Below are 114,724 nucleotides of genomic sequence, written 5' to 3'. Positions count from 1 at the left end.
GGCAGCGTCATGGAGAGCAAGCAGGCCGCCGCCTTCGGTTTCCCCAACCCGATGCTCGGTCTCGTCGCCTACGGCATCGTGATCTGCGTCGGCATGAGCCTGCTGACCCGGGTCGCGTTCCCGCGCTGGTACTGGCTGACCTTCAACTTCGGCACCCTCTTCGGCGTGGCCTTCTGCACCTGGCTCCAGTACCAGTCCCTGTACGAGATCAACGCCCTGTGCCTGTGGTGCTCGCTGGCCTGGGTCGCGACGATCACCATGTTCTGGTACGTCACCTCGTTCAACGTGCGCAACGGCCTGCTGCCCGCCCCGGGCTGGCTGAAGGGCTTCCTCGGCGAGTTCACCTGGGTCCTGCCGGTCACCCACGTCGGCATCATCGCCATGCTGATCCTGACCCGCTGGGGCGCCGACCTCTGGGCCTGAGCCCCGTGCCGGACAGGCGTCGGACGTCACTGTCAGACCTCTGACGTAGGCTCCGACGTGTGGAGCCCGACCTGTTCACCGCCGCAGCCGAAGACCGCCAGGAGAAGGACCCCGCCGGGAGCCCCCTGGCGGTCCGGATGCGCCCGCGCACCCTCGACGAGGTGGTGGGCCAGCAGCATCTGCTGAAGCCGGGCTCACCCCTGCGCCGCCTGGTCGGCGAGGGCGCCACGGGCCCGGCGGGGCCGTCCTCGGTGATCCTCTGGGGGCCACCCGGCACCGGGAAGACGACCCTGGCGTACGTCGTCTCCAAGGCCACCAACAAGCGGTTCGTCGAACTGTCGGCGATCACCGCGGGCGTCAAGGAGGTCCGCGCGGTCATCGACGGCGCCCGCCGCGCCATCGGCGGTTACGGCAAGGAGACCGTCCTCTTCCTCGACGAGATCCACCGCTTCAGCAAGGCCCAGCAGGACTCCCTCCTGCCGGCCGTCGAGAACCGCTGGGTGACGCTGATCGCGGCGACCACCGAGAACCCGTACTTCTCGATCATCTCGCCCCTGCTCTCCCGCTCCCTCCTGCTGACCCTCGAACCCCTCACGGACGACGACCTCCGCGCCCTCGTCCGGCGCGCCCTGACCGACGGCCGCGGCCTCAAGGGCTCCCTCACCCTCCCCGAGGACACCGAGGCGCATCTGCTGCGTATCGCCGGCGGCGACGCCCGCCGGGCCCTCACCGCCCTGGAGGCCGCCGCCGGGGCCGCCCTGGACCAGGGCGAGACCGGAATCAGCCTCCAGACCCTGGAGCAGACGGTCGACCGCGCGGCGGTGAAGTACGACCGGGACGGCGACCAGCACTACGACGTCGCCAGCGCCCTCATCAAGTCCATCCGTGGTTCGGACGTCGACGCGGCCCTGCACTACCTGGCCCGCATGATCGAGGCCGGCGAGGACCCGCGCTTCATCGCCCGCCGCCTGATGATCTCCGCCAGCGAGGACATCGGCCTGGCGGACCCGAACGCCCTGCCCATCGCGGTCGCCGCCGCCCAGGCCGTCGCCATGATCGGCTTCCCCGAGGCCGCCCTCACCCTCAGCCACGTCACCATCGCCCTCGCCCTGGCACCCAAGTCCAACGCCGCGACGACCGCGATCGGCGCCGCCCTGGACGACGTGCGCAAGGGACTGGCGGGCCCGGTGCCGCCGCATCTGCGCGACGGGCACTACAAGGGCGCCGCCAAGCTGGGCCACGCGCAGGGGTACGTGTATCCGCACGACCTGCCCGAGGGCATCGCCGCCCAGCAGTACGCCCCGGACGCCATCAAGGACCGCGAGTACTACGAGCCCACCCGGCACGGCGCCGAGGCCCGCTACGCGGACGCGGTCGAGTGGACCCGGCAGCACCTCGGTCGCGACGGGTCCTGAGCACCCTGTAGACTCGCCCGAAGTGCCGCGTCCCGTGCAGTCAGAACAGGACAGTCGGCCGGAGCACCGGTCCTCGGACCTCGCTCCAGGAGCGTCGCGCACCGTCGAACGGTGTCGCGGGCAGCCCATCACCACCCGGAGTTCCGGGAACGGTCGATGGGCAACTCGCGTGTTGCACGTATGTGCCCAGACCAGGGGAGCGGCTGCCCGACAGGTTCCACGCGGACCTGACGGGTTTCCCCGGCTGCGGATGCGACCTCCCTCAACCCTGACGAGCCGGAAATTCTGGAAAGAGAGAGATCGTGGCGAACCAGCCCCGTCCCAAGGTCAAGAAGTCGCGTGCCCTCGGCATCGCGCTGACCCCGAAGGCCGTCAAGTACTTCGAGGCGCGCCCCTACCCGCCGGGCGAGCACGGCCGTGGCCGCAAGCAGAACTCGGACTACAAGGTCCGTCTGCTCGAGAAGCAGCGTCTGCGCGCGCAGTACGACGTGTCCGAGCGTCAGCTCGTCCGCGCCTACGAGCGTGCCTCCAAGGTGCAGGGCAAGACCGGTGAGGCCCTGATCATCGAGCTCGAGCGCCGTCTCGACGCGCTGGTCCTGCGTTCGGGCATCGCCCGCACGATCTACCAGGCCCGCCAGATGGTCGTCCACGGCCACATCGAGGTCAACGGTGGCAAGGTCGACAAGCCGTCGTTCCGCGTCAAGCCCGACGATGTCGTCATGGTCCGCGAGCGCAGCCGCAGCAAGACGCTGTTCGAGGTCTCCCGCGCCGGTGGCTTCGCCCCCGACGGCGAGACCCCGCGCTACCTCCAGGTGAACCTCGGCGCCCTGGCGTTCCGCCTGGACCGCGAGCCGAACCGCAAGGAGATCCCCGTGATCTGCGACGAGCAGCTCGTCGTCGAGTACTACGCCCGCTGATCCCCTTCCGGATCGGTCTGCGGCGGTCGTAGGACTTCTGCGCCAAGGCCCGTCGTCTCGCTGCCCCTCGGGGCAGGTGGGACGGCGGGCTTTCGCACGCCTAATCCGGTACGGAACGCCGGCGTCGGCGCGATAGGCTCGCCTCCAGAGATAGGTGTTCGTCAGACAGGGAGCGGGTGCGCAGTGTCCGGTGGAGAGGTGGCCGGCATCCTGGTGGCCGTGTTCTGGGCGATCCTGGTCTCCTTCCTCGCCGTCGCGCTGGCGAGGCTGGCCCAGACGCTCAGGGCGACCACCCGACTCGTCGCCGACGTGACCGAGCAGGCCGTTCCGCTGCTGGCCGACGCCTCCGCGGCGGTGCGTTCCGCGCAGACCCAGATCGACCGGGTCGACGCGATCGCCACCGACGTCCAGGAAGTCACGTCGAACGCCTCGGCGCTGTCCACCACGGTCGCCTCCACCTTCGGCGGCCCCCTGGTGAAGGTCGCCGCCTTCGGCTACGGCGTGCGCCGGGCCCTCGGCGGCCGCAAGGACGACGTGCCCGCCCGGGAGCCCCGGCGGACCGTGATCGTGGGCCGAACGGTCTCCCGGCGGGAGAAGCGCAAGCCCCGTGGAAAGAGGGACTGAGACCAGCGATGTTCCGCCGTACCTTCTGGTTCACCACGGGCGTCGCCGCCGGTGTCTGGGCCACCACCAAGGTCAATCGCAAGCTGAAGCAGCTCACCCCCGAGAGCCTCGCCGCGTCCGCGGCCAACAAGGCGCTCGAGACGGGAGCGCGCCTCAAGGACCGCGCGGTGGGTTTCGCGCTCGACGTCCGCGACAACATGGCCCAGCGGGAGGCCGAGCTGGGGGAGGCGCTGGGGATCCGCGACGATCCCGAACTCCCCGCGCCCCGGCGGTACACCGCCATCGAGAACAGCCGCAGTACCCCCAAGCACCCCGAGAACACGACGTACTCGCACAACCGGAATGAGGACCACTGATGGAGTCGGCCGAGATCCGCCGCCGCTGGCTGAGCTTCTACGAGGAGCGCGGGCACACCGTCGTCCCTTCGGCGTCGCTCATCGCGGACGACCCGACTCTGCTCCTGGTCCCCGCCGGCATGGTCCCCTTCAAGCCGTACTTCCTCGGCGAGGTCAAGCCGCCGTGGTCGCGCGCCACCAGCGTGCAGAAGTGCGTGCGCACGCCCGACATCGAAGAGGTCGGCAAGACCACCCGCCACGGCACGTTCTTCCAGATGTGCGGCAACTTCTCCTTCGGCGACTACTTCAAGGAAGGCGCCATCAAGTACGCCTGGGAGCTGCTCACCACGCCCCAGGACAAGGGTGGTTACGGCCTGGCGCCGGAGAAGCTCTGGATCACGGTCTACAAGGACGACGACGAGGCCGAGCGCATCTGGCACGAGGTCGTCGGCGTGCCCAAGGAGCGCATCCAGCGCCTCGGCATGAAGGACAACTACTGGTCCATGGGCGTCCCCGGCCCCTGCGGCCCCTGTTCCGAGATCAACTACGATCGCGGCCCCGAGTTCGGCGTCGAGGGCGGCCCCGCCGTCAACGACGAGCGGTACGTGGAGATCTGGAACCTCGTCTTCATGCAGTACGAGCGGGGCGAGGGCATCGGCAAGGACAACTTCGAGATCCTGGGCGAACTGCCGAGCAAGAACATCGACACGGGCCTCGGCCTGGAGCGCCTCGCCATGATTCTGCAGGGCGTGCAGAACATGTACGAGATCGACACCTCGATGGCCGTCATCAAGAAGGCCACCGAGCTGACCGGCGTCGAGTACGGCGAGGCCCACGAGTCGGACGTCTCGCTGCGCGTGGTCACCGACCACATGCGCACGTCCGTGATGCTCATCGGCGACGGCGTGACCCCCGGCAACGAGGGCCGCGGCTACGTGCTGCGCCGCATCATGCGCCGCGCCATCCGCAACATGCGCCTCCTCGGCGCCGGCGGCCCGGTCGTCAAGGACCTCATCGACACCGTCATCGCGATGATGGGCCAGCAGTACCCGGAGCTGGTCACCGACCGCGAGCGCATCGAGAAGGTCGCCGTCGCCGAGGAGAACGCCTTCCTCAAGACGCTGAAGGCCGGCACCAACATCCTCGACACCGCCGTGACCGAGACCAAGGCCTCCGGTGGCCAGGTCCTCGCCGGCGACAAGGCCTTCCTGCTCCACGACACCTGGGGCTTCCCGATCGACCTCACCCTCGAGATGGCCGCCGAGCAGGGGCTGTCCGTGGACGAGGACGGCTTCCGCCGTCTGATGAAGGAGCAGCGGGAACGCGCCAAGGCCGACGCCCGGGCCAAGAAGACCGGGCACGCCGGCGTGGGCGCCTACCGCGAGATCGCCGACCGGGCCGGCGCCACCGACTTCATCGGCTATGCCGACACCGAGGGCGAGTCGACGATCGTCGGCATCCTCGTCGACGGCGCCTCCTCGCCGGCCGCCACCGAGGGCGACGAGGTCGAGATCGTCCTCGACCGCACCCCGTTCTACGCCGAGGGCGGCGGCCAGATCGGCGACACCGGCCGCATCCGGGTGGACACCGGCGCCGTCATCGAGATCCGCGACACCCAGAAGCCGGTCCCCGGCGTGTACGTCCACAAGGGCGTCGTCCAGGTCGGCGAGGTCACGCTCGGCGCCAAGGCCCACGCCTCGATCGACCGGCGCCGCCGCACCGCCATCGCCCGCGCCCACTCGGCCACGCACCTCACGCACCAGGCGCTGCGCGACGCCCTCGGCCCGACGGCCGCCCAGGCCGGTTCCGAGAACCAGCCCGGCCGCTTCCGCTTCGACTTCGGCTCCCCGTCCGCCGTCCCGACGGCCGTGATGACCGACGTCGAGCAGAAGATCAACGAGATCCTCGCCCGCGACCTGGACGTCCAGGCCGAGGTCATGGGCATCGACGAGGCCAAGAAGCAGGGCGCCATCGCCGAGTTCGGCGAGAAGTACGGCGAGCGGGTCCGGGTCGTGACCATCGGCGACTTCTCCAAGGAGCTGTGCGGTGGCACCCATGTGCACAACACCTCCCAGCTGGGCCTGGTGAAGCTGCTCGGCGAGTCGTCGATCGGCTCGGGCGTCCGCCGCATCGAGGCCCTCGTCGGCGTCGACGCCTACAACTTCCTGGCCCGTGAGCACACGGTCGTCGCCCAGCTCCAGGAGCTGGTCAAGGGCCGTCCGGAGGAACTCCCGGAGAAGGTCTCCGCCATGCTCGGCAAGCTGAAGGACGCCGAGAAGGAGATCGAGAAGTTCCGCGCGGAGAAGGTCCTCCAGGCCGCCGCCGGTCTCGTGGAGTCCGCCAAGGACGTCGCCGGTGTGGCTCTCGTCACCGGTCAGGTCCCGGACGGCACGACCCCCGACGACCTGCGCAGGCTCGTTCTCGACGTGCGCGGCCGCATCCAGGGCGGCCGGGCCGCCGTGGTCGCCCTGTTCACGGTGAACAACGGCAAGCCGCTGACGGTCATCGCCACCAACGAGGCCGCCCGCGAGCGCGGCCTCAAGGCCGGCGACCTGGTCCGTACGGCTGCCAAGACCCTCGGCGGCGGCGGTGGCGGCAAGCCGGACGTCGCCCAGGGCGGCGGCCAGAACCCGGCCGCCGTCGGCGACGCCGTCGACGCCGTCGAGCGGCTCGTGGCGGAAACGGCCAAGTGAGCGGGTTGCTGCGGAAGGGCCGTCGACTCGCGATCGACGTCGGGGACGCCCGGATCGGGGTCGCCTCGTGCGACCCCGACGGGATCCTCGCCACTCCCGTGGAGACGGTCCCCGGCCGGGACGTCCCCGCGGCTTACCGCCGACTCGGACAACTGGTCGAGGAGTACGAGCCGATCGAGGTCGTCGTGGGTCTGCCTCGCTCCCTCAAGGGGGGCGAGGGCCCGGCCGCGGTCAAGGTCCGCGGCTTCGCACAGGAGCTGGCGAACAAAATCGCCCCCGTGTCCGTACGTCTGGTGGACGAGCGGATGACGACCGTGACGGCCAGTCAGGGACTGCGTGCCTCGGGAGTGAAGTCGAAGAAGGGCCGCTCGGTGATCGACCAGGCAGCCGCTGTGATCATCCTTCAACAGGCGCTGGAATCCGAACGGGTGTCAGGTAAAGCGCCGGGCGAGGGCGTCGAAGTGGTTGTCTGATCGCGATACGGTAACGTTCCGCGCGATGTGGCGGTGTTCGAACAGCGACCGCACAGAGAGAGACGGAACGGTGACGGGCCTGAGAAAGCCGCGTGATCGCCGCCTCGCGGCTCTAGGGGATCGATGACTGAGTATGGCCGGGGCCCTGGCTCCGAACCGTGGCATCCGGAGGACCCGTTGTACGGGGACGGCGGATGGGAAGGGCAGCAGGCCCCCACGGGCCATCAGCCTGCCTACGGCGACCGGCCACAGCACCACCCCTACCCGCAGCAGCCGGAGCAGCAGCAACAGGAGCAGCAGCAGGAGTACGGCGACTGGGGCCAGGGACAGGCGCAGCAGTACGACCAGCAGCAGTACGGTCAGCAGCAGTACGACCCCCAGTACCAGGGCTACGACCCGCAGCAGTACCCCGCTCAGGACCAGCAGTACCCCGCTCAGGACCAGCAGTACGCCCACCAGAACCCGCAGGCCTACCACGAGGGGTATCAGGAGGGCGGCTGGGACGGCACGGGCACCCATGCCCACATCCCCTACGCGGCCGACCCGGGTGACCCCTACGGGCAGCAGGCCGCGGCCTACGGCGCCGAACAGCCCGACTTCTACGGCACCCCGGAGGCGTATCCGCCGCCGGAGCCGCCCGCCCGGCGGCGCGCCGAGCCCGAACCGGAGCCGGTGCCGGAAGCCGAGTCCGAGCAGAAGCCCGACTGGGATCCGGGACCCGATCAGGGTGAGCACGCATTCTTCGCGGGCGGCGGGGCCGAGGACGACGACGAGCCGGAGGGCCGCGGCGACCGGCGGGGCCGGGGCGGCAAGGGCGCGAAGAGCAAGAAGAGCCGCAGCGGCTGCGCCTGCCTGGTCGTCGTGCTGGTGTTCGGCGGCGGTGTCGCGGGCGTCGGCTACTTCGGCTACGACTACTACCAGAATCGTTACGCCGCGGCTCCGGACTACACGGGCGACGGCACGAAGCAGACGGTGAGCATCCAGGTCCCCAAGGGCTCGGGCGGCGCCGAAATCGGCAGACTGCTCAAGGAGGCCGGCGTCGTCAAGAGCGTGGACGCGTTCGTCTCCGCGGTCACGAACAACCCCCAAGCGGGCGGCATCCAGGCGGGCGCGTACATCCTGAAGAAGGAGATGTCCGCGAAGAGCGCCGTGGAGATGATGCTCGACCCGACCAGCCAGGCCAATGTGATGGTCACCCCGGGTCAGCGGAACGTGTCCGTCTACAAGGCCATCGACACGAAACTCGGACTCGCCTCCGGCGCCACCAGAAAAGTGGCGGAGAGCGAGTACAAGACGCTCGGTCTGCCCGCCTGGGCGAACGACAACGAGGACATAAAGGACCCACTGGAGGGCTTCCTCTTCCCGGGTACGTACGGCGCGGCCAAGGGCATGAAGCCGGAGGCGGTCCTGAAGTCGATGGTCGCCCACGCCAACGAGGTGTACGGCGCGTACGACCTCGAGGCCAAGGCCAAGACGCTCAAGCTGGAAAGCCCGTTGCAGGTCATCACGGTCGCCAGCCTCGTCCAGGCCGAGGGCAAGACGCACGACGACTACCGCAAGATGGCGGAGGTCGTCTACAACCGGCTCAAGCCGACGAACGACCAGACCAACCAGTTGCTCCAATTCGACTCGACCTTCAACTACCTGAAGGGCGAGAGCAAAATCAACATCAGCGAGTCCGAGATCAACAGCAACAAGGACCCGTACAACACCTATACCAACAAAGGCCTGACGCCCGGTCCGATCGGCAATCCCGGTGAGGACGCGCTCAAGGCGACGATGAATCCGACCACCGACGGCTGGATCTATTTCGTGGCGACCGACGGTGAGAACAACACCGAATTCGCCAAGACCTACGCGGATTTCCAGAAACTCAAGGACAAGTTCGATGCCAGCACGGGCAACTGACGCCCGCCGGGCCGCGGTACTCGGCAGCCCCATCGTCCACTCGCTCTCCCCGGTGCTGCACCGCGCCGCGTACGAGGCGCTGGAACTCACCGGCTGGACGTACGACCGCTTCGACGTCGACGAGGAGGCGCTGACCGCCTTCGTCGACGGGCTCGGCGCCGAGTGGGCCGGTCTGTCGCTGACCATGCCGCTGAAGCGCGCGGTCATCCCGCTGCTCGACGAGGTCAGCGAGACGGCGGCCTCCGTCGAGGCGGTCAACACCCTCGTGTTCACCGAGGACGGCCGCCGAGTCGGCGACAACACGGACATCCCCGGCATGGTCGCCGCCCTGCGCGAGCGCGGTGTCGAACAGGTCGACTCGGCCGCGATCCTCGGCGCCGGCGCCACCGCGTCCTCCGCCCTGGCCGCCCTGGCCAGGGTCTGCCCCGGCGAGATCGTCGCCTACGTTCGCAGTGCGGCCCGTGCCGCCGAGATGCGGCAGTGGGGCGAGCGGCTCGACGTCGAGGTCCGGATCGCCGACTGGGCGGACGCCGCCGACGCGCTGCGCTTCCCGCTGGTCGTCGCGACCACCCCGGCCGGGGCCACGGACGCCCTCGCCGCCTCGGTGCCGGAGCGCCCCGCCACCCTCTTCGACGTGCTTTACGACCCGTGGCCGACCGAGCTGGCCGCCCGCTGGTCCATGTTCGGCGGCGCCGTCGTCAGCGGCCTCGACCTGCTCGTGCACCAGGCCGTCCTCCAGGTGGAGCAGATGACCGGCCGCGTCCCGGCGCCGGTGGAGGCCATGCGCAAGGCGGGCGAGCACGCCCTCGCCGCCCGCGGGGCCTCGCACCGTCCCTGAGCCGGTCCCCGGCCCGCCGCCCGTCCGCTTGCTGGACCGGCGGCCGGTTCCGGGGCCGGGACGTGGGAGGATCGGAGATGGCGGGCCAGGGCCGCGCACCCGGTCACGCCACCGACGTACGCGAAGGACGCGCGTGCGCAGAGCGCTACCAGAGCGCGAGCACTGAGGAGCATCGTTGAGCAGGCTGCGTTGGCTGACCGCGGGGGAGTCCCACGGACCCGCACTTGTCGCGACGCTGGAGGGCCTTCCCGCCGGCGTGCCGATCACCACGGAGATGGTCGCCGACCACCTCGCGCGGCGACGGCTCGGCTATGGGCGCGGTGCGCGCATGAAGTTCGAGCGCGACGAGGTCACCTTCCTCGGCGGTGTCCGGCACGGCCTGACCATGGGTTCACCGGTCGCCGTCATGGTGGGCAACACGGAGTGGCCGAAGTGGGAACAGGTCATGTCGGCCGACCCGGTCGACCCGGAGATCCTCGCGGGCCTCGCCCGCAACGCGCCGCTCACCCGCCCGCGCCCCGGCCACGCCGACCTCGCCGGAATGCAGAAGTACGGCTTCGACGAGGCCCGGCCGATCCTGGAGCGCGCCTCCGCGCGTGAGACGGCCGCCCGGGTCGCGCTGGGCGCGGTGGCCCGGTCGTACCTGAAGGAGACGGCCGGCATCGAGATCGTCTCGCACGTCGTCGAGCTGGCCGCCGCGAAGGCGCCGTACGGCGTCCTGCCGACCCCCGCGGACGTCGAGAAGCTGGACGCGGACCCGGTCCGCTGCCTGGACGCGGACGCCTCGAAGGCGATGGTCGCGGAGATCGACCAGGCCCACAAGGACGGCGACACCCTCGGCGGCGTCGTCGAGGTGCTGGCGTACGACGTCCCGGTCGGCCTGGGCTCGCACGTGCACTGGGACCGTCGGCTGGACGCCCGGCTCGCCGCGGCCCTGATGGGCATCCAGGCGATCAAGGGCGTCGAGGTCGGCGACGGCTTCGACCTCGCGCGCGTGCCGGGTTCGAAGGCGCACGACGAGATCGTCACCACGGCCGAGGGCATCAGGCGCGCGAGCGGCCGTTCCGGCGGCACCGAGGGCGGCCTCACCACCGGCGAGCTGCTGCGTGTGCGCGCGGCGATGAAGCCGATCGCGACCGTGCCGCGGGCCCTGCGGACGGTGGACGTCGCCACGGGCGAGGCCACCCAGGCGCACCACCAGCGCTCCGACGTGTGCGCGGTCCCGGCCGCCGGGATCGTCGCCGAGGCGATGGTCGCCCTGGTGCTCGCGGACGCGGTGGCGGAGAAGTTCGGCGGCGACAGCGTCACCGAGACCCGCCGCAACGTGCGCTCGTACCTCGACAGCCTGCACATCCGATGAGCGGGCCACTGGTCGTCCTCGTCGGCCCGATGGGCGTCGGCAAGTCCACCGTCGGGCAGCTGCTCGCCGAGCGGCTCGGCGTCTCCTACCGGGACACCGACGACGACATCGTCGCCGAGGCGGGCCGCAGCATCGCGGAGATCTTCGTCGACGAGGGCGAGGAGACCTTCCGCGCGATCGAGAAGCGGGCCGTGCGGGACGCGCTCACCGAGCACGAGGGTGTGCTGGCGCTCGGCGGCGGCTCGATCCTGGACGCGGACACACGCGCGCTGCTGGCCGGGCAGCGCGTCGTCTACCTGGCCATGGACGTCGAGGAGGCCGTGAAGCGCACCGGCCTGAACACGGCGCGCCCGCTGCTCGCCGTCAATCCGCGCAAGCAGTGGCGCGAACTGATGGACGCCCGTCGCCATCTCTACGAGGGCGTCGCCACCGCGGTCGTGACCACGGACGGCCGTACGCCCGAAGAGGTCAGTCAAGTGGCCTTGGACGCTTTGGAGTTGAAGGAAGCATGAGCAGCGAGTCCGTAACGCGGATCCAAATCGGCGGAAGTGCGGGCTCGGAGCCGTACGAGGTCCTGGTCGGCCGTCAGCTGCTGGGCGAACTCGGCGGGCTGATCGGCGACCGGGTCAAGCGGGTCGCCGTGATCCACCCCGAGGCGCTCGCCGGCACCGGGGAGGCGCTCCGCGCCGACCTGGCCGAACAGGGCTACGAGGCCGTCGCCATCCAGGTGCCCAACGCGGAGGAGGCCAAGACCGCCGAGGTCGCCGCCTACTGCTGGAAGGCGCTCGGCCAGTCCGGGTTCACCCGCACCGACGTCGTCGTGGGCGTCGGCGGAGGCTCCACCACGGACCTCGCCGGGTTCGTCGCCGCGACCTGGCTGCGCGGGGTGCGCTGGATCGCCGTCCCGACGACCGTGCTGGCCATGGTCGACGCGGCCGTCGGCGGCAAGACCGGCATCAACACCGCCGAGGGCAAGAACCTCGTCGGTTCCTTCCACCCGCCGGCCGGGGTGCTGTGCGACCTGGCCGCGCTGGACTCCCTGCCGGTCAACGACTACGTCTCCGGGCTCGCCGAGGTCATCAAGGCCGGCTTCATCGCCGACCCGGTGATCCTCGAGCTGGTCGAGTCCGACCCCGAGGCCGCGCGCACCCCGGCGGGCCCGCACACCGCCGAGCTCATCGAGCGCTCCATCAGGGTCAAGGCGGACGTCGTGTCGTCCGACCTGAAGGAGTCGGGCCTGCGGGAGATCCTCAACTACGGCCACACCCTGGCGCACGCCATCGAGAAGAACGAGCGCTACAAGTGGCGGCACGGCGCGGCCGTGTCCGTGGGCATGCACTTCGCCGCCGAACTGGGCCGCCTGGCGGGCCGGCTGGACGACGCGACGGCCGACCGCCACCGCACGGTGCTGGAGTCGGTGGGTCTGCCGCTGCACTACCGCTACGACCAGTGGCCCAAGCTGCTGGAGAACATGAAGGTCGACAAGAAGTCCCGCGGTGACCTGCTGCGGTTCATCGTCCTGGACGGCCTGGCCAAGCCGAACGTCCTCGAGGGTCCCGACCCGGCCGTGCTGCTGGCCGCGTACGGGGAGGTGGGCGAGTAGGAGCGCGGGATGGGCGAGTAGGTCCGCCCGCTTCCCTTCCGCCCGATTCGCTTTCCACACCGGGCACTTCGGACCGCCCCCGGCCGTTCACCAAACGACGACCGGGGGCGGTACCGTTCAGTAGCGAAAAGGGGGGTCCGCACCCCTCACAACCAGCGCCCATTGCCTGTACGAGACGGAGTGGCACCGGATGCAGCACGCAGTGGGTTCTCCGCTGCCGCCGCCCCACCAGCCGGGCGGCGCCCCCCAGCATCAGCCGGGGTACCTCGGCGCCCCCTCGGGCCCGGTGCCGCCCGCGCCCCAGCCGCCGGTGCCGCCCGTGCCGCCGCCGCCCGCCCCGCAGCACGCCCCGGTCCCGCAGGGCGCCGACGCCACCGGACATGTCCCGCTGCCGCCGGGCGGCCCCGTCCCCATGCCCAGCGCGCCGCCCGCCCCGACCGTCCCCGACCCGGCGGCCACGACGCTGGCGGTGCTGCTGATCGGCCCGGCGGGCGCCGGGAAGACGAGCGTCGCCAAGTTCTGGGCCGACCACCGCCGGGTGCCCACGGCCCACGTCAGCCTCGACGACGTACGGGAATGGGTCCGTTCGGGCTTCGCCGACCCGCAGTCGGGGTGGAACGACCATTCCGAGGCCCAGTACCGCCTGGCCCGCCGCACCTGCGGCTTCGCCGCGCGCAACTTCCTGGCCAACGGCATCTCATGCATCCTGGACGACGCGATCTTCCCCGACCGCCCGGCCGTGGGCCTGGGTGGCTGGAAACGGCATGTGGGTCCGGGCCTGCTGCCCGTCGTCCTCCTGCCGGGCCTGGAAGTCGTTCTGGAGCGCAACGCAGAACGCTCCGGCAACCGCCGCCTCACCGACGAGGAGGTGGCCCGCATCCACGGCCGCATGGCCGGCTGGTACGGCTCCGGCCTGCCCATCATCGACAACTCCCAACTGGACGTCCCGACCACGGCGAGGGTCCTGGACGACGTGCTGGCGAGGGCCATCGCGAGCCCCCCGAAGTGGTAGAGCGCTCTCCAGCGCTCCGGCCCGACCCGGACGGTTCCCCCGAACGCCCTCCCAACCGGCACAATCCGGCCACTCCTCCTACGCTCGTGTCATGTCAGAGGTCTACGCGTCCCGCCGCACCCGGCTGAGAGAACGCTGCAACGCGAGCGGCAGCGCCACCGCGCTGATCTCCCGCCCCGCCAACGTGAGATACCTCGCGGGCGCGGCGCCGGTCGGCGCCGTCCTGCTGCTGGGCAGACGTGAGGATCTTCTCGTCTGCACGGACCCGCCCGAGGACCGCCCGAGCGAGGGGCGGCCGGACGAGGCCCTGCGTGTCCACTGCCTCCGCCGCAGCGGAGGCGATCCGGCGGTCGCGGCCGCCGATCTCCTCGTGGCCGAGGGCGGCGACTCCCTCGCGGTGGAGGAGCATCACCTCACGGTGGCCCGTCACCGCGAGCTGCGGGCCGTCGCGCCCCGGCTGCGCCTGGCGGACGTGGGCGGCGCGGTCGAGCAGCTGAGGGTGGTGAAGGACGAGGAGGAGATCTCCTGTCTGCGGATCGGCGCCGAGATCGCCGACCAGGCGCTGGGGGAGCTGCTGGAGTCCATCCTGGTGGGCCGTACGGAACGGCATCTCGCCCTCGAACTGGAACGGCGCCTGGTCGATCACGGTGCCGACGGCCCCGCCTTCGCCACCTCGGTCGCCACCGGCCCGAACTCCGGCCGGCGTGGCCACCGGCCCACCGATCGGCGCGTCGAGGAGGGCGACTTCCTCTCCGTCTGTCTGGGGGCGAGCTACCGCGGCTACCGCTGCGAGATCGGCCGTACCTTCGTGATCGGCACGTCCCCCGCCGACTGGCAGATCGAGCTGTACGACCTCGTCTTCGCTGCCCAGCGCGCCGGACGCGAGGCCCTGACACCCGGCGCCGCCTTCCGGGACGTGGACCGCGCGGCCCGCCATATCCTGGACTCCGCGGGGCACTCCGAGGGCCTTCCGGCGCTCACCGGGCACGGTGTCGGGCTCGAAATCGAAGAGGACCCGCAGTTGTCTCCCGCGGCCATGGGTAAACTGGACGCTTGCGTGCCGGTCACCGTCGAACCGGGGGTCCACCTCCCGGGCCGGGGCGGTGTCCGGATCGATGACACGCTCGTCGTGCGCCCAGAGGCGGACGGCGGACCCGAGCTACTCACCATCACGACCAAGGAGCTGCTCGCCCTCTAGACAGGTGCGTGCACCGGGGTCGTCCACGTCAGTCCAGGAGATTCCGCAACCGTGGCTTCCACGAACGACCTCAAGAACGGCCTGGTGCTCAAGCTCGAAGGCGGCCAGCTCTGGTCCGTCGTCGAGTTCCAGCACGTCAAGCCCGGCAAGGGCCCGGCCTTCGTGCGCACCAAGCTGAAGAACGTGCTTTCCGGCAAGGTCGTCGACAAGACGTTCAACGCCGGCGTCAAGGTCGAGACGGCCACTGTCGACAAGCGCGACATGCAGTTCTCGTACATGGACGGCGAGTACTTCGTCTTCATGGACATGGAGACCTACGACCAGCTGCTGGTCGACCGCAAGGCCGTCGGCGACGCCGCCAACTTCCTGATCGAGGGCTTCACGGCCACCGTCGCGCAGCACGAGGGCGAGGTGCTCTTCGTCGAGCTGCCGGCCGCCGTCGAGCTCGTCGTGCAGGAGACCGAGCCCGGCCTGCAGGGGGACCGCTCCACCGGTGGCACCAAGCCCGCCACCCTGGAGACCGGTCACCAGATCAACGTCCCGCTCTTCATCACCACCGGTGAGAAGATCAAGGTCGACACCCGCACCAGCGACTACCTCGGCCGGGTGAACAGCTAACCGTGGCTGCTCGCAACACGGCCCGCAAGCGCGCCTTCCAGATCCTCTTCGAGGGCGACCAGCGCGGAGTCGACGTCCTGACAGTCCTCGCGGACTGGATCCGGCTCTCCCGGGCCGACACCCGGCAGCCGCCGGTGAGTGAGTACACCATGCAGCTGGTCGAGGGCTACGCCGGGTACGCGCGGCGTATCGACGACCTGATCTCGCAGTACTCGGTCGGCTGGACGCTGGACCGGATGCCGGTCGTCGACCGCAACATCCTGCGTCTCGGCGCCTACGAGCTGATCTGGGCCGACGAGACCCCGGACGCGGTCGTCCTCGACGAGATGGTGCAGCTGGCGAAGGAGTTCTCCACGGACGAGTCGCCGTCGTTCGTCAACGGCCTGCTCGGCCGGTTCAAGGAGCTCAAGCCGTCTCTGCGCCGGGACGAGGCGTAACGGCACGGCAAGCCGGCCGCACGACAGTCCTACGACAACGCCTGAGGGCCCGCAGCGACATGCTGCGGGCCCTCAGGCGTTTCCCCGGCACCTGGTGCCTCTGAGCCCTCCTGGGCCCGCAGACGGCCGCCGGGGTGGCCGGAACCATCAGGTTCCGGCCACCCCGGCGGCACGTTTCTGCTGAGCTCTGGTGGGCCGCAGGGGCCTCAGCCCTCCTCGTGGGAGACCGCGCGGCGCGCGTCCGCGTCCAGGACGCCCCAGCTGATCAGCTGCTCGGTCAGGACCGAGGGCGACTGGTCGTAGATGACGGCGAGCGTGCGCAGGTCGTCCTGGCGGATCGACAGCACCTTGCCGTTGTAGTCACCTCGCTGCGACTGGATCGTGGCCGCGTACCGCTGCAGGGGGCCCGCCTTCTCGACCGGCACGTGGGCCAGTCGCTCCAGGTCCAGGACCAGCTTCGGCGGCGGCTCTGCGGCTCCGCCCGGAGTGGTGCCCGGCAGCAGTTCCTGCACGGGAACGCCGTAGAAGTCCGCCAGCTCGGCAAGGCGCTGCACGGTCACGGCGCGGTCGCCGCGCTCGTACGAACCGACCACGACCGCCTTCCAGCGTCCCTGGGACTTCTCCTCGACACCGTGGAGGGAAAGGCCCTGCTGGGTGCGGATCGCCCGGAGCTTGGCCCCGAGCTGTTTGGCGTATTCGCTGGACATATAGCTCCCCGGCACTGGGTCGACGCGGCGCGAGCCGCGTGCTGGTAACTCACTGTGAGGTTACGCAGCGTGATTCTTCTGAGTCAAGCCGAATGGTCCACACCGACGCTTCCGTGGTAGCGGTGGCTGATTACGCCAAGGGGGTGATCGGGGTGGCGTCCCGGCCTGCTACCGTGGATGGCGCAAATCCGACGTCCTTTAAGGTCCGTCCCGTGAGGCGGAGAAGGAGGTCCGTTTCATATGGACAAGCAGGACACTCAGCAGGATTCCCGGCAAGCCGATGCGCGGCCCGTCCTCGAAGGCCCCGACATCGCGCGCGTACTGACCCGCATCGCCCACGAGATCGTCGAACGCGCCAAGGGCGCCGACGACGTGGTGCTGCTTGGCATCCCGACCCGCGGCGTCTTCCTCGCCCAGCGGCTCGCCGCCAAGCTCGAGCAGATCACCGACCGCAAGATCCCGGTCGGCTCCCTCGACATCACCATGTACCGCGACGACCTGCGCATGCACCCGCCGCGTGCGCTGGCCCGCACCGAGATCCCCGGTGACGGCCTGGACGGCAGGCTGGTCGTCCTCGTCGACGACGTGCTCTTCTCCGGCCGCACCATCCGCGCCGCCCTCGACGCCCTGAACGACCTCGGGCGTCCGCGCGCGGTCCAGCTCGCGGTCCTCGTCGACCGCGGCCACCGGGAACTGCCCATCCGCGCCGACTACGTCGGCAAGAACCTCCCCACGTCGTTGCGGGAGACGGTCAAGGTCCAGCTCGCCGAGGAGGACGGTCGCGACACCGTGCTGCTCGGTGTGAAGCCGGCCGCCCAGCAGTAGCACGCGCGCGTGCGGCCCTCGGTGCCGTGCGCCTCACAGCCGTGCCCTGCACGTCCGTGATCTCCCCATGTCTGAACTGCCTTACGGAGCCTGACAGATGCAGCGTCATCTCATCTCGGCCGCCGACCTCACCCGCGACGACGCCGTCCTGATCCTCGACACCGCCGAGGAGATGGCCCGGGTCGCCGACCGGCCCATCAAGAAACTGCCGACCCTGCGCGGCCGCACGATCGTCAACCTCTTCTTCGAGGACTCCACGCGCACCCGCATCTCCTTCGAGGCCGCCGAGAAGCGCCTCTCCGCGGACGTCATCAACTTCTCCGCCAAGGGGTCGTCGGTGTCCAAGGGCGAGTCCCTGAAGGACACCGCGCAGACGTTGGAGGCCATGGGCGTGGACGCGGTCGTCATCCGGCACGGGGCCTCCGGGGCGCCGTACCGGCTGGCCACCTCCGACTGGATCGACGCCGTCGTCATCAACGCGGGCGACGGCACCCACCAGCACCCCACCCAGGCCCTCCTGGACGCCTTCACGATGCGCCGCCGTCTGATCGGCCGGGACGCCGGGCTCGGCCAGGACCTCGCCGGCAAGCGCATCACGATCGTCGGCGACGTGCTGCACAGCCGGGTGGCCCGCTCCAACGTCGACCTGCTGCACACGCTCGGCGCCGAGGTCACCCTGGTCGCCCCGCCCACCCTGGTGCCGGTCGGCATCGAGACCTGGCCGTGCGAGGTGTCGTACGACCTCGACAGCACGCTGCCCAAGTCCGACGCGGTGATGATGCTGCGGGTGCAGCGCGAGCGGATGAACGCCGCGTTCTTCCCGACCGAGCGCGAGTACTCGCGGCGCTACGGCCTCGACGGCGACCGCATGGCGCGGATGCCCGAGCACGCCATCGTCATGCACCCCGGCCCGATGGTCCGCGGCATGGAGATCACCGCAGAGGTCGCCGACTCCGAGCGCTGCACCGTCGTCGAACAGGTCGCCAACGGCGTGTCCATCCGGATGGCCGTCCTCTACCTGCTCCTGGGCGGCAACGAACCCGCCGTCAGCCACGCCCGCATCACCGAGGAGAAGTAAGAACCATGAGCAAGATCCTGATCCGTGGTGCGAAGGTGCTCGGCGGTGAGCCGCAGGACGTCCTGATCGACGGCGCGGTCATCGAGGCCGTCGGCGCGGGGCTGTCCGCCGAGGGAGCCGAGGTCGTCGAGGCCGGCGGCAAGGTGCTGCTGCCGGGCCTGGTCGACCTGCACACCCATCTGCGCGAGCCGGGCCGCGAGGACTCCGAGACGGTGCTCACGGGCACCCGCGCGGCCGCTTCCGGCGGCTACACGGCCGTGTTCGCCATGGCCAACACCTTCCCCGTGGCCGACACGGCCGGCGTGGTCGAGCAGGTCTACCGGCTCGGGCAGGAGCACGGCTACTGCGACGTGCAGCCCATCGGCGCGGTCACGGTCGGCCTGGAGGGCCGCAAGCTCGCCGAGCTGGGCGCCATGCACGAGTCGGCGGCCGGCGTCACCGTCTTCTCCGACGACGGCAAGTGCGTCGACGACGCCGTGATCATGCGCCGGGCCCTGGAGTACGTGAAGGCCTTCGGCGGGGTCGTCGCCCAGCACGCGCAGGAGCCGCGGCTGACCGAGGGCGCCCAGATGAACGAGGGCGTCGTCTCCGCCGAGCTGGGCCTCGGGGGCTGGCCGGCGGTGGCCGAGGAATCGATCATCGCCCGGGACGTGCTGCTCGCCGAGCACGTCGGCTCCCGGGTCCACATCTGCCACCTCTCCACCGCCGGGTCGGTCGAGATCGTCCGCTGGGCCAAGTCCCGCGGCATCGACGTCACCGCCGAGGTCACCCCGCACCACCTGCTCCTCACCGACGAGCTGGTGCGCAGCTACGACCCGGTCTACAAGGTGAACCCGCCGCTGCGCACCGAGCGGGACGTGCGCGCCCTGCGCGAGGCGCTCGCCGACGGCACGATCGACATCGTCGCCACCGACCACGCCCCGCACCCGCACGAGGACAAGGACTGCGAGTGGGCCGCCGCCGCCATGGGCATGGTCGGCCTGGAGACCGCGTTGTCGGTGGTCCAGGAGACGATGGTGGAGACGGGCCTGCTGGACTGGGCCGGGGTCGCGAGCCGGATGTCGTTCAAGCCCGCCCTGATCGGGCGGGCCCAGGGCCACGGCCGCCCCGTCTCGGCAGGTGAGCCCGCCAACCTCACGCTCGTCGACACGGAATACCGTGGGTCGGTGGACCCCGCGGGCTTCGCCTCGCGCAGCCGGAACACCCCGTACGAGGGGCGTGAGCTGCCGGGCCGTGTCACGCACACGTGGCTCCGGGGCAAGGCCACGCTCGTCGACGGGAAGCTCACGTGACATCTGCTGCACTACTGCTCGCGGCCGAGAAGGAATCGGCCGAAGTGACCGACTGGGCCGCGCGGATCGGCTGGGTGGTCGGTCTCGGCCTCTTCGTCGCGCTCGTCTACTGGCTGATGCGCGAGGGCTGGAAGTGGCGCGGCACGCTCCAGGGCGACCTCCCGGAGCTCCTCACCGCGCCGGACGACCTGGGTCCGGTGAGACTGGGCATGAGCGGGCGCTACCACGGCTCCACCACCGCCGGACAGTGGCTGGACCGCATCGTGGCGCACGGCCTGGGCACCCGCAGCCGGGTCGAGCTCACCCTGACGGCAGCGGGACTGGACGTCGTACGCCCCGGCGCGACCGACTTCTTCGTCCCGGCCGCCGCACTGCGCGAGGCCCGGCTCGACAAGGGCATCGCCGGCAAGGTCCTCACCGAGGGCGGCCTGCTGGTGGTGACCTGGGCGCACGGCGACAAGCTGCTCGACTCCGGCTTCCGCTCGGACCGCGCGGCCGAGCACGGCGAGTGGGTCGACGCCATCAACTCCATGATCGACAAGACGGAAAACCCGACGGAAACGGAAGGCGCACGATGACGACCTCCACCAGGGGAACCACCAGGGTTCCCGCCGTACTCGTCCTGGAGGACGGCCGGATCTTCCGCGGCCGTGCCTACGGGGCCGTGGGGGAGACCTTCGGCGAAGCGGTGTTCTCCACCGGTATGACCGGCTACCAGGAGACCCTCACCGACCCGTCGTACGACCGCCAGATCGTCGTCGCGACCACCCCGCAGATCGGCAACACCGGCTGGAACGACGAGGACGACGAGTCGGGCCGCATCTGGGTCTCCGGCTACGTCGTGCGCGACCCCGCGCGCGTGCCCTCCAACTGGCGCTCCACGCGCTCCCTGGACAACGCCCTGGTGCAGCAGAACGTCGTCGGCATCTCCGGCATCGACACCCGCGCGCTCACCCGCCACCTCCGCGAGAGCGGCTCCATGCGCGCCGGGATCTTCTCCGGCGAGGCGATCGGTTCCGAGACCGAGCTCCTCGCGCGCGTGCAGGCCCAGCCGCAGATGAAGGGCGCGAGCCTCTACGAGGAGGTCGCCACCAAGGAGGCCTACGTCGTCCCGGCGGTCGGCGAGAAGCGCTTCACCGTCGCCGCCATCGACCTCGGCATCAAGGGCATGACCCCGCACCGCATGGCCGAGCGCGGCATCGAGGTGCACGTGCTCCCGGCGACTGCCTCGGCGGCGGAGGTGTACGCCGTCGACCCCGACGGCGTGTTCTTCTCCAACGGCCCGGGCGACCCGGCCACCGCCGACGGTCCGGTCGCGCTGATGACCGAGGTGCTGGAGCGCAAGACGCCGCTCTTCGGCATCTGCTTCGGCAACCAGATCCTCGGCCGCGCGCTCGGCTTCGGCACCTACAAGCTGAAGTACGGCCACCGCGGCATCAACCAGCCGGTCCAGGACCGCACGACCGGCAAGGTCGAGGTCACCGCGCACAACCACGGGTTCGCCGTGGACGCGCCGCTCGACAAGGTCAGCGAGACGAAGTTCGGCCGCGCCGAGGTCTCCCACATCTGCCTCAACGACGACGTCGTGGAGGGGCTCCAGCTGCTCGACCAGCCGGCCTTCTCCGTCCAGTACCACCCCGAAGCGGCAGCGGGCCCCCACGACGCCGCCTACCTGTTCGACCGCTTCGTATCCCTGATGGAGGGCCAGCGTGCCTAAGCGCACCGATATCCAGTCCGTCCTGGTCATCGGCTCCGGCCCGATCGTCATCGGCCAGGCCGCCGAGTTCGACTACTCCGGCACCCAGGCGTGCCGCATCCTGCGGGCCGAGGGCCTGCGGGTCGTCCTGGTCAACTCCAACCCGGCGACGATCATGACCGACCCGGAGATCGCCGACGCCACCTACGTCGAGCCGATCACCCCGGAGTTCGTCGAGAAGATCATCGCCAAGGAGCGCCCCGACGCGCTGCTGCCCACCCTGGGCGGCCAGACGGCCCTCAACACGGCGATCTCGCTCGCCGAGAACGGCGTCCTCGAGAAGTACGGCGTCGAGCTGATCGGCGCCAATGTGGAGGCCATCAACAAGGGCGAGGACCGCGACCTGTTCAAGGGCGTCGTCGAAGAGGTCCGCCGCAAGATCGGGCACGGCGAGTCGGCCCGCTCGGTCATCTGCCACACCATGGACGAGGTGATCGCCGCCGTCGACGCGCTCGGCGGCGGCTACCCGGTCGTCGTCCGCCCCTCCTTCACCATGGGCGGCGCCGGCTCCGGCTTCGCCCACGACGAGGAGGAGCTGCGCCGCATCGCCGGCCAGGGCCTCACGCTGTCGCCGACCACCGAGGTGCTCCTGGAGGAGTCCATCCTCGGCTGGAAGGAGTACGAGCTGGAGCTCATGCGCGACAAGCACGACAACGTCGTGGTCGTCTGCTCCATCGAGAACTTCGACCCCATGGGCGTGCACACCGGCGACTCGATCACCGTCGCCCCGTCGATGACGCTGACCGACCGCGAGTACCAGATCCTGCGCGACATCGGCATCGCCGTGATCCGCGAGGTCGGCGTGGACACCGGCGGCTGCAACATCCAGTTCGCGGTGAACCCCGAGGACGGCCGCGTCATCGTCATCGAGATGAACCCGCGCGTGTCGCGTTCCTCGGCCCTCGCCTCCAAGGCCACCGGCTTCCCGATCGCCAAGATCGCGGCCAAGCTCGCCATCGGCTACACCCTCGACGAGATCCCGAACGACATCACGCAGGAGACCCCGGCCTCCTTCGAGCCGACGCTCGACTACGTGGTCGTGAAGGTTCCGCGCTTCGCCTTCGAGAAGTTCCCGAGCGCCGATTCCACGCTGACCACGACCATGAAGTCGGTCGGCGAGGCCATGGCCATCGGCCGCAACTTCACCGAGGCCCTGCAGAAGGCGCTGCGGTCGCTGGAGAAGAAGGGCAGCCAGTTCACGTTCGTCGGCGAGCCCGCCGGGAACAAGGACGAACTGCTGCGGGAGGCCGTACGGCCCACCGACGGACGCATCAACACCGTCATGCAGGCCATCCGCGCGGGCGCCACGCCCGAGGAGGTCTTCGAGTTCACGAAGATCGACCCCTGGTTCGTCGACCAGCTCTTCCTCATCAAGGAGACCGCCGACGAGCTGGCCGCCGCCGACCGCCTCGACGTCGAGCTGCTCGCCGAGGCCAAGCGGCACGGCTTCTCCGACCAGCAGATCGCCGAGATCCGCGGGCTGCGCGAGGACGTCGTCCGTGAGGTGCGGCACGCGCTGGGCATCCGTCCGGTCTACAAGACGGTCGACACCTGCGCCGCCGAGTTCGCCGCGAAGACGCCGTACTTCTACTCCTCCTACGACGAGGAGACCGAGGTCGCGCCCCGCGAGAAGCCCGCGGTGATCATCCTGGGCTCCGGCCCGAACCGCATCGGCCAGGGCATCGAGTTCGACTACTCCTGCGTCCACGCCTCCTTCGCGCTGTCCGACGCCGGGTACGAGACCGTGATGGTCAACTGCAACCCGGAGACCGTCTCCACGGACTACGACACCTCCGACCGCCTGTACTTCGAGCCGCTGACGCTCGAGGACGTGCTGGAGATCGTCCACGCGGAGTCGCTGGCCGGCCCGATCGCCGGTGTGATCGTGCAGCTCGGCGGTCAGACCCCGCTGGGCCTGGCGCAGGCGCTGAAGGACAACGGCGTGCCGATCGTCGGCACCTCCCCCGAGGCCATCCACGCGGCCGAGGACCGGGGCGCCTTCGGACGGGTGCTCGCCGAGGCCGGTCTGCCGGCCCCGAAGCACGGCACGGCCACCACGTTCGCGGAGGCCAAGGCCATCGCGGACGAGATCGGCTACCCGGTCCTGGTGCGCCCGTCGTACGTGCTCGGCGGTCGCGGCATGGAGATCGTCTACGACGAGACCCGGCTGTCGTCCTACATCGCCGAGTCGACCGAGATCAGCCCCACCCGGCCGGTCCTCGTCGACCGCTTCCTCGACGACGCCATCGAGATCGACGTCGACGCGCTCTACGACGGCGAGGAGCTGTACCTCGGCGGCGTCATGGAGCACATCGAGGAGGCCGGCATCCACTCCGGCGACTCGGCGTGCGCCCTGCCCCCGATCACCCTCGGCGGCTTCGACATCAAGCGCCTGCGGGCCTCCACGGAGGCGATCGCCAAGGGCGTCGGCGTGCGCGGTCTGATCAACATCCAATTCGCGATGGCGGGCGACATCCTCTACGTCCTGGAGGCCAACCCGCGCGCCTCCCGCACGGTCCCCTTCACCTCGAAGGCGACCGCGGTGCCGCTGGCGAAGGCCGCCGCCCGGATCTCCCTGGGCGCGACCGTCGCCGAGCTGCGCGCCGAGGGGCTGCTCCCGGCGACCGGCGACGGCGGTGAGCTGCCGCTGGACGCGCCGATCTCCGTCAAGGAGGCCGTGATGCCGTGGAGCCGCTTCCGGGACACCTCCGGCCGCGGTGTCGACACCGTGCTCGGCCCCGAGATGCGCTCGACCGGCGAGGTCATGGGCATCGACTCCGTCTTCGGCACGGCGTACGCCAAGTCGCAGGCCGGCGCGTACGGCCCGCTGCCCACCAAGGGCCGCGCGTTCATCTCGGTCGCCAACCGCGACAAGCGCTCGATGATCTTCCCGGCCCGTGAGCTGGTCGCGCACGGCTTCGAGCTGCTCGCCACCTCCGGCACGGCCGAGGTCCTCAGGCGCAACGGCCTCAACGCGAAGGTCGTGCGCAAGCAGTCCGAGGGCACCGGCCCGAACGGCGAGAAGACCATCGTCCAGCTCATCCACGACGGCGAGGTCGACCTCATCGTCAACACCCCGTACGGCACCGGCGGCCGCCTCGACGGCTACGAGATCCGTACGGCGGCCGTGGCGCGGTCCGTGCCCTGCCTGACGACGGTCCAGGCGCTCGCCGCGGCCGTCCAGGGCATCGACGCCCTCAACCACGGGGACGTGGGCGTGCGCTCACTCCAGGAACACGCGGAACACCTGACCGCGGCCCGCGACTAGCAGCCCTCAGGGGGACACCGGAAACGGTGTCCCCCTCTTCATGACACCTCTTCGCGAGGCTCCTTGGAGGACATGACCATGTACAAGCAATTCTTCCGGCTGTTCTTCCAGCGGATGGACCCCGAGCGCGCCCACCACCTGGCCTTCCGCTGGATCCGGCTCGCCGTCCGGATCCCGGTGCTGCGCACGTTCGTCGCGGCCGCCCTGGCCCCCCGCTACCGGGAACTGCGCACCGAGGCCTTCGGGCTGCGCATGCACGGCCCCTTCGGACTCGCCGCCGGCTTCGACAAGAACGCCGTCGCGATCGACGGGATGTCGATGCTGGGCTTCGACCACGTCGAGATCGGCACGGTCACCGGCGAGCCGCAGCCCGGCAACCCCGCCCAGCGGCTGTTCCGGCTCGTGAAGGACCGGGGGCTCATCAACCGGATGGGCTTCAACAACGAGGGCTCGCTCGCCGTCGCCGCGCGCCTGGCCTCCCGTACGCCCGTCTTCAAGCCCGTCGTGGGCGTCAACATCGGCAAGACCAAGGTCGTACCGGAGGAGGAGGCCGTCGGCGACTACGTGAAGTCGACCGAGCGGCTCGCCCCGTACGCCGACTACCTGGTCGTCAACGTGTCCTCGCCGAACACGCCGGGACTGCGCAACCTCCAGGCCACCGAGGCGCTGCGACCGCTGCTGAGCGCCGTCCGCGAGGCCGCCGACCGCGTGGTGACCTCGCGGCGGGTCCCGCTGCTGGTCAAGATCGCCCCGGACCTGGCCGACGAGGACGTCGACGCGGTCGCCGACCTGGCCGTGGAGCTCGGTCTGGACGGGATCATCGCCACCAACACCACCATCGCGCGCGAGGGCCTCGGTCTGACATCCGACCCCTCGCTGGTGAAGGAGACCGGCGGGCTGTCGGGCGCTCCCCTCAAGGCCCGCTCCCTGGAGGTGCTGCGCCGCCTCTACGCGCGCGTGGGCGACCGCGTCACCCTCGTGGGCGTCGGCGGCGTGGAGGACGCCGAGGACGCCTGGCAGCGCATCCTGGCCGGCGCCACGCTGGTCCAGGGGTACAGCGCCTTCATCTACGAGGGGCCCTTCTGGGGCCGTGCGATCCACAAGGGCCTGGCCGCCCGCCTGCGGACGAGCCCCTACGCCACTCTCGCCGACGCGGTCGGCGCCGACGTGAGGAAGACGGCATGACCCTGGAGCCCTTCGGCGCGCGGCTGCGCCGGGCCATGGACGAGCGTGGCCCGCTCTGCGTCGGCATCGACCCGCACGCCTCCCTGCTCGCCGAGTGGGGCCTGCACGACGACGTCGCCGGCCTGGAGCGGTTCAGCCGCACGGTCGTCGAGGCGACGGCCGACCGGGTGGCCCTGCTGAAGCCGCAGAGCGCCTTCTTCGAGCGGTTCGGCTCGCGCGGCATCGCCGTCCTGGAGAAGACGGTGCAGGAGGCGCGGGCGGCCGGCGCCCTGGTCGTGATGGACGCCAAGCGCGGTGACATCGGCTCGACCATGGCCGCGTACGCCGAGTCCTTCCTGCACAAGGACGCCCCGCTGTTCTCCGACGCCCTCACCGTGTCGCCGTACCTCGGCTACGGATCCCTGTCCCCGGCGGTGGCGGCGGCGCGTGAGAGCGGCGCCGGGCTGTTCGTGCTGGCGCTGACCTCCAACCCGGAGGGCGGCGAGGTCCAGCACGCGGTGCGGGCCGACGGACGCGACGTGGGCGCGACGATGCTGGCGCACCTGGCCGCGGAGAACGTGGGGGAGGAGCCGCTGGGCTCCTTCGGGGCGGTCGTCGGCGCCACGCTGGGCGACCTCTCGACGTACGACCTCGGCATCAACGGTCCGCTCCTCGCGCCCGGCGTCGGCGCCCAGGGGGCGACTCCGGCCGACCTTCCGCGGGTCTTCGGGTCCGCGGTGCGCAACGTCGTACCGAACGTGAGTCGGGGTGTGTTGCGTCACGGTCCCGACGTCGTCGCTCTGCGTGACGCCGTGGATCGATTCGCGCGAGAGGTCAGGGCGGCCGTGGAGGCCGCCTGAGCGGCGTCGGCCGCCCGACCGGGGGCTCGGTCGGGCGGCTCGGCGACGACTTGAGGCTGGATACATCCTCAAATCCGGGGCACTATGTCCTAAATGTCCGGCCCTGGAGAGGCTGACCAGGACTTTTCCTCTGTTCTCGCTGACTCTGGCGGAGTTGGCCGCTAGTCTCCGACGGAGAGTGAACGGGCAGCGTGTTTTGCTCGTAGCTCACCAGGTGAGGGGCGACCAGGTTCCTCACCGGTCCGTATCCGACAGTTCGACATCCGAGGTGACGTAGGCGTGGCTCTTCCGCCCCTTACCCCCGAACAGCGCGCAGCCGCGCTCGAAAAGGCCGCCGCGGCTCGCCGGGAGCGGGCCGAGGTCAAGAATCGACTGAAGCACTCCGGCGCCTCGCTTCACGAGGTCATCAAGCAGGGCCAGGAAAACGACGTCATCGGCAAGATGAAGGTCTCCGCCCTCCTGGAGTCGCTCCCGGGCGTGGGCAAGGTCCGCGCCAAGCAGATCATGGAGCGACTCGGCATCTCCGAGAGCCGCCGCGTGCGCGGCCTCGGTTCCAACCAGATCGCGTCCCTGGAGCGTGAGTTCGGCAGCACCGGCTCCTGATTCCCGGGCGCCGCGGGAAGGGAGTCCCGGGCACTCCGGGATTGCTGGAATAATCGCTGCATGGCAGTAAAACTCCGGGGGACGTCCCCCGAAACCCCGGACGCACGTCCGCGGCTGACCGTGCTCTCCGGCCCCTCCGGGGTCGGCAAGAGCACGGTCGTCGCTCATATGCGCAAGGAACACCCCGAGGTCTGGCTCTCGGTGTCGGCGACGACCCGTAGGCCGCGGCCCGGCGAGAAGCACGGGGTCCACTACTTCTTCGTCACCGACGATGAGATGGACAAGCTGATCGCCAACGGCGAGCTGCTGGAGTGGGCCGAGTTCGCGGGCAACCGCTACGGCACTCCGCGCGACGCGGTGCTGGAGCGCCTGGAGTCGGGCGAGCCGGTCCTCCTGGAGATCGATCTCCAGGGCGCCCGACAGGTCCGTGAGTCCATGTCCGAGGCCCAACTCGTGTTCCTGGCCCCTCCCTCCTGGGAGGAACTGGTGCGCAGGCTCACCGGGCGGGGCACCGAACCGCCCGAGGTCATCGACCGCCGCCTGGCGGCGGCGAAGATCGAACTGGCGGCCGAGCCGGAGTTCGACGTGACCCTGGTCAACACCTCCGTCAAGGACGTCGCACGCGAGCTGCTAGCCTTGGTCGATGTTGTGTGATTGCGAACCTGTGATCACGACCGGTCTTTTCCCATCCATCGGAAGGTAGAGCGTGTCCTCTTCCATCTCCGCGCCCGAGGGCATCATCAACCCGCCGATCGACGAGCTCCTCGAGGCCACCGACTCGAAGTACAGCCTCGTGATCTACGCGGCCAAGCGAGCGCGCCAGATCAACGCGTACTACTCGCAGCTCGGCGAGGGCCTCCTCGAGTACGTCGGTCCGCTCGTGGACACCCACGTCCACGAGAAGCCGCTCTCGATCGCCCTCCGCGAGATCAACGCCGGCCTGCTGACGTCCGAGGCCGTCGAGGGCCCCGCTCAGTAGTATTTTCGGTTCGCAGTTGGTTTTTCCACAGGCCCGGCAGCACAGCTGCCGGGCCTGTGGTGTCTGATGGACTCGTACGCAGGGAGCCGCTGCGCACGCGTTCCGAGGTCCGGGGAGAAACGGTGGACAAGCCGAAGGTCGTTCTGGGGGTCAGTGGTGGCATCGCCGCCTACAAGGCCTGTGAGCTGCTGCGCAGACTGACCGAGTCGGGCCATGACGTCCGGGTGGTCCCCACCGCCTCCGCGCTGCACTTCGTCGGCGCCGCCACCTGGTCCGCCCTCTCCGGCCACCCCGTCTCCACGGAGGTCTGGGACGACGTCCACGAGGTCCCGCACGTCCGCATCGGCCAGCACGCCGACCTGGTGGTCGTCGCCCCGGCCACGGCGGACATGCTCGCCAAGGCCGCCCACGGCCTCGCCGACGACCTCCTCACCAACACCCTCCTGACGGCCCGCTGTCCGGTCGTCTTCGCTCCCGCGATGCACACCGAGATGTGGGAGCATCCGGCCACCCAGGAGAACGTGGCGACCCTGCGCCGCCGGGGCGCCGTCGTCATCGAACCCGCCGTGGGCCGCCTCACCGGCGTCGACACCGGCAAGGGCCGGCTGCCCGACCCGGCCGAGATCTTCGAGGTCTGCCGCCGGGTCCTGGCCAGGGGAGTACGCGAACCCGACCTCACCGGCCGGCATGTCGTGGTCAGCGCCGGCGGCACCCGCGAGCCCCTCGACCCGGTCCGCTTCCTCGGCAACCGCTCCTCCGGCAAGCAGGGCTACGCCCTCGCCCGCACCGCCGCCGCCCGTGGCGCCCGCGTGACGCTGATCGCGGCGAACACCGGCCTGCCCGACCCGGCCGGCGTCGACATCGTCCAGGTCGGCACGGCCGTGCAGCTGCGCGAGGCGGTCCTGAAGGCCGCCGCGGACGCCGACGCGGTCGTCATGGCTGCCGCCGTGGCCGATTTCCGGCCGGAGACGTACGCGGCCGGAAAGATCAAGAAGCAGGACGGCCGGGAACCGGACCCCATCGTTCTCGTACGGAATCCGGACATCCTCGCGGAGGTCTCCGCCGACCGGGCGCGCTCCAACCAGGTGGTTGTCGGCTTCGCGGCGGAGACCGACGACGTCCTGGCCAACGGCCGGTCCAAGCTACGGCGCAAGGGCTGCGATCTGCTGGTGGTGAACGAGGTGGGGGAGCGCAAGACCTTCGGCTCCGAGGAGAACGAAGCCGTCGTGCTGGGCGCCGACGGCACCGAAACCCCCGTGCCGTACGGGCCCAAGGAGGCATTGGCCGAAACCGTGTGGGACCTGGTGACGCGACGGCTGGCCTGACGGTTTGATGCGCTTCCCCGTCGTCCTCCCCCTCCGCCGATTCGGGCGTGGCGCCCCTGGCCAACGGTGCTCGGCATTCGGCAGAATGCCCGTGCCGCAGGTCACAGCGCTCCCGAGAGGCGAGACGGGTGGGCCGGTGGTGGGGCACGACCGATAAACTGTTCTCGGACGACGCCGGGCGCAGCTCCTGTCGCGTCCGCCAATGATCAGCCAGCAGCCGCTGCAACCCCAGGGAGCGTTGTGTCCCGTCGCCTGTTCACCTCGGAGTCTGTCACCGAGGGCCACCCCGACAAGATCGCTGACCAGATCAGCGACACCATCCTCGATGCCCTGCTGCGCGAGGACCCGGCCTCCCGGGTCGCCGTCGAGACCTTGATCACGACCGGTCTGGTGCACGTCGCCGGAGAGGTCACCACCAAGGCCTACGCGCCGATCCCCCAGCTCGTGCGCGACAAGATCCTCGAGATCGGCTACGACTCCTCGAAGAAGGGCTTCGACGGCGCCTCCTGTGGCGTCTCGGTGTCCATCGGCGCGCAGTCCCCGGACATCGCCCAGGGTGTCGACACGGCGTACGAGAACCGCGTCGAGGGCGACGAGGACGAGCTGGACCGCCAGGGCGCCGGCGACCAGGGTCTGATGTTCGGCTACGCGTCGGACGAGACGCCGACCCTGATGCCGCTGCCGATCTTCCTGGCGCACCGTCTGTCGAAGCGCCTGTCGGACGTCCGCAAGAACGGGACCATCCCCTACCTGCGCCCCGACGGCAAGACCCAGGTCACCATCGAGTACGACGGCGACAAGGCCGTCCGCCTCGACACGGTCGTCGTCTCCTCGCAGCACGCGAGCGACATCGACCTGGACTCCCTGCTGGCCCCCGACATCCGGGAGTTCGTGGTGGAGGTGGAGCTGAAGGCGCTCCTGGACGAGGGCATCAAGATCGACACCGAGAACTACCGTCTGCTGGTGAACCCGACCGGCCGCTTCGAGATCGGCGGCCCGATGGGCGACGCCGGCCTCACCGGCCGCAAGATCATCATCGACACCTACGGCGGCATGGCCCGCCACGGCGGCGGCGCCTTCTCGGGCAAGGACCCGTCCAAGGTCGACCGCTCGGCCGCGTACGCCATGCGCTGGGTGGCGAAGAACGTCGTGGCGGCGGGCCTGGCGGCCCGCTGCGAGGTCCAGGTCGCCTACGCGATCGGCAAGGCCGAGCCGGTCGGTCTCTTCGTGGAGACCTTCGGCACCGCCAAGGTCGACGCCGAGAAGATCGAGAAGGCCATCGACGAGGTCTTCGACCTCCGTCCGGCCGCGATCATCCGCGACCTCGACCTGCTGCGCCCGATCTACGCCCAGACCGCCGCGTACGGTCACTTCGGCCGTGAGCTGCCCGACTTCACGTGGGAGCGCACGGACCGCGTGGACGCGCTGCGCAAGGCCGCGGGACTGTAGGTCCGCCCTGCCGGACCGACGTGTGGGCCCGGCCTCCTCAGGGAGGCCGGGTCTCGGCGTTTGCACGGCGTTTGCGCGGGTCAGTGCCGCGGGTAGCCGGCCCGCTCGACGTCCTTGGCCAGATCGGTCACGGCGAGCCCGGGGTTCAGGGCGGCGACCACCGCGTCGGTCAGCGGGCGGGAGGCGAGGACGTGCCGTACGGCCTCCAGATCGACCGGGACCTCGTAGTGGTCCTGCGCCCACTGCCGGAAGGCCGACGGCGAGCGGTCGGCGAGCAACCGGAACAGGCCCGCGGCGCCGTCCGGGTCGTCCGCCGGGTGGTCGGGGAAGTCGATCGTGCCCGTGGACCAGCCGTCGTCGGCCGACTCGCGCCACAGACAGGCGGTGGCGACCGGCATCCCGTCCTCGTCGGTGAACGCCGGTTCCTCGACGCAGGACGCGAACACCTCGGGGACGTCGTCCAGCACGCCCGGCCAGGGGCCGTCCTGCGCATAGGGGCTCATGGGGGACTCGTGGGCGAAGCCGCGGATCCAGGCGCCGACGGCGGAGAAGACGATGTCGTACTCGTCCCCCTGGCCGTCGCGCATCGAGGCCACGGCCTCCGATTCCGACCACCGCGCGACGAAGGAGTGGAAGGGGTCGGGCTGTTCGGGGCTCAGGATCGCGTCCAGCACGGCCAACGAACGGCAGTGGTCCCTCAGGAGATCGATGGCGGGCAGTTTCCGGGCAACGTCTTCAACGGTCACGCGCCCATCCAAGTGCCTGCGGCACCGGACGGGGAGCCGAGCTTCGGCGGAAGGACCGTTGTCAGTGGCGTTTGGTAAAACTGCAAGCGTGAGCAGCGAGAACGGGCAGGGGGACGGTGGTGCGGCCGGCGAGGGCGCGCCGCCCGAGCAGCTCGCGCTGATCCGGGAGAGCGTGCGGCAGGCCAAGGCGCCGCGGGCCAAGCCCCGGACCTGGCGGGGGGCCGCGCTGGCCGAGGAGTTGCCGGTCGCGCGGGTGCTCGTCGACAAGGGCGTGCTGCATCTGGACCGGTACTTCGACTACGCGGTGCCTGCCGAGCTGGACGCCGACGCCCAGCCGGGGGTGCGGGTGCGGGTGCGGTTCGGCGCCGGGCGCGGGCGGGTGCGCGACGGGCGGCGCGAGGGCGGGGGGCTCATCGACGGGTTCCTCGTCGAGCGGCTCGCCGCGTCGGACTACTCCGGACCGCTCGCGGCGCTCGCCCAGGTGGTGTCGCCCGAGCCGGTGCTGAGCGAAGAGCTGCTGGGACTGGCGCGGGCCGTCGCCGACCGGTACGCGGGGAGCCTGGCCGACGTCCTCCAGCTGGCCGTTCCGCCGCGCAACGCGCGCGCCGAGCAGCGGCCCTCCCTGGCGCCGCTGCCGCCGCCGTCGGCGCCGGAGGCCGGCTCCTGGGGTCGCTACGAGCGAGGGGGCGCGTTCCTCGAGGCGCTGGCGTCCGGCGGAGCGCCCCGGGCGGTGTGGAACGCGCTGCCCGGCCCCCAGTGGAGCGAGGAGCTGGCGCGGGCCGTCGCCGCGACGCTCGCCTCGGGTCGCGGGGCACTGGTCGTCGTACCCGACGGGCGGGCCGCCGCACGGGTCGACGCCGCGTTGACGGCGTTGCTGGGGGAGGGGCGGCATGCGCTGCTCACGGCGGACGCCGGGCCCGAGAAGCGGTATCGGGAGTGGCTCGCCGTACGGCGGGGTTCCGTGCGGGCGGTCGTCGGGACGCGGGCCGCGATGTTCGCGCCGGTCCAGGACCTCGGTCTGGTCGCGCTCTGGGACGACGGGGACGACAGCCACAGCGAACCGCACGCGCCGCAGCCCCATGCGCGCGAGGTACTGCTGCTGCGGGCCGCGCAGGACAAGTGCGGTTTCCTGGTGGGGGGTTGGAGCTGCACCGTGGAGGGCGCGCAACTGGTCGAGAGCGGCTGGGCCCGGCCGCTGACCGCCGCGCGGGAGCAGGTGCGGCACAGCGCTCCGCTCGTGCGCACCGTGGGCGACCAGGACCTCGCGCGGGACGAGGCGGCCCGGGCCGCCCGGCTGCCCACCCTGGCCTGGCAGGCGGTCCGGGAGGGGCTGCGGCACGGGCCGGTGCTCGTCCAGGTGCCGCGGCGGGGCTATGTGCCGCGGATGGCGTGTGCGCAGTGCCGGGCCGCCGCCCGGTGCCGGCACTGCTCCGGGCCGTTGGAGGCGCGGGACGGGGGTGCGCTGTGGTGCGGGTGGTGCGGGCGTGAGGAGAGCGCCTGGCACTGTCCGGAGTGCGGCTCGTTCCGGCTGCGGGCGCAGGTCGTGGGGGCGCGGCGGACCGCCGAGGAGCTGGGTCGGGCGTTTCCCGCCGTGCCGGTGCGCACGTCGGGGCGGGAGCAGGTGCTGGACACCGTGCCGGGGGCGCCCGCGCTCGTCGTGTCCACGCCCGGTGCCGAGCCGGTCGCCGAGGGCGGGTACGCGGCCGCGCTGCTGCTGGACGGCTGGGCCATGCTCGGGCGGCCCGACCTGAGGGCCGGTGAGGACGCGCTGCGCCGCTGGATCGCGGCCGCCGCGCTCGTCCGGCCGTCGGGGGAGGGGGGGACCGTGGTCGTCGTCGCCGAGCCGACCCTGCGGCCCGTGCAGGCGCTGGTGCGATGGGATCCGGTGGGGCACGCGGTGCGGGAGCTCGCCGAGCGGGCCGAGCTGGGGTTTCCGCCGGTCTCGCGGATGGCGGCCGTGTCGGGGACGGGGGAGGCCGTCGCCGCGTTCCTGGAGGCCGTCGAACTGCCGCCGGAGGCGGAGCTGCTGGGGCCGGTCCCGGTGCCGTCGGGCCCGCCGGGGCGGCCTCGGCGGCCGGGCGCCCCGCCACCCGGGGAGGAGTGGGATCGGGCGCTGCTCCGGGTGCCGCCGGGGAGGGGCGCCGCGCTGGCTGCCGCCCTGAAGACGGCACAGGCGGCTCGGATGGCTCGAGGTGGCGAGGAGCCGGTGCGGGTGCGGATCGATCCCCCGGACATCGGCTGAGGGTGACGGGGAGTGCGGTGAGGTGAGGTGAGGTGAGGGAGGCCGGGCGGAGCCCGGGTGCGCGACTGCCCTCTCGGGCGTGGGCCGAGAGGGCAGGGTGGGAGGAGACGGGGTGGGGTGGCGCTCGGTGCGGGGTGCGGTGCGTCAGCCGTTGCGCGGGCCGGGGAAGGCGGTCGGCCTCGCCTCCTCGCGCAGGGCGGGGCCGGCGGCCTCGCGCAGGGCCGGCCTCGCCTCCTCGCGCAGGGCCGGGCCGGCCGCGTCGCGCAGGGTGGGGGCCCCGGTGTCGCGCAGGGCGGGGCTGCCGGCCGTCGGCTGGGTCGGCATCGAGCGGGCGGCGGGGACCGTCGGAACCGTCGGGATGCCCGTGTTCACGGTGACCGTGCGGGTGGCGGTGGGCTCGGCGGGCTGCTCGGCCTCGGTCGTGGCGGCCTGGGCCGCGGCACGGCGGGCGCCGTAGCGGCGGTGGACGGCCTGCTTGGTGACCCCGAGGGCGGAGCCCACCGCGTCCCACGAGAATCCGAGCGAACGGTCGAAGTCGACCGCCGCGGTGACCAGGGTCTCGACGCTGTCCCGCAGCTCCTGGGCGAGGCGGACCGTGGGGGCCGGGGCGCGTCCGTAGACGACGAAGCCCGTGGACGGGCCGGAGCGGCGGGGGCGGTAGACGTTGCCCAGCTGGGCGGTGAGGGTGCGCAGTGCGTCCACCTGCCGGCGGACCCGTTCGATGTCCCGCACCAGCAAGTGCAGGCTGGCCCGGGCCTGGGCGTCGTGGGTTGCATGGTCGGCCATGAACAAGCCTCTCGAACCGGCGTTGAAGAAGGTGTGGTCAACTCTTTCTTGACCAACGCCGGTTCGCGCCGCTGGTCACGCTGTGGGGGCGTATGGGCATATGCGTACGCCCCCCGGGGAGTGACTCATGGGGCCTCCCGCCCGTCGGCGGCCGGGCCGGTCGGCGACATAAACTTGTGCGTCGCCCGTCGTCCGTCCCGCCCGAGAGGCCCCGCCCACTCATGAAGCTCGTCTTCGCCGGTACCCCCGAGGTCGCCGTTCCCGCCCTGGACGCTCTGATCGCCTCCGGGCGGCACGAGGTGGCCGCCGTCGTCACGCGGCCCGACGCGCCGGCCGGACGGGGACGGCGGCTGATCGCCTCTCCCGTCGCCCAGCGCGCCGAGGAGGCGGGCATCGAAGTGCTGAGGCCCGCCAAGCCGCGCGATCCGGAGTTCCTGGAGCGGCTGCGGCAGATCGCGCCCGACTGCTGTCCCGTCGTGGCCTACGGGGCGCTGCTGCCCAGGGTGGCGCTGGACATCCCGGCCCACGGCTGGGTCAACCTGCACTTCTCGCTGCTGCCCGCCTGGCGCGGGGCGGCACCCGTGCAGCACGCCGTCATGGCGGGGGACGAGATCACCGGCGCCTCCACCTTCCTCATCGAGGAGGGCCTCGACTCGGGGCCGGTGTACGGGACGGTCACCGAGGAGATCCGGCCCACAGACACCAGCGGTGACCTGCTCACCCGGCTGGCCTTCGCCGGCAGCGGGCTGCTCGCCGCGACCATGGACGGCATCGAGGACGGCACGGTGAAGGCCGTGCCGCAGCCGGGCGAGGGGATCACCCTCGCGCCGAAGATCACCGTCGAGGACGCTCAGGTCGACTGGGCCACCCCGGCTCTGCGGGTCGATCGAGTCGTGCGCGGCTGCACCCCCGCCCCCGGCGCCTGGACCACCTTCCGCGGGGAGCGGCTCAAGCTCATCCAGGTCCAGCCGGTCCCCGAGCGGACCGAGCTCGCCCCGGGCGCGCTCCTCGTCGGCAAGAACAGCGTGCACGTCGGCACCGGCTCGTACGCGGTCGAGCTGCTGTGGGTGCAGGCGCAGGGCAAGAAGCCGATGCGGGCCGCCGACTGGGCCCGGGGCGCCCGGATCGAGCACGGGGAGGCCGTCGGGGCGTAACGCTCCTGCACAAGCCCCGCCCGGCCCGTGAGCCCCGCTCCCGGTCCGTGGGCCCCCGTCAGCAAGTCCGCCCGGCGCACCCACCGACGTACGCTGGACGCACCTTTCCTCATGTAATCCGGAGCACCTTTTCGTGAGCGACCAGCCCCACCGTTCCCGCAAGCCGGGCAAGCCCTACCGCCGGCCTCAGAAGGACCCCGTCCGCCTCCTCGCCTTCGAGGCGCTGCGGGCCGTCGACGAGCGGGACGCGTACGCCAACCTCGTGCTGCCGCCGCTGCTGCGCAAGGCGCGCGAGAAGGAGGGACCCGACAAGTTCGACGGGCGGGACGCGGCCCTCGCCACCGAGCTGGTCTACGGGACGCTGCGCCGGCAGGGGACGTACGACGCCGTCATCTCCGCGTGTGTCGACCGGCCGCTGCGCGAGGTCGATCCGCCGGTCCTCGACGTGCTGAGCCTCGGCGTGCACCAGCTGCTCGGGACCCGTATCCCGACCCACGCGGCCGTGTCCGCCTCCGTCGACCTCGCCCGGGTCGTGCTCGGCGACGGACGCGCCAAGTTCGTCAACGCCGTGCTGCGCAAGGTCGCGGCGCACGATCTCGACGAGTGGATCGAGAAGGTCGCTCCGCCCTACGACGACGATCCCGAGGACCATCTCGCCGTCGTGCACTCGCACCCGCGCTGGGTCGTCTCCGCGCTGTGGGACTCCCTCGGCGGCGGACGGGCCGGCATCGAGGAGCTGCTGGCGGCGGACAACGAGCGGCCCGAGGTGACGCTCGTCGCCCGCCCCGGGCGGGCCACCACCGAGGAGCTGCTCCGGGAGGAGGCCTCGGTCGCCGGAAACTGGTCGCCGTACGCCGTGCGGCTCACCGAGGGCGGTGAGCCCGGGGCCATCGACGCCGTACGGGACGGGCGGGCGGGTGTGCAGGACGAGGGCAGCCAGCTCGTGGCGCTCGCGTTGGCCAACGCGCCGCTCGACGGGTCCGACGCGTTGTGGCTGGACGGATGCGCGGGACCCGGTGGCAAAGCCGCGCTGCTCGCCGCCCTCGCCGCCGAGCGGGGGGCCGCGCTGCTCGCCTCCGAGAAGCAGCCGCACCGCGCGGGGCTGGTCGCCAAGGCGCTGGCCGGCAACCCCGGGCCCTACCAGGTCATCGCCGCCGACGGGACCCGGCCCCCGTGGCGGCCCGGCTCCTTCGACCGGGTGCTGATGGACGTGCCGTGCACCGGTCTCGGCGCACTGCGGCGACGGCCCGAGGCGCGCTGGCGGCGCCGGCCGGAGGACCTCGACGGGTTCGCGCCCCTCCAGCGCGGGCTGCTGCGGACCGCGCTGGAGTCCGTACGGGTCGGGGGCGTCGTCGGGTACGCCACCTGTTCGCCGCACCTCGCCGAGACCAGGGCGGTCGTGTCCGACGTCCTCAAGCAGTACCCGGAGGCCGAGCTGATGGACGCGCGGCCGTTGTTGCCGGGCGTGCCGGAGCTGGGCGACGGGCCCGACGTCCAGCTGTGGCCGCATCTGCACGGGACCGACGCCATGTACCTGGCGTTGATCAAGAAGACCGGCTGAGACCCGCGCGGCTGTCGGAGCCGCGAACGAGGATGGCCGGCCCCACGCAACGGCGTGGGGCCGGCCATCCTCGTTCGCGGGTGTCCCCGTAGGGGTCAGTCCGTGCCGAACTCCATCGCGGCGCGGTCCAGCAGCTGGTCGTCGTCGGAGACCTCGCCACGGGAGGCGATGGCCTCGGCGCCGCCCTCCGGCAGCTCCGTCATGGTGCCGATGAGACCGGTCGCGGCCGCCTGGGCGGCGCCGATCGAGGGGCTCCCGCTGCCGATCAGACCGAGCGTGGCGTACTGCTCCAGCTTGGCGCGCGAGTCGGCGATGTCGAGGTTGCGCATGGTGAGCTGGCCGATCCGGTCCACCGGGCCGAACGCGGAGTCCTCGGTGCGCTCCATGGACAGCTTGTCCGGGTGGTAGCTGAAGGCCGGGCCCGCGGTGTCGAGGAGCGAGTAGTCCTCACCGCGCCGCAGCCGCAGCGTCACCTCGCCGGTGACGGCCGCGCCGACCCAGCGCTGGAGCGACTCCCGGATCATCAGCGCCTGCGGGTCCAGCCACCGGCCCTCGTACATCAGCCGGCCCAGGCGCCGTCCCTCGTTGTGGTACTGGGCGACGGTGTCCTCGTTGTGGATCGCGTTGACCAGACGCTCGTAGGCCGCGTGCAGCAGGGCCATGCCGGGCGCCTCGTAGATGCCGCGGCTCTTGGCCTCGATGATGCGGTTCTCGATCTGGTCCGACATGCCGAGGCCGTGGCGGCCGCCGATGGCGTTGGCCTCCATCACCAGATCGACGGGGGAGGCGAACTCCTTGCCGTTGATCGTCACGGGGCGGCCCTGGTCGAAGCCGATCGTCACGTCCTCGGCGGCGATCTCGACCGACGGGTCCCAGAACCGCACGCCCATGATGGGCTCGACGGTCTCGACGCCGGTGTCCAGGTGCTCCAGGGTCTTCGCCTCGTGGGTGGCGCCCCAGATGTTGGCGTCGGTGGAGTACGCCTTCTCCGTGCTGTCCCGGTAGGGCAGGTCGTGGGCGACGAGCCACTCCGACATTTCCTTGCGCCCACCGAGCTCGGTCACGAAGTCCGCGTCCAGCCAGGGCTTGTAGATCCGCAGGTGCGGGTTGGCCAGCAGGCCGTACCGGTAGAACCGCTCGATGTCGTTGCCCTTGAACGTCGAGCCGTCGCCCCAGATCTGGACGTCGTCCTCGAGCATCGCCCGGACCAGGAGGGTGCCCGTGACGGCACGGCCGAGCGGGGTGGTGTTGAAGTAGGCGCGCCCGCCCGAGCGGATGTGGAACGCCCCGCAGGTGAGCGCGGCCAGGCCCTCCTCGACCAGTGCGGCGCGGCAGTCGACCAGGCGCGCGATCTCGGCGCCGTAGGTCTTCGCGCGGCCGGGCACCGAGGCGATGTCGGGCTCGTCGTACTGGCCGATGTCGGCGGTGTAGGTGCACGGGACGGCGCCCTTGTCGCGCATCCACGCGACCGCGACCGAGGTGTCGAGCCCGCCGGAGAAGGCGATGCCGACGCGCTCGCCGGCGGGAAGGGAGGTGAGGACCTTGGACATAGGAAGATTATGCATGAACTCGCATGGTCATGCAAAGGGCGGGGGCTGATGGACAAGCTGATGGACCGGCTCGGCCTCTCAGAGCTCGGTGCTCAGGGCTCGGCCTCTCAGAGCTCGGTGGTCAGGGCTCGGTGCTCTGCGCCGGCTGAGCGGGGCCTGCCGGGCCTGCCGGGCCCTTCGGCGGGGCGGCCGCGTGGCTCTCCCGGGCCAGTCGGTGCGGCCACCAGATCTTCGGTCCGATGTCCAGGAACAGAGAGGTGACGAGGACCGACCGCACGATGAAGGTGTCCAGGAGGACGCCCAGGGCCACCGCGAAGCCGATCTCCGCGAAGGCGACCATGGGCAGGGTGGTGAGGGCCGCGAAGGTGCCGGCCAGGACCAGACCCGCCGAGGTGATCACCGAGCCGGTCGCCGCCAGGCCGGTCACCACGCCCTGCCGGGTGCCCTGGCGGCCCGTCTCCTCGCGGATCCGGGTGGTCAGGAAGATGTTGTAGTCGATGCCCAACGCCACCAGGAACACGAAGACGAACAGTGGGAAGTCCGTCGACTCGCCCGCGTAGTCGAAGAGGTGACGGAACGCCAGCGCGCTGAGGCCCAGGGCCGCCGCGAAGGACAGGATCACCGTCCCGACCAGCAGCAGCGGGGCGATCAGGGCGCGCAGCAGGGCACAGAGGATGAGGAGGACCACGGCCAGGACCAGCGGGATGATCACCAGGTTGTCGTGGGTGGTCGCCTTGTCCATGTCGAGGAGCGCCGCCGTGCCGCCGCCCACCTTGGCGTCGGCGTCCGGCACCTCGTGCACCGCGTCCCGGACCCGCTCCACGGTCTGCTTCGCGGCCTCGCTGTCGGCCGGGTCGGTCATCGTCGCCTCGAACAGCACCTGGCCGTCGTGGACGGGTTTCGTGCCCGGTGGCAGGCGCAGGGAGGTCGGCACGACGCCCTCCGTCCGCGCGACCGCGAGTTTCACCTGCCGGGCCCGGGCCTCGTCGCTGATGACGACCAGCGGGTCGCCGCTGCCGGCCGGGAAGTACTTCGCCGACACCTCCTGGCCCGTGATCGAGTCCGGTTTTCCGGTGAACGCGTCCGCGTTGGCGATGCCCTCGGCGCGCAGCTGGATCAGGCCGAGCGAGCAGAGCGCCAGGACCAGCGCCGTCACGGCCCAGACCAGCCGCGGGCGGCGGGCGATGCCCCGGCCCGTGCGGGCCCAGACGCCCTGCTCGGTCGGGTCGGAGGAGCCGAAGTGCGGGATCGCCGGCCAGAAGATCCAGCGGCCGCAGATCACCAGCAGGGCGGGGAAGAGGGTCATCATCGCGAGCAGCGCAACCGCCACGCCGATGGCCGCGACCGGGCCCAGCCCGCGGGTGGAGTTCATCTCGGCGGCCAGCAGCATCAGCATGCTCAGGACGACCGTGGCGCCGGAGGCCAGGACCGCGGGGCCCGCGCGGTGCAGCGCCAGGGCCATCGCCTCGTGCCGGTCCTCGTGCCGGCGCAGCTCCTCCCGGTAGCGGGCCACCAGCAGCAGGGCGTAGTCCGTGCCCGTGCCGAAGACGAGCACCGTGAGGATGCCGGCGCTCTGGCCGTTCACGGTCAGGCCCGCGTGCTCGGCCAGGAAGTAGATCAGGGCCTGCGCGGTGAACAGGGCGGCGACCACGGCGAGCACCGGGACGACGAGCAGGGTGGGGCTGCGGTAGGTGATCAGGAGCATGACGACGACCACCCCCATCGCCGCCAGCAGCAGGGTCGAGTCGATGCCCTCGAAGGCCTCGGAGAAGTCCGCGGAGGTGCCGCCGGGTCCGGTGATGTGCACGGCAAGACCGGCGCCGCCGTCGCCGACGACGTCACGGATGGAGTCGACGGCCGGCGCGATGCGCTCCCAGCCCTTCTCGTCCATGGTGATCGGCACGTAGATCTGGGCGGCGCGCGGGTCGGCCGGGCGGTCGTAGACCGGGCCGCGGGTCTCCGTGCCGCGGATGCCGTGGTCGGTGAGCTGCTTGAGCTGAGCCGCGTCCTCGGTGATCCGCGCCCGGTCCTCGGCCGTCAGGCCCCCGGCGCGGGCGTAGACGACGACCGCGGGAATCTGCTCGGGCCTGAAGTCCTGCGAGATCTCCAGCACCTGGGTGGACTCCGCCGACCCCGGCAGCCAGGAGGCCGCGTCGTTGTCCTGGGCGTCGGTGAGCTTCTGGGCGAAGGGCGCCGTCAGGAACAGCACCACCAGCCACAGCGCCAGCACCAGCCACTTCGCGCGCCGCCCGCAGACCAGGTGCGCGATGCCGCGATTCTCGGCCATGACTACCCTCCGGGCCGTTCTGTAGCCGCCGTGTGCGACCGCGTCCCGTAAGGGGCGCGGGGAACTGCGCGATCAGCCACAGCCGGTCCGCGGACGACGAACCACGCTCCCCCGCGGGACCGATGCCCGCAACCCCCGGAGGGCATGGCAGGCTTGGGTCATGGCCGTGCAGATCAACCCCAGCATCCTGTCCGCCGACTTCGCCCGCCTTGCGGACGAGGCGGAGGCGGTCGCCGGAGCCGACTGGCTCCACGTCGACGTCATGGACAACCATTTCGTCCCGAACCTCACGCTCGGTGTGCCGGTCGTAGAGTCACTGGCCCGTGCGACGGACACCCCGCTGGACTGCCATCTGATGATCGAGGCCCCCGATCGCTGGGCCCCGCAGTACGTCGAGGCGGGTGCTTCGTCCGTCACCTTCCACGTCGAGGCCGCCGCCGCACCCGTGCGACTCGCCCGCGAGATCCGGGCCAAGGGCGCCCGTGCCTCCATGGCGCTCAGGCCGGCGACGCCCATCGAGCCGTACGAGGACCTGCTGCCCGAACTGGACATGTTGCTGATCATGACGGTCGAGCCGGGCTTCGGGGGCCAGGCCTTCCTCGACATCATGCTCCCCAAGATCCGCCGCACCCGCGAGTTGATCAGCAAGCACGGCCTCGAACTGTGGCTCCAGATCGACGGGGGCGTCTCGGCCTCGACGATCGAGCGGTGCGCCGAGGCGGGAGCCGACGTGTTCGTGGCAGGCTCGGCCGTATACGGGGCGGACGACCCGGCGGAGGCGGTCCGTGGCCTGCGGGCTCAGGCGGAGGCGGCGATCGCCGGCGCCTCCTGGGCATGTGGACACTAAACCAACCACTTACCGACAGGTATGTGAACGGCTCCCATCAGAGCTGATCAACTGCGCCGGATCTGCGAGGATGAACGGCGTATCCAGAGTGTGAACAGCAGTGAGGAGAACGCCGTGTCGGGTATGTCGGCGGGCCGGTCAGCCATGCGGATGGGACCCGCTGAGCTGGTGCAGGCGGCGGCCATGGCCCGCCGCTTCTACCTAGAGGGAAAGTCCAAGATCCAGATCGCGGAGGAGTTCGGCGTCAGCCGCTTCAAAGTGGCCCGGGTCCTGGAGACCGCCCTCGAACGGGATCTCGTACGGATCGAGATCCGCGTGCCGGCCGAGCTGGACGCGGAGCGCTCGGACGCGCTCCGCGCCCGCTACGGCCTCAGGCACGCCGTCGTGGTCGAGTCCCCGGCCGAGGCCGAGGAGACCACGGACCCCGAGAACCTCGGGGAAGTGGCCGCCGACCTGCTCGGCGAACTGGTCGACGAGGGGGACGTACTGGGGCTGGCCTGGGGCCGGTCCACGATTCACATGGCGGCGGCGCTGGACCGGCTGCCGCCGTGCACCGTCGTGCAGCTGACGGGTGTGTACGACGCCGGGACCGCGGAGCGCGGCTCGGTCGAGGCCGTCCGCCGCGCCGCCCAGGTGTCCGGCGGCGACGCGCACCCCATCTACGCGCCGATGCTGCTGCCGGACGCGGCCACCGCGGCCGCGCTGCGCCACCAGACCGGGATCGCCCGGGCCTTCGAGTACTTCGACAAGGTCACGGTCGCCTGTGTCTCCATCGGCTCCTGGGAGCCGGGCATCTCGACGGTGCACGACATGCTCAGCGACGAGGAGCGGGCGCACTACGCCTCGCTCGGGGTCGCCGCCGAGATGTCCGCGCACCTCTTCGACGCCGATGGCCGCCGGGTCGGGCGGGACCTGGGCGAGCGGTGCATCACGGTCAAGACCGACCAGCTGCGCCGGGTTCCCGAGGTCGTCGCGATCGCGGGCGGGCAGCGCAAGGCGGCCGCGATCGACGCGGTGCTCCGGTCCGGGCTCGTCACCAGTCTGGTGACGGACACGTCGGCGGCCGACTTCCTGATGACGGCGGGGCCGCCGCCGAAGCCCGCCCTCGGCCGGGCGGACCCGGACGGGATCTGACCGGTCGGGACAGCAGGTCATGAGGGGGACGGCCGTGACAGCATCGACGCATGCTGCTGCGGTTCGTCCCCCGCGTGCTGGTGTGCCTGCTGCTCCCGCTCGCCACGAATACACCGCCGGGACGCCGGGCTCGCGCGACCGCGGGGCCCGACGCGTTGTCGCCGGGCGGGGCGACGAGTTCTACTACACCGATGATCACTACGACACGTTCCGGGGCGGTGCTGAGATGACGCAGTTCGTGGTCACGCTGGATCTGGACGGGGTGACCGACAAGTCCGCGCTCATGGACCGCTGCGCCGACGCCCTGGGGCTGCCCGACTGGTTCGGACGCAACTGGGACGCTCTCGCCGACAGCCTCACCGACCTCCAGGCCCCGCCCGGGGACGGCGGGCTCCAGATCGTCGTACGGAACTGGCGGCCGTACGCCGAGGCGCGGCCGCAGGAGTGGGTGATCGCGCAGGACGTGTTCGCCCAGGCGGTGGACCAGGTGCCGGCGCTGTCCGTGCTGCTCGCCCTCGGAGGATCCTCCTAAGACCCCCCTGAGCTGCTTGGACGTTCTGTCCGGGCATCGCGGCACGGCCGTCGTGGGAGAATGAAGTACGTGCTTCTCCCCCTGACTGACCTGTCCGGGGGTCACCTCTGATCGACTGGGATGTGCGGCACGTGCGTTTCCTCAACGACATCCAGCCCGCGTACGACCTCACCTACGACGACGTCTTCATGGTGCCGAGCCGCAGCGCGGTCAGGTCGCGTCAGGCTGTCGACCTGGCCGCCCCGGACGGCACGGGCACCACGATCCCGCTGGTCGTCGCCAACATGACCGCCGTGGCCGGTCGCCGGATGGCCGAGACCATGGCCCGGCGCGGCGGGCTGGCGGTGATCCCGCAGGACATTCCGATCGACGTCGTCACCGACGTCATCGCCTGGGTCAAGAGCCGGCACCTGGTGCTGGACACCCCCATCGTGCTCGCCCCGCACCAGACGGTCGCCGACGCCCTGGCCCTGCTGCCCAAGCGCGCGCACAACGCGGGCGTCGTCGTCGACGAGGAGTTCCGCCCGGTCGGTGTCGTCACCGACGCGGACCTGAGCGGGGTCGACCGCTTCACCCAGCTCGAGGTCGTCATGTCCCGGGACCTGCTGCTCCTGGACGCCGACATCGACCCGCGCGAGGCCTTCAACACCCTCGACACGGCCAACCGGCGCTACGCCCCCGCCGTCGACCGGGACGGCAAGCTCGCCGGCATCCTCACCCGCAAGGGCGCCCTGCGCGCCACCCTGTACACGCCGGCCGTCGACGCGGCGGGCCGGCTGTGCGTCGCCGCGGCCGTCGGAATCAACGGCGATGTGGCGGGCAAGGCCAAGCAGCTGCTCGACGCGGGCGTGGACACGCTCGTCATCGACACCGCGCACGGCCACCAGGAGTCGATGATCAGCGCCATCCGGACGGTGCGCGCGCTCGACCCGCGGGTGCCGATCGTCGCCGGGAACATCGTCTCGGCCGAGGGCGTCAAGGACCTGATCGACGCGGGCGCCGACATCATCAAGGTCGGGGTCGGCCCGGGCGCGATGTGCACCACCCGCATGATGACCGGCGTGGGCCGGCCGCAGTTCTCGGCGGTCCTGGAGTGCGCGGCCGAGGCGAAGAAGTACGGCAAGCACGTGTGGGCCGACGGCGGTGTCCGTCACCCGCGCGATGTCGCCATGGCGCTGGCCGCCGGTGCGTCCAACGTGATGATCGGGTCGTGGTTCGCCGGTACCTACGAGTCCCCGGGCGACCTCCAGCAGGACGCGGGCGGCCGCCTGTACAAGGAGTCGTTCGGCATGGCGTCCGCGCGCGCCGTCGCCAACCGCACCTCCGACGAGTCGGCGTACGACCGTGCCCGCAAGGCGCTGTTCGAGGAGGGCATCTCCACCTCGCGGATGTTCCTCGACCCGGCCCGCCCGGGTGTCGAGGACCTGATCGACTCGGTCATCGCGGGCGTGCGCTCCTCCTGCACGTACGCGGGCGCGGGCTCTCTCGAGGAGTTCGCCGAGAAGGCCGTCGTCGGCATCCAGAGCGCGGCCGGTTACGCGGAGGGCAAGCCGCTGCACGCGAGCTGGTAGCTCGCGGGGCGGTCGGCATCGCGGTCGCGGGCCCGGTCGCCGCTGGTCGCACCGGCGCGGCGGAGCCGCGTATCGACCCGGCCCCGCGCCCCTTTCGGGGCGCGTTCGGCTCCCGTGCAATGAACACGCACCCCTGTGCGATAGACGCAACGTTCTTGCGTGTGTGCGCAAGGTTGCAGCATTACAAGCGCTACGGCCCTGCTCATAGGGTCGTGCGCTGTACGTAGCGTGGCGGGGACCCCGCTCGGTGGGTTCCTGCTCGCGCAGGTGCGCCGCCGGTTCCCGTCACGCCGAGAGGCAGCGACGAAGGAGTCAGCGCGTGCTCGATCAAGGCGCACCCCCGCAACAGCGCAGTCGGACCGCCCCCGCGTCCCCGGGGCCCGTCGCGCGGCTCATGCGGCGCAAGCCCGTGGAACACCTGGTGGCCGAGGGCGGCCAGGGCGAGGGAGGGTCGCTCAGGCGCTCCCTCGGGCTGTGGCAGCTCACGATGATCAGCATCGGCGCCACCCTCGGCACCGGCATCTTCGTCGTGCTCGGCGAGGCGGTGCCCAAGGCCGGTCCCGCCGTCACGCTGTCCTTCGTGATCGCCGGACTCACGGCGCTGTTCTCGGCCCTGTCCTACGCCGAGCTGGCGGGCACCATCCCGGTCGCCGGCTCCTCGTACTCGTATGCGTACGCGACGATGGGCGAACTGGTCGCCTGGATCTGCGGCTGGTGTCTGGTCCTGGAGTACGGCGTGTCGGTCGCCGCCGTGGCCGTCGGCTGGGGCGAGTACCTCAACGAGCTGCTCGACGGGACGATCGGCGTGACCATCCCCGACGCGCTGTCGGCGCCGCCCGGGGACGGTGGCGTCTTCAACCTGCCGGCCCTCATCGTCGTCGTCCTCGCCATGGCCTTCCTGCTCGGCGGCGCCCGCGAGTCGGCGCGCGCCAACACCGTCATGGTGGCCGTGAAGATCGCCGCGCTGGTGATGTTCTGCGCCATCGGCGTCCAGGGTTTCCGCTCCGGCAATTACGAGCACTTCATGCCGCTGGGCATGGCGGGCGTCAGCGCGGCCGGCGCGACGCTGTTCTTCTCGTACATCGGCTTCGACGCCGCCTCGACCGCCGGTGAGGAGGCGAAGAACGCGCAGCGCGACCTGCCCCGCGCGATCATGCTGTCGCTCGTCATCGTGACGGCGCTGTACGTCCTCGTCGCCGCCGTCGCCGTGGGCGCCAAGCCCTGGCAGCGGTTCGGCGACTCCGAGGCCGCGCTCGCGCAGATCATGCGCGAGGTGACCGGGCAGTCCTTCTGGGGCACGCTCCTCGCCTTCTGCGCGGTCATCGCCATCGCGAGCGTCGTCCTGACCGTGCTGTACGGCCAGACCCGCATCCTCTTCGCGATGTCCCGGGACGGCCTGGTGCCCAAGGTGTTCTCCCGCGTCCACCCGAAGACCGGCACGCCCCGCGCGAACACGGTGATCGTGTCGCTGTTCTGCGGGGTGCTGGCCGCCGCGATCCCGTTGGGCCAGTTGGCGGACGCCACCAGCATCGGCACGCTCTTCGCGTTCGGGCTGGTCAACATCGCGGTCGTGGTGCTGCGCCGGACCCGTCCGGAAATGCCCCGAACCTTCCGGGTGCCGCTCTCGCCGGTACTGCCGGGCCTGGGTCTCGCCCTCTGCGTCTGGATGATGGGCAGCCTTTCGGCCGTCACCTGGGTGGTCTTCGGAGTCTGGATGGCGGTCGGGCTCGTGTTCTACTTCCTCTACGGCCATCGCCGCTCCCGCCTCGCAGCGCCCGCACCATCTGAGAAGTGATCAACCCACTGTGCTGAACGATCTCGACGAACGCATCGTGCACGCCCTCGCCGAGGACGCCCGCCGCTCCTTCGCGGACATCGGGCAACTGGTCGGCCTGTCGGCGCCCGCCGTGAAGCGGCGGGTGGACCGGCTGCGGGCCACCGGAGCCATCACCGGCTTCACCGTACGGGTCGACCCGGCGGCCCTCGGCTGGGAGACCGAGGGGTTCGTCGAGATCTACTGCCGGCGCAACACCTCCCCGGAGACCATCCAGCGGGGCCTGGAGCGTTACCAGGAGGTCGTGGCCGCGTCCACCGTCACCGGGGAGGCGGACGCCGTCGCCCAGGTCTTCGCCGCCGACATGCGCCACTTCGAGCGGGTGCTGGAGCGCATCGCGGGGGAGCCGTTCGTGGAACGGACGAAGTCCGTGCTGGTGCTGTCGCCGCTGCTGCGTCGCTTCTCCGCGGGCTCACCGACCTGAGCCGCCCCGCCGACCTGTCGCCCTGAGCCGCCCTGTCGCCCTGAGCCGACCTGCCGGTCCGGATCGGCCTGCCGGTCCGGTTCGGCCTGCCGGTCCGGGTCAACCTGCCGGTCCGAGCCGGGACGGCCCGCGTCGGCCTACTCGGCGGTCTTCCGGGCCAGCGCGTTGTTCCCGATCGAGTTGTGCACGCTGAAGCTGACCGCGTCCGAGCGGTAGCGGTCGTCCGACCACTCCACCGGGCGGCCCTCACGGGTCGTGGTGACCCGGCGGACGCGCAGCAGGGGGCTCGTGCGCCGGACGGCGAGCAGTTCGGCGTCCTGGGCGCCCGCCGCCACCGCGTCGATGACGTGCTCGCCGTAGGCGAAGACGAGACCGGTGTCGTCGAGGAGGCGCTGGGTCACGGAGGCGCAGTCCGGCTCGATCGACTCGACGGCCGGGGAGATCCAGTCCGCGTACACGGTCCGCTCCAGGAGCACCGGCTCGCCGTCCAGACCACGCAGTCGCAGGACGTGCAACACAGGTGTGCCGTCGCGGAGTTGGAGGCGGACGGCGTCCTCGGCGTCGGCCGGGCGGTAGGCCTGGGCGACGACCCGTCCGGTCGCCTCGCGGCCCATCGCGCGCGCCCACTGGGCGAAGCTGCGCAGTTCGGCGAAGCTCTGGCTGCGGCGGCTCGCCAGGACCACGCGGCGGGCGCCCTGGCGGGAGCCGATGAGCCCCTCGGCGGTCAGCGCCGCGACGGCCTGGCGGACCGTGCCGCGCGAGACGCCGTACCGGGCGGCGAGGTCGGTCTCGGCGGGCAGCCGCGCGCCGACCGCGTACTCCTCGCGGTCGATCGCCCGGCGCAGTGCGTCGGCGATCTCCTCGTGTCGCGCGGCCATGCTTCCCCTCTGCTTCGACTGCTGTACACAGCTTGACCAGCCTAGTCGACCTTCGACGCGGCTCGGCTCCGGTCGCAACTGTGCGTGAAATCAGGGCTCAGGGTTTCGCCAGTGTTTACGAAGTGGACACCAGCGGCGTGCGTACTGAGGCCAACTTGTTCAGACAAGTTCTCCTCATCTCCTGCATTCTCGCGCGTCCCCTGGAGAAGCCGTGACCGTGCCCCTGCCGAGAACAGCCGCCCGCGGCGGTGCCCTCGCCGCCGTCGCCGTACTCGCCCTGAGCGCCTGTGGCGCCGCCCCCGACACCAGCACCTCCACCACCGCCGACGGCAAGAACGCCGCCACCGCCACCTCCGCCGCCGACTTCGGGGGCCTCGACGCCCTGGTGAAGGCGGCGAAGAAGGAGGGCACGCTGAACGCCATGGCGCTGCCCCGCGACTGGGCCAACTACGGCGCCCTCATCGACGGCTTCCAGAAGAAGTACGGCATCAAGGTCGCGGTCGAGAACCCCGACGGCTCCAGCCAGGACGAGATCAACGCCGTCACCTCCAGGAAGGGCCAGGACCGCGCGCCGGACGTCCTCGACCTCGGCAGCTCCTTCGCGCTGAGCGCCGCCCAGCAGGGGCTGCTCGCGCCGTACGAGGTGGCGTCGTACGCCGACCTCCCCGAGGGGCAGAAGGACGCGCAGGCCCGCTGGTACAACGACTACGGCGGCTACATCTCCATCGGCTGCGACGCGAAGCGCGTCAAGACCTGCCCCACCACCTTCGCCGATCTGCTCAAGCCCCAGTACAAGGGCCAGGTCGCCCTCAACGGCAACCCCACCAAGTCCGGCTCCGCCTTCGGCGGCGTCTACGCGGCCTCCCTCGCGAGCGGCGGCTCCTTCGACGACATCCAGCCCGGCCTCGACTTCTTCGCCAAGCTGAAGAAGAACGGCAACTACACGCCCGTCGAGTCGACCCCGGCCACCGTCGAGAAGGGCGAGACGCCCATCAGCATCGACTGGGACTACCTCAACGCCGGATACGCCGACGAGTTCACGTCCAAGGGCGTCGACTGGAAGGTGTCGGTGCCCAGCGACGGCCAGTTCTCCCAGTACTACTCCCAGGCGATCAACAAGGACGCCCCGCACCCGGCCGTCGCCCGCCTGTGGCAGGAATACCTCTACAGCGCCGAGGGCCAGAACCTGTGGCTGAAGGGATACGCCCGGCCCGCCCTGATGACCGCCATGGAGAAGGCCGGCACCCTCGACAAGACGGCCGCGGCCAAGCTGCCCGAGGTCTCAGGGACGCCCTCCTTCCCGACCGAGGACCAGCAGAGCAAGGCCAAGACCGTCCTCGGGCAGGGCTGGGCCAAGGCCGTCTCCGGATGACCTCCACCGCCGTACGGGTCGACACGGCGGCCGCCGCTCCGGTGAAGCGGCGGCGCCGTGCCCTCGGCTGGCTCGCCGTCGTCCCGCTGCTCGCCTTCACCGCGCTGGCCTTCGGGCTGCCCGCCGTGGCCATGCTCGACGGCGCGTTCACCGCCAAGGACCCGGCCACGGGCGCCACCTCGTACACGGTCGACAACCTGACGGCCTCCCTGCGGGGCGCGTACCTGACGGCGCTGCTCGGCAGTGTGAAGCTGTCCGCCGTGTCCGCGGGGCTGGGAGCGCTGCTCGGACTGCCCCTGGCGCAGGCCGTCGTGACCTCCCGCTTCCGCGCGCTGCGCGAGGCCGTGCTCACCGCGTCCGGGGTGCTGGCCAACTTCGGCGGCGTCCCGCTGGCGTTCGCCTTCGTCGCCACGCTCGGCAACGCCGGCGTGCTGACCCGGCGATTCGGGCTCACCGACCACGGCTGGGACCTGTACAGCTTCTGGGGACTGGTGATCGTCTACCTGTACTTCCTGATCCCGCTGATGGTGCTCACCATCACCCCCGCCCTGGAGGGGCTGCGCTCCCAGTGGCGCGAGGCGGCGCAGAACAACGGCGCGACCCCCGCGCAGTACTGGCGGCACGTCGCCCTGCCCGTCCTGCTGCCCTCGCTGCTCGGCGGCCTGGTGCTGCTCTTCGGCAGCGCCTTCGCCGCGTACGCCACCGCCGCCGCCATGGTGGGCAGCTCCATCCCGCTGGTCACCCTCCAGATCGCCGACGCCATCTCCGGCAACGTGCTCGTCGGCCAGGAGAACGTGGCGCTCGCCCTCAGCCTCGACATGGTCCTGGTCGCGGGCCTGGTCATGGCGGTCTATCTGCCCCTGCAACGACGGAGCGCGCGATGGCTCGCCTGAACCTGTGGCGGTGGGGGGTCCTCGGCCTCGCCGGCCTGTACTTCGTGGTGCCGCTGGCCGCGTCGGTCGTCTTCACCGTCGACGTGCCCGGACAGGGCGTCACCTTCGACGCCTACACCCGGATCTTCTCCACCGACGGCTTCGGATCCAGTCTGCTGCTCTCACTGGAGCTGGCCGTCGCCACCATCGCCGTCGTCCTGCTGCTGATGGTGCCGGCCATGGTGGCGCTGCGGCTGGGCTCGCCCCGGCTGCGGCCGGTCGTCGAGGTCGTCTGCTCGCTGCCGCTGGTCGTGCCGCCGATCGCGTTCGTCGCCGGCATCGGGACGGTGCTGAAGTGGGGACCGGAGCATCTCTCGCGCACCCCGCTGTTCCAGACGTTCGTGGCGATCCAGGACCCGGACTTCCCGGTGATCCTCGTCCTGGCGTACGTCGTGATGGCGCTGCCGTTCGTGTACCGCGCGCTGGACGCGGGACTGCGCTCCGTCGACGTACGCACCCTCGTCGAGGCCGCCCGCAGCTGCGGGGCCGGCTGGCCGCAGGCGCTGGTCCGGGCCGTCCTGCCCAACCTGCGCGGCGCGCTGCTCAACGCCTCCTTCCTCACCCTGGCGCTGGTGCTCGGCGAGTTCACCGTGGCGCAGCTGCTCGGCTTCCAGCCCTTCGCCGTCTGGATCGTGAACGTCAGCGGCTCGCAGGCGCAGCTGTCCGTCGCCGTGTCGGTGCTCAGCCTGCTCGTGACCTGGGTGCTGCTCCTCGTCCTCGCCGGTTTCGGCGGGCGCACCCGTCCTACTTCCCGGGGATGAACCATGACCGTGCTCGACAAGTCAGCGGCGAAGTCAGCCACCAGGACAGCGAAGACAGCGAAGACAGCGAAGACAGCGACGGATACGGCCACGGAGGCGGCGACCGTCGAATTCCGCGGCCTGCGCCGGGAGTTCGGGCCGACCCTGGCCCTCGACGGCCTCGACCTCACCGTCCGGCCGGGTGAACTCCTGGCCCTGCTCGGCCCCTCCGGCTGCGGCAAGACCACCGCCCTGCGGATGCTCGCCGGGTTCGAACACCCCGATTCCGGCGAGGTGCTGCTCGACGGCGAGGACGTCACCCGGGTGCCGGCCCACCGCCGGGACGCCGGGATGGTCTTCCAGTCGTACAGCCTCTTCCCGCACCTCGACGTGCTCGACAACGTGGCCTTCGGGCTGCGGATGCGCAAGGTGCGCACCGCCGAACGGCGTTTCCGGGCGGCCGAGTTGCTGGAGCTGGTGGGCCTCGCCGACAAGGGCGCCAGGTTCCCGCACCAGCTCTCCGGCGGCCAGCAGCAGCGGGTCGCCCTGGCCCGCGCCCTCGCCCTGCGCCCGCGCGTCCTGCTCCTGGACGAGCCGCTCTCCGCGCTCGACGCCAAGGTACGGCTGACCCTGCGCGAGGAGATCCGGCGGCTCCAGCAGGAGCTGGGCATCACCACCCTGTTCGTCACCCACGATCAGGAGGAGGCCCTGTCCATGGCGGACCGGGTCGCCGTGATGCGGGCCGGACGGCTCGAACAGTGCGCCGCCCCGGCCGAGTTGTACGGCCGCCCCGCCACGGCCTTCGTCGCCGAGTTCGTGGGCACGACGAGCCGGATCCCGGGACGCCTCGACGGCGAGACCGTCGACGTGCTCGGGCGTCGGCTGCCCGTCGACGGCAGGATCCCGGCGGTGACCGAGGTGGACGTGCTGGTGCGGCCGGAGGCGGTGCGGGTGCGGGCCGAGGACGGCGGGGACGCGCGCGTGGTCGCCACCTCCTTCCTCGGCGCGGCCGTCCGCGTCACCGTCCGGCTGGCCGACGGCACCGAGGTCAAGGCCGACCTGCCCGCCCACGAGGCCGCCGAGCTCGCGGCGGGCGCCGCGGTGAGCGTGTCGCTGCCCGACCGCCCGGTGCTCGTGGCCGAACGTACCTCCTGATCCCCCCACCGAAAGAGGCAACCGTGTCGCAACTCCCGCTCCAGGCCGTCCTGTTCGACATGGACGGCACGCTCGTCGACACCGAGCGGCTGTGGTGGGAGGCGGTGGAACGGGTGGCCGGACGGGCCCTGACCGAGGCGGACCGGCCGGAGGTGCTCGGCCGTCCCGTCGAGCACACCGCCCACTGGCTGGCCACCACCACGGGCCGGCCGGCCGCGGGGCTCGCCGAGGCGCTCCACCGGGAGTTCGCGGACCGCGTCCGGGCCGGCGTAGTGCCCCGCCCCGGCGCGCTCGCCCTGCTCGACGCCCTGGCCCGGGAGGGCGTACCGACGGCACTGGTGACCGCGTCGCCCCGGGCGGTCGCCGACACGGTGCTCGACGCGCTCGGCGCGAGCCGCTTCGCCGTCACCGTCACCGCCGACGACACCGAGCACACCAAGCCCGCCCCCGACCCCTACCTCGCCGCCTGCCGCGCCCTCGGCGTCGACCCGGTGGCCTGTGTGGCCGTCGAGGACACCGAGACCGGTGTGACCTCCGCCGAGGCGGCCGGGTGCGCGGTGCTGGCGGTGCCGTCGCTCGCGCCGATCGGGGCGGCGCCCGGCCGGACCGTCGTGCCCGGCCTGGAGGGCGTCACCCCCGGGGGGCTGCGCTCCCTGCTGCCGCACCGGCTCCGCGTCATGACCTGGAACCTCTGGTACGGCGGCACGAAGGTCCGCGACCACCGGGCCAAGCAGCTCAAGGTCCTCACCGAGACCGACGTGGACGTGGTCGGCCTCCAGGAGACGTACGGCACCGCCGCCGAGGAGCTCGCCGAAGCCCTCGGATGGCACCACCACCGGGCCGGGGAGAATCTCGGGATCATCAGCCGGCACCCGATCACGGCCGCCCTCGGCGACCCCGACGTGGGCTTCTACGGCGCGGCGGGTGTCCGGATCGACGTCGGCGGCGCCGAGGTCGACGTGTGGACGGCCCACCTGGACTGCGCGCCGTACGGGCCCTACGAGTCCGCCTTCGACGGGCTTCCCGCGGACGCCCTGATCGCCCACGAGGGGGAGCGGCTCGCGCGGCTGCGGGACGCCCTGCACCGGATCGGAGCGGGTCCGGGCGGGCCCGTCGTCCTCGTCGGTGACTTCAACAGCCCCTCCCACCTGGACCGGCCGGACGTCGAGTGGCCGGTGACGAGGGCCGCCGAGGCGGCGGGCTTCGCCGACTCCTACCGCGAGGCGCACCCCGACCCCGTACGGGAGCCCGGGCACACCTGGTCGCCGGTCCACACCGCGCACGAGGACGGCAGCGGCCGCCCGGAGCCGCAGGACCGGATCGACTTCGTGCTCCACCGGGGCCTCAGGGTGCTCGACTCCCGGACACACGTCGCCGGCAGCCCCCGGCCGTGGCCGGACGTCGAGGACAACGACTGGCCCTCCGACCACGCCGCGGTGATCACCACCTTCGCGATCACCCCCTTCACGGTCACCCCCTTCACGATCACCGGGAAACCGGTGGGCGGCGGCGCGTGAGCTGACTACCATCGGTGTCATGACCTGGCGACATTGATCCACGACCGGCCCCGACGTCCGTCGACTGACCGCCCCGCTGTACGCGTACGCGTTCCTCGACGAGTTCGTGCTGCTCTACCCGGTGTACGCGCTGCTGTTCGCGGACAGTGGCCTGTCCGTCGGGCAGATCTCCTCCCTGTTCGTCCTGTGGTCGCTCACCGGCGTCCTGCTGGAGGTGCCCTCGGGCGCCTGGGCGGACGCCGTCTCCCGACGGCTGCTGCTGTGGATCGGCCCGCTGCTGGGCGCGGTCGGCTTCGCCCTGTGGGTGCTGTTCCCGTCGTACTGGGCCTTCGCGGCCGGCTTCGTCCTGTGGGGCGCGCGCGGCGCGCTGGGCTCCGGCGCGCTGGAGGCGCTGGTCTACGAGGAGCTGGACCGGGCGGACGCCGCGGACCGGTACGCCCGGCTGATGGGCCGCGCGCACGCGGTGGGTCAGGTGGCGGTGATGACGGCGATGGGCCTGGCGGGGCCGGTCTTCGCGGTCGGCGGATACCCGGCCGTCGGGGCGGCCAGCGTGCTGGCCTGTCTGCTGTGCGCCGCGACGGCGACCCGTTTCTCCGAGCACCGGCGGCCGACCGGCGACGGCGACAGCTGGGCGGCGACCCTGCGGGCCGGACTGGCCGACGCCCGGCGCGACCGCTCCGTACGCGGCGCCCTGCTGCTCGTCCCGGCCGTGACGGCGGTGTGGGGCGCCCTCGACGAGTACACGCCCCTGCTGGTCAGGGAGACGGGCGTACCGGAGGCGAACATCCCCCACCTGCTGGTGCTGATCTGGGCCGGCGTCACCGCCGGAAGCGTGTCGGCCGGACCGGCCGAGCGCCTGGGCCGCCGGGGATTCGCCGCGCTGCTCGCCCTCTCCGCGCTCGCCCTCGCCGTCGGAGGGCTCAGCCGCGCCCCGGCCGGCATCGCCCTCGTCGCCCTCGCCTTCGGCGGCTTCCAGCTGGCGACCGTCCTGGCCGACGTCCGGCTCCAGCAGCGCATCGAGGGCACCGGCCGGGCCACCCTCACCTCGGTCGCGAGCCTCGGCACGGAAGTGGTGACCATCGCGGTGTACGGCGGGTACGGCGCCCTCGGCTCGACGTTCCCGCACGGCGTCGTCTTCGCCCTGTGCGCGGTGCCGTACCTGATGGTGGCGGTCACGATGACGATGTCGAGGCCGGCCCGGGGGAGGGGCGGGCCAGGGGCGGGTGAGGCGGGTGAGGGGCGGGCCATGCGTGAGTGAGGGGCGAGCGAGGGGCGGGCCACGGGTGAGTGAGGGGCGAGCGAGGGGGCGCAACGAATCGCCGCCCGGCGGCCCCCGCACGCAACGATCCGCTCACCGGCGCGCAACGGCTCCTCCTTGTCCGGGCCGGGCGCGCGCCCGTACCGTCTAGATGGCCCCCACAACCACCCTTCCGTCCGGTGAGGATCACGCATGCGCACCGCCCTGCTCCAGAGCTCCGGCCGCCCCGGCTCCGTCGTCGAGAACCTGAAGGTCCTCGACGAGGCCGCGGACCGGGCCGCCGCCGCGGGCGCCGGGCTGCTCGTCGCGCCGGAGATGTTCCTCACCGGGTACGCGATCGGCGACGACATCGCCCGCCTCGCCGAGCCCGCCGACGGCGACTCCGCGGACGCCGTCGCCGAGATCGCCGGCCGGCACGGCCTCGCCATCGCGTACGGCTATCCGGAGCGCCACGGCGAGACGGTCCACAACTCCGCCCAGCTGATCTCCGCCGACGGCGGCCGGCTCGCGAACTACCGCAAGACCCACCTCTTCGGCTGCTTCGAGCGCGACCACTTCGAGCCGGGCGGGCAGCCGGTCGTCCAGGCCGAGCTGAACGGCCTCACCGTCGGCCTCATGATCTGCTACGACGTCGAGTTCCCGGAGAACGTCCGCGCCCACGCCCTCGCCGGCACCGACCTCCTCGTCGTGCCGACGGCGCAGATGCATCCCTTCCAGTTCGTCGCCGAGTCGGTGATCCCGGTCCGCGCCTTCGAGAACCAGATGTACGTGGCGTACGTCAACCGGGTCGGCCTGGAGGGCGAGTTCGAGTTCGTCGGCCTCTCCACGCTGGCCGGTCCCGACGGGGTCGCCCGCACCCGCGCCGGGCGCGGCGAGGAGCTGGTGTTCGCCGACGCCGACCCGGTCGCCCTCGCCGCGTCCCGCGAGGCGAACCCGTACCTGAAGGACCGCCGCCCCGGGCTCTACGGGTCCCTGGTCTGAACCCGGCCCGCACCCGCTCCGCCCCTGTCACCCCTGAGCTTCCCCCCGAGTCACCACGCGCAAGGAGTCCCTACCCCATGACGTCCACCGTGCCCAACGCCGTCGAGCACGCAGACGAGCAGCAGCCGCCGATCACCATGTTCGGCCCGGACTTCCCCTACGCGTACGACGACTTCCTCGCCCACCCGGCGGGCCTCGGCCAGATCCCCGCGACCGAGCACGGCACCGAGGTCGCCGTCATCGGCGGCGGACTGTCCGGCATCGTGGCCGCGTACGAGCTGATGAAGATGGGGCTCAAGCCGGTCGTCTACGAGGCCGACCGCATCGGCGGCCGGCTGCGTACCGTCGGCTTCGACGGCTGCGACCCCTCCCTCACCGCCGAGATGGGCGCGATGCGCTTCCCGCCGTCCTCCACGGCGCTCCAGCACTACATCGACCTGGTGGGACTGCGGACGCAGCCCTTCCCCAACCCCCTGGCGGAGGCGACCCCTTCGACGGTCGTCGACCTCAAGGGCGAGTCGCACTACGCCGAGACGGCCGCGGACCTGCCGCAGGTCTACCGTGACGTCGCCGCCGCCTGGAACAAGTGCCTCGAAGAGGGCGCCGACTTCTCCGACATGAACCAGGCCATGCGCGAGCGGGACGTGCCGCGCATCCGCGAGATCTGGGCGAAGCTCGTCGAGAAGCTCGACAACCAGACCTTCTACGGCTTCCTCTGCGACTCCGAGGCCTTCAAATCCTTCCGGCACCGCGAGATCTTCGGCCAGGTGGGCTTCGGCACCGGCGGCTGGGACACGGACTTCCCGAACTCCATCCTGGAGATCCTGCGCGTCGTCTACACCGAGGCCGACGACCACCACCGGGGGATCGTCGGCGGCTCCCAGCAGCTGCCGCTGCGCCTCTGGGAGCGCGAGCCCGAGAAGATCGTCCACTGGGCGTACGGCACCTCGCTGGCGAGCCTGCACGAGGGCGGCGAGCCCCGCCCGGCCGTGACCCGGCTGCACCGGACCGCCGGCAACGGGATCACCGTGACGGACGCCAACGGCGACATCCGCACCTACCGGGCGGCGATCTTCACCGCGCAGTCCTGGATGCTGCTGTCGAAGATCGCCTGCGACGACTCGCTCTTCCCGATCGACCACTGGACGGCGATCGAGCGCACCCACTACATGGAGTCCAGCAAGCTGTTCGTCCCGGTCGACAGGCCGTTCTGGCTGGACAAGGCCGTCGACGACAGGGGGAACCCCACGGGCCGCGACGTCATGTCGATGACGCTCACCGACCGTATGACGCGCGGCACCTACCTCCTCGACGACGGCCCGGACAAGCCCGCCGTCATCTGCCTGTCGTACACCTGGTGCGACGACAGCCTGAAGTGGCTGCCGCTGTCCGCGAACGAGCGGATGGAGGTCATGCTGAAGTCGCTCGGCGAGATCTATCCGAACGTCGACATCAGGAAGCACATCATCGGCAACCCGGTGACGGTCTCCTGGGAGAACGAGCCCTACTTCATGGGCGCGTTCAAGGCCAACCTGCCCGGCCACTACCGCTACCAGCGGCGCCTGTTCACCCACTTCATGCAGGACCGGCTGCCCGAGGACAAGCGGGGCGTCTTCCTCGCCGGCGACGACATCTCCTGGACCGCGGGCTGGGCAGAAGGGGCGGTGCAGACCGCGCTGAACGCGGTCTGGGGCGTCATGCACCACTTCGGCGGGACGACCGACGCGACCAACCCGGGCCCGGGCGACGTGTACGACGAGATCGCGCCGGTGGAACTCCCGGAGGACTGAGGCCGCACGGCGCGAGGTCCGACAGCGCGGGGGTCTCACAGCGCGCGGGGTCTCACAGCGAACGGGAGTTCACAGCACGAGGCCCGACAGCGGTGTGAGCATCATGCGGCCCGCGAAGCCGACGGCCGTGTCGAGGCGTTCGGTGAACTCCTCGGCCACGTCGGGGAGCCGGCGCAGTGCCCACAGGGCCCGGGCCGCCGTCCAGGTGGCGTCCCGGGCGCGCTCCAGGCTCCAGGAGCCGAGCAGATGGGTGAGCGGGTCGGCGATCTGCAACAGGTCGGGGCCCGGCATCAGCTCTTCTCGGATGCGTTCCTCCAGCGAGCCGAGTAGTTCGCCCACGCGGTCGAACTCGTCCTCCAGCTCGGCCGGTTCGCAGCCGAGGCTACGACAGGCGTCCACCACGGCGAGCGCCAGGTCGTGCCCGATGTGCGCGTTGATGCCCGCGAGCGCGAACTGAAGCGGGCGTACGCCGGGATGGCGGCGGAACTGGAGCAGCGGCCGCCAGCAGGCCGGTGGCCGCCGGTCGACGGGCCCCGGGTCCACCGCGTCCAGGTAGCGCTTCGCGAACCGTACGTCCAGCGTGGTCGCGGCCCGCGCGTCCGGGAACCGGCCCGTGTCGATGCGCCGGTCGACCTCCTGGGTCACCGCGAGGTAGACGCGGTTGAAGACCGCGACGCCGTCCCCGGGAGGCAGGGCCGCGTCGAGGGCGCGCATCCGGGCGAGCACCTCGTCGACACTCGTGCGGTCCGTGTCGAGGCCTGTCCCGACGGGTGCGGTGAACTGTTCCAATTGCGGCATGGGGGCAGGGTGACAGTCCTAGGCTGGCCCGCGTGTCGGCGGGCCCGACGCTTCCCCGGAACGGGGGAACGAGCCCGTCGCGCGGGAGGGGAACAGCACGGTGCGAGGCGTACGTGAGGGACGGGCCGGACGGCGAGGTGTCATGGTCGCCGCCGCCTCGGTGGTGGTGGCCCTGGGCGCCGCGGCGGGGATGCTGACCGCATTCGGCGACGGGGACGAGGGCGGCGACCCACGCGGCGCCGACCGGGCCCGCCCGAAGGCGAGCGCGACGCTCGTGTCCCCCTCGACCGCGAACCCGCCGTCCCCGTCCGGGTCCCCCTCGGCCTCCGCCCCGACCGTGAAGCCGACGCCCTCGCCCGGCCGTACCGCGCGAAAGCCACGGGCGGCCGCCGGGACCGCGAGCCTCTACCGCCACCCCGAGTCCCAGGTCCTCGACTGGGTCCACGCCCACCCGGGGGATCCGCGCACCGCCGTCATCGAGTCCCGCATCGCGAGCCGGCCGGCCGCCGTGTGGTTCACCGAGTACGCGCCCGACACCGTGACCTCGCGGGTCCGCGCGGTCACGGCGGGCGCCGCCGGTCAGGGCCGTGTGCCCGTCCTCGTGGCGTACGCCATCCCGGACCGTGACTGCGGCGGCGCCTCCGAGGGCGGGGCGCCCGACCTCGACGCCTACGCGGGCTGGATCGACGCCTTCGCCGCCGGGCTCGGCTCCGGCGAGGTGGTGGTCGTCCTGGAGCCCGACGCGATAGCCCAGACCGACTGCCTCGACGAGGCCGGGCGGGTCGACCGGCTCGCCGCGCTGGCCCGCGCGGGACGGGTGCTGAAGTCGGCCGACCCGAAGGCGCGCGTCTACTACGACGCCGGGCACTCCGGCTGGAACGCCCCGGCCGAGCAGGCCGCGCTGCTGAGACAGGCCGGCGCCGCCTCGGCCGCGTCCTCCGACGGGATCTTCAGCAACGTCTCCAACTTCCACCGCACGGCCGACGAGGTCGCCTACGACCGCCGGGTCCTGGACGCCCTGAGCGGCCCGCCCGGCCTGGGCGCCGTCATCGATACCAGCCGCAACGGCAACGGCGCGCCCACCGGCGGCGAGTGGTGCGACCCGGACGGCCGGAGCATCGGCCGGGCCCCCACCTTCCGGACCGGCGAGGCCCGGATCGACGCCTACCTGTGGGTCAAGCTGCCGGGGGAGTCGGACGGCTGCAGGGGGGCGGCCGGCGAGTTCAGCCCGTCGTACGCCTACGAACTGGCCTCGTCGTAGCTGCTGGTGCCCTCGTCCAGCAGGGGCCGCGACTTCTTGAGGTGGGCGGGCTGATCCGCGCCCCGAACCGCTGCACGGCCAGTCCGACGACGAACGGCGCCGCCCCGACGACGAAGACCGCGCCGGTGACCGTGGCGCTCGTCCCGCCCTGCGCCCGGATGACGGCGGCCACGCCCACGAAGGACAGCGAGCACCCGAGGTGGCTGGGCACCCGGCCGCGGGTCGCGAGCAGGAAGATCACGGTCGCGATGCCGGACATCATGATGGCGAGGTCGGGATCGAGGCCCATGAGGGCGGGTGCGACGAACGACCATTCTCACGTGAAGCCGGAGGGTGAGCGACCGCTTAGCGACCCCGTAGGATGAGGGTAGTTTCCCCGTACACGCACCTCATACCCGCACCTCATACCCGCACAGGAGCCCCCGCCGTGACCGCCGAAGCCCCGAGCGCGCCCGCTGTGTCGTACGGCCGGCTCATGCCCGTCACCGTCCACTTCGACGACCTGGACGCGCTGGGCATGCTGCACAACGCCCGCTACCCGCTGCTCGTCGAGCGGGCCTGGACCGAGTACTGGCAGGACAACGGGGTCCGCTTCGAGGGCGACTGGGCGAGCGCCGGGGATGCCTGCAACGTCGTCAGGGAGCTGCTGATCGGCTACGAGGCCCCGGTCACCCGTACCGGCACGTACGCCGTCCACCTCTGGCTGGACCGGCTCGGCGGCACGGCGCTGACGTACGGCTTCCGGTTCTGCTCGGCGGACGGGGTGACGACGTACGCGCGGGGCACCCGTGTCCTGGTGCGACTCGACGCGAACACCCTGCGCCCCACGCCGTGGAGCGACGCCTTCAGGGCCGGGGGTCGGGCACTGCTGCGGCCCGCGGACTGACCTTCGCGCCGGTCCGCTCACCGCCCCGCAGCACACCCGCGAACAGCACGAGCCCGCACGCCAGGACCGTCACCACGACGAAGGACACCACCAGGCTGGTCGCCTGGGCCACCCCGCCGATCAGGCTCGGGGCGATCAGGCCGGAGGTGTAGGTGATCGTCGCGACGCCCGCGATGGCCTGGCTCGGGTTCGGCCCGCTGTGCCCGGCCGCCGCGAAGCACAGCGGCACGACGACCGCGATGCCCAGCCCCATCAGCCCGAACCCGACCATCGCCACCGCCGGGTGCCCCGCGACGACGATCAGCAGCCCGCCCAGCGCGGCGAGGACACCGCCCGCCCGGACGGTACGCACCGCGCCGAACCGGTTCACCACCGCGTCGCCCACGATCCGGGCCACCGCCATCGTGAACATGAAGCCGGTCGTGCAGGCGGCCGCCGCCCCGGCCGACGAGCCGAGCTGGTCGCGCAGGTAGACGGCCGACCAGTCCAGGCTGGCGCCCTCCGCGAACACCGCGCAGAACCCGACCGCGCCGATCAGCAGCGCCGAGCGGGGCGGCAGCGTGAACCGCGGCGGCGGCTCCTCGTCCTCGGCCGGCCGCAGGTCCAGCACCCAGCGGCAGGCCAGCAGGCCCAGGAGGGTGAGGACGGCCGCCGACAGCACATGGTGCACGCGCGCGTCCGCACCCAGGTGCGCGGCGAGCGTCCCGCCCGCCGAGCCGATCAGGGCGCCCGCGCTCCACATGCCGTGCAGCCCCGACATGATCGACCTGTCCAGCAGCCGCTCCACCTCGACGCCCAGGGCGTTCATCGCCACGTCGGCCATGCCCGCCGACGCGCCGTACGCGAACATCGCCAGGCAGAGCGTCAGCAGGTTAGGGGCCAGGGCGGGCAGGACCAGCGACAGCGTCCACAGCGCGAGCAGTCCGCGCAGGGCCGCGCGGCTGCCGAAGCGATGGGTGATCGAGCCGGCCAGCGGCATCGCGCAGGCCGCGCCGAACGCCGTGAAGGCGAGCGCGAACCCGAGCTGTCCGGTGGACACGTCGGCGTGGTCCTGGATCCACGGCACGCGGGTGGCGAACGAACCGGTGACCGCGCCGTGCACGGCGAACACGGCCGCCACGGCGTACCGGGCGCGCCGGACCTCCGACGGTGTGTGGATCACTGCGTCCACTCGGCTCATTCTCCCGTCCCTTCCGGATCCGCGCCGCGTCGTCGCGATGCCGACGTAAACTATCAGGAACCCTGCCTGATAAATAGGGGACGGCGGTCGGCCGCCACCGATCCGGTCCCCTCGGCCGTGGGAGGATTCCCGCCATGCCCGCTTCCCCGAGCACCGCCCGGGCCATCAACGACCGGCTCGCCCTCCGGCTCCTTCAGCACGAAGGCCCGCTGACGGCAGGGCAGTTGAAACAGCTCACCGGCCTGTCCCGCCCGTCGGTCGCCGACCTCGTCGAACGCCTCGCCGCCGCCGGTCTGATCGAGGTGGTCGGGGAGGCGGGTGAGCAGCGGCGCGGGCCGAACGCCAAGCTCTACGGCATCGTCGCCGACCGCGCCCGGCTGGCCGCGCTGGACGTGCGCACCGAGGGGGTCACCGTGCTCGTCTCGGACCTGGTCGGCCGGGTGCTCGCCGAGGCGTCCGTGCCGATCGGCGGCGACACGGGCACCGGGACGGCCGTGGAACAGGCGGTCTCGCTGGTCGAGCGGGCGGTGAAGGAGGCCGAGACCGTCAGGGCGCCTCCGCGCGAGGGTCTGCGGGCCTGGGGGCGGCTGCACACCCTCGGCATCGGCGCACCCGGGCTGATCGACCCCGCCAGCGGCGAGCTGCGCGACTCCAGCGGCCTGCCCGAGTGGCACCGCCGGCTGGTGGCCGCGTTGCAGGAACGCTTCCCGGACGCCCACGCGCTCGTCGAGAACGAGACCAATCTGGCCGCCCTGGCCGAACAGCGCGAGGGCGCCGCCCGGGACCGCGACACCTTCGTCCTGCTGTGGCTGGGCCACGGCACCGGCGCGGCCGTCGTCCTGGACGGCGCACTGCGCCGCGGCGCCTCCGGCGGCACCGGCGAGATCGGCTTCCTGCCGGTACCCGGCACGAACGGCCTGCCCTCGGCGACGGACTGCGAGGGCGGCTTCCATTCGCTGGCCGGCTCGGCGGCGATCGCCGCACTGGCGGCGGAGCACGGGCTGACGGCGCACGCGCGCTCCGCCGAGCCGGTGGCGGCGGCGCTGGTGCGTGCGGCGGTGGACACTCCGGACACCGGTGCCGCCACCGCTGCCGCCGACGGTTTCCTCGACGCCCTGGCCGACCGTCTCGCCCTCGGCGCGGCCTCCGTCGTCGCCGTCCTGGACCCCGGCTGCGTGGTCCTCGGCGGGGAGGTCGGCCAGGCCGGCGGGGAGGTCCTCGCGAGCCGGGTGGCACGGCGGCTCCGGCAGATGGCGCCGCTGCCCACGCAGGTGCGCCCCAGCGCGCTGGGCGGCGGCGCGGTACTGCGCGGCGCGCTGCTGACGGCCCGCGACGCCGCCCAGGAGGAGCTCTTCGGGACGGCACGCGGGACCGAGGAACGCTGACGACGGATGCGCTTCGACGACGGGTGCGCTTCAGCGACGGACGCGCGCTGACGACGGGTGCGCTTCAGCGCGGATGAGCTTCAGCGGCGGGTGCGCTCCGACGAGGGTGCGCGTCGACTAGGTGTACGCGTCGACGGCGGGCGCGTCGATGGCGCGTGTCCACCGACGGATGCTCACCGACGGATGCGCGTCGCCAGGTAGTCCTCGAACGTGCCCTTGCCCACCGCCCGCTCCGGTGTCAGGTGACCTCCGGCGCGAAAGCCCCGGTAGGCCGCGCCCCACAGCGGCACGTTCACCACCGCGCACCGCCGGCCGCTCGCCTTCAGGAACGCGCGGGCCAGCGACTCGAACGTGCGCACCTCGGGCCCGCCCATGTCGTCGACCCGGCCGGCCGGCGCGCCCACCGCCAGCTCCGCGAGCCGGTCGGCGACCTCCGCGACCTCCACCGGCTGGTCGCTCACCCCCGCCGGCAGCACCATCACCGGCACCTTGGCCAGCGCCTGGAACAGCTGGACCAGCAGGTCGTGGAACTGGGTCGCGCGCAGCACCGTCCAGCCGAGCCCCGACTCCGCCACCAGCTTCTCCACGGCGAGCTTGGCCTTGTAGTAGCCGAACGGCACCTGGTCGACGCCGACGATGGAGATGTAGAGCAGGTGCGGCACCCCGGCCTGCCGCGCCGCGGCGATCAGGTTCGCGGCCGCCTGCTCGTCGTCTCCGCGCGGAGTGGTCGCGCAGTGCACGATCGTGTCCACGCCCGCGACGGCCGCGTCCAGTCCCGGACCGCCCTCGCGCAGGTCGACGGCGTACGGCTGGGCGTGCCGGCTCAGTACCCGCACGTCGTGCCCGTCCGTCCGCAGCCGTTCGGTGACGAGCCGGCCGAGCGTTCCCGTACCGCCGGTCACGAGGATCGTGGTCATGCCGTTCAGCTCCTTCGGACACCGGGCGCGCTCCAGGCCGGAACGCCCTCCGACGGTCAAGCTTGTCCGGGTCGGCCAGGGCTCGCACGTCCCGCAGCTCACGGCGGGGGTTCCGTCCGACGGGACGCGCGGCGGTCGGCCGGAGCGAAGGGGCCCGGCGGCGGGCAAGGGCCGTCGTCACCGCCGCCGGGCCGCACTCCGCCGACCCTAGAAAGGACTAGACCAGTACGTCAATAGGTATGGACCAATCCCGGTCGCGCCGGGGCCGGGCCCGAACCGAACCGGGCGCAACCCGAATTGACGACCTGTGAGCCACCCCACATCTTTCACCTGTATGGACGCGTACCCGGCGTGGCACACTGGCCCTGTAAACCAAAGCAGCGCACTCCGGGGTCGGTGAAAGTCCGAACCGGCGGTTATAGTCCGCGACCCGGTCGCTTCCAGCGGCCGGTTGACCAGGTGAAATTCCTGGACCGACGGTTAAAGTCCGGATGGGAGGCAGTGCGCGGCGGGCGGGCATTCGTGCGCGCCGCCGTATACGTACTCGTCCGCGGACGAGTCTGTCCGGCGTCGCCCCCGGTGTCGTTGCCCGTACCTACTGTCGTCATCGACAGGCCCCGGAGTCCGTGCCCGAAGAGGCAGGAGGACCCGGGAAGTGTTCACCGGAATCGTCGAAGAGCTGGGTGAGGTCACCGCCGTCGAGAATCTCGGCGACGCCTCCCGCTTCCGGCTGCGCGGCCCCGTCGTCACCGACGGCGCGAAGCACGGCGACTCCATCGCCGTGAACGGGGTCTGTCTCACCGTCGTCGAGCACGAGGGCGACGAGTTCACCGCCGACGTCATGGCGGAGACCCTGAACCGCTCCAGCCTCGGAGCGCTCGGCGTCGGCTCCCGCGTCAACCTCGAACGCCCCACCGCCGTCGGCGACCGCCTCGGCGGGCACATCGTGCAGGGGCATGTCGACGGCACCGGCGCGGTGTTGGAGCGCAAGCCCTCCGAGAACTGGGAGATCATCAAGATCTCCCTGCCCGCCGACCTCGCCCGGTACGTCGTGGAGAAGGGCTCCATCACCGTCGACGGCATCAGCCTCACCGTCGTCGAGGCCGGCCCCGACTTCTTCACCGTCAGCCTCATCCCCACCACCCTCGCCCTGACCACGCTCGGCCTCAAGCAGCCCGGCGACACGGTCAACCTCGAGGTGGACATCGTCGCCAAGTACGTCGAGCGCCTGCTGGCCACCACCCGGGGAGCGGCGCGGTGAACTCGCTGAACTCCGAGGCCTTCACCCTCCTCGACCAGCACATCCTCTGGTCGGACATGATCGGCAACATCCTGGGCCTGATCACCCTCGCCCTCGGCTGGCGCCGCTCCCTGTGGACCTGGCCGGTGCAGTTCCTCTCCGGGCTCGTCCTCTTCGGCGCCTTCTACGGCCACCTGACCGGCAGCGCCGGCAAGCAGGTCGTCGTCATGGTCGTCGCCCTGTACGGCTGGTGGCAGTGGAACCGCAGCAGGGGCCGGTCCGGGGACGGCCAGATCACCCCCCGCTTCGCGACCTGGATCGAGCGCGCGGCCATGGCCGGCGCCGCCGCCGTGGGCACCGTCGCCGTGGCCCTGCTGTTCAAGGCCTACCCCGACCTGTCCTGGGACCCCTGGCCGGACGCCTACATCTTCGTCGGCACGATCGTCGCCATGTACGCCCAGGCGCGCGGCATGGTCGAGTTCTGGATCGCCTGGCTCCTCGTCGACCTCGTCGGCGTCCCCCTGAACTTCGCCAACGGCTACGCCTTCTCCGGCTTCGTCTACGTCATCTACGGCGCGCTCGTCCTGTGGGGCATGCGCGACTGGTGGCTGCGCTCCCGCAAGGCCTCGCAACCCGCTCTGGAAGGAGCGCCGGCATGAGTACCGCACCGATCCTCTACAGCACGGACGGCATCGAGGACTTCGCGCTGGACCCCGTGGAGCGGGCCATCGCCGACATCGCCGCAGGCCGCCCCGTGGTGGTCGTCGACGACGAGGACCGCGAGAACGAGGGGGACCTCGTCATCGCCGCGGAGAAGGCCACCCCCGAGATCGTCGCCTTCATGATGAGCGAGTGCCGCGGCCTGATCTGCGCCCCCATGGAGGGCGACGAACTGGAGCGCCTGAAGCTCCCGCAGATGGTCGAGGACAACACCGAGTCGATGAAGACCGCGTTCACGGTCTCCGTCGACGCCTCCGCCGCCCACGGCGTGACCACCGGCATCTCCGCCGCCGACCGCGCCACCACGCTGCGGCTCCTGGCGAGCGGCGTCACCGAGGCCACGGACTTCGTCCGCCCGGGTCACATCTTCCCGCTCCGCGCCAAGCCCGGCGGCGTGCTGACCCGCGACGGCCACACCGAGGCGGCCGTCGACCTCGCCCGTCTCGCGGGGCTGCGACCGGCCGGCGCGATCGTCGAGATCGCCGGCGAGGACGGCCGGATGCTCCGCCTGCCCGAACTGATCCCGTTCGCCCGCAAGCACGGCCTGACGATCATCTCCATCGAGGACCTGATCGCCTACCGCCGCAGCGCCGAGCCCACGGTCCGTCGCGAGGCGCAGACCCGGCTGCCCACCGTCCACGGCACCTTCACCGCGTACGGCTACCGCTCCACCGTCGACGGGGTCGAGCACGTCGCCCTCGTCCACGGCGAGATCGGCGACGGCGAGGACGTCCTCGTCCGGGTGCACTCCGAGTGCCTCACCGGCGACATCTTCGCCTCCCAGCGCTGCGACTGCGGCCCCCAGCTCGACACCTCCCTGGAGCGGATCCAGAGCGAGGGCCGGGGCGTGGTCGTCTACCTGCGCGGGCACGAGGGCCGGGGCATCGGTCTGCTGTCCAAGCTGAGGGCCTACGAGCTCCAGGAGCAGGGGCACGACACCCTCGACGCCAACCTGGAGCTGGGCCTGCCCGCCGACGCCCGTGACTACGCGGCCGGCGCGCAGATCCTCGAGGACCTCGGCGTGCGCAGCGTGCGCCTGATGACCAACAACCCCGAGAAGACCGACGCCCTCGTCAGGCACGGCATCGAGGTCACCCGGCGCGAGCCGATGCCCGTACAGGCGGGCGAGCACAACATCCGCTACCTGCGCACCAAGCGGGACCGGATGGGACACGATCTGCCCTGGCTGGACACGACCCCCGTGTCCCCCTGCGGCAACCAGTAACGCAAGTCGGCAAGGCACAGGTCGGCAAGGCACGAGAGGCAAGAGGAGAGACGTGAGCGGCAAGGGCGCACCGGAACTGTCCGTACGCAATGTGGGTGACCTGCGGGTCGCCGTCATCGCGGCACAGTGGCACGAGAAGGTGATGGACGGACTGGTCGACGGCGCGCTGCGCGCCCTGCACGACCTCGGCATCGACGAGCCGACCCTGCTGAGGGTCCCGGGCAGCTGGGAGCTCCCGGTCGTCGCCAAGGTGCTGGCCGGGCGGGGCTACGACGCGATCGTCGCCCTCGGCGTCGTCATCCGCGGCGGCACCCCGCACTTCGAGTACGTGTGCCAGGGCGTCGCCCAGGGCCTCACCCAGGTCTCCGTCGAGACCGGGGTGCCCGTCGGCATGGGCGTCCTCACCTGCGACACCGAGGAGCAGGCCCTGGACCGGGCCGGCCTCGAGGGCTCCAACGAGGACAAGGGGCACGAGGCGGTGACGGCGGCGGTGGCGACCGCGGCCATCCTCCGCTCAGTATCCGAACCCTGGCGGTAGGCAGGCCGGCACAACGGCTAGGGTGGGATCACCATGTCCAAGAAGACGTTCGAGGAGCTCTTCACCGAGCTCCAGCAGAAGGCCGCCAGCGGCGACCCCGCCACTTCCCGCACCGCAGAACTGGTCGAGAAGGGCGTCCATGCCATCGGCAAGAAGGTCGTCGAAGAGGCCGCCGAGGTCTGGATGGCGGCCGAGTACGAAGGCAAGGAGGCAGCCGCCGAGGAGATCTCGCAGCTGCTCTACCACGTCCAGGTGATGATGGTCGCCCGCGGGATCTCGCTGGACGACGTGTACGCCCACCTGTAAACATCATTTTTCAGACACCACCGCACACATCACCACCCCACACATCCGCCCCGATCGTCACGTTCCACGCGAAGGAAGCCGACCTCATGCTGCGCATCGCCGTCCCCAACAAGGGTTCCCTGTCAGGCCCCGCGGGGGAGATGCTGCATGAGGCCGGCTACCAGCAGCGCCGTGAGTCCAAGGAGCTGCGGATCGTCGACCCGGTCAACGACGTCGAGTTCTTCTACCTCCGCCCCCGGGACATCGCGATCTACGTCTCCTCCGGGCGCCTCGACATCGGCGTCACCGGCCGCGACCTGCTGATCGACTCCGGCGCCAACGCCGAGGAGATCCTGCCGCTCGGCTTCGCCCGCTCCACCTTCCGCTTCGCCGCCAAGCCGGGCACGGCCGACGGCATCGAGGACCTCCAGGGCCGGACGGTCGCCACTTCCTACGAGGGCATCGTCGCCAAGCACCTGGCCGAGCAGGGCGTCGACGCCTCCGTCGTGCACCTCGACGGCGCCGTCGAGACCGCGATCGAACTCGGTGTCGCCGAGGTCATCGCCGACGTCGTCGAGACCGGCACCTCGCTGCGCAACGCGGGCCTCGAGGTCTTCGGCGAGCCCATCATGAAGTCCGAGGCCATCGTGATCCGCCGCACCGGCGCGGACGTCGAGGAGCCCAAGGTGCAGCAGTTCCTGCGCCGTCTCCAGGGCGTCCTGGTCGCCCGGACGTACGTGATGATGGACTACGACTGCCGCGTGGAGCAGCTGGAGAAGGCCGTCGCGCTGACCCCGGGTCTGGAGTCGCCGACCGTCTCCCCGCTGCACAACGAGGGCTGGGTCGCCGTCCGTGCCATGGTTCCGGCCAAGGAGGCCCAGCGGATCATGGACGACCTCTACGACATCGGCGCCCGCGCCATCCTGACCACGGCCATCCACGCCTGCCGCCTCTGACCTCAGCCGGGAACATGTCCAACCTGCCGACCCTCCCCGTCACCTTCCGGCCAGGGCGCACCCGTGTGGTGCTGCTCACGGCCGGAGTGGTGATCCTCCTCGTCATCTCCGCCGTGGCGATGCTGCTGGAGCAGCTCGGCCCGGGGGAGCGGCTCAGCTTCATCCTCACCGGCGCCCTCATCTTCTGGGTGCTGGCCCAGCTCGCCCGGGTACGGGTCGTCGCCGACGACTTGGGTGTCACCGTCGTGAACATCGCGAGCAGACGGCGCCTGGACTGGGCCGAGATCGTCCAGGTGAACCTCCGTCCGGGCGACCCCTGGGTGTTCCTCAACCTCAGCGACGGCACCAGCCTGCCCGCCCTCGGCATCCAGCCGGGCATCGACAAGCAGCAGGCCATCGCCGACGCGCGCACCCTGCGGACGCTCGCGGAAGCCCGGTCCGTCCGGGACCCCGAGACGTCCACAGAGCAAGATCAGGGCTGACTCGGGGCCGTCCACCCTGCCGCTGAAGCCCGTGTCTTGATTAATCTGGTGACGGAGGCGTTCCCCTTTCGCCTCCGCCCCTGTGGCTCCCTGCCGGGTGCACAGGGGTTCCTGCTACCCGAGGAGTGACTCCCTCCGGCGATGGACGGTTCGTCCTGTAGTACCTGCGCCGCCCCTGTCCGACCTCTTTCGGAGGCGGCGGCATCATGACCACCCCGTTGCTGCTCCTGGCAGCCGCGTTCCTGCTCATCCTCGCCAACGGCTTCTTCGTCGCCGCCGAGTTCGGCCTTGTCACGGTCGAGCGGCCGGACGCCGAGAAGGCCGCCGCCGAGGGCGACCGACGAGCCCATACGGTCGTCGAGTCGTTGAAGGAACTGTCCTTCCAGCTCTCCGGCACCCAGCTCGGCATCACCATCACCTCGCTCGTCGTCGGCATGCTCGCCGAACCGGCGCTGGCCGAGCTGCTGCACGGCCCGTTCACCGCGATCGGCATCCCCGAGGGCGCCGTCTCCGGTGTCGCCGTGGTCGTCGGCATGCTGCTGGCCTCCGCCGTGCAGATGGTGATCGGCGAGCTCGTGCCCAAGAACTGGGCGGTGTCCAAGCCCCTTCAGGTCGCGCGCTTCGTCGCGGGCCCGCAGGCAGGCTTCTCCCGCCTCTTCCGGCCGGTGATCGCGGCGCTGAACACCGTCGCCAACCGGCTGGTGCGCGCCCTGGGCGTCGAGCCCACCGCGGAGCTGGCCTCCGCGCGGACCCCCGGTGAACTCGTCTCCCTGGCCCGTCACTCGGCCCGGGCCGGGGCGCTCGAACAGGACACGGCCGACCTCTTCGTCCGGACCCTGTCGCTGGCCGAGCTGACCGCTCAGCACGTCATGACCCCGCGGGTGAAGGTGAGCTCCCTTCAGTCGTCGGCCACCGCCGAGGACGTGGTCAACCTGACCCGCGCCACCGGCCTGTCCCGCTTCCCGGTCTACCGCGAGAAGATCGACGAGATCGTCGGCATGGTCCATCTCAAGGACGCCCTGGCGGTCCCCGTCCACGACCGGCTGCGTACCCCGCTCGGCCGTATCGCCCGCCCCGCGCTGCTGGTCCCGGAGACCCTGCCCGTCCAGCCCCTGCTGGCCCGGCTGCGCAGCGAGCAGCCCATCGCCGTCGTCGTCGACGAGTACGGCGGCACGGCCGGGGTGGTCACGCTCGAGGACATCGTCGAGGAGATCGTCGGCGAGGTCCGTGACGAGCACGACGGCCAGGACGCGCCCGAACTCGCCGCGGCCCCGCCCGAGGAGGGCAGGCCCGCCTGGGACGTGGACGGCAGCTGCCGTGTCGACACCCTCCAGCGCATAGGCCTGGAGGTCCCCGAGGGGCCGTACGAGACGGTCGCCGGGCTGGTCGCCGACCTGCTCGGCCGGATCCCGGCCGTCGGCGACCGGGCCGAACTGCCCGGCTGGCGGCTCTCCGTGCGCCGCATCGGCCACTACCGGGCCGAGCGGGTCCGCCTGGTGCGGACCGCCCAGGTCGTGGAGGCCGCCCGATGAGCGCCCTCCAGCTTCTCTTCGCCGCGCTGCTCGTGCTCGCCAACGGATTCTTCGTCGGCGCCGAGTTCGCGCTCGTCTCCGTCCGCCGCAGCCAGATCGAGCCCCTGGGCACCGCACGGGCCCGTCAGGTCCTCTACGGTCTGGAACGCCTGCCGCAGATGATGGCCGCGGCCCAGTTCGGCATCACCGTCTGCTCCCTCACCCTGGGCGCGGTCGCCGAACCGACGGTCGCGCACCTGCTGGAGCCGGTCCTCGAGGCGGTCCGCCTCCCGCACGGCATGATCCACCCGCTGGGCTATGTGGTGGCCCTCGCGGCCGTGGTCTTCTTCCACCTCGTCATCGGCGAGATGGTCCCGAAGAACCTCGCCATGGCGGCCCCCGAGAAGGCCGCGCTGTGGCTCAGCCCCGGCCTGGTCGCCTTCGCCCGGGTCTGCCGGCCGATCACGGTGGCCCTGGGCGCCTGCGCCCGGGGGATCCTGCGCCTCTTTGACGTCGAGCCCAGGGACGAGGTCGAGGCCGTCGTCACCAGCGAGCAGCTGAACCGGCTGCTGGAGGACTCCGGACAGGCCGGGCTCCTCGACCCCGAGGAGCAGGAGCGGCTGGAGGACGCGCTGGAGCTGGGCTCCCGCCCGGTTACGGACGTGCTGCTGAAGCGCGAGTCCCTGGTGACGGTCAGCCCGTCGGTCACCCCCGGGGAGATCGTCGCGCTGACCGCCCGTACCGGCTACTCCCGCTTCCCGGTGGCCGCGGAGAACGGCGCCTTCATGGGCTATCTGCACGTGAAGGACGTCCTCGACGTGGAGGACTCCGAGCGGGCGGTGCCGCAGCAGGTCTGGCGACCGATGACGACGCTCCGCTCCGAGCTGCCGCTGGACGACGCGCTGACGGTGATGCGCCGGGCGGCGACCCACCTGGCGCAGGTGGCCGACGCGTCCGGCCGGGTCCTCGGCCTGGTCGCGCTGGAGGACGTGCTGGAGCTGCTGGTGGGCGAGGTCACCGACCCCGCGCACCGGGAGGTCTCCGAGATCCGGCTGACGGAACCGAGGGGGAGTTCCCCCAAGGTCCCGGCTCCGCTCGAGGGCGGACCCCCGTCCCCGGAGGAAGCGCTGGCGAGCTGAGAGGAGCCGCGGGATCCGTCACACCGCCGGATCCTGCGGCCCCCTCCCCGACAGCACCTCCCCGTACGCCTGCATCAGATCCGGCAGCCGCAGGGTCGCCAGGTCGTCGCGGGTCAGCCCGCCCGGATAGGTCGACAGCCGGAGATCCCGGTAGGCGCAGCTCTTCTCGTACAGGGTCCGCAGGAACCGGCCGTTGCCCAGTTCGTCGATCCACCCCTGGTCCACGACGTGCCCGGCGATCGAGCGCAGCTCGTCCAGGGCCTCCTCGTCCCACGCGTCGCCGTTCTCCGCGGCCAGCACCTCGCCGATGGAGGTGAGCTCCAGGGGCCGGTAGGAGGGGAAGTCGACGCGGGTCGTGAAGCGGGAGGACAGTCCGGGGTTGGCGGCCAGCAGACGGTCCATGCCCTCCGGATAGCCGGCCAGGATCACCACCAGGTGGTCCCGGTTGTCCTCGGCCCGCTTCAGCAGCACCTGGAGCGCCTCGTCGCCGTACGCGTCGCCCTTGCCGTAACCGGAGTTCGACAGCGAGTACGCCTCGTCGACGAAGAGCACACCACCGAGGGCGGAGTCGATCAGCTCGTTGGCCTTCACGGCCGTCTGGCCGAGATACTCGCCGACCAGATCGGCCCGCTGGGCCTCCACCAGATGGTCGCCGCCCAGCAGACCGAGGGCGTAGAAGACACGGCCGAGGATCCGGGCCACCGTGGTCTTGCCGGTGCCGGAAGGACCGGAGAAGACGAAGTGGCGCTTCGGCGGCTGGACCGGAAGGCCCTGGCCGGTCCGCAGCCGGGCCATGTTGAGCTGCGCGGACAGCGCCTTGACCTGGCGCTTCACCGGCTCCAGGCCGACCATGCCCTCCAGTTCGGCGAGCGCCTCCTCGAGTAACACGGGATCGGTGGGCCCGGCCGGCAGCGACGAGGAGACGACGGTCTTCTCCCGCACCGCCGGATCGGTCACCGACGGCAGCGGGACGACGGGCGGCAGGTCGGAGGGCTCGGTGAGCCTCAGATCCCGGCCCTCGGTGCCGAACAGCGGGTCGAAGCCGTCCGGGCCGTCCACCATGTCCTGCCCGACCCCGGTGAGCGTGATCGCCGCGAAGTCGGCGGGGTCGTCGTACCCGTCGCTCTCGGCGATCGCGGCGAGCCGGGCCGAGGTGTCCATGAAAGCGGCGTCGACGCGGTGCACCGCCCGGTACAGGGGGAGAGCCGCCGCCGAACGGCCCGTTCCCTCATGGGCCCGGGCCAGCCAGTACCGCAGCTCCTTGCGCTGTGGCTGCTCGCTGCGGCAGCGCATCAGGGCCGACGACAACAGCGGCTCGGCCTGGCCGTACATCTCCAGACGCACCCGGGCCATCCCGCCGAACAGGCCGGCCTCGATGCCCAGCAGGGGGTCGTCGAGCAGCGGGTCGGTGTGCCGGACCAGCTGCTCCCAGTCCTTGACCAGATAGGCCCGGCAGGCGTGCAGGAAGCGGACCTGATGATCGGTGTCGACGGGCGGCAGCCCGGCGAGCGCCCGGTCCAGTTCGGGCACATGGCGGCCGTCCAGCCAGTGCGAGGCGTGCGCGAGGAGCAGGTCGCGCGGACTCTCCAGCACCGGTTGCACCCACCAGCCCAGCCAGTACCAGGAGTTGAGGGTCCGGCGGTGCCGGGTCCGCTGTTCGCCGAAGCGCTCGCGGTGCCGGAACATCCTGAGCAGCGCGGTCGTCGTGTCGACCCGCAGCGCGTGCAGCCCGAGCCAGCCGTCGGCCATCCCGGGATCGATCCGCACCGCGGTGCGGAACTCCTCCTCCGCCTGCGGATAGGCGCCCATCGTGTAGGCGTCCACGCCTCGCAGCCAGGCGAGGTCGGCCGGGGCGTCGGGGCCCTGCGTGCCGAAGTCCATCACGTCCCCCACAAACCGTGCCCCCGTCGGTGTGCCGCCGGGCGTCGCCCTTCGGCTGCCTTGGTCGAACCGCTGTGCCGCGGACCGGAGTTGCAAGGTGCGCGAGGCAGTCGCCCAGGCCGCACCGAGGGCATCGTACCTGCGTGGGAGCCGCTCGCCGTAGGGTGCCGCACAGGCCGTTCGGCGAGGTGGGAGCGGACGGGGCGCATCCCGCGCGGTGACCCTGGGTGAGCGGATCGTGCCGTGACGCGTCCGGAAAGGGGGCGTCGGACGGAATGAGGGCAGAACGAAGCCCCCGATCACGGGGGAACAACCGGGGGCTTCGCGTCCGAGGGCGGCTGTGATAGCCGCACATTCAGAACGTAAGTCCTGTACGGGCCGTCGGTCAAGCATGGCTGAAGCAGTTGGCGAAGTTCCGACGCGGGGCCCTTCACACCTTCACCACATCGCGGGTGGTCCGTCACGGTGGGTGACACCCTGGTGTGGTCCAAGGTCTCCCACCGGCCCCGGCGACACCTCGTACCCCTGCCTCAACTGCCGTACCAACAGGGCGGCATGGGGGCGCGAAGGGTCGTTCGCGAAGTGACGGATCTCGGCCGCGACCCACCCGTCCCAGAACTCCCGCTGCTCCTCCCCGTCCCGGGACCGCCCGCGCGCCCAGGCCTCCTCGGGAGGCATGTCCATCCACAGCAGACACGCCAGGAACGGCCGCAGGGCGCGGCGCCCGGCGCCGACCCCCTCGACCAGGACGACGGGGGCCGCGGGCAGCGTCCGCGGCGGGCCGAAACGGCGGGCGCGCCAGTCGTAGGGGGTGTAGTGCGCGGTCTCGCCGCGGCCGAACGGCTCGACGACCTGGGTCAGCAGCCGCCCGGTCCAGGCGAACAGCTCGTCGTGGCTGGCGATGTCGTCGAGACGCAGCACCGGCGCGCCGCCCAGCGCCTCGGCCAGCGTCGCGGCCAGGGTGGACTTCCCCGAGCCGGCGTGTCCGTCGACGCCGATCAGCCGTACCGGCCCACAGGACGGCGGCAGACGGCGCAGACGGGCGGCGAGCTGGTGGATGGCGGGTCCTGGGGTGCGAAGAGCGGGAGGCTCACGGGCGGAGACGTCGTACGGCGCGAAAGTCTACGACCGCTCGTCCTGCCAGTGGCTCAGACCAATATTGGTGGCGTGGCACGGGCGGAAGTGCTGGAAGGCGGGGCCCGTGCCGTCCATAGTTGGCGCACAGCCGCGCAGACACCCTGGGGGTCTTCCGCTCATGAGCAGAGCCGAACAGCCGTCCCGCAGAACGGTCCTCGCCGCCGCGGTCGCCGCCGCGGTGGCAGGGGGCTCGGCCCCGGCCGCCACGGCCGCCGACGCGCCGGACACCGCGGCCGCCGAGTCGGCCCCGGCCCGGACCGTCGACTACCGCTCCTGGACCACGTACGCCGACTGGCGCGCCGGTAGTGCCAAGGGCACCCGTGCCGTGGCGGGCCTGCGCCCGGGCGTCGTCGTCGGCACCCCGCTCGGCACCGTCGACTACACCGACCCGCACACCAAGACCACGGCCACCTGGGAGTACGCGACCTGGACGTCCCCGGTCCAGACACTCGCCGTCCCCTCGACGGAGGTGATCGCCTCCTGGAGCGCGAGCACCCCGGCCGGTACCTGGCTCCAGGTCGAGCTGAAGGGCACGTACTCCGACGGCGCGGACACCCCCTGGTACGTGATGGGCCGCTGGGCCTCCGGCGACCAGGACATCAAGCGCACCTCGGTGGACGACCAGACCGACGGCAGAAGCACCGTCTGGACCGACACCTTCGCGATCGACGACGCCTCGACGGGCCTGCGTCTCGCCTCCTGCCGGCTCCGCCTCACCCTGTACCGGCGTCCCGGCACCAAGCTCACCCCGACCGTGTGGCGGCTGGGCGCGATGGGCTCCGACGTCCCGGACCGGTTCACCGTCCCGGCCTCAGTGCCCGGCCTCGCGCAGGAGCTGACCGTCCCGCGCTACTCCCAGGAGATCCACCTGGGCCAGTACCCCGAGTACGACAGCGGCGGCGAAGCCTGGTGCAGCCCCACCTCCTCGCAGATGATCGTCGAGTACTGGGGCGGCCGGCTCACCCCCGAACAGCTGGCGTGGGTCGACCCCTCCTACGCCGACCCCCAGGTGTGCCACGCGGCCAGGCACACGTACGACCACCAGTACGGCGGCTGCGGCAACTGGCCGTTCAACGCGGCCTACGCGGGCACCTTCAAGGACGTCCAGGGTGTGGTCACCCGGCTCCGCTCGCTCACCGACCTGGAGACGCTCATCGCGGCGGGGATCCCGGCCATAACGTCCCAGTCCTTCCTCAAGGAGGAGCTCACGGGAGCGGGATACGGCACCTCCGGGCACCTGATGACCGTGATCGGCTTCACGGCCGAGGGCGATGTGATCGCCAACGACCCGTTCTCGGCGAACGACACGGCGGTGCGGCGGGTGTACCGGCGGCGGGAGTTCGAGAACATCTGGCTCAGGACCAAGCGGTACAACGCCGGCGGCAAGGTCGCCTCCGGCACCGGAGGCATCTGCTACCTCTACTTCCCGGCGCGTCCGACGGCCCGCCAGTGCAAGGCCCTCACGGCGGTGGGAGTCCCCGTGTGAGCAAGGTCTCCGCCGCAAAAGCCCCGGCGGGTGGCAAGGTGGACGGATCGGTGGGGGGAACCACCCTGTACGTCCGACGTCAGCGAGACACCATGACCCCGCAGACCGCCACCGCCACCCGCGCCCGCACCGGCGGCCCCGAGACCGACGGCCCGAAGATCCTCGAACACCTCATGGGCTGGGTCCTCGTCGCGGTCGTCGCGATGCTGGTCACCCAGCTCGGACTGCTGTGACGGGCGTGACCTGACGCACGGTTGACCTGACATACTGCGGATGTCCCGCCGACCGCCCGAGACCAGGGTCGAAATTGAATATCAGTGAACAGCGCGAAGTCACCCGTCCCCGGGCACGAGGCACCGAGCGCTCACTGGCGCGCCGCGCCGAACTCATCTCCATCGGGCGGAAGTTGTTCGCCGACACGTCCTACGACGCGCTCTCGATGGACGACATCGCCCGGCAGGCGCATGTCGCCAAGGGGCTGATCTACTACTACTTCCAGTCCAAGCGCGGCTACTACTTGGCGATCATCCAGGACTCCGTCGCCGACCTGGTCACCTTCGCGGCGAGCGGTCTGGAACTGCCCCAGGTGGACCGGGTGCACCGCACCATCGACAGCTATCTGCGCTACGCCGAGCACAACCAGGCCGCCTACCGCACGATCGTCAGCGGTGGCGTCGGCTTCGACACCGAGGTGCACGCCATCCGGGACGGGGTGCGCGCGGCGATCGTGGCGACCATCGCCGAGGGCGCGTACGGCAGCAGCGACATCCCGGCACTGCCCCGCATGGGCCTGCTCGCCTGGGTGTGCAGCGTCGAGGGCGCCACCCTGGAGTGGATCGCCCGCCCCGAACTCTCCCGCGAGACCATGGGCGATCTGCTGGTGAAGACCCTGGGCGGCTCCCTGCGCGCCATCGAGGAGCTCGAGCCCGCCTTCGCCGCGCCGAAGCCGGCCCGCCGCCAGGACTGACGGGCGAGGTCCGACCGGCGAGGCCCGACGCGCGGGCCTGACGCGCGGGGCGAATGTGCGAGGCGGACGTGCGGGGCGGACGCACCGAGGGCGGAGGCTCGTGGTCCTCCGCCCCGAGTGCCCCATGAACCGGGCTTACTTGATCGCGTGGATCAGCTCACCGTCGGCCGTGTCTCCGCTCAGCTCCCAGAAGAACGTCCCGCCCAGCCCCTGCCGGGACTTGTACTTCATCTTCGTGGCGATGGTCGCGGGGGTGTCGTAACTCCACCAGTCGTTCCCGCACTTGGCGGAGGCGGTGCCGCCGACCGTGCCGGTCGCCGGGCACTTGGCCTTGAGGACCTTGTAGTCCTCGCTGCCGGCCTCGTACGTCCCCGCGGCGGGACCGGTGGCCGTGCCGCCCGGCTTCGCCTGGGTGACGCCGGTCCAGCCGCGCCCGTAGAAGCCGATGCCGAGCAGCAGCTTCCGGGACGGGATGCCCAGGCTCTTGAGCTTGGCGATCGTGGCGGCGGTGTCGTAGCCCTGCTGCGGGATGCCCGGGTACGAGGTCAGCGGCGAGTGCGGTGCCGTCGGGCCGGTGGCCGCCCACGCGCCGAAGTAGTCGTACGTCATCGGGTTGTACCAGTCGACGTACCGCGCCGCGCCCCCGTAGTCCGCCGCATCGATCTTGCCGCCGGCGGTCGCGTCCGCCGTGATCGCCGCCGTGAGCAGCTCGCGCTCGCCGAACTTGGCCCGCAGCGCCTTCATGACGTCCCGGAAGGCCTCGCGGCCGCTGGTGTCGCAGGTGAGGCCGCAGGCGTTCGGGTACTCCCAGTCGATGTCGATGCCGTCGAAGACATCCCTCCACCGGGAGTTCTCGACCAGGTCGTAGCAGGACCTGGCGAAGGCCGCCGGGTCCTTGGCCGCCTCGCCGAAGCCGCCCGACCAGCTCCAACCGCCGAACGACCAGATGACCTTGAGGCCCGGGTGCAGCTTCTTCAGCTTGCGCAGCTGGTTGAAGTTGCCGCTGAGCGGCTGGTCCGCCGTGTCGGCGACGCCGTCCACGGACTCCCCGGCGGTGAACGGCCGGTCGGTGTCCGCCCAGGAGTCGCCGAGGGCGCACTTGCCGTCGGTGACGTTGCCGAAGGCGTAGTTGATGTGGGTGAGCCGGTCCGCGGAGCCGGACGTCTCGATGTTCTTGACGTAGTACTGGCGGTCGTAGATGCCCCAGTCGGTGAAGTAGCCCACGACCTTGGAGCCGTTCGGGCGGGCCTCGGCGGGGTGGGTTTCACCGGCGGTGGCGGTGCCCGCGCCGGCCAGCAGGGCGGCGCCGAGCGCGGCGCAACAGGCGGCGGACAACAGCGTCCGGAACCGGGAGCGGGAGCGGGTGCGGGGGTGAGGGCGGGGGCGGAGCGGGGTGTGCATCGGGTGTCTCCTCGCAGGGACAGAGAGGGGATCGCACGCCGATTGGCATGAACGCGGGGAGGCGTTGGAGCGAAACGGTAGGAGGACTAGACCACTCAGGTCAATGGTTCGGACCAATCGGTCCGACCGTCGGCCTCGCCGTCCCCCCGGCTGTCGGTCCGGCGCCCCCTGCTGCCGGTCCGGCGCCCTTCCGGCTGTCGGTCCGGCATCCCTCCGGCTGTCCGCCCGTGCGGCGGCGGCCCCCCGCGGGCATACTCACAGCGCGAAGCCGCTGGTCAGTCCGGGAGGAGGAAGCCGCCATGTCCGACCGCGCGCCGTCCCCGGTGGACCGCTCCCTGCCCACGGACGAGGCCCGGGAACTCATGACGCTGGTCCGTGACCTCGCCCGACGCGAGATCGCACCGGCCGCCGCCGAGGAGGAGGCCGCCGGACGCTTCCCCCGCGAGCTGTTCACCCTGCTGTCCGCATCGGGGCTGCTCGGTCTGCCGTACGACTCCGCGCACGGCGGCGGCGACCAGCCCTACGAGGTGTATCTCCAGGTACTCGAAGAGCTCGCCGCGGTCCGCCTCACCGTGGGGCTGGGCGTCAGCGTCCACACGCTGGCCTCCTACCCGCTCGCCGCCTACGGCACGGACGCGCAGCGGGCCGCGCACCTGCCCGCCATGCTCGGCGGCGGGCAGCTCGGCGCGTACTGCCTCTCCGAGCCGTCCTCCGGATCGGACGCGGCCTCACTGCGGACCGGAGCGGTGCGGGAGGGCGGCGGGGACTGGGTGATCACCGGCACCAAGGCCTGGATCACCCATGCCGGGCTCGCCGACTTCTACACCGTCCTGGCCCGGACCGGCGGCGCGGGCGCGTCGGGGATCACCGCGTTCCTGGTGCCCGGCGACGCCGCGGGACTGAGCGTCGCGGCCCCCGAGCGCAAGATGGGGCTGAAGGGCTCGCCCACCGCCCAGGTGCACCTCGACGGGGTACGGATCCCCGACGCCCGGCGCATCGGCGACGAGGGCCAGGGCTTCGCGATCGCCCTGGCCGCGCTGGACTCGGGGCGGCTCGGCATCGCGGCCTGCGCGGTCGGCCTCGCCCAGGCGGCCCTCGACGAGGCCGTCGCCTGGGCGAAGGGGCGACGGCAGTTCGGGCGGCCGATCGCCGACTTCCAGGGGCTGCGCTTCCTGCTCGCCGACATGGCGACCCGGATCGAGTCGGGGCGGGCGCTGTACCTGGCGGCCGCGCGCTGCCGGGACGCCGGACGGCCGTTCGGACGGCAGGCGGCCATGGCCAAACTCCACTGCACCGACGCGGCCATGCAGGTCACCACCGACGCCGTCCAGGTCCTGGGCGGGTACGGCTACACCGCCGATTTCCCCGTCGAGCGCTACCTGCGAGAGGCCAAGGTCCTGCAGATCGTGGAGGGCACGAACCAGATCCAGCGGATGGTCATCGCCCGTCACCTGCTGGGTCCGGAAACCCGCTGAACTGCCCCGGCCGCACCTGTGGGGCCGCCAGCCGTACCCACTCGGGGTCGTGGCGCCCCGGCAGAGTGCGGCCCCGGTCGGCCCAGATGCGCATGAGGTCGCGGTAGATGGGCGGGTCCTGCGGGGGCGGCGGAGCCAGCGGAACCGATTTTTCCCGAACGGGTTCCGGACGTACGGGGACGAAGAGCTGGCGGTGACGCCCGGGCGCGACTGACTGGGTGGGGGTCATACCAGGGCAACGCGAAGCCCCGGGACAGGTCACCGGCAGGCACGGTCGAGCGTGAGTTCGGGGTGTGCCCCCGGTTTGGGCTCGACCCGTGTCCGGTCGGTCCGGCGGTAGTTGGCGATCCGTCACATTCCTTACGGAGCAACGAGGTTGCCGCTTTGCCGCACTCCGTCGCCACGCCTCGCACACCCGCAGGGGCGCCTCGCCCGCGCGGGCCGTCCCGGATACTCGGGACGCTCCGGACGCGCTGGTCCTGCACCACGGCGACCTGCCGGCCATGGTGCAGGGCAGCTACGGGAGTCGGACAGGTGGGACTGCCGTGGACGCGGCGCTCAGGCGGCCAGGCGGCGCATCGTCGGCACCCGCATCGGGCGCGAGCCCGGGCCGCCGACGTGCGAGAAGGGCTGTGTGCGCCAGTCCAGCCCCTGAGGGAGCGTCAACAGGAGTGCGGTGTCCTGCTCCTGGGGCTCCACGGACTCGTCCGCGGGCCGGGCCTCGGCGGCCCCCCGTCCCGTCCCGGCGCAGACCGTGAGTCCGAAGGGGTTCCACGGCGAGGCGCACAGCGCGTGCTCCGGCAGGACCTCCTCGTCCGCCAGCAGCGCGATGGGCTGCGCACAGTCCGGGCAGATCACCCGGTACATCTCGAAGGTGTCGTACGCGTCGAAGTGGTCGGCGTCGGCGTCGGCGTCGTCGAAGTTGTCGGAGTAGTCCGCGTCGACGGGTTCGACGCCCTCCGGCTCGGGTTCGACGACGGACTGGAGCCGCTTGGGCGCGGTGCGACCAGGGCGCTTAAGACTCTGCATGGGATTCTCCCCCTCGGGCTGGGCCGTGAAGGCACTGCGGCCTCGACCACAGCAAGCACTTCCCGCCCCGTCTCGGCGGTAATCACGAGGACATCACGAAGAGTTGGCGAGTGCTGTGGCATTCGTCACATGCCGCTTGCAGGTGCCTCGTGCGCCGGTCGAGCCCCCGAACGTCCCGTGCCCGGCCGCCGTCGACTCCCGGCCACATCACAAACCGGCTATGACCTGGGCTGCATAGGTATACGCGGAGATCGCGCGCACGGTAAGTTCTTGCGTCATGGAGGAGCTGGACCGACAAATCGTGCAGCTGCTCGTCAAGGACGGGCGGATGAGTTACACCGATCTGGGCAAGGCCACGGGCCTGTCCACTTCGGCGGTGCACCAGCGGGTGCGACGGCTGGAACAGCGCGGCGTCATCCGCGGATATGCGGCCGTCGTCGACTCCGAGGCCGTCGGGCTGCCCCTGACCGCCTTCATCTCGGTGAAACCGTTCGACCCCAGCGCCCCCGACGACATCGCCGAGCGGCTGGCCGGCGTACCGGAGATCGAGGCCTGTCACAGCGTGGCCGGTGACGAGAACTACATCCTCAAGGTGCGCGTGGCCACCCCGCACGAGCTGGAGGAGATGCTCGGGCGGCTCCGAGCGCTCGCCGGCGTGTCGACGCGCACGACGGTCGTGCTGTCCACCCCGTACGAGGCCCGGCCACCCCGTATCTGATCCGAGGGGATCAGAGGGGATCAGCCTCGCGACCGAGGGGATCAGCCTCGGGATCCGAGGGGTCCCCGTGCCGAGCGGCCGGAGGCGAGGCGCGAGACTGTCTTTCATGAGTGAGCGCACCGCCGAGCCGAAGACCGTCCTGCTCCGCCGAGGAGAGGTACACAGCCCCGCCGACCCGTTCGCGACCGCGATGGTCGTCGAACGCGGCCAGGTCGCCTGGGTCGGCTCGGAAGGCGCCGCCGACGCCTTCTCGGACGGCGTCGACGAGGTGGTCGACCTGGACGGCGCGCTGGTCACCCCGGCGTTCACCGACGCCCATGTGCACACCACGTCCACCGGCCTCGCGCTCACCGGCCTCGACCTCTCCTCCGCCCCCTCCCTGGCGTCCGCCCTCGCCCTCGTACGGGCCTTCGCGGTGGCCCGTACGCGGGACAAGGTGCTGCTGGGGCACGGTTGGGACGCCTCCCGCTGGCCGGAGGGCCGCCCGCCCCGACGGGACGAACTGGACGAGGCGACCGGCGGCCGGCCGCTCTACCTCAGCCGGATCGACGTCCACTCCGCCGTGGTCACCACCGCCCTGCTGGAACTGGCGCCCAGGGCCCGCACCGAGCCGGGCTTCGCGGACGGCGAGCCGCTCACCCGCGACGCCCACCACGCCGTCCGCGCCGCGGCGTTCGCAGCAGTGACGCCCGCCCAGCGCGCCGAGGCCCAGCGGACCGCCCTCGCGCAAGCCGCCTCGCTCGGCATCGGCTCGGTCCACGAGTGCGCGGGACCCGAGATCTCCTCCGAGGACGACTTCACCGACCTCCTGCGACTCGCCGCCGAGGAGCCCGGCCCCCGGGTCGTCGGGTACTGGGCCGAACGCGATGTCGACAAGGCCCGGCAGCTGGGCGCGCTCGGCGCCGCCGGAGACCTCTTCGTCGACGGCGCCCTGGGCTCCCACACGGCCTGTCTGCACGCCTCCTACACCGACGCCGACCACACCGGCACCGCCTACCTGGACGCCGCCGAGGTCGCCGCGCACGTGACGGTCTGCACCGAGGCCGGGCTCCAGGCGGGCTTCCACGCCATCGGCGACGCCGCCGTGACCGCCGTCGTCGAGGGTGTGCGCGCCGCCGCGGAGAAGGTCGGCCTCGCCCGGATCCGCGCCGCCCGCCACCGCGTCGAACACGCCGAGATGGTCACGCCCGAGACGATCGCCGCCTTCGCCGAACTCGGCCTCACCGCCTCCGTCCAGCCCGCCTTCGACGCCCTGTGGGGCGGTGACGAGGGCATGTACGCCCAGCGACTGGGCGTCGAGCGGGCCCGCACCCTGAACCCCTTCGCGGCCCTGCTGCGCGCGGGTGTCCCGCTGGCCTTCGGCTCCGACAGCCCCGTCACGCCCCTCGACCCGTGGGGCACGGTCCGCGCCGCCGCCTTCCACCGCACCCCCGAGCACCGGGTGTCCGCCCGCGCCGCGTTCACGGCCCACACGCGGGGCGGCTGGCGTGCGATCGGCCGTGACGACGCGGGCGTCCTGGTTCCGGGCGCACCCGCCGACTACGCGGTCTGGCGTACGGACGAACTGGTCGTCCAGGCCCCGGACGACCGGGTCGCCCGCTGGTCCACCGATCCGCGCTCCGGCACCCCGGGCCTGCCGGATCTGACCCCCGGCGGCGATCTCCCGGTGTGCCTGCGCACGGTGGTGGGCGGCCGGACCGTGTTCCTGCGGCCGAGCGAGTGATCTACCGGGGCGGCCCGGGGAAGATCACCCGTCCGCCCGCCGACATACGCCCGGTGTCTTCTCCGCGCTGACCTGGGCATTGACGGAATATCCGCAGGTCAAGTCGCTGTTGACAGCCGATGGCGGGGGGCCGGTAGGTTCGGCGGAGTCCACCATCGGACGCCCCGCCACGGGGAACGCCCGCGCACTCGCCGCGGCGCCGCTGGGTCAGGGACGGTGAGCCGTACCGGCGCACCGCCACTGGCAGCCAGGCTCAGCGCCCGCGCCGCAGCGAGGGAACGTTCCGGCCGGTCGGGGAGGTGTGACCCGGATGGGGCCCGGGCGCTCAGTAGACAACGGCTTTCGGTCGACCCGCAGCCAGCGGTTCCCGGGCCGGCCCGAAGAGCGCCGGGCCCCCATCCGCAGCAGGCCGCACCCAACCGGCTTGTGCGCAACCCCTACGGGGTAGGTGCGTACATACAAGCCCAAAGGTACGTTCTTACCCCGCATTCGCGGGTTCGACACCACCGTACGAACGTCCCGTCACGTCATCGCAGGCGGCGGCCACTATGGTGGTCCCCTGCGTACGGACTTGAAGGGGCAGTAGTGAACGACGGCGACGGGACCCTCGCGGCACAGGACCGGGGGAGGCAGTTCGGTCCGCTCGGCACGGCCTTGGTGATCATCCCGACCTACAACGAGGCGGAGAACATCAAGACCATCGTCGGCCGGGTGCGCAAGGCCGTCCCCGAGGCGCACGTCCTCGTGGCCGACGACAACAGCCCCGACGGCACCGGCAAGCTCGCCGACGAACTGGCCATCGGTGACGACCAGGTCCAGGTCCTGCACCGCAAGGGCAAGGAGGGCCTCGGCGCCGCCTATCTCGCGGGCTTCCGCTGGGGCCTGGAGAACGGCTACGGCGTGCTGATCGAGATGGACGCCGACGGCTCCCACCAGCCCGAGGAGCTGCCCCGGCTGCTCACCGCGCTCAAGAGCGCCGATCTGGTCCTGGGCTCCCGCTGGGTGCCGGGCGGCCGGGTGGTGAACTGGCCCAAGTCCCGTGAGGTCATCTCGCGCGGCGGCAGCCTCTACTCCCGCATCGCCCTCGACCTCCCGCTGCGCGACATCACCGGTGGCTACCGCGCCTTCCGCCGCGAGACCCTGGAGGGCCTCGGCCTGGAGGAGGTCGCCTCCCAGGGCTACTGCTTCCAGGTCGACCTCGCCCGGCGTGCCGTCAAGGCCGGCTTCCACGTCATCGAGGTCCCCATCACCTTCGTCGAGCGCGAGCACGGCGACTCCAAGATGAGCCGCGACATCCTCGTCGAGGCGCTGTGGCGGGTCACGGCCTGGGGTGTGGGGGAGCGGTTCGGCAAGATCACGGGCCGGAGCGGCGACCAGCCGGAGCGTCCACAGGCGCCCGCCAAGTCTCACAGCGACGGCTGATCGTCCCCTTATGCCGCTCTGAGCCTGGCCCAGGCACACTGGGAGCATGACGACTGGCTCTCCGACCCCCGCGTACCCGACATCCGCCCAGCCCCCCGCTCAGCCGCGCCGTTCCCGCCTGCGGACGTTCCTGCCGCTGGCGCTCGCCGCCTGGCTGGTGCTGGAGATCTGGCTGCTGAGCGTGGTCGCGGGCGCGACGAGCGGGCTGGTGGTCCTTCTGCTCCTGGTCGCCGGGTTCGTTCTGGGGGCCGTGGTCATCAAGCGGGCGGGCCGCCGGGCCTTCCAGAATTTGAACGAGGCGCTCCAGCGCGGCACGGCCTCCCATCGGGGCGGCGGCAACGGCCTCATGATGCTCGGCGGTCTGTTCCTGATGATCCCGGGCCTGGCCTCCGACGTCGTCGGCCTGCTCCTGCTGCTCCCGCCGGTGCAGAAGGCGGTCAGCGGGTATGGCGAGCGCAAGCTGAGGGCGACCGCGGCCACGCCCGGCACCCTGGGGGACGCCTTTCAGCAGGCCCGCATCCACCGCCCCGACGGCAAGGTCGTGCAGGGCGAGGTCATCAGGGACGAGCAGTGACTCCGGGAGCCTGATCTCCGAGAGATTCTCCGAGAGAGCGGTTCCCCGGGGGCGCCCCCGGGGAACCGCTCTCTCGCTCGCAGGGGCAGCAAGACGACCGCGGGCGCCGTACGTGACATCACGTACGGCGCCCGCGGTCGTTGTCGTGCGTTGTGAAGCGGGTCACAGCCCCGCAGCGCTAGGCGCTTTTGCGGCTGTCGCGGGGATGTACCGCAAGGTTCATCGCTCCGGACCGCAGAACGGCGAGCCGCTCCTCGAGGACCTCTTCGAGTTCCTCGCGGGTCCGCCGCTCCATCAGCATGTCCCAATGTGTACGCGCGGGCTTGGCCTTCTTTTCCTCAGGGCCGTCGCCGTCGACGAGGAGTGCAGGGGCTCCACAGACCTTGCACTCCCACTCCGGCGGAATCTCCGCCTCGACCGAGAAGGGCATTTCAAACCGGTGCCCCTTCTCGCATGCGTACTCCACGGCCTGGCGCGGGGCCAGGTCGATACCGCGGTCCGTCTCGTAGCTGGTCACCACGAGGCGCGTGCCGCGAAGAGCTCGCTCACTCATGAATCGTGCCTCCCGGGCTTGTCGCCCACAGGACAGGTGTCGCTGTCGTCGTCATCCGGTCAACGTCCGGTCGGCGGTAAAGATTCCCGTTCGGAGTCCCGTTACGGGTCATGCGTCGCCGTCGTAGCCGCAGTCTTGTCAACCAGTGCAGTACCCACCGGCGCCCGGTTTGTCACATCTGAAAGGAGATGTCACCCAGCGTTTCGGCATCTTTGACGCGCAGTAACGGTACGCCTGGCAGGCCAAACGCGTACACTACCGCCCTTTCGCCTTGAGTGCTAAATCCTCTCGGGGACCGGGTTCCCCGCGTCGCGGATCGCCTGCCGTACCGGCACCCGGGCGAGCAGGAGAAACCCGACGACGAAGAAGATCACCAGCGAGATGATCGCGTCCCGGTAGCTGCCGGTCAGCTGGTAGGTGATCCCGAAGAGGAGCGGGCCGAGCCAGCTCATGCCACGGTCGCTCATCTCGTACGCCGAGAAGTACTCGGCCTCCTTGCCGGGCGGGACCAGGTGGGAGAAGAGGGAGCGGGAGAGCGCCTGGCTGCCGCCGAGGACCAGGCCGATCGCGGCCGCCAGCAGGAAGAAGCCGGCCGGCGCCCCGGCGGGCAGGAAGTAGCCGACGCCCAGGGTGAGCGTCCAGGCCGCCAGTGAGCCGAGGATCGTGCGCTTCGCGCCGTACGTCCGGGCCAGACGCCCCATGCCCAGTGCGCCCGCCACGGCCAGCACCTGCACCAGCAGGACCGCGCCGATCAGCGTGGACTGGCTGAGGCCGAGCTCCTCGGAGCCGTAGACCGAGGCCTGGGAGATCACGGTCTGGATGCCGTCGTTGTAGATCAGGTATGCGAGGAGGAAGGCGAGGGTCAGCGGGTGGCGGCGCATGTCGCGGACCGTCGCCGCGAGCTGGCGCAGCCCGGGAGCCGTACGAGCCGTCCCCTCCGTCCCGACGGTCGTGTCCGCCCCGTCCGCCCTATCCGCCTTGTCCGCTCTATCCGTCCCGTCCGTCCGAGCGGCTGCCTTCCGGGCCGTGGTCGGCCGGTCGCGCAGCCGTAGCAGCGGGATCAGCGTGAAGCCGCCCCACCACAGGCCGGCCGAGGCCAGGCAGATCCGTACCGCCATCGACTCGGAGACGCCGAAGGAGTCGTGGGCGAGGTAGAGCACCAGGTTGACGACCAGGACCAGTGAGCCGGCCGCGTAGCCGAAGGCCCACCCCCGGGAGGAGACCGCGTCGCGTTCCTCGGGCGGGGCGATCTGCGGCAGATAGGAGTTGTAGAGCATCATCGCCACGGACTGGGCCGCGTTCGCCACGATCAGCAGCGCGCCGCCCAGCAGATAGCGGTCGCCGCCCAGGAAGAACATGCCGGTCGTGGCCGCGGCGCCCACATAGGCGGCGGCGCCCAGCAGGGGCTTCTTACGGCCGCTGCGGTCGGCGGCCGCGCCCACCAGGGGCATCACCAGCACGGCCACGATCACCGAGAGAGACACCGAGTACGCGAAGAAGGAACCCGCCCGCACCGGGATGCCCAGCGGATGCACGTACCCGTCGGCGTCCGCCGCCCGTTTGGCGACCGATGTCAGGTACGGGCCGAGGAACACGGTGAGCACGCTCGTCGAGTAGACGGAGCACGCCCAGTCGTAGAAGTACCAGCCGCGCTGCTCGCGCCTCCGTTCGGCGGCCTCGTCGGACGCCGCCGTCCGCACGGTGTCGATGTCCACCCGTGCCCTCGCTTCCCGCTGCCGCAGCCGCGCGCGGGCCACGGGGCCGAGGCGGGACCCGGACCCGGACGCGGTCAGACCCAGACGCCGCGGGCCTCCATGACCTCGCGCAACGTGTCGATGTGATCGGTCATGATGCCATCGACTCCGAGGTCCAGGAGCCGGTGCATCCGATCGGGATCGTTGATCGTCCACACGTGCACCTGGAGCCCGCGCGCGTGGGCGGCCCGGACGAAGCGACGGTCCACGACCCGTATGCCCGACTGGCTCTCCGGCACCTGCGCGGCGACCGCCGAGCGGCGTGGCGCCGCGGGCACGCCCCAGGACCGCAGCCACAGGTTCAGCACGCCCCGGGTGCCGTACGAGGTCGCCAGGCGCGGCCCGGCCAGCCGCTGGGCGCGCACCACCCGCGCCTCCGAGAACGAGCCCACGCAGACCCGGTCCCACGCGCCCGTGCGGGCGATCAGGTTGAGCAGCGGATGCAGCGCGGGCTCCGCCTTGAGATCGATGTTCCACCGCACCTCGGGGAAGGCCTCCAGGAGCTCCTCGAAGAGCGGCACTGGCTCCTTGCCCGCCACGCGCGCGTGACGCACGTCCGACCAGAGGAGATCGGCTATGCGGCCCGCGCCGTCGGTCACCCGGTCCAGCGTCGCGTCGTGGAAGGCGACGAGCTTGCCGTCCCGCGTGGCGTGCACATCGGTCTCGATATAGCGGTAACCCGCCTCGACCGCGCGCCGGAACTGCGCCGCGGTGTTCTCCAGACCGTCCGCGGCGCCACCGCGGTGCGCGAACGGGATGGGTCCCGGATGGTCGAGATAGGGGTGGGTCATGAGGCTGGTCACGGACGCAGTATGGCTCCCTGTGGTGTCCCGGTGGCAACGACCGTGCTGCCGCCCGATGCGGCGGGAACGGCGAACAACCGCAGGAAGACCTGGGCGAGCGGACCGATCGTCACCGCGTAGAGCAGGGTGCCGACGCCGATGGTGCCGCCGAGGGCGAACCCGGTCACCACGACCGCCACCTCCACCGCCGTCCGCATCAGCCGGATCGATCGCCCGGTACGCCGGTGCAGCCCCGTCATCAGCCCGTCGCGCGGCCCCGGCCCGAACGTGGCCGCGATGTACAGGCCGGTGGCCGCCCCGTTGAGGACGATCCCGGCCAGCAGCAGCGGCGCCTGGACGGCGAGGCCGTGCGCGTCGGGGACGTACGCGAGCGTGCCGTCCATCGCGAGGCCGACGACGAAGACGTTGGAGACCGTGCCCAGGCCCGGACGCTGGCGCAGCGGGATCCACAGCAGCAGTACCGCCGCGCCCACGATGATCGACACGACGCCGATCGTCAGGCCGGTGAGCTCGGCGAGACCCTGGTGCAGCACGTTCCAGGGCTCCAGGCCGAGGCCCGCCCGCACGAGGAGGGCCGAGCTGGCGCCGTAGAGCGCGAGGCCGACGTACAGCTGGATCAGTCGGCGGGCGAGGTGGCCGTCCGGATCCCGCGGGGGTGTTTCCTGCGGTGGCGGCTCGGACAAGGGGTCCCCCTGGTGGTCGTAGTGGCCTGGCTCGTGACACTCTGTGGCTTGGAAGCACCCGGCATCCATGGCCAATTCGGGGAAGGTGGACTGGTACTCATGGCGCAGTGGACCTCTGCGGTGGGGGCCGCACAGCTGGCGCGGCTGCTCAACTCCCAGCAGGACCGCCCGGCCGGCCCCGGGTCACGCCGCCCGCCGGCCTACCGGGCGCTCGCCGACGGCATCCGGCTGCTGGTGCTGGAGGGCCGCGTCCCCGTCGCCGCGCGCCTGCCCGCGGAACGGGAACTGGCCCTGGCCCTGTCCGTGAGCCGCACGACCGTGGCCGCCGCCTACGAGGCGCTGCGCGCCGAGGGGTTCCTGGAGTCCCGGCGCGGCGCGGGCAGCTGGACGGCCGTCCCGGCGGGCAACCCGGTTCCGGCACGCGGCCTGGAGCCGCTGCCGCCCGAGGCCCTCGGCTCGATCATCGACCTGGGCTGCGCGGCACTGCCCGCGCCCGAGCCCTGGCTCACCCGCGCCGTGCGGGGTGCGCTGGAGGAGCTGCCCCCGTACGCCCACACACACGGCGACTATCCGGCGGGCCTGACGGCACTGCGGTCGATGATCGCCGAGCGGTACACCGCGCGCGGGATCCCGACGATGCCCGAGCAGATCATGGTCACCACCGGCGCGATGGGGGCCATCGACGCCATCTGTCACCTGTTCGGCGGGCGCGGGGAGCGCATCGCCGTCGAGTCGCCCTCCTACGCCAACATCCTCCAGCTGATGCGGGAGGCGGGTGCGCGCCTGGTGCCCGTCGCGATGGCCGAGGGGCTCGCCGGGTGGGACATGGACCGCTGGCGCCAGGTCCTGCGCGAGGCCGCGCCGCGCATCGCGTATGTCGTCGCCGACTTCCACAATCCGACCGGGGCGCTCGCCGACGAGGACCAGCGGCGCCAACTCGTGGAGGCGGCCCGCTCCGCCGGGACCGTGCTGGTCGCCGACGAGACCATGAGCGAACTGTGGCTCGACGACGATGTCGAGATGCCGCGGCCCGTGTGCGGCTTCGATCCCGCGGGGTCGACGGTGATCACGGTGGGGTCGGCGAGCAAGGCCTTCTGGGCCGGGATGCGCATCGGCTGGGTGCGGGCGGCCCCGGACGTCATCCGCAGCCTCGTCGCGGCGCGCGCCTACGCCGACCTGGGCACGCCGGTGCTGGAGCAGTTGGCGGTGAACTGGCTGTTCAGCACCGGCGGCTGGGAGCAGGCCGTCGAGCTGCGTCGCCGCCAGGCCCGGGCGAACCGGGACGACCTGGTCGCGGCGGTGCGCCGGGAGCTTCCGGAGTGGGAGTTCGCCGTGCCGGAGGGCGGGCTGACGCTGTGGGTGCGGACCGGGGGGCTCTCCGGGTCACGGCTCGCCGAGGCGGGGGAGCGGGTGGGCCTGCGGGTGCCGTCCGGGCCGCGGTTCGGCGTCGACGGCGCCTTCGAGGGGTATGTGCGGCTGCCGTTCACCGTGGGCGGCGCGGTGGCGGAGGAGGCGGCCGCCCGGTTGGCGGCCGCGGCCCGGATCGTGGAGAGCGGGGGGACGGTCGGCGCGGAGGGGCCGCGCACATTCGTCGCCTAGCGCCTGGCAGGACACGTGGGCGGGGCGGTGTCACCCGCCCGCGCTCGACACCTGTTCCGCGCCCACGGCGTCGGCGGGCACGGCGTCGGCGCCCGCATTCGTGGTCTCGGCGTCCGTGTGCGCGTGAGTGTCAGTGACCGTGTCCGTGTCCGTGTGCACGGGTTTGGTGAGCACGACCTCGACCGGCACCGGCGGCAGCGTCTCCGTGTCGGCGGGCGTGGAGCGCGGCGGCAGGAGGTCCAGCACCGCCTGCCGTTGGGCGTCGCTCGTCGCGTCGTCGTACGGGTCCGGTGTCGCCGGCACCTGGAGCCGGTGCACCGGCCCCGATCCGAGCCGGGCGTATCCGCGTCCCGGCGGCGTGTGGTCGACGGGCGTGGTGTGCGGGGGCGCGCCGAGGACCGCCTCCAGTTGCTGCTTCGACGCCGGCCCGAGCGTGACCCGCGCGCGGGTGTGCTGCCGTACGGCGTCGCTCAGGGAGTCCAGGGCGTCGAACTGCTCGGCCACCACCACCGTGACCCCGACCGCGCGGCCGTGCCTCAGGGGGACCTGGAGGAGGGACTGCGGGTCCTTGTGGCCGTCCGTGTCGGCCAGGTGGGTGAAGGCGGTGGGGCGGTCGACGAGGATCCACAGCGGCTGTTTGGTGTCCTCCGGCGGAGGGTCGCCCGCCTGCCGGGCGCGGTTCGCGGCGACGAGCCGGCGCTCCGTCTCGTGCACCGCCCACTCCAGGGCGGCCAGCGCCCCGGCCAGCCCGACCTCGACGCCCAGGACGCCGTCCCGGCCGGTGAGGCAGGCGTACTCGCCCGTGCCGCCGCCCTCGATCACCAGCACGTCGCCGTGCTGGAGGGCCTGGAGGGCGATGGAGCGCAGCAGGGTGGAGGTGCCGCTGCCGGGCTGGCCGACCGCCAGCAGGTGCGGCTCGGTGGAACGGATGCCGGTGCGCCAGACGACCGGCGGTACGTCGCGCCGGTCCTCGCCGTGGGTGAGGGGGAGCGTGCGCGGGACCCGGGAGGGGTCGGTGAAGCCCAGGACCGTCTCGCCGGGGGCGGTGACGAAACGTTGGGCCGCGATGTCGGTGGGGAGGGGCGTGAGGACACTGAGCGTGAGTTCGTTGCCCTCCTCGTCCCAGACGAAGAGGTACTCGCGGCCACGGCCGGACTTCGCGGCGAGCAGCTGCTCGATCCGCGCGCGTGGGGCGGCCTCTCCGTCCGGGAAGAACGCGGGGTAGCGGATCACGAGGCGGGCCACGCGGCCCGAGTCGTCGAACTCCGGCGTCGGGAAGACGGTCTCCCAGTCGCCGCCGTGGGCGTACAGGGGAGCGGGGTCGTCGGCCGTCGAGAAGTACGGGACCAGGGCCTCGTACAGCACCTGCAGTCGCTGGATCTGCGACTCGTCGGGGCCGTCCGGAACCGGTGGGGTGCGGTCCCTGCCCTGCCAGGCCGCTGCCGCCATCAGGGTGACGACGGCGAGCAGCGGGCCGTACGGCACCAGCGCCACGACCAGGATCAACGAGGCCACCAGGAACAGCAGCGGTCCGCGCCTGTCCTTGGGGGTCTCGGCCCACCTGCGCCGCCCGGCCGAGGCCAGCCGGCGCAGTCCGCGGGTGATCGTGATCAGCGGATGGAGGACATCGGTGGCGCTGTCGGCCGCCGTCCGGGCCAGCTCCCGGCTCCGGGCGATCTGCGCGCTGCCTGTGCTCAGGATGCTGGGAAGGGGGCGCCGTGCCACTGCTGTCTCCTGTGAGGTGCGTACGGACGGGACGGGCGGCGTCAGAACTTGATGCCGCCGAGGAGGCTCGCCAGGCTCTCGCCGCCTGCCTTGATGCTCGGGGCGATGGCCGTACTGGCCATGTAGAACCCGAACAGGGCCGAGACCACGGCGTGTGACGCCTTGAGCCCGTCCTTTCGGAAGAAGAGGAAGACGATGATGCCGAGCAGGACTACGCCTGACATGGACAGGATCATTTGGGTTCTCCTGGTTCGCGGGGGACAGTCACCATGAGTACTTCCAGGATCACAGGATGTATCCATACTATAAAAGGTGCAACTGGGTGAAATACGGCTGATTTCCCCCAGTAGGCGGAAGACCTGGTGGGCTGCCTGAGCAGGAGAGTTGCGTCGAACGGGTCTGCCCGTGATGGTTGCCGCCCTGGGGACCGGCCATGTGTCCGACGAGCCAGTACCCTGGCGATTCACCTGAACGGTTGAGTGGAGAGGCGGACCGGACGATGAGCGAAGCCCCCGACCCGGAGGTCGTGGAGCTGGCGACCAAGATCTTCGATCTGGCCCGTGGGGGCCGGACCGAGGAGCTCGTGGCGTACGTCGACGCGGGTGTTCCGGCCAACCTCACGAACGACCGCGGCGACTCCCTGGTGATGCTCGCCGCGTACCACGGCCACGCCGACGCGGTCCGGGCCCTGTTGGCCCGCGGCGCCGAGGCCGACCGGATCAACGACCGGGGCCAGACTCCGCTCGCCGGGGCGGCCTTCAAGGGCGAGGCGGACGTCATCAAGGTCCTGCTGGAGGCCGGCGCCGACCCCTCCCAGGGGACCCCGTCGGCCGTGGACACCGCTCGCATGTTCGACAGGGCGGAGCTGCTGGAACTGTTCGGCGTGCACTGAGCCGACCGTCCTGAGCAGGTCGAAGGTAGTTCCTGACCAGGTAAATCGACGACCACGGGGGAGGCGGTACAAGGCCGCCGGAAATTTCGGTCGCGGCAGGTAGAACAGCCGGGTCATCATGACGTCGTGATTCACGGACGCGATGGCTGGGCAGGTGTTGCCGCACCGCGCGGGCCGTGACGCGGTCCGCATGGGCCACCGACGAGAGGCAGAGGAAAATGGTCTACAGCAAGCAGGAAACGGCGGGCGCCCCGACGTGTTGTCACGCGGCCAGGTAATGCAGGTCCCCGGTTGCGTCGACGCTTGATGTGAGGCTGTTTCCCATGTTCGATCCGGTCATAGCGCCCAGCGGTACGCTGCTCGGCCTGCTCCAGAGGGGCCGCGGCGACGGAACGTTGCACGCGCTCACCGCTCCGCGAGCCGAAGCGCTCGCGGCGCTGAACCACTGTGTGCTGCGGGACCCCCGCCACGACTGGCAGGTGGAGAACCGCTCCCTCTATTACGCCCGTCTCTACCTCGACCTCAACGGCGAGCTGGACGAGATCGAGGCCCACCTCTTCGACGTCGAGGACTCCTTCGACACCGAGGAGACCCGTACGGGCCTGGCTCTGGCCGTCCTCGGCCATCTCGCCTCCTACGGCAGGCGGGACGCCCTGGCCCTGCTGCGCCGGTACGCGGCCTCGGGAGCCAACTGGGCCTGGGCCCTGGACGAACTCGCCCTACGGGACGACGACGCCGGTCTGCGGGCCCTCGCGGCACCCGTGCTCGCACGGTTCGCCACCGATACCGAGGGCGAGACCGAACTCGCCGCCGCCGTACGGGACGCCTTCGAGCCACGGCCCTGGCGGCTGTGGGCCGAGGATCCCCGCGAGTACGTCTCCACGCGCGTGCGTGCCGCTCAGGAGGCCGGCTGTTTCGACCTCTGGCAACGGCAGCTCACCCCGAGCGGACCACGCCCCGGCTGGAGCGTCCAGGCCGTCTTCGCCTGGGCCCAGCAGGGCGTCGAACGCGGAGTCGCGCTCCATGTCCCCGCCGCCCGCTGCCTCTCCGCCGTGGCCGGGCCCGAGGACCGCCCCGAGATCGTGCAGGCCGCCAAGGACGGCACCGAGGGCGCCCGGTGCACCGCCCTGCGCTACCTCGCCGACTTCAACGATCCCGACGCCCTCGTGCTGATCGAACAGGCCGTGGCCACCGGCTCGACGCCCGTCGTCGAGGCCGCCGTCGACGCCTTCGAGCGGATGCGCAGCGTCGCCGCCGTGGACCGGGCCCGCGGCTGGGCCCACCGGCCCGACCCCCTGGGCGCCGCGGCCGGCCGCATGCTCGCCTGCCGGGGCGGCACCCAGGACAGCGACCTCGTCCTCGGCGCCCTGCGCGAGGCCGTACGCGGCGAAGGCTGCGACGCGCCGAGCCTGTGGACCCTCGTCGACGGCGCCGGACGGCTCGGCATCGTCTGCGCGGCACCCGTGCTGCGCCACATCTACCGCGAGACGGCCTCGTCCCATCTGCGCGGGCGCTGCGCCCGCGCACTCGCCGCCACCGACCCCTCCTACGCCGCCGGCTTCGCCGTCGAGTGCCTCTGGGACTGCGAGGAGGGCACCCGCGAGATCGCCGCCCGGCACGCCGAGACCGGCGACGCCCGGGTCGTGGAGCGCCTGCGCCGGCTCGCCGCCGACCCGGCCGAGGAGGCGGAGGTCCAGACGGCCGTGAGGAGCCGGATCGGACCGGACGCCGCGTCCGCGATGTGAACGCCGGGGACCGGCCGCCGCCCGAGGGGAGCCTGGCGGCGGCCGGTCCGGCGCAGATGAACACCTGATGGCCTGCCGGGCGGACCGGCATGGACGCCGTCCGACCCGCGCGGTACACATCGCGTGAGGACCGGGTGCGCAGCGCAACGCTCACGGGACGTTAGTCGTTCGGAAAGATCCACTTTGACGCGTCCACGTCCGGGGCGGCGACAACACGGGTATGCGTGTCGTCATCGTGACCGAATCCTTTCCCCCCGACGTGAACGGCGTGGCCCATTGCGCCTTCCAGACCGCCCGACACCTCGTCGATCGCGGTCACACCCCCGTCGTCGTCGCCCCGGCCACCGCCGCCGGGACCGGGCCGGACGCCGAAGCGCCCTGCCCCGTCGTCCGAGTCCCCTCCCTTCCGCTCCCCGGCTACCCCCAGGTCCGCGTCGCCCTCCCCAGCCGACGCGTCGCCGCCGCCATCGCCGAACACCGTGCCGACCTGGTCCACCTGGCCAGCCCGTTCATCCTCGGCGTCCGGGGCATGGCGGCAGCCGCCCGGCTCGGCATCCCCGCCGTCGCCGTCTACCAGACCGACCTGGGCGGCTACGCCCGCACCTACATGGGCGCCGGCGAGGCAGCCGCCTGGCGCCGGATACGGTCCGTCCACGCCGCCGCCGACCTCACCCTCGCCCCCTCCAGCGCGGCCCTGCACGACCTGGACACGCACGGTGTGCCCCGGGTGAAGCTGTGGCCGCGGGGCGTGGACACCCTGCGCTTCCGCCCCGACCGGCGCGACGAAACGCTGCGCCGCGCTCTCGCCCCGAACGGCGAGCTGATCGTCGGCTACGTCGGACGGCTCGCCCCCGAGAAACATGTCGAGCTGCTGTCCGGCGTATGCGGGCTGCCGGGCGTCCGGGTCGTGGTGGTGGGCGACGGACCGAGCCGGCCCGGGCTGGAGGAGTCCCTGCCGGGCGCGGTCTTCCTGGGCAACCGCACCGGCGACGAACTCGCCCGGATCTTCGCCTCGCTGGACGTGTTCGCGCACACCGGCCCCTTCGAGACCTTCTGCCAGACCGTGCAGGAGGCCATGGCCAGTGGTGTGCCGGTGGTCGCGCCCGCCGCGGGCGGCCCCCTGGACCTGGTCGCCCACGGGCGCACCGGCCTGCTCGTCCCGCCCCGGGACGCCACCGTCGTGCGGGATGCGGTGGCGGAGCTGGTGGCCGACCCCGCGCGGCGGGCCGTCTACGGCGCCGCCGGGCGGGCCACGGTCGAGGGACGCACCTGGGCCGCCGTCGGCGACCGGCTCATCGGTCACTACGAGGACGTGCTCGCCGCGCGTCGACTGGTGGTGGCGGCATGAACGGCCCGAACGACACGAGCGGCCCGAACGACACGAGGGGCGCCGACTGCGGAAACGGTTCCGCGCGCCTCACCCCCACGCAGAGCGGGCCGCTGCGGATCGTGCGGCTCGCCAACTTCGTCGCCCCCGCCTCGGGCGGACTGCGCACGGCCCTGCGCGAACTCGGCAAGGGCTATCGCGCGGCCGGCCACGAGCCGGTCCTGATCGTGCCCGGAGAGCGGGAGAGCGACCGTCCGACCGAGCAGGGGCGGGTGATCACCCTGCCGGGGCCGCTGCTGCCCGGCACCGGCGGCTACCGCGTCCTCACCGACAAGCGGCGGGTCGCCCGCCTGCTGGCGGAACTCGCCCCCGACCGTCTGGAGGTCTCCGACCGCACGACGCTGCGCTGGACCGGCAAGTGGGCGCGGCGGGCCCGAGTTCCCGCCGTGATGGTCTCCCACGAGACCGCCGACGGCGTCCTGCGCACCTGGGGCGTGCCGGAAGGGGCGGCCCGGCGCGCCGCCGACGCGCTCAACCTGCGTACGGCGCACACGTACGCGCGCGTGGTGTGCACCACCGAGTTCGCCGAGCGGGAGTTCGTGCGGATCGGGGCGCGCAACGTCGTACGGGCGCCCCTGGGCGTCGACCTCGTGGAACGGCACCCCGCCCTGCGGGACGCCGGGCTGCGGTCCCGCCACGCGCGCGAGGACCAGACCCTGCTGGTGATGTGCACCCGCCTGTCCGTGGAGAAGCGGCCCGGTACGGCGCTGGACGCCCTGGAGGCGTTGCTGCGGCGCGGTGCGCGGGCGGTGCTGGTCGTCGCGGGCGACGGTCCGCTGCGGCCGCGGCTGGAGCAGCGCGCCCGTGAGCGCGGGCTGCCCGTGACGTTCCTGGGGCACGTCTCCGACCGGGGCGCGCTCGGGGCCCTGCAGGCCTCGGCCGACGTGTGCCTGGCCCCGGGGCCCGCGGAGACCTTCGGGCTCGCCGCCCTGGAGGCCATGGCGTGCGGGACCCCCGTCGTCGCGAGCGCCTCCTCGGCCCTCCCCGAGGTGATCGGCGCCGCCGGGGCCACGGCGACCGACCGGGGAGAGGCGTTCGCCGACGCCGTGCAGAACCTCCTGGGGCGTCCCCTCGCGGCCCGCCGGGAGGCCGCACGCGCGCGTGCGGAGTGCTTCGGCTGGGGTACGGCGGTCGACGCCTTCCTCGCGGCGCACGACGCGGCGGTGTCGGTCACGGCGCCGGGGACCGCCCCTGTCCGTCCTTTCGTGCCCGGAGGCCTCGGATGAGACGCGTCCGCTTCGTCGCCCTCGGGGACTCGCTCACCGAGGGCGTGGGGGACCCCGTGGGCGACGGGTGGCGCGGCTGGGCCGCGCTGCTCGCCCAGGGGCTCGTCGGCGAGGCCGAGGGGGCTGCGGGGGCTGCGCCGGCTGTGGCGGCTGCGGGGGCTGCGCCGGCTGTGGCGGCTGTGGCGGTCGTCGCCGGGACCGAGGGGCTTGGGAGGAGCGAGGGGGCCGAGGGGGTCGCGGATCCCTCGGAGCCCGGAGAGCTCCGAGAACGCGGAGAGCCCGAAGAACCCGTAGAGCCCGCAGAGCCCATAGAGCCCGTGCGGCCCGTGGAGTTCATCAATCTCGCGGTCAGCGGCGCGCAGACGCGGGACGTACTGGAACGGCAGCTCCCGGCCGGGCTCGAGCTCCGGCCCGACGTCGTCTCCGTGGTCGTCGGCGTCAACGACACCCTGCGCTGCACCTTCGACATCCATGCCGTGGCCGCCCGGCTCGACACGGTCTACGGTTCCTTCGCCGAGCAGGGCGCGGTCCTGCTCACCGCGTGCCTGCCCGACCCGGGCGGCGCCCTCGGGCTGCCCGGGGCCCTGGCCCGGCCACTGGCGCGGCGGCAGCGCGCGGTCAACGCCGTCGTCCACGCGCTCTCCGAGCGGTACGGCGCCGTCCACCTGCACGCCGCGGAGGGCGCCTGGCTGACGGACCGGGCCATGTGGAGCGCTGACCGGCTCCACCCCGGGGAACGGGGGCACCGGCAACTGGCCGTGCGCTTCCACGCGGTGCTGGCCGAGGCGGGTCTCGCGACCGGCTCAGCGCCCTCGCCCGAGCCCGAGTTCGCGGCGCCGACGACCTCGGCGAGCCTGTGGTGGCTGGCGACCGCGGGCACCGGCTGGGTGGCCCGGCGGTGCACCGACCTGCTTCCGCAACTGCTCACGCTGGCCGCCGACGAGCTGCGGCACCGCGCGCGGGGGACGAGCGCCCGCCTCGATCTGCGGGCCTCCGCGGCGGTGTCCGCGGCGCTCGCCGCGCTCTCCGTGGCGGAGCGGCGGCCGGACGCCGCCTGAGGTCAGCCGGACGCCACCTGAGGCCCAGGCGGGCGCCGCCTGCGTCACCTTCGGCGCACGGCCACGAAGCGGACCGGCGTTCCGGGCACGGCCTGGGCCGCGGCCGCGAGGTCGCCCGCGCGGACGACCCCGATCACCGGGTAGCCCCCGGTGGTCGGGTGATCGGCCAGGAAGACCACCGGCCGGCCGGCGGGCGGAACCTGTACGGCCCCCAGGACCATGCCCTCGCTCGCCAGCTCACCGCTCCGGGCGCGCTCCAGGGCGGGCCCCTCGGTACGCAGCCCGATGCGATTGCTCGCCGACGACACGAGGAACGTCCGCGACGTGAAGGCGCGGAGCGCGTCCGGGGTGAACCAGTCGTCCCGTGGGCCGAGCGTCACCCGGAGGACGAGTTCGGCCGGCGGCGCAGGCTGCGGGGCGACGTCCACGCGCGCGTGCGGGACGAGTTCGCGCCCCAGGGGCAGGACGGTGCCGTCCGTGAGCGGCGCGGGGCCGAGGCCCGAGAGCAGATCCGTGGACCGGCTGCCGAGGACCGGCTCGACGATGACGCCGCCTGCCAGGGCCACGTAGGTGCGGACCCCGCGGACGGCAGGTCCGATGTCCAGAAGGGTCCCGGCTCGTACCCGTACGGGCGCGCCCCAGGCGACCGGCCGGCCGTCGGCCGTGACCCGACAGGGCGCGCCGCCGACCGCGACGGTCACGTCGGAACGCGGCCTGAGGGCACAGCCGGTGAGCGTCGTCTCCAGCACGGCCGCGTCGGGCGGGTTGCCCACCAGCCGGTTGACGAGGGCCGCCGCGGGCGCGTCGAGAGCGCCGGAACGGGGCACGCCGAGATGCGCGTGTCCCGGGCGGCCCCGGTCCTGCACCGTGGTGAGCGCCCCGGCGCGGACGACGGAGACTGCTCGGTCGCTCATGAGCTGCCCACCGGCTCCACCGGCTCCACCGGCCTCGCCGGTCCCACCGGGACGAAGCGCACGAGCGTGCCCGGCGACAGCAGGGCGGCCGGCACGCGCGCGTGGTCCCACAGCACCGCCTCCGTGCTGCCGATCAACTGCCAGCCGCCCGGCGACGAACGTGGGTACACCCCCGTGTACGGCCCCGCCAGCCCCACCGAACCGGCCGGTACGGCGGTGCGCGGGGTGGCCCGGCGCGGCACGTCGTAGCGCGACGGCAGGCCGGTGAGGTAGCCGAAGCCGGGCGCGAACCCGCAGAAGGCGACCCGGAACTCGGTGGCCGCGTGGATGCGGGCCACCTCCTCCTGAGGTACCCCCCAGTGGGCGGCGACCTCGGCCAGGTCCGGGCCGTCGTAACGGATCGGGATCTCCACGGCCGCCTGCTCACGCGGAGGAGCGGGCGGTACGTCGGACGCGGCCAGCTCGGACGCCAGCCGGCCGGGGTCGGTCAGACCGTCCAGGAGGACGGTGCGGGCCGCCGGGACGATCTCGCGGGCGCCGAGCTGGCCCGCCGCGCGGCGACGCAGCAGCTCCGCGTGCAGCGCCTCGGCCTCCGCGCCCGACGCCAGCTCGACGAGCAGGGCGTCGTCGCCGACGGGCAGGACGCGCACGCTCATACGAAGGCCTCCACTCGTACGCCCGACTCCTCCAGCCCACGCCGGACCCGGCGGGCCAGCTCCACCGCGCCGGGCGTGTCGCCGTGCAGGCACAGCGAACGCGCGCGTACCTCGATGGACGATCCCGCGTGGGAGGTGACCTGCCCGAGGCGGGCCAGGCGCACCGACCGTTCCACGACGGCGTCCGGGTCGGTGACCACGGCCCCGGCCCGCCCACGGGGCACGAGCGTGCCCTCCTCGGTGTACGCGCGGTCCGCGAAGGCCTCCGGGACGGCCGGGAGACCCGCTACCCGGGCCAGCTCCAGCAGGCGTGAGCCGGGCAGCCCGAGCACGGGCAGCGCGGCGCCGGCGAGGAGGACCCCTTCGACCACCGCACCGGCCTGCTCCTCGTCGTGCACGACCCGGTTGTAGAGCGCGCCGTGCGGCTTCACGTACGCCACGCGCGCGCCCGCCGCCCGGGCGAACACCTCCAGGGCGCCGATCTGGTACGCCACCTCGGCGGTCAGCTCGGCGGACGGCACGTCCATGGCGCGCCGTCCGAACCCGGCCAGGTCCCGGTAGGAGACCTGCGCGCCGATCGTCACTCCCCGCTCGGCCGCCAGCTCGCACACCCGGCGCATGGTGACCGCGTCCCCGGCGTGGAAGCCACAGGCCACATTGGCGCTGCTGACGACGGACAGCAGCTGCTCGTCGTCGGTCAGCTGCCAGCGGCCGAAGCCCTCGCCGAGGTCGGCGTTCAGATCGATCGCGGTCGTCGCGCTCATGGTTCCTTCGTATCTCCTTCTCAAGCCACGCGGTACTGCTCGTCGCGGGCGTCGGTGAGGAACATCTGTCCCGGGGCGTGGGTGAGGGCGAAGGGCGGGCGCGAGGCCATCACCGCGGCCTGCGGGGTCACACCGCAGGCCCAGAACACCGGGATGTCGTCCGGCGCGGCTTCCACGGGGTCGCCGAAGTCGGGCCGGCCGAGGTCGTCGATGCCCAGTCCCGACGGATCGCCGCAGTGTACGGGGCCGCCGTGCACCGCCGGGAGCAGGCTGCTCTCCCGGATGGCCGCCGCGAGGTGCTGCGGCGGCACCGGACGCATGGACACCACCAGGGGGCCGTGCAGCCGCCCCGCGGGCCGGCACGGGCGGCTCGTCACGTACATCGGGACGTTGCGTCCCTGCTCGACGTGCCGGATCGGCACGCCCGCCCCGGACAGCGCCCACTCGAAGGTGAAACTGCACCCGATCAGGAACGACACCAGGTCGTCACGCCAGTACGCGCGCACGTCCGTCGGCTCGTCCACCAGCTCCCCGTCCGCCCAGACCCGGTAGCGCGGCAGATCGGTGCGCAGGTCGGCGCCCTCGGCCAGGACGGTCGTCCAGGAGCCGGCGTCCGTGACGTCGAGGACGGGACAGGGCTTCGGGTTGCGCTGGCAGAACAGGAGCATGTCGTACGCCCAGTCGGCCGGCACCGAGATCAGGTTGACCTGGGTGTGGCCGCCCGCGACCCCGGCCGTGGGGCCCGCCAGGCCCGCCCGGAAGCGGGCCCGTGCGCTGGCGGGGCTCCACGCGTGCGCGTGCTCGTCGAGGAGGGTGACGGGACGGTCCTCGACGAGGGGCGGACGGCGGTGCTGCGTGAGGATCGGACGGTTCACTCCAGTTCCTTCCCGCGGGTCTCCGGAAGCCCCAGCAGCGCCAGGGCGGCGATGGCGTATCCGATCGCGCCGAACACCAGCGCGCCGCCCACGCCCCAGCTGTCGGCGAGGAAGCCGACCGTGGTGGGGAAGACGGCGCCCACGGCGCGGCCGGTGTTGTAGGTGAAACCCTGTCCCGTGCCGCGCAGGGCCGTCGGGTACAGCTCGCTCAGATAGGACCCGAAGCCGCTGAAGATCGCCGACATGCAGAATCCGAGCGGGAAACCGAGCACGAGGAGCACGGTGTCCGCGCCGCTCGGGATGTTCGCGTACGCCAGGATGCACACCGCCGACAGCAGGGCGAACAGCCAGATGTTGCGGCGCCGGCCCAGCCGGTCGGTGAGATAGCCGCCCGTGAGGTAGCCGAGGAAGGCCCCCGAGATCAGGAAGGTCAGATAGCCGCCGGTGCCGACCACCGACAGGCCGCGCTCGGATTTCAGATAGGTCGGCACCCAGGTCGCCAGGGTGTAGTAGCCGCCCTGCACACCGGTGGAGAGCAGGCCCGCGAAGAGCGTCGTCCGCAGCAGCGGTCCCTTGAAGATCGCCGGGAACGAGCCCCTCTCGGCGCTCTGTTCGCGTGCGGCGGCGGCCTGCGGGGCGTCCTGTACCCGGCGCCGCATCCACACCACGAGCAGCGCGGGCAGCGCGCCCGTCCAGAACATCACGCGCCAGGCGATGTCGTCGCCGAAGAACGAGAAGACCAGTGTGTACGTGAGTACCGCGAGGCCCCAGCCGACGGCCCACGAGCTCTGGATCGCGCCCAGGGTGCGCCCCCGGTGCTTCGCGCTCGCGTACTCGGCGACCAGGATCGCGCCGACCGCCCACTCGCCGCCGAAGCCGAGGCCCTGGAGGGACCGGAAGACCAGCAGCCACCCATAGGTGGGTGCGAAGCCGCAGGCGACGGTGAAGACCGCGTAGGTGATCACCGTGATCATCAGGGCCCTGACCCGGCCGATCCGGTCGGCCAGCACCCCCGCCACGGCGCCGCCGATAGCGGAGGCGACCAGGGTGACGGTGGTGAACAGGCCGGTCTGACCGCTGTCCAGACCGAAGTACGCCGCCAGCGCGACCATGCTCAGCGGCAGCGTGAAGTAGTCGTAGGAGTCGAGGGCGTAGCCGCCGAACGCGCCGGCGAAGGCGCGGCGGCCGCGCGGGCCGAGGGCCCGCAGCCAGGCCAGGGCGCCGTCGTCGGGAGCGTGTGCGGCGGTGGCGGGGCGGGTGTCGGTGGCCGGGGTCGGTGGTGGAAGAGGCGTGCTCATGGGGCACCTCGCTGTGGGAGGACGGAGGGTGCGGGGAGTGAGCCGTGCCGTGCGGAGGCGGGTCGCCGCGGTGGGGACGGGCGGTGCCATGGAAACGAAGGTAGAGGATCGTTGAACGATCCTTCAATACCCATGTTGTTTCGTTCTCGTGTCTGCGGTTGAATTCCGGGCATGGCAGAGCAGCTGGCGGGACTGGCCGACGACCGCGCCCTCCTGGGCCGCACGAGCACGGCCGAACGGGTTTCGGACATCCTCCGAAGCCGCATCGCCGAGGGCTATTTCCCGCCCGGCACACGGCTGTCGGAGGACAGCATCGGCGGGGCGCTCGGTGTCTCCCGCAACACGCTGCGCGAGGCGTTCCGGCTGCTCACCCACGAGCGCCTGCTCGTCCACGAGTTGAACCGTGGCGTCTTCGTCCGGGTGCTGACCGTCGAGGACGTCGAGGACATCTACCGCACGCGCGCGCTCGTCGAGTGCGCCGTCGTGCGGGGACTGGGGGAGCCGCCGTACACGCTGGACGGCCTTCGTGCGAGCGTCACCGAGGGTCAGGTCGCGTCCGTCGAGAATGACTGGAAAGGGCTGGGTACCGCCAACTTCCACTTCCACCGCGAACTGGTGGCCCTGGCCGGAAGCGCTCGCACCGACGAGCTGATGCGCGGCGTCTTCGCCGAGCTGCGCCTCGCCTTCCACCTCGTCGACGAGCCCCGCCGGCTGCACGAGCCGTACCTCCAGCGCAACCGCCAGATCCTCCAGGCCCTGGAGGCGCGGGACGCGGCGGAGGCCGAGCGGCTGCTCGCCGTCTACCTGGCCGACTCGTCGGAACGCGTGCTCGAGGCCTACCGGCGAAGGGTCGAGGGCGACGGCGCCCCGTAGGGGGCGGGAACTGCGCGACCGGCCCCCACCGGCCCGCAGCCGGAGAACGACCTGTAGTCGTCCGGCCGTCCCGCCGGAGGCGATAGGCCTCGTTTGGGTCGATGTCAGACCGAGGACCTAGTCTGTGCACCGTGACTTCGCCTGCGTCGACGGACCGTGTTCCGCCCCAGCTCAGCGCGGGGCCGCGCCCCGCTCCGGGCCCGGCCGCCGACGAGGGGCTGGCGCGGCGGCTGCGCGCGCTCGCCTGCACCGCGCCGATCCACGACCTCGACGCACGCAAGGCCAACCTCGCCGGCGAGTACTCGGTCTACGGCATGGCGGAGATCGCCCTCGCCGCCATCGACCTCGTCACGCTCAACATGGACTTCGACACCGGCGCCGACCACGACCAGATAGTGGCCCGCCTCATGCCGCGCATCGCCGCGCAGGCCCCGCGGCGGCCCGTCGCCGAGCACGAGCGGGTGGCCCGCTGGGTCCTGGAGAACCTGATCAACGTCGGCAGCGTCGACCGCGGCTTCCGCGCCGTATACGGCACCTTCGCGCCGGACGGCACGTATGTGCGCCGCGACTACGACTTCAAGCTGATCGAAGAGGTCCCCGGCCACGGCGGCGTGGTCTACCTCCGCACGACCGACGAGGCGGTCAACGTCCTCGTCGGCGCCCTCGACACCGACGTCACCAGCGCGCAGATCGCCGCCGAGGTCAAGCTGGAGGTGCTCATCCGGCGCGGCCGTCTCGCCGACGCCCAGCTGGCCGCCGAGCAGGCCCGCTACCGCACCGTGCAGTACTCGGAGACGCTGCGCCGCGCCCTGGAGGCGACCCGGCGCAACGTGCGCGCGGTGGACTGGCTCAACGCCGTGCCCGACATGATCGCCGAGGCCCTCGACCACGTCGCCGACCGCTACCGCCACGAGAACGCGATCCTCACCAACATCCGCAAGGCACGCGACGAGATCGAGGACGCGGAGAACAAGCGGCGGGCCGCCGAGCTCGTCGACATCGTGAAGGACTGCATCCGCCGGCACACCCAGTTGCAGTCCCGGCTGCTGGAGGCCGGCCCGCTGTTCCGCGCCGAGCAGGACCGACAGGCCTTCGCCACGCCCATGACCTCGTCGGGGATAGACCTCTACGGGCATCTCGTCACCCCCGTGCTGCCGTTGCCGCTGGAGCAGGCGGTCCGGGTCACCGACGCGTTCTTCGCGCGGGGGGCCGGGCTGCGCACGCCGGTGTCGGTGCGGGTGGGCGATCTCGTCGACCTGCTGCTGACGCCGCCGGTGGAGCGCGAGCACCTGGGGGCGGAGATGCCGGAGCCGGACCTCATCGCGACGCCGGACGACAGCCGGTTCAGCGAGGAACAGCTGGCGATGGCCAAGCAGCTGCTCGACCTGCCGGCGGACGCGCCACGACGGCTGTCGGGACTGCTCGAGGAGGCGCGCGCCAAGGAGGGCGAAGAGCTGGCCTACCTGGTGGCGCTGCTGGCCGTGCACGCCGCCAGTCCGGCCGTGGGCACCGCCTACCGCCAGGGCGAGGAGAAACTGCTGTTCGCCGTGGACGACGGGCAGGAACTGGACGACCCGGGGTTCGGCGGGGCCGATCTCATCGTCGGCACCGCCCTGTTGGACGCCGCGGGGATGGCGGCGGACCGCACGGAGGCGGCATGAGCCGGGTCGGGAACCGAGTGGCCGAGCACGAGAACACCGCCGAGCACGAGAACACCAAGGAGCCGAAGCTGTGACCGAGCACGTCGAGTGGAGCGATACGGAGGCCCCCGCCCCGGCGGTGAGCGCCGCCGTCACCCCCGCCGACGCCGCCGACGCGGCGCGGCTCGTCGCCTTCGGGCTGCAGCCCAAGGTGCAGCCCGCGCGGGACCAGGAGTACGCGGAGCTGCTGCGGCGGTACCGCGAGGATCCGCCGTTCGCGCGGCTCGCCGACGCCGTGGCCGCCGGACTGGGGCTGATCGTGCTGGAGGTCTCCCCGCGCGCGGGGATGGCGGTGACCGCCGCCGAGGACTCGGTGTTCGCCGTGCGGATGGGGGACTACGCGCGGCGTACGTCCGCCGACGGCGGCGACCGGTTCCTGCACGGGCTCGCGCACCTCTCCGTCGCCGCGATGGCGTTCCCCCGGCCCGAGGACCTGGCCGACGACGGCTACATCGGCCGGGTCAGCGTCAACGGGGTGGACGCCTTCGTGCGCCAGGCCTGCCACCGGCTGGAGGAGCGGGCGGAGGAGCAGGGCGAGAACACCGACCCCGCCACCGACGCGCCCGGACTGGAGGCCGCCTGGCGGATCTGGGCCAGACGCAGCTCCACCGGCGCCACCAAGGACGCGCGCAGACTCGCCGGTTCCACGACCGGCATCGTCGGCAAGGCCGTCGCGTTCCTCACCGACTCCGGGTTCCTCCAGCGGACCGGTGACGACGGCGGCGGCACCTACCGGACGACCGCCCGCTACCAGCTCCAGGTGCGTGACATGGCGGGCGGTGCCGCCATGGCCGAGCTGCTGGAGCTGGGGATCGTCCCGGTCACCGACGGCTCTCCGACGCTGCTGCCCGCCGAGGAGACCGACGACCTGCACCTGGTGGCCGACGCCGGGCTGCCGTTCCACTCCTGAAGCCTCCGAGCCGACCAGCTTCCGAGTTTGCGAGCTTCCGGAGCTCACGGGCCCTCGGGCCCCTGAACTCCGGAAGCGCCACCCCCCCCGATCTGCCGAAGACTTACGAGAGTCCGCCATGTACGAGCTGTCCCGAGTCCGCCTCTACTCCATCGGGCCTGCCGGTGCGCGCTACGCCGACACCGTGCTCGACCTGCGGGGCGTGGGCGGCATCGTGCCCGACCCCGCCCCCACACAGGCGGAGTTCTTCGAGGAGGAGCCCGTCGGCCCGCCGCGCAGGCCCGCGCCCGCGGGCGTGCTCTTCCTGGAGAACGGCGGCGGCAAGTCCGTCCTGCTCAAGCTGATCTTCTCGGTGATGCTGCCGGGCCACCGCAACACCCTCGGCGGCGCCAGCTCCGGCGTGCTGCGCAAGTTCTTGCTCGCCGACGACTGCGGACACGTGGCGCTGGAATGGCAGCACGTGCTCACCGGCGAGTGCGTCGTCGTCGGCAAGGTGAGCGAGTGGCGCGGGCGACAGGTGTCCAACGACCCGCGGAAGTTCGCGGAGGCCTGGTACTCGTTCCGGCCCGGGCCCGGGCTGAGCCTGGACAACCTGCCTGTCGCCGAGTCCACCGCCGTACGCCCGCCCGTCGAGGGAGCCTCCGGCGCGCAGGGGCGGCGGCGCACCATGAAGGGTTTCCGGGACGCCCTCACCGAGGCGGGGAAGGCGTATCCGCACCTGGAGGTGCACTGGGAGGAGATTCACGACCGGTGGATCGAGCACCTCGGCGAGCTGGGCCTGGACCCCGAACTCTTCCGCTACCAGCGGGAGATGAACGCCGACGAGGGCGAGGCCGCCGGCCTCTTCGCGGTCAAGAAGGACTCCGACTTCACCGACCTGCTGCTGCGCGCGGTGACCGACACCCGGGACACCGACGGGCTCGCCGACCTGGTCAGCGGCTTCGGCAACAAGCTGGGCCGCCGCGCCGAGCTGATCGCCGAACGGGACTTCACCGCCGGTTCGGTGGACCTGCTCGGGCGGATCGTCGAGGCCGCCGAGGCGCGGGCACGCGCGCGTGACGTCCACGCCGGCGCCGAGCGCCGCACCCGCGCGCTGGCCCGGCGGCTGTCCGCGCGGGGCGTGCGGGAGAAGACGCGGGCCGGTGATCTCGCCCAGCGCGTCACGGCGGCCGCCTACGCCGTCACGCACTCCGAGAGCGCACGGGAGCGCAGCGCGCTGATCGCTGCCGAAATCGCCTTCCGTCACGCCTCGTTGGCGCTCGCCGGCGCCGAGAAGTCCGCCGCCGCGCAGAAGCGCGAACTCGCCGACGCCCGCACCCTGCACTCCGCCTGGCAGGCCGCCGAGGCCGTGCTGCGCCACCGCGCCGCCGCCGACCGGGTCGCGCGGGTCTCCGTCGCGATCCAGGAGGCCGAACGCGACGCCGCCCCCGCGCTCGCCGCCCGCGCCAAGGCCGCCGTCGACCTCGTACGGGCCCTGCACGCGGCCGCCGAGAAGGCCGAGGCCCTCGCCAACGAGGAGGAGGAACGCTCGGCGGCACTCCAGGAGGTCGGCGAGTCCGCGCACCGGGACTCGACGTCCGCCGCCACCGACGCCCAGCGCGCCCGCAGCGAGGTCGGACACCTGCGTCAGCGCCTCTCCGAGGTCGAGCAGGAGACCGCCGAGGCCGTACGCGCGGGCTGGCTCGACGACAGCGCGCCCGACGCCGACCCCGCCCGCGCGGCCCTCGCCGCCAGCGATGCCGAGAAGACCGCCGTCGCCGCCTGGGACGCCGCGCGTGACGCCTCGCACAGGGCCGCCGAGCACGCGCGCGAGGCCGCCTCCGCCGAGTCCCGAGCCGAGCTCACCGCGGCCCGGGCCGCCGACGCGGCGACCGCCGCGCACCGGTCGTACGAGGCCGAGCAGCGGCTCGCCGAGTCCCTGGCCGGTGAGGAACGGCTCGCCGAGCTGCTCGGTCTGACCGGCGGCGGGGCACGCCCGCGGATACCGCAGCCACGGCAGAACGGCGAGCCCGGCGACGACTCCCTGCTGACCCCCGAGGACCTGGACCGCTGCGCCGACGAACTGCGCGACCTCCTCGACGACGCCGTCACCTCCGCCGAACGGCAGCTCTTCGAGCTGCGGACCGCGGCCGCCGACGACTCCCGCATCCTCGGCGCGCTCGGCGACGGGGGACTGCTGCCGCCCGGCCCCGACGTGCTGGCCACGGTCGAGTTCCTCGGCGAGCACGGCATCCCCGCCCTGCCCGGCTGGCGCTACCTCGCGCAGGCCGTCGACCCCGCCGACCACGCGCGTGTGCTCGCCGCCCGGCCCGAACTGGTCGACGGCGTGATCATCACCGACCCCGCCTCGCACGCCCGCGCTCGCGTGGCGCTCGGTGACGCCGCCCTGCTGCCCCGATCGGCGGTGGCCGTCGGTACGGCCGCCGCCCTGCTGGCGCCGACCCCGGCGGCCGACGCGCAGAGCGGGGATGTCTTCCTCGTCCCGCCGAACCCGGCCATGCACGACGAGCAGGCCGCCGACGAGGAACGGCAGGCGCTGCGCGCGCGGGCGACCGAGCGGGACGAGGACATCCGCCGGCTCGCCGCGCGGCTCGGCAAGGACCGCGAGCTGGCCGCCCGGCTGGCCTCCTGGCGCACCGGCTGTCCCGCCGGGCGGCTCACCGAGCTGGCGGGATCCGCCCGGGAGGCGCGCGCGTTCGCCGAGGAGTCCGAGGCCGAGCTGTCCGAGGCACGGACCGTGCGCGCCGAGGCCGACGAGATCGCCGCCGAGGCGGCCCAGGTGCGCGACGAGCGCCAGGAGGCGGCGCAGAAGGCCCGGCGAGCCGCCGACGCCCTGGCCGGCCTCGCCTTCCGGCTGCGTGAGCGGGCCGGCTGGCAGGTCAAGGTGCGTGAACTCGCCGACGAGGCCGCCGAGTCGGAGGCCCGCGCCCAGACCTGCCTGGAGCGCGCCCGCGCCGCCGACGAGGACCGACGCGGCGCCCAGCGCGCCGCCGACGACGCCCGACGTACCGCGCGTGCGCTGCGCGCCGAACGCGCCGAGATCGCCGGCGCCCCCGACGACGTACTGGAAACCGAGGCCGACGCGTCCCGGACGTCCCTGCCGGCCCTCCGTGAGGCCTACCGGGCGGCGTCCCAGCTGTACGAGAAGGTCGGCGTCGGCGCGGACCTGCGGGCCGAGCAGGCCCGCGGGGAGAGCGACGAGAGCGCGGCCCGCACCGAGCTGGACCGGCTCAGCAACAAGGTCCGCACGCGCGCGGAGCAGTTGCTCCAGTCGCCCGACGGCTCCGACGGGCCGTCCAGGCAGGCCGCCGCCGCACGCGCGGAAGAGCTGGTGCAGCTGCTGGAGACCCGTGTGTCCACCGCGAGCGAGCAGCTCGGTCGGCTGCGCGGCGAGGCCGAGCGGCACGCCCCCGAGGACGGCGGCGCCCACACCGAGCTGCCCGAGGAGCTCCAGCCGCGCGACGCCGAGCACGCCCAGGCGCTGTTGCGCACCGCGACGACCGAACTCGGAGCCCGCACCGAGGCGTTGAACCAGGCACGCGAGGCGCACGCGGAACTCCTGGCCGCCCACCGTGCCGCCGAGGACGCGGCCGGCGGCTTCGACGAGATCGCCGCGATGCTCCGGGACCTGCTGCGGGAACACATCTCGGACGAGGACCAGGAGGAGTCGGAGCCCTATCCGGGCACCACCGAGGAGGCCCGCCAGGCGGCCGCCGAGGCCCGCCGGTCCCTGCGCGGCTGCGCCGCCGACCTGTCCGCCGCCGAGTCCGCCGTCCGCGAGGCCAGTGACATCCTCGTCCGGCACGCCAACTCCACGCGCTATGAGCAGGTCCGCACCCCGGCGCGCCAGCAGATCCGCGAGCTGCCGGCCTCCGCGCTGCCCGAGCACGCGCAGAAGTGGGCGAACGCCTTCGCACCCCGGTTGCGGGTCCTGACGGACGAGCTGGAGCAGCTGGAGCGCAACAGGGACTCGATCGTGGACCGGCTGCGCGGGCTCGTCGAGTCCGCGCTCGCCACCCTGCGCTCGGCCCAGCGGCTCTCCCGGCTGCCCGAGGGGCTCGGCGAGTGGTCCGGCCAGGAGTTCCTGCGCATCCGCTTCGAGGAGCCCGATCAGAGCACCCTCACCGAGCGGCTCGGCGAGGTCATCGACGAGGCGACCCGGTCCGCCGTGAAGAAGAACTCCGACCTGCGGCGCGACGGCGTGTCACTGCTGCTGCGCGGGGTCGGCGCGGCCCTCCAGCCCAAGGGCGTCGCCGTCGAGATCCTCAAGCCGGACGCCGTGCTGCGGGCCGAGCGGGTCCCCGTCGGTCAGATGGGCGACGTGTTCTCCGGTGGCCAGCTGCTCACCGCGGCCATCGCCCTGTACTGCACGATGGCGGCGCTCAGGAGCAACGACCGGGGCCGGGACAAGCACCGGTACGCCGGCACGCTGTTCCTCGACAACCCCATCGGGCGCGCCAACGCGACCTATCTGCTGGAGCTCCAGCGCGCGGTCTCGGACGCCCTCGGCGTGCAGCTCCTCTACACCACGGGACTGTTCGACACCACGGCGCTGGCGGAGTTCCCGCTGGTCATCCGGCTGCGCAACGACGCCGACCTGCGGGCGGGCCTGAAGTACATCAGCGTCGAGGAACACCTCCGGCCGGGTCTGCCGCAGCAGGCCCCGGCCGGGGAGGGCGAAGGGGCGCAGGTGCGCAGCGAGATCACGGCGACCCGGATGTACAAGAGGCCGGCGCCGAACGCCGGTTGATCAGCTGTCCGCCAGGCGGTGGTCCTCGAGCACACCGGTCCGGTGCCGCTGCACGAACCAGTAGTAGGCGAAGCCACCGCCCGCGATCACGGCGACGAACAGGACGGCGCCCCACCGGAGGTACCAGTGGAAGGGCGCCGCCGCGTTGTAGACCGCGGCGCGCGGCCAGATCAGGTTGGTCGTCATCGCCGCGCCCCACACCACCGCGACGATGTTGACGAGCAGCCCCCAGCGGCCGAGCGAGAACTTCCCGTCGCTCGCCGGCTGCCACTTGCCGCGCAGCCGCGCCACCAGCATGGGGCCGGTCACGCCCAGGTAGGCGAGGTAGATCATGATGATGCCGATGCTGGTGACGACGGTGAAGATCTGTGGCTGGCGGATGTTGACCACGAGGATCGACAGCGCCAGCACACCGATGATCACGGTCGGCAGCACCGGGGTCCGGAAGCGCGGGTGACACCTGGCCAGCCGCGCGGACCAGGGCAGGTTGTTGTCACGGGCCATCGCGAACGCCAGCCGGATCGCCGCCGTGTGCACGGCCAGGGCGCACACCGTGACGGCGATCAGCACACACCACAGCATCGCCTTGCCGGCCGTCGGACCGAGCACGTCGAGCACGATGTACTGCAGACCGTCCGTGGACAGCTTGTCGCCCTTCAGGCTGGAGACGCTCATCAGCGCGAGCAGCAGGATCAGTCCGCCGAGGACGAAGGAGGCGACGATGGCCCGGATGATCGCGCGGGGCGCGTTGCGGGACGGGTCGATGGACTCCTCGCCGAGCGACGCGGCCGTGTCGAAGCCGTACATGACGTACGCCGAGGCCAGCGAGGCCACGAGGAAGGCGCCGAGGTACCCGGTCCCGTAACCCGCTCCCGTGCCGTTGGTCTCCATGACCACCTGGGGGCCGCGGGTGATGTGGACGGCGAACAGGACGATCAGTACGACGGTGGCGACCAGCTCGATGAACACACCGGCCGTGTTGATCGTCGCCATCAGCTTGACGCCGAACGCGTTGACCAACGTGGTGAACAGGATCAACACGGTGGCCAGGACGACCGCGTTGGTCGCCACGTCGTACGTGCCGGTGCCGTCACCCACGAACTGGAAGGTCGAGGAGATCTGCGGCAACGTCAACTGGTAGGCCAGCGCCACCGCCGCGATCGACACGATCGAGGCGGTCAGCATCATCCAGCCGGCCAGCCAGCCCAGATGAGGATTGCCGATCTTCTTCGACCAGTTGTAGACGGACCCGGCGACCGGATAGCGGGCGGCGAGCTCCGCGAAGCACAGGGCGACCGTGAACTGGCCGACGAACACCATCGGCCAGGACCACCAGTAGGCCGGGCCGCCGCTGCCGTAGCCGAAGTAGAACAGCTGGAAAGTGCCGGTGAGGATCGAGATGTAGCTGATGCCCGCGGCGAAGGTGTGGAAGTTGCCCAGGGTTCGCTTGAGCTCGGGTCTGTAGCCGAACTCGGCGAGCTCGGCGTCGTCCTGCTGAGGGCCTGGCGACTGCTCGGCTGTCGTCATCGGCGGACTCCTGGTGCTCGTGGGAGACCAGCACACCACCAGCGCGGTACGTCCGCGAGATCATCTCCGGTCGAGTCCGTTCACACGACTCGGAGACCAGCGATCGCCCTGTGAACGGGCGCGGGGGGGCCCCCGGGGGGGGGGGGGGGGGGGGGGGGGGGGGTGGGGGGTGGGGGGGGGGGGGTGGGGGGGGTTTTTGTGGGCTTGGGGGTTTGTGTTTTTTGGGGGGGGGGGGGGGTGGGGCG

At 72.1% G+C, this 114,724-nt stretch carries 101 protein-coding genes, 1 pseudogene and 1 riboswitch (1 of these 103 cut by a window edge); of the genes and pseudogenes, 76 read left to right on the top strand and 26 right to left on the bottom strand.

Going from position 1 to position 114,724, the window contains the following annotated elements; all coding sequences use genetic code 11:
* The 16 genes from ACIRPU_RS14675 to nusB form a co-directional block, all read left to right on the top strand.
* A protein-coding gene (locus ACIRPU_RS14675) for a vitamin K epoxide reductase family protein (RefSeq protein ID WP_384119764.1) crosses the window boundary here: on the top strand, positions 1-423 show its 3' portion. The gene continues 237 nt to the left of window position 1, outside the view; the window shows 423 of its 660 coding nt (coding positions 238-660); the start codon falls outside the window, past its left edge; it ends in the stop codon at positions 421-423.
* Positions 424-482: 59 nt separating this feature from the next.
* Positions 483-1,838, top strand: coding sequence for a replication-associated recombination protein A (locus tag ACIRPU_RS14670; RefSeq protein ID WP_403866487.1), 1,356 nt, complete (start codon positions 483-485; stop codon positions 1,836-1,838).
* A gap of 302 nt (positions 1,839-2,140) precedes the next feature.
* Positions 2,141-2,755: a 30S ribosomal protein S4 gene (rpsD, locus tag ACIRPU_RS14665; RefSeq protein ID WP_019059759.1), complete on the top strand. Its 615-nt coding sequence runs from the start codon at positions 2,141-2,143 to the stop codon at positions 2,753-2,755.
* 183 nt (positions 2,756-2,938) lie between these two features.
* Entirely contained in the window at positions 2,939-3,379 is a 441-nt protein-coding gene (locus ACIRPU_RS14660; protein ID WP_062646681.1) for a DUF948 domain-containing protein, read from the top strand.
* A gap of 8 nt (positions 3,380-3,387) precedes the next feature.
* A complete protein-coding gene (locus ACIRPU_RS14655) occupies positions 3,388-3,735 on the top strand; it encodes a hypothetical protein (RefSeq protein ID WP_384124379.1) in 348 nt (115 codons plus the stop codon).
* Positions 3,735-6,407: an alanine--tRNA ligase gene (gene alaS, locus ACIRPU_RS14650; protein ID WP_403866482.1), complete on the top strand. Its 2,673-nt coding sequence runs from the start codon at positions 3,735-3,737 to the stop codon at positions 6,405-6,407. Before ACIRPU_RS14655 ends, alaS begins: the two co-directional genes overlap by 1 nt.
* 8 nt (positions 6,408-6,415) lie before the next feature.
* Entirely contained in the window at positions 6,416-6,880 is a 465-nt protein-coding gene (gene ruvX, locus ACIRPU_RS14645) for a Holliday junction resolvase RuvX (protein ID WP_355705506.1), read from the top strand.
* 123 nt (positions 6,881-7,003) lie between these two features.
* The gene (gene mltG / locus ACIRPU_RS14640) at positions 7,004-8,788 is read left to right on the top strand and encodes an endolytic transglycosylase MltG (protein ID WP_403866479.1); all 1,785 of its coding nucleotides are present in this window, start codon (positions 7,004-7,006) and stop codon (positions 8,786-8,788) included.
* The gene (locus ACIRPU_RS14635) at positions 8,769-9,626 is read left to right on the top strand and encodes a shikimate dehydrogenase (RefSeq protein WP_403866476.1); all 858 of its coding nucleotides are present in this window, start codon (positions 8,769-8,771) and stop codon (positions 9,624-9,626) included. Before mltG ends, ACIRPU_RS14635 begins: the two co-directional genes overlap by 20 nt.
* 175 nt (positions 9,627-9,801) lie before the next feature.
* Entirely contained in the window at positions 9,802-10,986 is a 1,185-nt protein-coding gene (aroC, locus tag ACIRPU_RS14630) for a chorismate synthase (protein WP_403866473.1), read from the top strand.
* Positions 10,983-11,498 carry a shikimate kinase gene (locus ACIRPU_RS14625; RefSeq protein WP_403866470.1) on the top strand — a complete coding sequence of 172 codons (516 nt, stop codon included), beginning with the start codon at positions 10,983-10,985 and terminating at the stop codon, positions 11,496-11,498. Before aroC ends, ACIRPU_RS14625 begins: the two co-directional genes overlap by 4 nt.
* Entirely contained in the window at positions 11,495-12,589 is a 1,095-nt protein-coding gene (aroB, locus tag ACIRPU_RS14620) for a 3-dehydroquinate synthase (RefSeq protein ID WP_403866467.1), read from the top strand. Before ACIRPU_RS14625 ends, aroB begins: the two co-directional genes overlap by 4 nt.
* A 190-nt stretch (positions 12,590-12,779) precedes the next feature.
* Positions 12,780-13,601, top strand: a complete 822-nt coding sequence (locus tag ACIRPU_RS14615) for a Pro-rich N-terminal domain-containing protein (RefSeq protein WP_355705461.1) — start codon at positions 12,780-12,782, stop codon at positions 13,599-13,601.
* A gap of 91 nt (positions 13,602-13,692) precedes the next feature.
* Positions 13,693-14,799, top strand: a complete 1,107-nt coding sequence (locus ACIRPU_RS14610) for an aminopeptidase P family protein (protein ID WP_403866463.1) — start codon at positions 13,693-13,695, stop codon at positions 14,797-14,799.
* A gap of 51 nt (positions 14,800-14,850) precedes the next feature.
* On the top strand, positions 14,851-15,417 hold the full coding sequence (efp, locus tag ACIRPU_RS14605) for an elongation factor P (protein WP_355705459.1): 567 nt from the start codon (positions 14,851-14,853) through the stop codon (positions 15,415-15,417).
* 2 nt (positions 15,418-15,419) lie between these two features.
* The gene (nusB, locus tag ACIRPU_RS14600; protein ID WP_351768131.1) at positions 15,420-15,854 is read left to right on the top strand and encodes a transcription antitermination factor NusB; all 435 of its coding nucleotides are present in this window, start codon (positions 15,420-15,422) and stop codon (positions 15,852-15,854) included.
* Positions 15,855-16,060: 206 nt separating this feature from the next.
* Here the strand turns inward: nusB and bldD are convergent, their stop codons facing one another.
* On the bottom strand, positions 16,061-16,561 hold the full coding sequence (bldD, locus tag ACIRPU_RS14595; RefSeq protein ID WP_020128858.1) for a transcriptional regulator BldD: 501 nt from the start codon (positions 16,559-16,561) through the stop codon (positions 16,061-16,063).
* Positions 16,562-16,801: 240 nt separating this feature from the next.
* On the opposite strand from bldD, the gene pyrR reads away from it, so the two are divergent.
* From pyrR to metK, 13 genes are all read left to right on the top strand, one after another.
* Positions 16,802-17,386 (top strand): bifunctional pyr operon transcriptional regulator/uracil phosphoribosyltransferase PyrR, encoded by a 585-nt coding sequence (pyrR, locus tag ACIRPU_RS14590; RefSeq protein ID WP_355705458.1) that lies wholly within the window; start codon positions 16,802-16,804, stop codon positions 17,384-17,386.
* A 97-nt stretch (positions 17,387-17,483) separates the two neighbouring features.
* Positions 17,484-18,464, top strand: coding sequence for an aspartate carbamoyltransferase catalytic subunit (locus ACIRPU_RS14585; protein ID WP_355705457.1), 981 nt, complete (start codon positions 17,484-17,486; stop codon positions 18,462-18,464).
* A gap of 5 nt (positions 18,465-18,469) precedes the next feature.
* Positions 18,470-19,756, top strand: coding sequence for a dihydroorotase (locus ACIRPU_RS14580; protein ID WP_403866457.1), 1,287 nt, complete (start codon positions 18,470-18,472; stop codon positions 19,754-19,756).
* Complete coding sequence (locus tag ACIRPU_RS14575) at positions 19,753-20,334, top strand: hypothetical protein (protein WP_403866454.1); 582 nt, start codon at positions 19,753-19,755, stop codon at positions 20,332-20,334. Before ACIRPU_RS14580 ends, ACIRPU_RS14575 begins: the two co-directional genes overlap by 4 nt.
* Complete coding sequence (gene carA / locus ACIRPU_RS14570) at positions 20,331-21,473, top strand: glutamine-hydrolyzing carbamoyl-phosphate synthase small subunit (protein WP_403866451.1); 1,143 nt, start codon at positions 20,331-20,333, stop codon at positions 21,471-21,473. The genes ACIRPU_RS14575 and carA overlap by 4 nt, the downstream gene beginning before the upstream one ends.
* Positions 21,466-24,780, top strand: coding sequence for a carbamoyl-phosphate synthase large subunit (gene carB, locus ACIRPU_RS14565; protein ID WP_403866448.1), 3,315 nt, complete (start codon positions 21,466-21,468; stop codon positions 24,778-24,780). The genes carA and carB overlap by 8 nt, the downstream gene beginning before the upstream one ends.
* Before the next feature lie 78 nt (positions 24,781-24,858).
* Complete coding sequence (locus ACIRPU_RS14560) at positions 24,859-25,965, top strand: quinone-dependent dihydroorotate dehydrogenase (RefSeq protein WP_355705452.1); 1,107 nt, start codon at positions 24,859-24,861, stop codon at positions 25,963-25,965.
* Positions 25,962-26,804: an orotidine-5'-phosphate decarboxylase gene (gene pyrF, locus ACIRPU_RS14555; protein WP_403866444.1), complete on the top strand. Its 843-nt coding sequence runs from the start codon at positions 25,962-25,964 to the stop codon at positions 26,802-26,804. Before ACIRPU_RS14560 ends, pyrF begins: the two co-directional genes overlap by 4 nt.
* Before the next feature lie 279 nt (positions 26,805-27,083).
* On the top strand, positions 27,084-27,407 hold the full coding sequence (locus ACIRPU_RS14550) for an integration host factor (protein ID WP_003977346.1): 324 nt from the start codon (positions 27,084-27,086) through the stop codon (positions 27,405-27,407).
* A gap of 60 nt (positions 27,408-27,467) precedes the next feature.
* Entirely contained in the window at positions 27,468-28,061 is a 594-nt protein-coding gene (gmk, locus tag ACIRPU_RS14545) for a guanylate kinase (RefSeq protein WP_403866441.1), read from the top strand.
* Between the two features lie 52 nt (positions 28,062-28,113).
* Entirely contained in the window at positions 28,114-28,386 is a 273-nt protein-coding gene (gene rpoZ / locus ACIRPU_RS14540; protein ID WP_003988945.1) for a DNA-directed RNA polymerase subunit omega, read from the top strand.
* Between the two features lie 122 nt (positions 28,387-28,508).
* A complete protein-coding gene (coaBC, locus tag ACIRPU_RS14535) occupies positions 28,509-29,711 on the top strand; it encodes a bifunctional phosphopantothenoylcysteine decarboxylase/phosphopantothenate--cysteine ligase CoaBC (RefSeq protein ID WP_403866438.1) in 1,203 nt (400 codons plus the stop codon).
* Positions 29,712-29,951: 240 nt separating this feature from the next.
* Complete coding sequence (gene metK, locus ACIRPU_RS14530) at positions 29,952-31,160, top strand: methionine adenosyltransferase (RefSeq protein ID WP_351767171.1); 1,209 nt, start codon at positions 29,952-29,954, stop codon at positions 31,158-31,160.
* 80 nt (positions 31,161-31,240) lie between these two features.
* Here metK and ACIRPU_RS14525 read toward each other — a convergent pair whose 3' ends face one another.
* Complete coding sequence (locus ACIRPU_RS14525) at positions 31,241-31,906, bottom strand: hypothetical protein (RefSeq protein ID WP_403866435.1); 666 nt, start codon at positions 31,904-31,906, stop codon at positions 31,241-31,243.
* Between the two features lie 88 nt (positions 31,907-31,994).
* On the opposite strand from ACIRPU_RS14525, the gene ACIRPU_RS14520 reads away from it, so the two are divergent.
* Positions 31,995-34,148, top strand: coding sequence for a primosomal protein N' (locus tag ACIRPU_RS14520; RefSeq protein ID WP_403866432.1), 2,154 nt, complete (start codon positions 31,995-31,997; stop codon positions 34,146-34,148).
* Between the two features lie 144 nt (positions 34,149-34,292).
* On the opposite strand, the gene ACIRPU_RS14515 is transcribed toward ACIRPU_RS14520, so the two are convergent.
* Positions 34,293-34,934, bottom strand: coding sequence for a hypothetical protein (locus ACIRPU_RS14515; protein ID WP_403866429.1), 642 nt, complete (start codon positions 34,932-34,934; stop codon positions 34,293-34,295).
* Between the two features lie 221 nt (positions 34,935-35,155).
* Between ACIRPU_RS14515 and fmt the strand changes: the two genes are divergently transcribed.
* Both fmt and ACIRPU_RS14505 read left to right on the top strand, forming a co-directional pair.
* On the top strand, positions 35,156-36,088 hold the full coding sequence (gene fmt, locus ACIRPU_RS14510) for a methionyl-tRNA formyltransferase (RefSeq protein WP_384125249.1): 933 nt from the start codon (positions 35,156-35,158) through the stop codon (positions 36,086-36,088).
* 133 nt (positions 36,089-36,221) lie between these two features.
* On the top strand, positions 36,222-37,649 hold the full coding sequence (locus ACIRPU_RS14505; protein ID WP_403866426.1) for an RsmB/NOP family class I SAM-dependent RNA methyltransferase: 1,428 nt from the start codon (positions 36,222-36,224) through the stop codon (positions 37,647-37,649).
* A 95-nt stretch (positions 37,650-37,744) separates the two neighbouring features.
* Here the strand turns inward: ACIRPU_RS14505 and argG are convergent, their stop codons facing one another.
* Positions 37,745-39,199, bottom strand: coding sequence for an argininosuccinate synthase (argG, locus tag ACIRPU_RS14500; RefSeq protein ID WP_384118979.1), 1,455 nt, complete (start codon positions 39,197-39,199; stop codon positions 37,745-37,747).
* A 121-nt stretch (positions 39,200-39,320) separates the two neighbouring features.
* Positions 39,321-41,486, bottom strand: a complete 2,166-nt coding sequence (locus ACIRPU_RS14495) for an MMPL family transporter (RefSeq protein ID WP_403866423.1) — start codon at positions 41,484-41,486, stop codon at positions 39,321-39,323.
* Between the two features lie 160 nt (positions 41,487-41,646).
* On the opposite strand from ACIRPU_RS14495, the gene rpe reads away from it, so the two are divergent.
* The 6 genes from rpe to ACIRPU_RS14465 all read left to right on the top strand — a co-directional run bounded on the left by rpe (position 41,647) and on the right by ACIRPU_RS14465 (position 47,828).
* Complete coding sequence (gene rpe, locus ACIRPU_RS14490) at positions 41,647-42,333, top strand: ribulose-phosphate 3-epimerase (protein ID WP_351767162.1); 687 nt, start codon at positions 41,647-41,649, stop codon at positions 42,331-42,333.
* A 90-nt stretch (positions 42,334-42,423) separates the two neighbouring features.
* A complete protein-coding gene (locus ACIRPU_RS14485) occupies positions 42,424-43,467 on the top strand; it encodes a sugar-binding domain-containing protein (protein ID WP_355705441.1) in 1,044 nt (347 codons plus the stop codon).
* Positions 43,468-43,486: 19 nt separating this feature from the next.
* Complete coding sequence (locus ACIRPU_RS14480; protein ID WP_403866418.1) at positions 43,487-43,999, top strand: barstar family protein; 513 nt, start codon at positions 43,487-43,489, stop codon at positions 43,997-43,999.
* Positions 44,000-44,130: 131 nt separating this feature from the next.
* Positions 44,131-45,570 carry a GuaB1 family IMP dehydrogenase-related protein gene (locus ACIRPU_RS14475; protein WP_355705440.1) on the top strand — a complete coding sequence of 480 codons (1,440 nt, stop codon included), beginning with the start codon at positions 44,131-44,133 and terminating at the stop codon, positions 45,568-45,570.
* Between the two features lie 319 nt (positions 45,571-45,889).
* Complete coding sequence (locus ACIRPU_RS14470) at positions 45,890-47,365, top strand: amino acid permease (protein ID WP_355705439.1); 1,476 nt, start codon at positions 45,890-45,892, stop codon at positions 47,363-47,365.
* A gap of 10 nt (positions 47,366-47,375) precedes the next feature.
* Positions 47,376-47,828, top strand: coding sequence for an Lrp/AsnC family transcriptional regulator (locus ACIRPU_RS14465; RefSeq protein ID WP_020128883.1), 453 nt, complete (start codon positions 47,376-47,378; stop codon positions 47,826-47,828).
* Between the two features lie 137 nt (positions 47,829-47,965).
* On the opposite strand, the gene ACIRPU_RS14460 is transcribed toward ACIRPU_RS14465, so the two are convergent.
* Positions 47,966-48,706: a GntR family transcriptional regulator gene (locus tag ACIRPU_RS14460; RefSeq protein ID WP_403866413.1), complete on the bottom strand. Its 741-nt coding sequence runs from the start codon at positions 48,704-48,706 to the stop codon at positions 47,966-47,968.
* Between the two features lie 211 nt (positions 48,707-48,917).
* On the opposite strand from ACIRPU_RS14460, the gene ACIRPU_RS14455 reads away from it, so the two are divergent.
* The 8 genes from ACIRPU_RS14455 to ACIRPU_RS14420 all read left to right on the top strand — a co-directional run bounded on the left by ACIRPU_RS14455 (position 48,918) and on the right by ACIRPU_RS14420 (position 58,451).
* Positions 48,918-50,078 carry an ABC transporter substrate-binding protein gene (locus ACIRPU_RS14455; RefSeq protein ID WP_403866410.1) on the top strand — a complete coding sequence of 387 codons (1,161 nt, stop codon included), beginning with the start codon at positions 48,918-48,920 and terminating at the stop codon, positions 50,076-50,078.
* The gene (locus tag ACIRPU_RS14450) at positions 50,075-50,971 is read left to right on the top strand and encodes an ABC transporter permease (protein ID WP_403866407.1); all 897 of its coding nucleotides are present in this window, start codon (positions 50,075-50,077) and stop codon (positions 50,969-50,971) included. The genes ACIRPU_RS14455 and ACIRPU_RS14450 overlap by 4 nt, the downstream gene beginning before the upstream one ends.
* Complete coding sequence (locus ACIRPU_RS14445) at positions 50,959-51,771, top strand: ABC transporter permease (protein ID WP_403866404.1); 813 nt, start codon at positions 50,959-50,961, stop codon at positions 51,769-51,771. The genes ACIRPU_RS14450 and ACIRPU_RS14445 overlap by 13 nt, the downstream gene beginning before the upstream one ends.
* Positions 51,772-51,774: 3 nt before the next feature.
* Positions 51,775-52,905 (top strand): ABC transporter ATP-binding protein, encoded by a 1,131-nt coding sequence (locus tag ACIRPU_RS14440; RefSeq protein WP_403866401.1) that lies wholly within the window; start codon positions 51,775-51,777, stop codon positions 52,903-52,905.
* 23 nt (positions 52,906-52,928) lie between these two features.
* The gene (locus tag ACIRPU_RS14435) at positions 52,929-54,422 is read left to right on the top strand and encodes an HAD-IA family hydrolase (protein ID WP_403866398.1); all 1,494 of its coding nucleotides are present in this window, start codon (positions 52,929-52,931) and stop codon (positions 54,420-54,422) included.
* Positions 54,423-54,528: 106 nt separating this feature from the next.
* Positions 54,529-55,680, top strand: a complete 1,152-nt coding sequence (locus ACIRPU_RS14430; protein ID WP_403866395.1) for an MFS transporter — start codon at positions 54,529-54,531, stop codon at positions 55,678-55,680.
* A 192-nt stretch (positions 55,681-55,872) separates the two neighbouring features.
* Entirely contained in the window at positions 55,873-56,661 is a 789-nt protein-coding gene (locus tag ACIRPU_RS14425) for a carbon-nitrogen hydrolase family protein (RefSeq protein ID WP_403866392.1), read from the top strand.
* Between the two features lie 77 nt (positions 56,662-56,738).
* Positions 56,739-58,451: a flavin monoamine oxidase family protein gene (locus tag ACIRPU_RS14420; RefSeq protein WP_403866389.1), complete on the top strand. Its 1,713-nt coding sequence runs from the start codon at positions 56,739-56,741 to the stop codon at positions 58,449-58,451.
* Between the two features lie 69 nt (positions 58,452-58,520).
* Here the strand turns inward: ACIRPU_RS14420 and ACIRPU_RS14415 are convergent, their stop codons facing one another.
* Positions 58,521-59,249 (bottom strand): DUF5995 family protein, encoded by a 729-nt coding sequence (locus ACIRPU_RS14415; RefSeq protein ID WP_403866386.1) that lies wholly within the window; start codon positions 59,247-59,249, stop codon positions 58,521-58,523.
* Positions 59,250-59,391: 142 nt separating this feature from the next.
* Between ACIRPU_RS14415 and ACIRPU_RS14410 the strand changes: the two genes are divergently transcribed.
* Positions 59,392-60,510, top strand: a complete 1,119-nt coding sequence (locus ACIRPU_RS14410) for a glycoside hydrolase family 6 protein (RefSeq protein ID WP_403866383.1) — start codon at positions 59,392-59,394, stop codon at positions 60,508-60,510.
* 52 nt (positions 60,511-60,562) lie between these two features.
* On the opposite strand, the pseudogene ACIRPU_RS14405 reads toward ACIRPU_RS14410, so the two are convergent.
* Positions 60,563-60,820: pseudogene (locus ACIRPU_RS14405) on the bottom strand (solute carrier family 23 protein); the annotation flags it as partial.
* A gap of 117 nt (positions 60,821-60,937) precedes the next feature.
* Between ACIRPU_RS14405 and ACIRPU_RS14400 the strand changes: the two are divergent.
* Positions 60,938-61,396, top strand: a complete 459-nt coding sequence (locus ACIRPU_RS14400) for an acyl-CoA thioesterase (RefSeq protein ID WP_403866380.1) — start codon at positions 60,938-60,940, stop codon at positions 61,394-61,396.
* On the opposite strand, the gene ACIRPU_RS14395 is transcribed toward ACIRPU_RS14400, so the two are convergent.
* A complete protein-coding gene (locus ACIRPU_RS14395; RefSeq protein ID WP_403866377.1) occupies positions 61,356-62,576 on the bottom strand; it encodes an MFS transporter in 1,221 nt (406 codons plus the stop codon). The two genes, ACIRPU_RS14400 and ACIRPU_RS14395, sit on opposite strands and share 41 nt — an antisense overlap.
* A 134-nt stretch (positions 62,577-62,710) precedes the next feature.
* Here ACIRPU_RS14395 and ACIRPU_RS14390 point away from each other — a divergent pair, with 134 nt between their 5' ends.
* Entirely contained in the window at positions 62,711-63,961 is a 1,251-nt protein-coding gene (locus ACIRPU_RS14390; protein ID WP_403866374.1) for an ROK family transcriptional regulator, read from the top strand.
* 173 nt (positions 63,962-64,134) lie between these two features.
* Here the strand turns inward: ACIRPU_RS14390 and ACIRPU_RS14385 are convergent, their stop codons facing one another.
* On the bottom strand, positions 64,135-64,878 hold the full coding sequence (locus ACIRPU_RS14385) for an SDR family oxidoreductase (protein ID WP_403866371.1): 744 nt from the start codon (positions 64,876-64,878) through the stop codon (positions 64,135-64,137).
* Positions 64,879-65,256: 378 nt separating this feature from the next.
* A riboswitch (FMN riboswitch) is annotated at positions 65,257-65,387 on the top strand.
* A 146-nt stretch (positions 65,388-65,533) separates the two neighbouring features.
* On the opposite strand from ACIRPU_RS14385, the gene ACIRPU_RS14380 reads away from it, so the two are divergent.
* The 9 genes from ACIRPU_RS14380 (at position 65,534) to ACIRPU_RS14340 (ending at position 72,974) form a co-directional block, all read left to right on the top strand.
* On the top strand, positions 65,534-66,139 hold the full coding sequence (locus tag ACIRPU_RS14380; RefSeq protein WP_403866368.1) for a riboflavin synthase: 606 nt from the start codon (positions 65,534-65,536) through the stop codon (positions 66,137-66,139).
* Positions 66,136-66,777, top strand: a complete 642-nt coding sequence (gene pnuC, locus ACIRPU_RS14375) for a nicotinamide riboside transporter PnuC (protein ID WP_403866365.1) — start codon at positions 66,136-66,138, stop codon at positions 66,775-66,777. The genes ACIRPU_RS14380 and pnuC overlap by 4 nt, the downstream gene beginning before the upstream one ends.
* Complete coding sequence (locus ACIRPU_RS14370; protein WP_403866362.1) at positions 66,774-68,063, top strand: bifunctional 3,4-dihydroxy-2-butanone-4-phosphate synthase/GTP cyclohydrolase II; 1,290 nt, start codon at positions 66,774-66,776, stop codon at positions 68,061-68,063. Before pnuC ends, ACIRPU_RS14370 begins: the two co-directional genes overlap by 4 nt.
* 52 nt (positions 68,064-68,115) lie before the next feature.
* Complete coding sequence (ribH, locus tag ACIRPU_RS14365; protein WP_403866359.1) at positions 68,116-68,601, top strand: 6,7-dimethyl-8-ribityllumazine synthase; 486 nt, start codon at positions 68,116-68,118, stop codon at positions 68,599-68,601.
* Between the two features lie 33 nt (positions 68,602-68,634).
* Positions 68,635-68,907 (top strand): phosphoribosyl-ATP diphosphatase, encoded by a 273-nt coding sequence (locus tag ACIRPU_RS14360; protein ID WP_085208505.1) that lies wholly within the window; start codon positions 68,635-68,637, stop codon positions 68,905-68,907.
* 86 nt (positions 68,908-68,993) lie between these two features.
* Complete coding sequence (hisG, locus tag ACIRPU_RS14355; RefSeq protein ID WP_384118952.1) at positions 68,994-69,842, top strand: ATP phosphoribosyltransferase; 849 nt, start codon at positions 68,994-68,996, stop codon at positions 69,840-69,842.
* Between the two features lie 14 nt (positions 69,843-69,856).
* Complete coding sequence (locus tag ACIRPU_RS14350; RefSeq protein ID WP_403866354.1) at positions 69,857-70,324, top strand: PH domain-containing protein; 468 nt, start codon at positions 69,857-69,859, stop codon at positions 70,322-70,324.
* 206 nt (positions 70,325-70,530) lie between these two features.
* Positions 70,531-71,856 carry a hemolysin family protein gene (locus tag ACIRPU_RS14345; protein ID WP_403866351.1) on the top strand — a complete coding sequence of 442 codons (1,326 nt, stop codon included), beginning with the start codon at positions 70,531-70,533 and terminating at the stop codon, positions 71,854-71,856.
* Positions 71,853-72,974 (top strand): hemolysin family protein, encoded by a 1,122-nt coding sequence (locus tag ACIRPU_RS14340; protein WP_403866348.1) that lies wholly within the window; start codon positions 71,853-71,855, stop codon positions 72,972-72,974. Before ACIRPU_RS14345 ends, ACIRPU_RS14340 begins: the two co-directional genes overlap by 4 nt.
* An 18-nt stretch (positions 72,975-72,992) precedes the next feature.
* Here the strand turns inward: ACIRPU_RS14340 and ACIRPU_RS14335 are convergent, their stop codons facing one another.
* The gene (locus ACIRPU_RS14335) at positions 72,993-74,855 is read right to left on the bottom strand and encodes an AAA family ATPase (RefSeq protein ID WP_384118945.1); all 1,863 of its coding nucleotides are present in this window, start codon (positions 74,853-74,855) and stop codon (positions 72,993-72,995) included.
* Between the two features lie 438 nt (positions 74,856-75,293).
* Positions 75,294-75,914: a uridine kinase gene (locus ACIRPU_RS14330; RefSeq protein ID WP_403867200.1), complete on the bottom strand. Its 621-nt coding sequence runs from the start codon at positions 75,912-75,914 to the stop codon at positions 75,294-75,296.
* Positions 75,915-76,110: 196 nt separating this feature from the next.
* On the opposite strand from ACIRPU_RS14330, the gene ACIRPU_RS14325 reads away from it, so the two are divergent.
* The 3 genes from ACIRPU_RS14325 (at position 76,111) to ACIRPU_RS14315 (ending at position 78,445) form a co-directional block, all read left to right on the top strand.
* Complete coding sequence (locus ACIRPU_RS14325; RefSeq protein WP_403866345.1) at positions 76,111-77,478, top strand: peptidase C39 family protein; 1,368 nt, start codon at positions 76,111-76,113, stop codon at positions 77,476-77,478.
* A complete protein-coding gene (locus tag ACIRPU_RS14320; protein ID WP_384118941.1) occupies positions 77,475-77,711 on the top strand; it encodes an SCO1431 family membrane protein in 237 nt (78 codons plus the stop codon). Before ACIRPU_RS14325 ends, ACIRPU_RS14320 begins: the two co-directional genes overlap by 4 nt.
* Before the next feature lie 74 nt (positions 77,712-77,785).
* Positions 77,786-78,445: a TetR/AcrR family transcriptional regulator gene (locus ACIRPU_RS14315; protein ID WP_355705412.1), complete on the top strand. Its 660-nt coding sequence runs from the start codon at positions 77,786-77,788 to the stop codon at positions 78,443-78,445.
* 135 nt (positions 78,446-78,580) lie between these two features.
* On the opposite strand, the gene ACIRPU_RS14310 is transcribed toward ACIRPU_RS14315, so the two are convergent.
* Positions 78,581-79,846 carry a glycoside hydrolase family 18 protein gene (locus tag ACIRPU_RS14310; RefSeq protein WP_403866341.1) on the bottom strand — a complete coding sequence of 422 codons (1,266 nt, stop codon included), beginning with the start codon at positions 79,844-79,846 and terminating at the stop codon, positions 78,581-78,583.
* 299 nt (positions 79,847-80,145) lie between these two features.
* On the opposite strand from ACIRPU_RS14310, the gene ACIRPU_RS14305 reads away from it, so the two are divergent.
* Positions 80,146-81,321 (top strand): acyl-CoA dehydrogenase family protein, encoded by a 1,176-nt coding sequence (locus ACIRPU_RS14305; RefSeq protein ID WP_403866338.1) that lies wholly within the window; start codon positions 80,146-80,148, stop codon positions 81,319-81,321.
* 558 nt (positions 81,322-81,879) lie between these two features.
* Here ACIRPU_RS14305 and ACIRPU_RS14300 read toward each other — a convergent pair.
* Positions 81,880-82,350, bottom strand: coding sequence for a hypothetical protein (locus tag ACIRPU_RS14300; protein WP_403866335.1), 471 nt, complete (start codon positions 82,348-82,350; stop codon positions 81,880-81,882).
* Between the two features lie 277 nt (positions 82,351-82,627).
* Here ACIRPU_RS14300 and ACIRPU_RS14295 point away from each other — a divergent pair, with 277 nt between their 5' ends.
* The 4 genes from ACIRPU_RS14295 to fxsA all read left to right on the top strand — a co-directional run bounded on the left by ACIRPU_RS14295 (position 82,628) and on the right by fxsA (position 86,787).
* The gene (locus tag ACIRPU_RS14295; RefSeq protein WP_351767093.1) at positions 82,628-83,068 is read left to right on the top strand and encodes an Lrp/AsnC family transcriptional regulator; all 441 of its coding nucleotides are present in this window, start codon (positions 82,628-82,630) and stop codon (positions 83,066-83,068) included.
* Between the two features lie 106 nt (positions 83,069-83,174).
* On the top strand, positions 83,175-84,791 hold the full coding sequence (locus ACIRPU_RS14290) for an amidohydrolase (RefSeq protein WP_403866332.1): 1,617 nt from the start codon (positions 83,175-83,177) through the stop codon (positions 84,789-84,791).
* A gap of 585 nt (positions 84,792-85,376) precedes the next feature.
* Positions 85,377-86,213, top strand: coding sequence for a polyprenol monophosphomannose synthase (locus tag ACIRPU_RS14285; RefSeq protein WP_385562885.1), 837 nt, complete (start codon positions 85,377-85,379; stop codon positions 86,211-86,213).
* A gap of 46 nt (positions 86,214-86,259) precedes the next feature.
* Positions 86,260-86,787, top strand: a complete 528-nt coding sequence (gene fxsA / locus ACIRPU_RS14280) for an FxsA family membrane protein (protein WP_403866329.1) — start codon at positions 86,260-86,262, stop codon at positions 86,785-86,787.
* Positions 86,788-86,965: 178 nt separating this feature from the next.
* On the opposite strand, the gene ACIRPU_RS14275 is transcribed toward fxsA, so the two are convergent.
* From ACIRPU_RS14275 to ACIRPU_RS14260, 4 genes are all read right to left on the bottom strand, one after another.
* Positions 86,966-87,340 (bottom strand): RNA polymerase-binding protein RbpA, encoded by a 375-nt coding sequence (locus ACIRPU_RS14275; protein ID WP_020128921.1) that lies wholly within the window; start codon positions 87,338-87,340, stop codon positions 86,966-86,968.
* A 278-nt stretch (positions 87,341-87,618) separates the two neighbouring features.
* A complete protein-coding gene (locus ACIRPU_RS14270; protein ID WP_403866326.1) occupies positions 87,619-89,055 on the bottom strand; it encodes an MFS transporter in 1,437 nt (478 codons plus the stop codon).
* A gap of 74 nt (positions 89,056-89,129) precedes the next feature.
* Positions 89,130-89,885, bottom strand: a complete 756-nt coding sequence (locus ACIRPU_RS14265) for a glycerophosphodiester phosphodiesterase (RefSeq protein ID WP_384123066.1) — start codon at positions 89,883-89,885, stop codon at positions 89,130-89,132.
* A gap of 8 nt (positions 89,886-89,893) precedes the next feature.
* Positions 89,894-90,580: a YitT family protein gene (locus ACIRPU_RS14260; protein ID WP_403866323.1), complete on the bottom strand. Its 687-nt coding sequence runs from the start codon at positions 90,578-90,580 to the stop codon at positions 89,894-89,896.
* Between the two features lie 99 nt (positions 90,581-90,679).
* On the opposite strand from ACIRPU_RS14260, the gene ACIRPU_RS14255 reads away from it, so the two are divergent.
* Positions 90,680-92,179, top strand: coding sequence for a PLP-dependent aminotransferase family protein (locus ACIRPU_RS14255; RefSeq protein ID WP_403866320.1), 1,500 nt, complete (start codon positions 90,680-90,682; stop codon positions 92,177-92,179).
* 30 nt (positions 92,180-92,209) lie between these two features.
* Here the strand turns inward: ACIRPU_RS14255 and ACIRPU_RS14250 are convergent, their stop codons facing one another.
* The gene (locus ACIRPU_RS14250; RefSeq protein ID WP_403866317.1) at positions 92,210-93,904 is read right to left on the bottom strand and encodes a hypothetical protein; all 1,695 of its coding nucleotides are present in this window, start codon (positions 93,902-93,904) and stop codon (positions 92,210-92,212) included.
* A 41-nt stretch (positions 93,905-93,945) separates the two neighbouring features.
* Positions 93,946-94,140: a hypothetical protein gene (locus ACIRPU_RS14245; RefSeq protein WP_020128927.1), complete on the bottom strand. Its 195-nt coding sequence runs from the start codon at positions 94,138-94,140 to the stop codon at positions 93,946-93,948.
* A gap of 263 nt (positions 94,141-94,403) precedes the next feature.
* On the opposite strand from ACIRPU_RS14245, the gene ACIRPU_RS14240 reads away from it, so the two are divergent.
* The 5 genes from ACIRPU_RS14240 to ACIRPU_RS14220 all read left to right on the top strand — a co-directional run bounded on the left by ACIRPU_RS14240 (position 94,404) and on the right by ACIRPU_RS14220 (position 100,212).
* Positions 94,404-94,796: an ankyrin repeat domain-containing protein gene (locus ACIRPU_RS14240; RefSeq protein WP_351767078.1), complete on the top strand. Its 393-nt coding sequence runs from the start codon at positions 94,404-94,406 to the stop codon at positions 94,794-94,796.
* A gap of 323 nt (positions 94,797-95,119) precedes the next feature.
* A complete protein-coding gene (locus ACIRPU_RS14235; RefSeq protein ID WP_403866314.1) occupies positions 95,120-96,541 on the top strand; it encodes a HEAT repeat domain-containing protein in 1,422 nt (473 codons plus the stop codon).
* Between the two features lie 220 nt (positions 96,542-96,761).
* Complete coding sequence (locus tag ACIRPU_RS14230) at positions 96,762-97,889, top strand: glycosyltransferase family 4 protein (RefSeq protein ID WP_403866311.1); 1,128 nt, start codon at positions 96,762-96,764, stop codon at positions 97,887-97,889.
* Positions 97,886-99,154: a glycosyltransferase gene (locus tag ACIRPU_RS14225; RefSeq protein WP_403866308.1), complete on the top strand. Its 1,269-nt coding sequence runs from the start codon at positions 97,886-97,888 to the stop codon at positions 99,152-99,154. Before ACIRPU_RS14230 ends, ACIRPU_RS14225 begins: the two co-directional genes overlap by 4 nt.
* The gene (locus ACIRPU_RS14220; RefSeq protein WP_403866305.1) at positions 99,151-100,212 is read left to right on the top strand and encodes an SGNH/GDSL hydrolase family protein; all 1,062 of its coding nucleotides are present in this window, start codon (positions 99,151-99,153) and stop codon (positions 100,210-100,212) included. Before ACIRPU_RS14225 ends, ACIRPU_RS14220 begins: the two co-directional genes overlap by 4 nt.
* Before the next feature lie 44 nt (positions 100,213-100,256).
* On the opposite strand, the gene ACIRPU_RS14215 is transcribed toward ACIRPU_RS14220, so the two are convergent.
* From ACIRPU_RS14215 to ACIRPU_RS14195, 5 genes are read right to left on the bottom strand one after another with little or no spacing between them, the layout of a single operon-like run.
* The gene (locus ACIRPU_RS14215; protein WP_403866302.1) at positions 100,257-101,126 is read right to left on the bottom strand and encodes a biotin-dependent carboxyltransferase family protein; all 870 of its coding nucleotides are present in this window, start codon (positions 101,124-101,126) and stop codon (positions 100,257-100,259) included.
* Complete coding sequence (pxpB, locus tag ACIRPU_RS14210; RefSeq protein WP_403867198.1) at positions 101,123-101,776, bottom strand: 5-oxoprolinase subunit PxpB; 654 nt, start codon at positions 101,774-101,776, stop codon at positions 101,123-101,125. Before pxpB ends, ACIRPU_RS14215 begins: the two co-directional genes overlap by 4 nt.
* Positions 101,777-101,778: 2 nt before the next feature.
* Positions 101,779-102,546 (bottom strand): LamB/YcsF family protein, encoded by a 768-nt coding sequence (locus ACIRPU_RS14205; RefSeq protein ID WP_403866299.1) that lies wholly within the window; start codon positions 102,544-102,546, stop codon positions 101,779-101,781.
* A 20-nt stretch (positions 102,547-102,566) separates the two neighbouring features.
* On the bottom strand, positions 102,567-103,409 hold the full coding sequence (locus tag ACIRPU_RS14200) for a putative hydro-lyase (RefSeq protein ID WP_403867195.1): 843 nt from the start codon (positions 103,407-103,409) through the stop codon (positions 102,567-102,569).
* A gap of 8 nt (positions 103,410-103,417) precedes the next feature.
* Positions 103,418-104,719, bottom strand: a complete 1,302-nt coding sequence (locus tag ACIRPU_RS14195; protein WP_403866296.1) for an MFS transporter — start codon at positions 104,717-104,719, stop codon at positions 103,418-103,420.
* A gap of 171 nt (positions 104,720-104,890) precedes the next feature.
* Between ACIRPU_RS14195 and ACIRPU_RS14190 the strand changes: the two genes are divergently transcribed.
* The 4 genes from ACIRPU_RS14190 to ACIRPU_RS14175 all read left to right on the top strand — a co-directional run bounded on the left by ACIRPU_RS14190 (position 104,891) and on the right by ACIRPU_RS14175 (position 112,952).
* Complete coding sequence (locus tag ACIRPU_RS14190; protein WP_403866293.1) at positions 104,891-105,592, top strand: GntR family transcriptional regulator; 702 nt, start codon at positions 104,891-104,893, stop codon at positions 105,590-105,592.
* Positions 105,593-105,723: 131 nt separating this feature from the next.
* A complete protein-coding gene (locus tag ACIRPU_RS14185; RefSeq protein WP_403866290.1) occupies positions 105,724-107,253 on the top strand; it encodes a hypothetical protein in 1,530 nt (509 codons plus the stop codon).
* A 70-nt stretch (positions 107,254-107,323) separates the two neighbouring features.
* Positions 107,324-108,202, top strand: coding sequence for a hypothetical protein (locus tag ACIRPU_RS14180; RefSeq protein WP_403866287.1), 879 nt, complete (start codon positions 107,324-107,326; stop codon positions 108,200-108,202).
* A gap of 118 nt (positions 108,203-108,320) precedes the next feature.
* Positions 108,321-112,952 carry a hypothetical protein gene (locus tag ACIRPU_RS14175; protein ID WP_403866284.1) on the top strand — a complete coding sequence of 1,544 codons (4,632 nt, stop codon included), beginning with the start codon at positions 108,321-108,323 and terminating at the stop codon, positions 112,950-112,952.
* Here the strand turns inward: ACIRPU_RS14175 and ACIRPU_RS14170 are convergent, their stop codons facing one another.
* The gene (locus ACIRPU_RS14170; RefSeq protein WP_403866281.1) at positions 112,953-114,479 is read right to left on the bottom strand and encodes an APC family permease; all 1,527 of its coding nucleotides are present in this window, start codon (positions 114,477-114,479) and stop codon (positions 112,953-112,955) included. It lies immediately after the preceding gene.
* Between the last annotated feature and the right edge of the window lie 245 nt (positions 114,480-114,724).

This window comes from Streptomyces sp. NPDC102259, from assembly GCF_044766465.1.
Taxonomy (GTDB): Bacteria; Actinomycetota; Actinomycetes; order Streptomycetales; family Streptomycetaceae; genus Streptomyces.
Note: the sequence above shows the minus strand (reverse complement) of the source record. Positions and strands in the feature narration are given on the sequence as shown.

What these genes read in the sequence shown, in the direction of transcription:
- fmt (WP_384125249.1), top strand. Translation starts at nt 35,156, where the DNA reads ATGAAGCTCGTCTTCGCCGGTACCCCCGAGGTCGCCGTTCCCGCCCTG.
- mltG (WP_403866479.1), top strand. Translation starts at nt 7,004, where the DNA reads ATGACTGAGTATGGCCGGGGCCCTGGCTCCGAACCGTGGCATCCGGAG.
- ACIRPU_RS14220 (WP_403866305.1), top strand. Translation starts at nt 99,151, where the DNA reads ATGAGACGCGTCCGCTTCGTCGCCCTCGGGGACTCGCTCACCGAGGGC.
- ACIRPU_RS14420 (WP_403866389.1), top strand. Translation starts at nt 56,739, where the DNA reads ATGACGTCCACCGTGCCCAACGCCGTCGAGCACGCAGACGAGCAGCAG.
- ACIRPU_RS14245 (WP_020128927.1), bottom strand. Translation starts at nt 94,140, where the DNA reads ATGATCCTGTCCATGTCAGGCGTAGTCCTGCTCGGCATCATCGTCTTC.
- ACIRPU_RS14610 (WP_403866463.1), top strand. Translation starts at nt 13,693, where the DNA reads ATGTCAGAGGTCTACGCGTCCCGCCGCACCCGGCTGAGAGAACGCTGC.
- ACIRPU_RS14225 (WP_403866308.1), top strand. Translation starts at nt 97,886, where the DNA reads ATGAACGGCCCGAACGACACGAGCGGCCCGAACGACACGAGGGGCGCC.
- ACIRPU_RS14255 (WP_403866320.1), top strand. Translation starts at nt 90,680, where the DNA reads ATGGCGCAGTGGACCTCTGCGGTGGGGGCCGCACAGCTGGCGCGGCTG.
- pyrF (WP_403866444.1), top strand. Translation starts at nt 25,962, where the DNA reads ATGACCCTGGAGCCCTTCGGCGCGCGGCTGCGCCGGGCCATGGACGAG.
- ACIRPU_RS14415 (WP_403866386.1), bottom strand. Translation starts at nt 59,249, where the DNA reads ATGCCGCAATTGGAACAGTTCACCGCACCCGTCGGGACAGGCCTCGAC.
- ACIRPU_RS14295 (WP_351767093.1), top strand. Translation starts at nt 82,628, where the DNA reads ATGGAGGAGCTGGACCGACAAATCGTGCAGCTGCTCGTCAAGGACGGG.
- pyrR (WP_355705458.1), top strand. Translation starts at nt 16,802, where the DNA reads ATGGACAAGCAGGACACTCAGCAGGATTCCCGGCAAGCCGATGCGCGG.
- ACIRPU_RS14635 (WP_403866476.1), top strand. Translation starts at nt 8,769, where the DNA reads ATGCCAGCACGGGCAACTGACGCCCGCCGGGCCGCGGTACTCGGCAGC.
- ACIRPU_RS14275 (WP_020128921.1), bottom strand. Translation starts at nt 87,340, where the DNA reads ATGAGTGAGCGAGCTCTTCGCGGCACGCGCCTCGTGGTGACCAGCTAC.
- ACIRPU_RS14335 (WP_384118945.1), bottom strand. Translation starts at nt 74,855, where the DNA reads ATGGACTTCGGCACGCAGGGCCCCGACGCCCCGGCCGACCTCGCCTGG.
- ACIRPU_RS14190 (WP_403866293.1), top strand. Translation starts at nt 104,891, where the DNA reads ATGGCAGAGCAGCTGGCGGGACTGGCCGACGACCGCGCCCTCCTGGGC.
- ACIRPU_RS14655 (WP_384124379.1), top strand. Translation starts at nt 3,388, where the DNA reads ATGTTCCGCCGTACCTTCTGGTTCACCACGGGCGTCGCCGCCGGTGTC.
- ACIRPU_RS14230 (WP_403866311.1), top strand. Translation starts at nt 96,762, where the DNA reads ATGCGTGTCGTCATCGTGACCGAATCCTTTCCCCCCGACGTGAACGGC.
- ACIRPU_RS14290 (WP_403866332.1), top strand. Translation starts at nt 83,175, where the DNA reads ATGAGTGAGCGCACCGCCGAGCCGAAGACCGTCCTGCTCCGCCGAGGA.
- ACIRPU_RS14205 (WP_403866299.1), bottom strand. Translation starts at nt 102,546, where the DNA reads ATGAGCGCGACGACCGCGATCGATCTGAACGCCGACCTCGGCGAGGGC.
- carA (WP_403866451.1), top strand. Translation starts at nt 20,331, where the DNA reads ATGACGACCTCCACCAGGGGAACCACCAGGGTTCCCGCCGTACTCGTC.
- ACIRPU_RS14235 (WP_403866314.1), top strand. Translation starts at nt 95,120, where the DNA reads ATGTTCGATCCGGTCATAGCGCCCAGCGGTACGCTGCTCGGCCTGCTC.
- alaS (WP_403866482.1), top strand. Translation starts at nt 3,735, where the DNA reads ATGGAGTCGGCCGAGATCCGCCGCCGCTGGCTGAGCTTCTACGAGGAG.
- hisG (WP_384118952.1), top strand. Translation starts at nt 68,994, where the DNA reads ATGCTGCGCATCGCCGTCCCCAACAAGGGTTCCCTGTCAGGCCCCGCG.
- ACIRPU_RS14425 (WP_403866392.1), top strand. Translation starts at nt 55,873, where the DNA reads ATGCGCACCGCCCTGCTCCAGAGCTCCGGCCGCCCCGGCTCCGTCGTC.
- ACIRPU_RS14560 (WP_355705452.1), top strand. Translation starts at nt 24,859, where the DNA reads ATGTACAAGCAATTCTTCCGGCTGTTCTTCCAGCGGATGGACCCCGAG.
- argG (WP_384118979.1), bottom strand. Translation starts at nt 39,199, where the DNA reads ATGTCCAAGGTCCTCACCTCCCTTCCCGCCGGCGAGCGCGTCGGCATC.
- rpe (WP_351767162.1), top strand. Translation starts at nt 41,647, where the DNA reads ATGGCCGTGCAGATCAACCCCAGCATCCTGTCCGCCGACTTCGCCCGC.
- ACIRPU_RS14495 (WP_403866423.1), bottom strand. Translation starts at nt 41,486, where the DNA reads ATGGCCGAGAATCGCGGCATCGCGCACCTGGTCTGCGGGCGGCGCGCG.
- ACIRPU_RS14625 (WP_403866470.1), top strand. Translation starts at nt 10,983, where the DNA reads ATGAGCGGGCCACTGGTCGTCCTCGTCGGCCCGATGGGCGTCGGCAAG.
- ACIRPU_RS14360 (WP_085208505.1), top strand. Translation starts at nt 68,635, where the DNA reads ATGTCCAAGAAGACGTTCGAGGAGCTCTTCACCGAGCTCCAGCAGAAG.
- aroB (WP_403866467.1), top strand. Translation starts at nt 11,495, where the DNA reads ATGAGCAGCGAGTCCGTAACGCGGATCCAAATCGGCGGAAGTGCGGGC.
- gmk (WP_403866441.1), top strand. Translation starts at nt 27,468, where the DNA reads ATGGCAGTAAAACTCCGGGGGACGTCCCCCGAAACCCCGGACGCACGT.
- ACIRPU_RS14410 (WP_403866383.1), top strand. Translation starts at nt 59,392, where the DNA reads ATGGTCGCCGCCGCCTCGGTGGTGGTGGCCCTGGGCGCCGCGGCGGGG.
- ACIRPU_RS14440 (WP_403866401.1), top strand. Translation starts at nt 51,775, where the DNA reads ATGACCGTGCTCGACAAGTCAGCGGCGAAGTCAGCCACCAGGACAGCG.
- ACIRPU_RS14175 (WP_403866284.1), top strand. Translation starts at nt 108,321, where the DNA reads ATGTACGAGCTGTCCCGAGTCCGCCTCTACTCCATCGGGCCTGCCGGT.
- ACIRPU_RS14615 (WP_355705461.1), top strand. Translation starts at nt 12,780, where the DNA reads ATGCAGCACGCAGTGGGTTCTCCGCTGCCGCCGCCCCACCAGCCGGGC.
- ACIRPU_RS14240 (WP_351767078.1), top strand. Translation starts at nt 94,404, where the DNA reads ATGAGCGAAGCCCCCGACCCGGAGGTCGTGGAGCTGGCGACCAAGATC.
- ACIRPU_RS14480 (WP_403866418.1), top strand. Translation starts at nt 43,487, where the DNA reads ATGAGGGGGACGGCCGTGACAGCATCGACGCATGCTGCTGCGGTTCGT.
- ACIRPU_RS14445 (WP_403866404.1), top strand. Translation starts at nt 50,959, where the DNA reads ATGGCTCGCCTGAACCTGTGGCGGTGGGGGGTCCTCGGCCTCGCCGGC.
- ACIRPU_RS14345 (WP_403866351.1), top strand. Translation starts at nt 70,531, where the DNA reads ATGACCACCCCGTTGCTGCTCCTGGCAGCCGCGTTCCTGCTCATCCTC.
- bldD (WP_020128858.1), bottom strand. Translation starts at nt 16,561, where the DNA reads ATGTCCAGCGAATACGCCAAACAGCTCGGGGCCAAGCTCCGGGCGATC.
- ACIRPU_RS14170 (WP_403866281.1), bottom strand. Translation starts at nt 114,479, where the DNA reads ATGACGACAGCCGAGCAGTCGCCAGGCCCTCAGCAGGACGACGCCGAG.
- ACIRPU_RS14580 (WP_403866457.1), top strand. Translation starts at nt 18,470, where the DNA reads ATGAGCAAGATCCTGATCCGTGGTGCGAAGGTGCTCGGCGGTGAGCCG.
- ACIRPU_RS14370 (WP_403866362.1), top strand. Translation starts at nt 66,774, where the DNA reads ATGAGTACCGCACCGATCCTCTACAGCACGGACGGCATCGAGGACTTC.
- ACIRPU_RS14325 (WP_403866345.1), top strand. Translation starts at nt 76,111, where the DNA reads ATGAGCAGAGCCGAACAGCCGTCCCGCAGAACGGTCCTCGCCGCCGCG.
- ACIRPU_RS14300 (WP_403866335.1), bottom strand. Translation starts at nt 82,350, where the DNA reads ATGCAGAGTCTTAAGCGCCCTGGTCGCACCGCGCCCAAGCGGCTCCAG.
- ACIRPU_RS14265 (WP_384123066.1), bottom strand. Translation starts at nt 89,885, where the DNA reads ATGACCCACCCCTATCTCGACCATCCGGGACCCATCCCGTTCGCGCAC.
- ACIRPU_RS14305 (WP_403866338.1), top strand. Translation starts at nt 80,146, where the DNA reads ATGTCCGACCGCGCGCCGTCCCCGGTGGACCGCTCCCTGCCCACGGAC.
- ACIRPU_RS14215 (WP_403866302.1), bottom strand. Translation starts at nt 101,126, where the DNA reads ATGAGCGACCGAGCAGTCTCCGTCGTCCGCGCCGGGGCGCTCACCACG.
- ACIRPU_RS14390 (WP_403866374.1), top strand. Translation starts at nt 62,711, where the DNA reads ATGCCCGCTTCCCCGAGCACCGCCCGGGCCATCAACGACCGGCTCGCC.
- ACIRPU_RS14350 (WP_403866354.1), top strand. Translation starts at nt 69,857, where the DNA reads ATGTCCAACCTGCCGACCCTCCCCGTCACCTTCCGGCCAGGGCGCACC.
- ACIRPU_RS14385 (WP_403866371.1), bottom strand. Translation starts at nt 64,878, where the DNA reads ATGACCACGATCCTCGTGACCGGCGGTACGGGAACGCTCGGCCGGCTC.
- fxsA (WP_403866329.1), top strand. Translation starts at nt 86,260, where the DNA reads ATGACGACTGGCTCTCCGACCCCCGCGTACCCGACATCCGCCCAGCCC.
- ACIRPU_RS14195 (WP_403866296.1), bottom strand. Translation starts at nt 104,719, where the DNA reads ATGAGCACGCCTCTTCCACCACCGACCCCGGCCACCGACACCCGCCCC.
- ACIRPU_RS14310 (WP_403866341.1), bottom strand. Translation starts at nt 79,846, where the DNA reads ATGCACACCCCGCTCCGCCCCCGCCCTCACCCCCGCACCCGCTCCCGC.
- ACIRPU_RS14515 (WP_403866429.1), bottom strand. Translation starts at nt 34,934, where the DNA reads ATGGCCGACCATGCAACCCACGACGCCCAGGCCCGGGCCAGCCTGCAC.
- ACIRPU_RS14450 (WP_403866407.1), top strand. Translation starts at nt 50,075, where the DNA reads ATGACCTCCACCGCCGTACGGGTCGACACGGCGGCCGCCGCTCCGGTG.
- ACIRPU_RS14340 (WP_403866348.1), top strand. Translation starts at nt 71,853, where the DNA reads ATGAGCGCCCTCCAGCTTCTCTTCGCCGCGCTGCTCGTGCTCGCCAAC.
- ACIRPU_RS14460 (WP_403866413.1), bottom strand. Translation starts at nt 48,706, where the DNA reads ATGGCCGCGCGACACGAGGAGATCGCCGACGCACTGCGCCGGGCGATC.
- ACIRPU_RS14585 (WP_355705457.1), top strand. Translation starts at nt 17,484, where the DNA reads ATGCAGCGTCATCTCATCTCGGCCGCCGACCTCACCCGCGACGACGCC.
- ACIRPU_RS14395 (WP_403866377.1), bottom strand. Translation starts at nt 62,576, where the DNA reads ATGAGCCGAGTGGACGCAGTGATCCACACACCGTCGGAGGTCCGGCGC.